Genomic DNA, 105,541 nt, shown 5'->3' on the forward strand with positions numbered 1-105,541 from the left:
GCCCAACGGCGCTTTGAACCAGCCGTAGAAGTGGCCTTTGCGGAGGTGCTCCACCGCCCGCCGTTTGGGGGCGTGCGGGGGGGCCGGGGGGGCCCGGGCCCCGGCGCGGGGACCCGGTGGGCCGGGCCCCCGCGCGGGAGTTGCCGGGTGCTCCCGGCGGCGTCACCCCGCCGTGGTCACTGCAGGACGGCGAACGCGCCGTCCCTGACCACCTGCACGACCGCCGGGTGGACGGCGTCGCGGTTCTCGTCGATGGAGAACTCCCCGAGCACGGTCGGGACGTTCTCGAGCTGCCCGAGCGCCTCCTTGAGGCTCTCCCGATCGGCCGCGCAGTCGGCGCGGACGGCGTGGTCGACGAGCATCAGGCCGGCGAAGGCCTGCGCGGCGAACTGGTCGGGCTGGGTGCCGTACTCCGCCTCGAAGGCCTCGAGGAAGGCGGTGTTCTCGGGGTTCTCCGACGCGGAGTTCCACGCCGCACCGACGACGACGCCCTCGGCCGCCTGGCCGGCGTCGGCCATCAGCCGCGGGTTGTTGAACCCGTTGCCGCCGATGATCGGCACGTCGATGCCCATCTCCCGGGCCTGGGTCACCAGCGGGACCGCGGCCTCGATCAGCGCGGAGACGACCAGGGCGTCGGGGTTGCTGCCCTGCGCCTGGGTCAGGAGGGCGCGGAAGTCGGTGTCGGACTTGGAGAAGGTGATCGTCTCGGCGACCTCGACGCCCTCGTCCTCCAGCGCGGCCGCGAACGCCTCGTAGCCGGACTCGGTGAACGCGTCGTCGTTGCTGTACATCACGACCACGTTCTGCAGCCCGAACTCCTCGGTGGCCGTGGCGATGGTCTGCGGTATGACGGCCTGCTCGGTGAGCGAGTTCCGGAAGATGTAGTCGCCGATCTCGGTGACGCCCGCCGCGGTGTTGGAAATGCCCAGCACCGGGACCCCGGCGTCCTGGGCGATCGGGTCGGCCTGCACCGCGGTGTTGGACAGCGTCGGCCCGATGATCAGGCTCACGTCGTCGGACACGAACTGGTCGAAGAGGGTGATGCCCTGGCGCGGGTCGGTCTGGTCGTCCTCGATCCGCAGGTCGTAGGTGACCCCGCCCTTCTCGGCCAGCTGGCCGGCGGCCAGTTCCAGGCCGCGCTGCTGCGACTCGCCGTAGCTGGCCGCGGCACCGGTCAGGCTGAGCACGGCCCCGATGGGCACCTCGCCCTCGATGGTGCAGGAGTCGCCGCTGCCCTCCCCGGCGAGCTCGCCGGAGGCGGCGGAGCCGCCGCCCTCCTCGCCGGAGCCGCAGGAGGCGAGGACGACGACCGCCGCGGTCGCGACGGCGGCGGTGCTGAGCTTGGCGCGCATGTCTCTCCCCTCGTCGTGCACGACGACCGCCCCGGGACGCGGGTCCCGGGTCGAGCACTGCCGGCGGCGGCTGTCCCGTCCGCCCGGCGGCACGGTCGTCGTGTGCCGACCGGTGCCGGTCGGCGCGTTGCCGGCATCACAGTAGGCACGCACCGGGACCGACTTCCCGCTGGACCCGGCCACCGTGCCCGGAACGTGACCCGACGGCGCGGTCCACGGTCGGGGGACCGCAGAGCCACGGGTGCCCCACCGCCGGCCGGTGCAGGATGAGGAGCCCGTCCCCCGTCCCCGGAGGTGCCCCGTGCCCGTCCCCTCCCCCTGCTCGAGGACGTAGTGAGCACCCGTCGCGCCGCCCGGTCGGGTGTCCTCGAGTCCCAGTCCCCCCTCCCTGCGCTCTCCCGCCGCGCCCTGCTGGCCGGCGTCGGCACCGCCCTCGCCGCCGCGGTTCCCGGCTGCGGCCGCTCCTCCCCCGTCGCGGCGTCCGCCACCGGCGCCGCGGGCCCCCTGCGCATCGGCGCCATCCCCGACCAGGACCCCGAGGTCCTCCAGCGCCTCCACGGCACCGTCGCCGACTCCGTGTCGGCCGCCCTCGACCTGGACGTCGAGTACCGCCCGGTCACCGACTACGGCGCCGCCGTCTCGCTGTTCCGCACCGGCGACCTCGACCTGGTCTGGTTCGGCGGGCTCACCGGGGTCCAGGCCCGCCTGCAGACCCCCGGCGCCGAGCCGGTCACCCAGCGCGACATCGACGAGCGTTTCACCTCGGTGTTCGTCGTGAACGCCGCGGCCGGGCCGGCGCCGTCCGACGACCTCGCCGCCCTCGCGCCGCTGCGCTTCACCTACGGCAGCCAGACCTCCACCTCCGGCCGGCTCATGCCCGCGCACTTCCTGCGCGAGGCCGGCGTCGACCCGCAGGGCTTCCCCGGTGGGCCGGGCTTCTCCGGCTCGCACGACGCCACCCTCGAGCTCGTCGCGTCGGGCAGCTACCAGGCCGGCGTGCTCAACGCGCAGGTCTGGAGGGCGCGGTCGGAGGAGGGCGCCGTCGACCCGGCGGTCCTGCTCTACACCGAGACACCGCCGTACCACGACTACCACTGGCTGCTCGGCCCGCGCGCCGCGCAACGGGTGGGCGTCGACGACCTGCGGGACCGGCTGGTCGACCACTTCACCGGGCTGTCGGCCGACGACCCCGCCGACGCCGCGGTGCTGGAGCTGTTCGGCGCGGGCTCGTTCGTGCCCACCGAGGCGGCCCACTACGACCGGATCGAGGAGATCGGCCGCGACCTGGGGCTGATCGCCTGACCGCGGTCCTGCGGCTCTCCGGCGTCGAGGTCCGGTACGGCGGGACGGCGGCGCTGGCCGGGGTCGACCTCACGGTCGGCCCCGGCGAGCGGGTCGCCCTCGTCGGCGCCTCGGGTGCGGGGAAGTCGACGCTGCTGGGGCTGGCCAACGGGTCGGTGGCGCCGACGGCCGGGACGGTGCGGGTGCTGGACGTCGACCCGTCCGCGCCCGCCGGCCGCGCGGGGCGACGGGTGCGCGCCCGGATCGGCACCGTGCACCAGCACCTGGAGCTGGTGGGCTCGCTGCGCGTGGTGCACAACGTGAACGCCGGGCGGCTGGGGGCCTGGCCGGCCGCCCGCGCGGCGTGGTCGCTGCTGCGGCCGCAGGGTGTCCCGGACGTGGTGGCCGCGCTGGACCGGGTGGGCCTCGCCGACCGCGTCTTCGAGCGCACCGACCGCCTGTCCGGCGGACAGCGGCAGCGGGTGGCGATCGCCCGCCTGCTCGTCCAGCGGCCCGACCTCGTGCTCGCCGACGAGCCGGCGTCCGCCCTCGACCCGGTGCTGGCCGACCACGCCCTGGCGCTGCTGGGCGAGCTGGCCCGGCAGCGCGGCGGCGCGCTGGTCGCCGCGCTGCACGACCCCGGGCTGGTGCTGCGGCACTGCGACCGCGTCGTCGGGCTGGCCGGGGGGCGGGTGGTGCTGGACCGGCCCGCGGCCGCGCTCTCGCCCGCCGACCTGGCCGACCTCTACGGGGCGCCGGCATGACCACCCTGGTCGACCGGCCGGTGCGGCCACCGGTCCCCCGGCTCCGGCGGGACCCTCGCCGCTGGGCCTGGGCGCTGGGCTCGGCGGCGGTCCTGCTGTGGTCGCTGGCCGGGGCCGGGCTGTTCAGCGGCGAGGTGCTCAACCCCGGTGGGACCGCACAGTTCGCCCGCTTCGCGGCGGCGGTGCTCTCCCCCGCGCTGGACGCGGAGTTCCTCGGCCTCCTGGCGTCGTCGGTGTGGGTCACCGTCGCCTACGCCGCGCTGGGCACCGCGCTGGCGCTGGTCCTCGGCGCGGTGGGCGCGGCGCTGGTCTCCCGCACCACCTGGGGACGGCGCCGGCTGGGCTGGGCGCTGTCCCGCGGCGCGCTCGCCGTCCCCCGCGGCCTGCACGAGGCGGTGTGGGGACTGCTGCTGGTCAACGTGCTCGGCCTGGACCCGTGGGTCGGCATCCTGGCGATCGGCGTGCCCTCCGGCGCGGTCACCGCCAAGGTCTTCGCCGACCTGGTGGACGAGGTGCCGCGCGGCGCCCACTCCGCCCTGCTGGCCGCCGGTGCCGGCCGGGCGTCGGCGGCGCTGTACGGGCTGCTGCCGCCGGCCGCGGGCGGGCTGCTCTCGTACTCCGCCTACCGGCTGGAGTGCGCGGTGCGCTCCGCCGTCGTCCTCGGCATGGTCGGCGCCGGCGGGCTCGGCTACCAGCTGTCGCTGTCGTTCGCCTCGCTGCGGTGGGAGCAGGTGTGGTCGTGCGTCTACGCGCTGGCGGTGCTGTGCCTGGCCGCCGACGTCGCCGGGCGGGCGGTGCGCCGCCGGCTCGCCGCGCCGCCGTCCGGCCCGCGGCGGGACCCCGTGCTCACCGGGGCGGTCGCCGGAACGCTGCTGCTGGTGGCGTGGTCGTGGTGGTACCTGGCGGTGTCCCCGGCGACGCTGGTGTCGGCGCGCACCGGGGAGCAGCTGGCCCACGTCCTGGGTGCGGCCTGGCCGGCGTCGACCGACGGCGAGCTGCTCGGCGCCGTCGCCGCGCTGGCCGTGGACACCGTGCAGATGTCCGTGGTCGCCATCGCCGTGGCCACGCTCGGCGCGGTGCTGCTGGCGGGGGTGGCGGCCCGCCCGGCGGGTCGGCCCTCCCCGGTGCGGCGGGGGTCGGGCGCGCTCGTGCGGGTGGCGCTGCTGCTCCTGCGGGCCGTGCCGCCGCCGGTGTGGGCGCTGGTGCTGCTGTTCGTGCTGCTCCCCGGGGTGCTGCCCGGCGCGCTGGCCCTGGGCGTCTACACCCTCGGCGTCCTGGGCCGGCTGGCCGCGGAGGCCACCGAGGAGCTGGACCCGAGGCCGCGGGCGGCACTGGCGGCGCTGGGAGCCCGGCCGGTCGGCGGCTGGCTGTACGGGGTGCTGCCGGGCGCCGCGGGCCCGGTGCTGGCCTACGCGCTGTACCGGTGGGAGGTCGTCATCCGTGACACCGTGCTGGTCGGCCTGCTGGGGGCCGGCGGGCTCGGTGCGCTGCTGGCCTCGGAGATCGCCACGTTCGACTGGGCCGCGGTCACCACGGTGCTCGCCGCGGTCGTCGTCCTGACCTTCGTGGTCGACCTGGTGGGCGACCGCGCACGCCGCGCCCTGCGCTGACGCGGCCGGCTCGGCGCCGGCGGGGGACGGCTCCTGTTGGCGGGGTCGTCCGACAGGACGACGGTGTCGCCCTCACGCCCAGCGGGTGCGGGCCGACAGGGCGGCCAGGGCGGCGGCGCCCGCGGTGGAGGTGCGCAGCACCTCGGGGCCGAGCCGCACCGGCCGGGCGCCGGCGGCGCTGAGCGCGACCACCTCGCCGTCGGTGAGCCCGCCCTCGGGGCCGACGACCACCGCGATCGTGCCCTCCGCGGGCAGGTCGACCCGCGACAGCGGGTGCCGGGCCTGCTCGTGCAGGACCAGCGCCACGTCGACGTCGGCCAGGGCGCCGCACACCTGCCGGGTGCTCATGAGGTCGGTGACCTCGGGCACGCGGGGACGGCGGGACTGCTTGCTCGCCGCCCGGGCCGCGGCCCGCCACTTCGCCACGCCCTTGGCGGCACGGTCCTCACGCCAGCGGGTGACGCAGCGCGACGCCGCCCAGGGAACGATCCGGTCGACGCCGAGCTCGGTGGCCAGCTCGACGGCCAGCGGCCCGCGCTCGCCCTTGGGCAGGGCCTGCACCAGGACCAGCTCGAGCGCCGGAGGCGGCACCTCGTGGCGTGCGGAGACCCGCACCCGCAGGCCCTGGGGCCCGGCGGCGGCGACCTGCCCGTCGACGACGGTGCCGCGGCCGTCGCCGACCCGCACCGACTCCCCCGGGGTCATCCGCAGGACGTCGACCGCGTGCCGGCCCTCGGCGCCGTCGACCAGGAGCTCCTCGGCGTCGGGGAGCTCGTCGAGCAGGAACAGGGGACTGCCGTCCAGCTCGGGTACCCGGTCGTCGGTCGCCACGGTCACCCGGTCTCCTCGCCGGCGCTCGGCGTCCTCGTGCCGGGAGGTGCTGTGCCGATCCGTGCGCTCGCGAGCACCCTCACTTGAGGGCGTCCCGCAGCTTGGAGAACAGCCCGCCCTGCCCCTCGGAGGACGACGCCGGCCGGTCCTCGCCGCGCAGGGCCGCGAGCTCGCGCAGCAGCTTCTCCTGCTCGGCGTCCAGGCGGGTCGGCGTCTCCACCTCGACGTGCACCAGGAGGTCGCCGCGCCCGGTGGCGCGCAGCCGCGGCGCGCCCTTGGCGCGCAGGGTGAGGACGCTGCCCGACTGCGTGCCGGGCCGGATGTCGACCTCCTCCGTGCCGTCGAGGGTCTCCAGCGTGAGGGTCGTGCCCAGCGCGGCGGCGGTCATGGGCAGGGTGACCCGGCAGTGCAGGTCCTCCCCGTCGCGGGTGAAGACCGGGTGCGGCCGCTCGACGATCTCGACGTACAGGTCGCCGGCCGGCCCGCCGCCGGGACCGACCTCGCCGTGGCCGGTGAGCCGGATCCGCATGCCGTCCTCGACGCCGGCCGGGACCTTGACCGGGATGGTGCGCCGCGCGCGGACCCGGCCGTCGCCGCCGCACTTCGGGCACGGCTCGGGGATGACCTGGCCGGTGCCGGCACAGGTGGGGCAGGTGCGGCTGGAGACGACCTGGCCGAGGAAGGAGCGCTGCACGCTCTGCACCTCGCCGCGACCCGAACAGGTGGTGCAGGTCCTCGGGTGCGTGCCGGGCGCGGTGCCCGCACCGGTGCAGGCGTCACACAGGACGGCGGTGTCGACGGTGATGTCCTCGGTGGTGCCGAACACCGTCTCGTCGAGGTCGAGCTCGACCCGGATCAGCGCGTCGCCGCCGGCGCGGACGCGGCTGCGCGGGCCGCGCGCGGCGCCCCCGCCGCCGAAGAAGGCGTCCATGATGTCGCCGAGCCCGCCGAAGCCGGCCCCGCCGAACGGGTTGCCGCCCGCGCCGGCGCCGTTGTCGAAGGGGTCGCCGCCGAGGTCGACGATCCGGCGCTTCTCCGGGTCGGTCAGCGCCTGGTAGGCCCTGCTGACCTCCTGGAAACGCTCCTTGGCCCCCGGGTCCGGGTTGACGTCGGGGTGGAGGTCCCGGGCCAGCCGCCGGTAGGCCTTCTTGATGTCGGAGTCGGTGGCCCCGCGGGACAGCCCCAGGACGCCGTAGTAGTCGGTTGCCATCGAGAAGTCTCAGCCTCAGCTCTCGGCCAGGATCTGGCCGACGTAGCGGGCCACGGCACGGACCGCGGCCATGTTCGTTGGGTAGTCCATCCGGGTGGGGCCGACGATGCCCAGGCCACCGAGCGCGCGGTCGGCCGAGCCGTAGCCGACCGACACCACCGACGCCCCGGTGAGCGCCTCGTGCGCGTTCTCCTCGCCGATGCGCACGAGCACCGCGCCGCCGGTGTCCACCTCACTGATCAACCGCAGGACGACGACCTGTTCTTCCAGCGCCTCCAGGAGCGGTCGCAGGCTGCCGGGGAAGTCGACCGCGGCACGGGCCAGGTTCGCCGTCCCGCCGATCACCAGGCGGTCCTCCCCCGGCTCCACCAGCGTCTCGACCAGCGCCGCGCTGACCGAGGCGACCAGTGGGCGCAGGTTCGGCGGCGCGGTGTCCAGGAGGTCGGGCACCTTGCTGCCGGCGTCGGCCAGCTTCGCCCCGCTGAAGGCGGAGTTCAGCAGCGCCCGCAGCCCGGCGACGTCCTCGTGCGCGACGTCCACCGGGCACTCGATCAGCCGCTGCTCGACCCGGCCGGTGTCGGTGATCAGCACCAGCAGCAGCCGTGACCCGGCCACCTGCACCACCTCGAGGTGGCGCACCGCGCTGCGCGACAGCGTCGGGTACTGGACGACGGCCACCTGGTGGGTCAGCTGCGCGAGCAGCCGCACCGTCCGGCTGAGGACGTCGTGCAGGTCGAGGGCCCCGTCGAGGAAGCGCTCGATCGCCCGCCGCTCGGCCACCGACAGCGGCTTGACCGCCGAGAGCCGGTCGACGAACAGCCGGTAGCCCTTGTCGGTGGGCACCCGGCCGGCACTCGTGTGCGGCTGGGTGATGTAGCCCTGCTCCTCGAGCACCGCCATGTCGTTGCGGATGGTGGCCGGCGAGACACCGAGGTCGTGCCGCTCGGCGAGGGCCTTGCTGCCCACCGGGTCGTTGGTGGAGACGTAGTCCTGGACGATGGCCCGCAGCACCTGCAGGCGGCGTTCGTCGTGCGCCACGGTGACACCTCCCCGTACCGGTCGACGCGTCGTGCGACACCCTCGCGGAGGCGCTCCGGGCGCCCCCGGCACCTGACACTCGGACGGCTGGCACTCGCACGCACGGAGTGCCAGACCAGCATACGTGAAGGACCCCGTCCTCCTCACCGCTCGCACGCTCGCGGCGAGCCTCTGGACGGGGCCACCCGGGACGGGCCGGCGTTCGGGGCCGATAGGCTGGGCGGCGGTCCGGCGTCCGCGCCGGCGCGCGCAGAGCGGAGGTCGGTGCACTGATCTTCAAAGCGGTCCGGAACGGACGGCCCTATCCCGACCACGGCCTGTCGACGCGGGACTGGGCGATGATCCCGCCCCGGCAGATCCGGCTCGACACCCTGGTGACGACCAAGAGCGAGCTGGCGCTGGACACCCTGCTCGCCGACGACTCCACGTTCTACGGCGACCTGTTCCCCCACGCCGTCCAGTGGCAGGGCGAGCTCTACCTCGAGGACGGGCTGCACCGGGCACTGCGGGCGGCCCTGCAGCAGCGCAACGTCATCCACGTGCGCGTGCTCGACCTCGACGCGCTGATCCCGACGCCGACCACCGGCCCCGACACCGCCGCGATGCAGATCCAGCCGCCGGTCCCCGACCGCCCGCGGGACTGAACCAGGACTCCTCTTCCCCTCGCGAGCCCGGCGCGGGCCCCTGGAGGGTGGCCGTGCCAGTCGCTGCCGAGCTCGCGGCGGGCAAGGGGGCCTCCCTCAGAGCCAGCCCTTGTCCTCCGCGACCCGGGCGGCCTCCACCCGGGTGCGGGCGCCGGTCTTGCCGATCGCCGAGGACAGGTAGTTGCGCACCGTCCCCTCGGAGAGGAACAGCCGGCGGGCGATGTCGGCGACGGTCGCGCCGTCGGCAGCCGCGCGGAGGACGTCGGCCTCGCGCGCCGACAGCGGCGTCGCGCCCAGTGCCAGCGCGGCGGCGGCCAGGTCCCGGTCGATGACCCGCTCCCCCGCCACCACCGCGCGGATGGCCCGGGCCAGCTCGGCGACGGGGGCGTCCTTGACGAGGAACCCCGCGGCGCCGACCTCCATGGCCCGCCGCAGGAACCCGGGCCGCCCGAAGGTGGTCAGGACGACCGCCCGGCAGCCCGGCACCGCGTCGGCCAGCGCCCGGGCCGCCTCGATGCCGTCACAGCCGGGCATCTCGATGTCCAGCAGCGCGACGTCCGGCCGGTGCTCGCGGGCGGCGTCCACCACCAGGTCGCCGCGGCCGACCTCGGCCACGACCTCGATGTCGTCCTCCAGCTCCAGCAGCGCCCGCAGCGCCCCGCGCACCATCGTCTGGTCCTCGGCGATGAGCACCCGGATCACGCCGCCCCCACCCGTGCCGCGGCCGACACGTGCGCGGCCAGCCGGAAGCCGCCCCCGGGCGCGGCACCGGTCGCCAGCCGCCCGCCGAGCCCGGCCAACCGCTCCTCCAGCCCGGCCAGGCCGGCGCCGCCCTCGGCGCCCCCCTCCCCGGGGCCGCGGCCGTCGTCGGTCACCGTCAGGGCGACGTCCCCGTCGGCGATCGCGAGCTCCACGGTCACCGCGCGCGCGCCGCTGTGCCGCAGCACGTTCGTGGTCGCCTCGCGGACCACCCAGCCGAGGACGGCGTCCACCGGCCCGGGCAGCGGCGGCGTCCCCGACGGTGCCCTGAGGGCGATGCCCGCGGCCGACAGCGCGGCGCGAGCCTCGGCGAGGGCGAGGGACAGGCCGACCTGGCGGTACCCGCTGACCGCCTCGCGCACCTCGGCCAGCGCCCGCCGGGCGGTGCTCTCGACGTCGGCCATCTCCGCGCGCGCCCGCGCGGGGTCGCGCTCGGCCAGCCGGCCGGCCAGCTCGCTCTTGAGCGCGATCAGCGACAGGCTGTGGCCGAGCAGGTCGTGCAGGTCCCGGGCGAAGCGCAGCCGCTCCTCGGCGACGGCGGACCGCGCCAGCTCGTCCCGGGCCTCCAGCAGCTCGGCGTTGACCGAGACCAGGTAACGGGTGCCCCGCAGCGCGAACGCGGTCAGCACGCAGATGACCGGCAGGATGAACAGCTCGCCGAGCATGTCGTGGGCGGCGTTCACCGACGCGCACACCGCCGCCGCCCCACCGATCGCCGGCCACACGAACCGCTCGGGCAGCGCGGCCGCCGAGGCAGCGGACACGTAGATCATCAGCCCCGACCAGGCCGGCCCCAGCCAGACCGCCAGGCCCATCCCGAGGACGGCGACGACGAGCAGTTCCCGCCACGGCCAGGAGGACTCCCGACGGCCGAACATCCGGCTGAACACGACGAGGTAGGCGACGGTGAAGGCGAGCAGCCCCGCGGCCGCCACCACCCGCACGGCGGCCGGGCGCGGGGTGGAGAACAGGTCGGCCAGCGGGAAGACCTGGAACAGCAGCCAGGGCACCGCCCAGCCGATCCGCTGCCAGCGGGTGCGCGGGTCCACGGAGGCGACGCTAACCCGCTCAGCCGGCCACGGCGTGCAGCGGACGACGTCGCGCGACCGCCGCCGCCAGGACCGCGGAGGCGGCGGTGAACCCGGCCACCGCCAGCACGGTCGTGGTCGACGGCACCCCCTCGGCCACGACGTCACGGCCCAGCTGGGCGTACCAGTACGAGGGCAGCGTGTGCGCCAGCGCGCTCAGCGACTCCGGGAAGGCCTGCACCGGCACCCACAGCCCGCCGAGCGCGGCCAGCACCACGCCGAGGATCCCGACCGCGCCGCCCGCGGCCTTCTCGTCCAGGCTGTAGCCGACGAGCAGGCCCAGCGCGACGAACGCCCCGGAGCCCAGCCAGAGGACGGCTACCAGCCCCACCCAGGTGGGCACCGCCAGCTCGACGCCGTTGACCAGCCCGCCGGCGAGCGCGACGACGAGCAGGCTCGGCAGGGTCAGCAGCATCCCGACGGCCACGTCCACGCCCACCACCGACGCCGTGGGGACCGGCGTGATCCGCAGCTGCCGCAGCCACCCCGACGCCCGGTCGAACGAGACCCGGATGGTCGCGGCGAGGGCCGCGCCCAGCGCCCCGTAGGCCATCATCGAGACCAGGTAGGTGGTCGCGTACGCCTGGTACTCGGCCGTGCTGCCGGCCCGGCCGCCGAGGACCTCGGTGAAGAAGACGGTGAACAGCGCGGGCAGCAGCACGGTGAAGAAGAGGAACTGCCGGTTGCGGCCGACGCGGCGCAGCTGGAAGGCCAACAGGGTGCTCATCGGTCGGCTCCGATCGGGGTCGTGGTGGGGCGGGCACCGGTGAGGGACAGGACGGCCTCCTCGAGGCTCGCGCCGCGGACCTCCAGGTCGGGCAGTCGCCGGCCGCCGGCCAGCAGGGCGAACAGCGTGGCCTCGACGTCGTCGGTGGTGAGGCAGACGCGGTCGCCCCGACGGGCCACCGCGGTGACCCCGGGCAGGCCGTCGAGGCGGGTGCCGGCCGGCGGTGTGAAGGCCACCGTGCGGCCGGTGGTGCCGGCCTTGACCTCGGCGGCGGTGCCGTCGGCGACGACCCGCCCGCCGGCGACCACGACCACGCGGTCGGCGACGGCGTCGGCCTCCTCGAGGTGGTGGGTGGCGAAGACGACGGTGGTGCCGCGCGCGGCCAGCCCGCGCATCGTCGTCCAGAAGGCGCGGCGGGCCTGGACGTCCATGGCGGAGGTGGGCTCGTCCAGCAGCAGCAGCGGCGGCTGCCCGGCCAGCGCCAGGGCGAGCAGCACCCGCTGGCGCTGCCCGCCGGAGAGCGCGTCGACCGACCGGTCGAGCAGCCCGTCGATGCCCGCGGTGACGGCGAGGTCGGGCAGCGGCCAGGAGCGGGGGTAGCTGCGCCGTACCAGGCCGAGCACCTCGCCGACGCGGGTCTCCCCGGGCAGCCCGCCGTGCTGCAGCATCGCGCCGACGCAGCCGGCCCGGACGGCCGCCGCGGGCGGGCGGCCGAGCACGCGGACGGTCCCGGTCGAGGGCACCAGCCCCAGGACGGCGTTGACGACCGTGGACTTCCCGGCGCCGTTGGGGCCGAGCAGCGCGACGGTCTCCCCCGCGCGCAGCTGCAGGTCCAGGCCCGAGACGGCGGTGGTCCCCCCGTAGCGGACGGTCAGGTCCCGGATGTCGAGGGCGGTCTCTCCTGGCACGCGGACCAGCCTCGCGGGACCCGCGCCCGGCCAGTAGTGCGGGACGTCGGGACCCCGGCCTGACATCTGTCAGGCCGGGGTCCCGCCGCTCAGCGCAGCGGGTCGAACGGTGCCAGCTCCACCGGCGCCTCGCCCTTGAGCACCGTCTGCGCGAGCAGCATCCCGGTGAGCGGGCCGAGCGCGATGCCCCACATGCCGTGCCCGCCGGCCACGAAGACCCGCGACGAGGCGGTGCGCCCGAGCAGCGGCAGACCGTCGGCCGTGCACGGCCGCGAGCCCACCCACTCGCTGCGGCGGTCGTCGAGGTGGACGCCGCGCAGGAAGGGCCGGACGGCGTCGGCGACGGCGGTGATGCGGCGGGGGTCCAGCGGGTCGCCCGGACGACGGAACTCCATCATCCCGGCCACCCGCAGCCGGCTGCCCAGCGGCGTGCAGGCCACCCGCTGCTGCGGGAAGTACAGCGGGCCGGCCGGCATGCGCTCGACGGGGACGCTGAAGCTGTACCCGCGCCCGGCCTGCACCGGGTGCCGGACGCCGAACCGGGCGGCCAGCTCGGGCAGCCAGGCGCCGGTCGCCACGACCACCGCGTCGTGCCGCCGGCCCCCGTCCGGGCTCGCCACGGTGACCCCGCCCGGCTCCTCGCGGAGGTCGGACACCGGCACGCCCTCGTGGACCACGCCGCCGCGCGCCCGCACCGACTGCGCCAGCGACCGGACGTACTCCGGCGGGTGCAGGTACCGCTGGCCGTAGACCTGGACCGCCGCGCCCACCGCGTCACTGAGCACCGGTTCGGCGGCGCGGGACCGCAACCCCGGCAGGGGGCCGAAGACCACGTCGGGCCGACCGGCGTCCCGGATGGCCTGCAGCTCGGCGACCAGCGCCGCGGCGTCGCGCTCCCGGCGGAAGCAGGCGAGGAAGGGGGCGGCGCGGTGGGTGGGTGCGGTGACCCCGCCGGCACCGAGGACGTCGAAGGCCTCCAGCGCCCGCTCGCTGAGCGGGACGTAGGCGCCCATCCCCCGTCGCCAGCTCCGGCCGGTGCTGTGCCGGACGAAGGCGGTGAGGAACCGCAGGAGCGACCGGTCCGCGCGCAGCGGCAGGTAGACCGGCGAGCGCGGGCTCAGCACCGCCCGCAGGCCGTACCGGAGGACCGCCGGCTCCGGCAGCGGGGCGATCAGGCTGGGCGTGAGCCAGCCGGCGTTGCCCCACGAGGCGCCGGCGGCGACCCGGTCGCGCTCGTAGACCGTGACCTCGGCACCGCTCTCCTGCAGGAACCACGCGGTGGCCAGGCCGACCATCCCGGCGCCGACGACGGCCACGGAGCGCGGGGCGCCACCGGACGGGTGGGACGACATGCGGATCTCCTCTCCCGTGGCCGCGCCACGAGATCGGTCCACCCGGGCAGCCCTCGGCACCGGCCGGCGCGGTGGCGCCCGGCCGGGAGGTGCCCGGACGGAGGGCTGTGCGGGAGGGGCGGCGTCAGCGGCGCTGGGAGCAGGCGACGCACCCGGTGGCGAAGGGCCGCAGCTCCAGTCGCTCCTCGGGGATGTCGGTGCCGCAGTGCACGCACCGGCCGTAGGTGCCGGCCGCGATGCGGGCCAGCGCGGCGTCGATGTCCTCGATGGTCCGCAGCAGGCTGGCGGCCCGGCTCACGGCGACGTCGTCGGGCAGGGACTGCACGGTGTCGGCGAGCGCGCGCTCCCGCTCCTGGACGCACTCGGCGCGCTGCGACTCCAGGCGCAGCCGGAAGTGCTCCCACGGCGAGCCGCCGGTGGCGGGGACGGGGGCGGGCATGGTGCTGGTCATGGCGGGGACTCCTCTGGCAACACGGGGGACGCGATCACCGGGAGGTGCGCGTCAGGACGGGCGGTTGCGACTCCGGGACGGAGTCAGGAGGAGTGCGGCGGGGCCCTGTCCTGGCTGCGGCGGAGGACGTCGAGGCCCCTGAGCCCGCGGGCCCGGCGGTTCATCGCAAGGGCCAGCAGCATGCCGCCGGAGAGCTGCACCGGCGGGACGGCGGGTCGGAGACGGACCCGGGGACCGAGAGCGTGCGGGGACGTGCGTGTGACCACTGCTGACCACCCCCCAGGACCGATCCGGCGCCGTTGCCGGAACGGGCACCATAGCCCGTGGGGAGGACGAGCGGAACTAGTCCGTCAGTTCCCGGACCACCGCGTCGGCGAGCAGCCGCCCGCGGTCGGTGAGCACGGCGCGGCCACCGGCGTGCGCGGCGGGGTCGAGCAGCCCCCGGGCGACGGCGTCGGCGGCCCGGGCCCGGCCGGTGTCCGACAGCGCGGTCAGCGCCAGCCCCTCGCGCAGGCGCAGGCCCAGCATGATCGTCTCCAGCGCGCGGTCGTCGTCGTCCAGGAGCTCGGAGTCCTGCGCCGGGCTCTCCCCGCGCAGCAGCCGGCCGGCGTGGGCCGCCGGGTGCTTGACGTTCCACCAGCGCAGTCCGCCGACGTGGCTGTGCGCGCCGGGGCCCACGCCCCACCAGTTGGCGTTGGCCCAGTACAGCTCGTTGTGCCGGCAGCGGGCGGCCTCGCCGGTCGCCCAGTTGGACACCTCGTACCAGTCGAACCCGGCTCCACGGAGGGTGGCGTCGGCCTGCTCGTAGCGGTCGGCCAGGACGTCGTCGTCGGGCATCGGCAGCTCGCCGCGGCCGATCCGCCGGGCCAGCCGGGTGCCCTCCTCGACGATCAGCGCGTAGGCGCTCACGTGGTCGACGGGGGCGGCGAGGACCGCGGCCAGCGACGCGGCCCAGTCGGCGTCGGTCTCCCCCGGCGTGCCGTAGATGAGGTCGAGGTTGACGTGCTCGAAGCCCGCCGCCCGCGCCTCCCGCGCCGCCTCGACGGCGCGGCCGGGCGTGTGCCGGCGGTCGAGGACGGCCAGCACGTGCTCCGCGGCGGACTGCATGCCCAGGCTGATCCGGGTGAAGCCGGCCTCCCGCAGGCGGGCCAGGCTGCCCGGCGTCACCGTCTCCGGGTTGGCCTCGGTGGTCACCTCGACGTCGTCGGCGACGGGGAACAGCTCCCGGACGGCGGCCAGGACGGCGGCGAGGTCGTCGGCCGCCAGCAGCGTGGGGGTGCCACCGCCGACGAAGACCGTGGAGACCGTCGGCAGGTCCGGGCCGAGGGTCCCGGCGGCCAGGCGCAGCTCGGCGATCGCGGTGCCGGCGTACTCGGCGCGGCTGGCGCCGGGGCCCAGCTCGTCGGCGGTGTAGGTGTTGAAGTCGCAGTAGCCGCAGCGGGTCGCGCAGAACGGCACGTGCACGTAGAGCCCGAACGGCGTGGTGGCCAGGCCCTCGCGGGCGCGGTCGGGGAGGTGCCACGGGCGCGGGGGCGTCTCCAGCAGCGGCAGGACGGTGTTCATCTGCACCCAGTGTGCCGCGCCCCCGCCACCTCCCGGCAGGCGCAGGACGGGACGTCGGACGGCGCCGTCCGGGCTCGCCCCGCCGCTGCCCCGCACGGACCCTGCGCGCACGACCGTGCCCGACGACCGTGAGCGCCACCGCCGGCTGCCCGACCCGGTCCGCCTCGAGGAGGCGGTCGAGCCCGCGCGTCAGTGGTGGTGGCCGCGCCGGCCGAGGGCCTGCACCGGGGTCGCGCCGGGGCGGGTCCACTGCGGCACGGGCCGGCTGGTCGGGCCCCAGGTGGCGTTCCCCTCCGCGTCCGAGCGCCAGTACCAGCAGGGGCTGCGGCCCTCGGGCCGCCCCTCGGGGTGGTCCTCCCACGCCTCGCCGCGGCCGTGGGGCGTCCGGTCGAGCAGGCCGAAGGAGCCGGCGACCGGCTCGTTGCCACGGCCGGTCGTGGAGTAGGTGAGGAACGCGCGGTCGCCGTCGCGCAGGAAGCTGGTGAGGTACCCCATCTCCCCGCCGACCGGCTCCGCCACGTCGCGCACGGAGTACCAGGGCTGGGTGTAGCCCATGAACTCGACGTAGGCGGCCACCTCGTCCCACCGGCCGGTGGTGAGGACGGCGAAGGAGACGCCTCGGGCGTCGAGGTACACGGTGTCCCGCAGCTGCCAGGTCGTCATGGTGCAGCCCTCGCACTGCCCCTGGTGCGGCGCGCCGTCGTACCACATGTGCTTGTAGACCACGAGCTCCTCACGACCCTGGAACAGGGCCAGGAACGGGACCGGGCCGTCGGGGCCGACGACCTCCACCGTCCCGTCGAACTCCACCATCGGCAGCCGGCGGCGGTCCGCGGCGAGGGCGTCGCCCGCGCGGGTGTGCGCCTTCTCGCGGACCAGGAGCTCGTTCCGGGCGGCCTGCCAGGTGGCCAGGTCGACCACGGGCGGGCGGCCGGGAAGTGCGGTGGAGTGGGGATCCGGCGGCGTCGTCATGGTGTCCTCCGTGGGCTCTCGCGCCGGGCAGCGTCGTCCGACGTCCCGCGACGGTCACCGGAGGAGACCCGCCACCCGGCCGGAACTCATCGGGGCAGGGGTGTCCCCGGCCGAGGGCTCACCCGGCCGCCGGACGCAGCCGGCGGGTGTTGTCCGGCAGCCGCTCGGTCACCCCGCGGGCGTCGAGCCACTCCATGAGCGGGACGGCGACCCGGCGGGTGGTGCCCCACGCCGAGCGTGCCCGGCTCAGGGTGAACGGCGCCGGCACGCCCTCCAGCCGGGCGCGCGCCACCTCCGCCACACCGGGGGCCAGGTAGACGCCGTCGGCGATCCGGACCAGCTGCCCGTCCCGGACCGCCGCGGCCAGCTCCCGCGGCCCCAGCCCGGCGGCGGCGAGGTCGGGGGCCTCCGGCGCGGCGAAGGGGTCGGCGGCCAGCCGGGCCCGGACGGCGTCGACCGCCTGCTGCACCCGTGGCGGCAGCGCGGCCGCGGCGACCGCCACCCGCCCGTCCCGCAGCGTCAGCGGCGGGCGCACCAGGGCCGGCACCAGGTCGTCGTCGGGCAGCTCCAGCGCCCGTCGGACGACGCCCACCGGCGGCCCCGGCTCCAGCGGCCGCAGCTGCCGGTACCGGCCCACCACGCCGGGCACGGCGGCGGCCAGCTCGTCGACCAGGCCGGGCGCGAGCAGCCACGGGCCGACCGTCGTGGCGCCCTCCGGCACCGGCCAGCCCATCGCGGTGAAGTCGGCCGTGCGCACCACGCGGCGGCGGGCCAGGTCGGCGGCGGCACCGGCCCCACCGGTCGGCTGGGCGGTCAGCTCCGCGGCCCGCCGGCGGGCCGCGCCCCGGCGGCGCAGCTCCGGCGGGTCGACGTCACGGACGTCGGCGCCCAGCACCCGGCGGGCACCGGGGTCACGCAGCAGCAGCCGGTCGCCGATCCGCAGCGGCAGCGGGCCGGCCAGCCGCAGCCGCAGCGCCGCGCCATCCAGCGGACGCACCCGCGCGCCGACCGCGGCGGAGCCGACGTGCACGACCACCTCGACCGGCAGCCGGTCGGGCCGCTCGGCGTCCAGCGTGACGTCGAGGTCGACGGTGGAGCGGAACGCGTCCGGCGTGAGCAGCGCGTCACCCCGCGCGACCTCCTCCACCGCGACGCCGCGCAGGTTGAGCGCGACCCGCGCGGTCGCCTCCGCCCGCTCCACCGGCTGCCCGAGGGACTGCACCCCCCGGATCCCGACCTCCCGGTCACCCAGCCGCAGGCGGTCGCCCGCCGCGACGGTGCCGGCGGCGAGGGTGCCGGTCACCACGGTGCCGGCGCCCCTGATCGGGAAGGCGCGGTCGATCCACAGCCGCACGGGAGCGCCGCGGTCCGGCGCGGGCAGGCCCGCCAGGAGGTCCTCCAGCGCCGTGGCGACCTCGGGCACCCCGGTGCCGGTGGCGGCGCTGACCGCCACCCCGGGCACCCCGCCGAGCGACGTCCCGGCCAGCCGCTCCCGGACGTCGGCCAGCACCGGCCCGGGGTCGGCGAGGTCGGCCTTGGTCACCGCGAGCAGCGCGTGCCGGACCCCGAGCGCGTCGAGGACGGCGACGTGCTCGGCGGTCTGCGCCGACCAGCCGTCGTCGGCCGCCACCACCACGAGGGCCGCGGGCACCGACCCGACGCCGGCCAGCATGTTGCCGATGAACCGCTCGTGGCCCGGCACGTCGACGACCGCGAGGCGGCGGCCGGAGGCCAGTGTCGTCCAGGCGAAGCCGAGGTCGATGGTCAGCCCGCGGCGGCGTTCCTCCTCCCACCGGTCGGGCTCCATGCCGGTGAGCGCGCGGACCAGCGTGGACTTGCCGTGGTCCACGTGCCCGGCGGTGGCGATGACGTCCATGCCGGTCACCCCCCGCACCCCGCGGCCGCCAGCACCGCGGCGGCCAGGGCGCCGTCGGCGGCGGGCGGCAGGCTGCGCAGGTCGAGCACCGTGCGGTCGCCGGCCACGTAGCCGACGACCGGCGGCGTCCCGGCGCGCAGCGGCTCGGCCAGGCCGTCGGGGAGGGAGACCGCGGCGCTGGGCAGCGGGTGCTCCGGGGCGCCGCCGCCGCCGACGCGGGCCTGGGAGTCGACGGCGCGCGCGTCGAGCCCGGCGGCGGCCAGCCGGGCGGCGAGCGCCTCGGCCCGGCGGCGCAGGGAGGCGACGTCGGCGGCGAGCATCTGCTGCACCGGCGGCAGCGGGCCGCGGAGGGTGGCCTCCAGCCCGGCGAGGGTCGTCTTGTCGACCCGCAGGGCGCGGTAGAGCGGGTGCCGGCGCAGCCGCTGCACCAGGACCGCCCGGCCGAGCACCAGCCCGGCCTGCGGGCCGCCGAGCAGCTTGTCGCCGCTGGCCAGCACGAGGTCGGCGCCGTCGGCGAGGGTGGTCTGCAGGTCCGGCTCGTCGGGCAGCGCGGGGTGTGGACGCAGCAGCCCCGAGCCGACGTCGGCGACCAGCGGGGTGCTGCTGCCCGACAGCGCGACCGCGAGCTCGGCGACCGGCACCGACCGGGTGAACCCGCGGACGACGAAGTTGGACGGGTGCACCTTGAGCACGGCGCCGGTCCCCTCGCCGACGGCGTCGCGGTAGTCGTCGAGGGTCACCCGGTTGGTGGTCCCGACCTCGCGCAGGCGGGCGCCGGTGGCGGTGAGCAGCTCGGGGATGCGGAAGCCGTCGCCGATCTCCACCAGCTCGCCGCGGGCGATGACCAGCTCCCCGCCGAGCGCGGTGGCCACCAGCGCAAGGGCCGCGGCACAGTTGTTGACCACGAGCGCCGCCTCCGCGGCCGGCACCGCCTCGAGCAGCGCGGCGAGGGTCGCCTCCCCCCGGGGACCGCGGCGGCCGGTGGTCAGGTCCAGCTCGACGTCGGTGGTGCCGCTCGCGGCGGCGATCGCCTCGACCGCGGCCGGTGACAACGGCGACCGGCCGAGGTTGGTGTGCACGAGCACCCCGGTCGCGTTGAGGACCGGGCGCAGGCTGCCCACCGTCGCCGGCAGGTCCTCCAGGACCGCCGCGACGGCCTCCGCGGGCGCCAGGGCCCCCGCACGGACGCGTTGCTGCACCTGCTGGACGGCGGCCTTGACCAGCCCGCGCCCCAGCCGCTCGGTGGCGGCCGCCAGGTGCGGGTCGGCGAGCAGGGTGTCGGTGCGCGGCACCTGCCGCCGCGGGTCGGCGCTCATCGACTGCGGAGCGTAGGCGCCGACCCGCGGGTCGGGGACGGTGGCGGAGGCGGACGGGAATCGAACCCGCCTGACCGAGCTGCTCGGCCACGTCGGCTTTAGAGGCCGCGGGGGCCACCAGGCGCCCTGACGCCTCCGCCGGGCAGCTTACGTGCCGGGTCGGTGCAAGGGCCCGGAACTGTCGGACCCCGCTGCCAGCATCCGGTCCGTGAAGCGCACCGAGACCCGCTCCACTCCGCTGCCACCGGTGGCCCTCACCCCGGAGGAGGCCGCGGCCGTCGCGGCCGCGCTCGCCGCCCGGCCCGACGGTCCCTACGCCGCCGCCGGCCGGACGGCGCTGGAGAAGGTCCTCGACGCCCTCGAGCCCGATCCGCGCCGGCGCGCCCGGCTGGCCGCGTCGACGCGGTGGGTGAGCGCCGACGCCCACCGCGCCGCCGGGGTCCGGTCGGCCGTCGAGCAGGCGCTGGCCCGGCGGCGGCTGCTGGTCCTCCGCTACCGCGACGGCGAGGGGGTGGTCGCGCGGCGAGCGGTGGAGCCGCAGCTGCTGGCCCGGAGCGGCCGGCACTGGTTCCTCGTCGCCTGGTGCCGGGAGCGGCAGGCGCTGCGCTGGTTCCGGGAGGACCGCATCGAGGGTGTCGAGCCCACGGCGGAGACCACGGTCCGCCGCGACCTGACCGGCCTGGGCGCCCCACCCGCCGACGCCCACCCGGCGGGCCGGAGGCTGCGCAGCACACCCGCGGCGACGGCGCCGCCCCGGCTGAGGGTGCTGCCCGGCGGGCGGGCCTAGATTCGGGGCGTGACCACCGCTGCGACCCGTGTCCGGCTCACCCAGTACGCCCACGGCGGCGGCTGCGCCTGCAAGATCCCGCCCGGCGAGCTCGAGGAGGTCGTCGCGGGCCTGACCGCCGCCGGGCCGGTCGACCCGGCCGCCGAGCTCGTCGTCGGGCTGGACGACGGGGACGACGCGGCGGTGGTGCGGATCGCGGGCGGCCAGGGCCTGGTCCTCACCACCGACTTCTTCACCCCGGTCGTCGACGACGCGTACACCTTCGGCCGGATCGCCGCGGCCAACGCGCTCTCCGACGTCTACGCGATGGGCGGCACCCCCGTCGTCGCGGTCAACCTGCTCGGCTGGCCGCGCGACGTGCTGCCCGCCGAGCTCGCCGCCGAGGTGCTCCGCGGCGGGCTGGAGGTCGCCCAGGAGGCCGGCTGCCACGTCGGTGGCGGCCACTCCATCGACGACCCCGAGCCCAAGTACGGGATGGCGGTGACCGGCGTGGTCGACGTCGACCGGCTGATCACCAACTCCGGCGCCGTCGCCGGGACGCCGCTGTCGCTGACCAAGCCGCTGGGCGTGGGCGTGCTCAACAGCCGGATGAAGGCGACCGGCGAGGTGTCGGAGGAGGCGGTGGCCTCGATGACCGCGCTCAACCGGGACGCCGGGCGGGCCGCGGTCGCCGCGGGCATCCGGGCCGGCACCGACGTCACCGGCTTCGGCCTGCTCGGACACCTGTACAAGATGGCGCGGGCCAGCGGGGTGACCGCGGTGGTCGACGCCGCCGCCGTCCCCTACCTGACCGGGGCCCGCGGGGCGCTGGCCGACGGCTTCGTCTCCGGCGGCACCCGCCGCAACCTCGACTGGGTGCGCCCGCACACCGATCTGTCCGCGGTGTCCGAGGACGAGGCGCTGCTGCTGGCCGACGCGCAGACCTCCGGTGGGCTGCTGCTGGGCGGGGAGGTCCCGGGCGCCCCGGTCATCGGCGAGTTCGTGCCCCGGGGCGAGTACGCCGTCGTCGTCCGTTAGCCGCGGGGCACCCGAGGTCCGCCGGCGTGTCCCGGGGGACACACCGCCGCGACGTGTCCCGCGCGGGCCCTCCGTACCGGGGGCCCTCCCCGGAGCGGCCGGCCGGTGGGACGCTCCGCGCCCGTGACGCGCCAGTGCGCCGCGGAGGACGGTGAGGGGGAACGGCGATGAGGAGCACGGGGACGGGTCGGGTGCTGACCGTCGGCGTCGTGGTGACGGCGCTGGCCTGGGTCGGCACGGGCACGGCCGCGGCCACCCCGCACGCGGGCCCCGGCGTCACCGTGACCAACGACGACTACGCGCTGGCCGCGTTGTCCTCGGCGGAGGTGCCCGACCTCGCGGTTTTCCTCGACGTCTTTGCCTCCGCGGACCGGGAGCCGTTCGCCGACCTCGAGGTCTTCGCGGCGGGGTACGAGTGCGTCACCGGTGCGGAGGACGCCGTCCCCGCGACCATGGAGACGCTCGAGTCCGCCTCCGCGACGGGCACCCTGCCGCTGGACTGCGCCTCGCCCACCGGCGACCCGGTCACCGGTGAGGCCGTCGTCCAGGACGTCGGCTGGGACGGCGAGGGGTCGCTGCTGCCCCCCGAGGTCATCCCCCCGGGACCCGGCGTGCGCTGCCTCCTGTTCGTCCTGACCCGCGAGGCCACCGTCACCGGGACCGTCCGGGTGACCATCCCGGGGCTGGGGATCGACGCGGACGCCACCGGCGACCGCGGGCAGCTGCGGCACGTGAGGGGGATCTGCCCACCCGAGCGGCCATGACGTGGACAGGGGCACGCCCCTGCCCAGCCCGGGACGGCACCTGGAGGGGATCGAGCCGGGCGGGGGCCCGACGGGCCCTCCGAGGCGGAGTCGTCCGGAGGACGACGATGCAATAGCGTCCGGCCATGCTTGCAGCCTTCGTCTCGACCCCCGCCCCGAAGGACCCGCTCTCCGTGCTGGAGATCGGTGAGCGCCCGGAGCCGGAGGCACCCGACGGCTGGACGACCGTGCAGGTCAAGGCCGCGTCGCTGAACCACCACGACCTGTTCAGCCTGCGGGGGGTCGGCCTGCCGGAGGAGCGGATGCCGATGATCCTCGGCACCGACGCCGCCGGGCTGGACGAGGACGGCAACGAGGTGATCGTGCACGGCGTGGTCGCCAGCCCGGGCTGGACCGGCGACGAGACGCTGGACCCCAAGCGCTCGCTGTTCTCCGAGCTGCACCAGGGCACCATGGCCGAGCGGGTCGCCGTCCCGCGGCGCAACCTCGTGCCCAAGCCGGCGGAGCTGTCCTTCGCCGAGGCCGCCTGCCTGCCCACCGCGTGGCTCACCGCCTACCGGATGCTGTTCGTGAAGTCGGGGCTGCGGCCCGGGGCCACGGTGCTCGTGCAGGGTGCCAGCGGCGGCGTCGCCACGGCGCTGGTCAGCCTGGGCCGGGCGGCCGGCTACCGGATGTGGGTCACCGGGCGCAGCGAGGAGAAGCGGAAGTCGGCGCTCGCCCTGGGCGCGGAGCAGGCCTTCGAGACCGGCGCACGGCTGCCCGAGCGGGTGGACGGCGTCATGGAGACCGTCGGCGAGGCGACCTGGAGCCACAGCGTCAAGTCGCTGCGGCCCGGGGGCGTGATCGTCACCTCCGGCGCCACGACCGGTTTCAACCCGGGTGCCGAGCTCAACCGGGTGTTCTTCACCCAGCTGTCGGTCATCGGGTCGACCATGGGCACCCGCGACGAGCTGGAGTCGCTGGTGCGGATGTGCGCGGTCACCGGCGTTCGCCCGGTCATCGACGTGGAGCTGCCGCTCTCCGAGGCGCGCGAGGGCTTCGCGCGGATGCAGGAGGGCCGGACCGCCGGCAAGATCGTCTTCACGCTGTGACGCCCGTCGACCGGGTCCTCGACGCCCTGCGCGCGGCGGGCGTCGAGGCGGACGTGCGGCGCTTCGACGCCCCGGTGCCGACGGCGGCGGCCGCGGCCGAGGCGCTCGGCTGCGACGTGGGAGCGATCGCCAACAGCCTGGTCTTCGACGCCGACGGCGCCCCGCTGCTGGTCCTGGCCAGCGGCGCGCACCGGGTGGACACCGGCAAGGTCGCGGCGCTGGTGGGTGCGGCCCGGGTGCGCCGGGCGAGCAGCACGTCCGTCACCGCGGCCACCGGCCAGGAGGTGGGCGGCGTGGCGCCGACCGGTCACCCCACGCGCCTGCGCACGGTCGTGGACGTCGCCCTCGCGGCGCACCCGCTGCTCTGGGCCGGCGGCGGCGACCACCACACCATGTTCTCCGTGACCTACGCCGACCTGGTGCGGCTGACCGGCGGCGAGGAGGCAGCCGTCGCCTGAGCAGCGGCGGAGGGAGGAGCCCACGGTGATCGCCCGCATGTGGCGCGGCTGGGTCCGCACCGAGGACCGCGCCGCCTACGCCGACTACATCGACGCGACCGGCATCGCCCACTACCGCCGGACGCCGGGCAACCAGGGCGCGCACATGCTGCTGCGGGACCTGGACGACGGCCGGACCGAGGTGGTCACGCTGAGCTTCTGGACCTCCTACGACGCCGTCCGCGCCTTCGCCGGCGACGACGTCTCCCGCGCCGTGTTCTACCCCGAGGACGACCGGTTCCTGGTCGACCGCGAGGTCACCGTGACCCACTTCGACGTGCACGACGGAGCCTGACGCCGCCCCCTGCGTCAAAGCAGGTTGACAACCGGGCGCTGTGTCAACCACAGTTGACGCCATGGCCGACACGACGCAGGTGGCCTCCGCCGCCAGCAGCCGGGACCCCGCCGTCGGGCTCAGGGCGGTCCGGGCGCTCCGGGTGCTGGTGGAGCGGCTGGAGGCACTCCAGGTGGACAACGCCCGCGACCAGGGCTGGACGTGGGAGCAGATCGCGGTGCTCCTCGGCGTCACCCGGCAGGCGGTGCACAAGAAGTACGCAGGCGGCCGCGGGCCGCTCCGGCGGCGGAAGGACTGACGGTGTTCGAACGCTTCACCCCCGACGCCCGGGACGTCGTCGTGCGCGCCCAGGCCGAGGCCCGGGAACTGCGGCACGCGTGGATCGGCACCGAGCACCTGCTGCTCGCGCTGCTCGCCCGGCCGGGGACGCCGACCGCGCAGGTGCTGGCCCGCCACGGGGTCACGCACGACGCCGTCGCCCGGGCGGTGGCCGCGCTCATCGGGGTCGACGACCTCGACGCCGAGGCGCTCACCTCGCTGGGCATCGACCTCGACGCCGTCCGCAGCACGGTCGAGGCCACCTTCGGGCCCGGGGCCCTGGACCGCGGGCGGCGCCCCGGGCGGTCACCGGCGCACATCCCCTTCACCCCGAGGGCCAAGAAGGTGCTCGAGCTGTCGCTGCGTGAGGCGATCGCGGCGCGGTCGCAGGTCATCGCCGAGGTGCACATCGCCCTGGGCCTGCTCCGCGAGGGCGAGGGCCTGGCGAGGAAGGTGCTGCACGACCGTGGGGTCGACCTCGACGGGCTGCGCCGCGACCTCACCGCCGCGCCGGCCGCCTGACCGCCCGCCGCCGCCGACCGATGCGTCCCCGCCCGCCGTCAGGCGCGGGCGGCCACCGTGTCCGTCACCCTCCCCGCGGGCTGCCCGTCGCAGCGGTGGCCGACGGCCGTGCCGCGTCGGCGGCGACGCGGTCGAGCAGCCGGCCCAGGTAGCGCCCGAGGACCTCCGCCGAGGCCGGCTGGGTGCGCAGCCCGACGTAGCCGTCCGGGCGGACCAGGTACAGGGCCTCGGCGGTCACGCCGTAGCGCCGGTGCGTGTCGCCGTCCGGGTCGAGGAGGACCCGCCGTCCGGTCAGCTGGGCGGGCAGCTCCGTTCCCCACACCACCACCTCCGGACGGACGTCGGCGCCGAACCGCTGCTCCACCCCGTCGGCGATCCGGGCGAGTGCGGCACAGCCGTCCGCGGTACGGGCCCGGCCGTCGAAGAGCAGCAGCGTGACGTGCGGGCCCCGGAAGGCGTCGAACAGCCGCCCGGGCTGTCCGGTGGCCGCGTCACGGACGACCCCGTCGGGTGCCCGGTCCCCCGCGCGCACGCCCCGGGCGTAGCGGACCCGGTCCACCGGGCCGGCACGCTCGTCGCTGCTGCCGGGGCTCCACCTCGTCCGGGACACGGGTGTGCGGGAGTCCTCGGCGAGTGAGCTGTCCCGGTAGTGGAGGTCCAGCTCGCTGACACCCCCGAGGACGGCCCGCTGCACCGCCGGGAGTCGCAGCGCGGGGGTCAGGACGCGTTCGCGCAGGAAGGTGGTGACCGGGTCGGCACCGAAGACCGCGCGGTAGCCGAGGTCACTGCCGCGCAGGACGGCCCGCGCGATCGGCCGGCGCTCCTCCTCGTAGGTGTCCAGGAGGCGCTCGGACGCGCGGCCCCGGACGACGAGCCCGAGCTTCCACCCGAGGTTGTACGCGTCCTGGATCCCGGTGTTCATCCCCTGACCCCCGACCGGGCTGTGCAGGTGGGCCGCGTCGCCGGCCACCAGCACCCGGCCCACCCGGTAGCGGTCGACCAGCCGCACGTTGCTGCGCCAGGTGGACAGCCAGGTCGGGTGGGACAGGCGGACCCCGGTCAGCCCGCTGCGCTCGGTGAACAGCCGCTGGAGCAGCTCCAGCGACGGCGACTCCACCGTCCCGTCGGCCGCGCCCGGCATGCTGGCCTGCACCTGCCACGACGGCAGGCCGCGGAACGGGCTGGCCGCGAGGTACTCGCCGCCGTCGAACCACACGTACCCGCTGTCGGCCGGCGCCAGCCCCTCGATCTCCACGTCGCCGAACAGGAAGCGCTCCTCGCGCGAGTCGCCCTCCAGGGCCAGGGCCAGCAGGTCGCGGACCCGGCTGTGGCCGCCGTCGCACCCCACGACCCAGGCGGCGCGGATCGTGTCCACGGCATCGCCGGAGTTCGTCGCCACGCGGGCGAGGACGCCGTCCGCCTCCTGCTCCAGGTCCACGAGCTCGCGGCCCCACTCGACCGTCCCGCCCAGTTCGGTCAGCCGCTCGCGGAGGACCTGCTCGGTGCGCCACTGCGGGATCAGCACGAGGTTCGGGTGCGGGACGTCGGGCAGCGGGTCCCGCCCGGGCAGGCGCAGGTCGACCAGCAGCTCGCGCTGGACGTACCAGCGCACGCGCAGGTCGCGGGACCACCCGGCGTCCAGGACCTGGCCGACGACGCCGAGGTCGTCGAAGACCTCGAGCGTGCGTGGCTGCACGCCCTTGCCCCGGGACCTGACCTCCGGCTGCGGGAGCCGCTCGACGACCCGGACGGCGACCCCCCGCCTGCGCAGGTCGCACGCGAGCGTGAGACCGGTCGGGCCCGCGCCCACGACCAGGACGTCGACGTCGGGCGACCTGCGCCGCGGCACCGGGACGCCGTGCGGGGACTGCGCTGCTGACATCGGTACCTCCCGGAGGCCGGCTGTCCGACGCCCCGCTGGTGGACCCGGGCACGGGGCGTCGGCGAGGGGCGGCCCGGGGGCCGGGTGACCGCCGGGCCGCCCCACCGCTCAGTCGCTCGCCCGCGTGTAGTGGCCTGCCTGCAGGACGCCCTGCGGATCGTAGGTGGCGACCACCTCGCGCAGCCGGGCCAGCGTCGCCGCGGAGTAGGAGCGCCGCGCCGAGGGGCCGTCGTGCGGGACGCCGAAGTTCGGCCACACCCCGCCGGTGTCCCAGTCGGCCAGCGCGGCGAACACCTCGGTCGCGTGCGGCAGAGAGCGCGGGTCCGCGGCCATCCCGACCGCCAGCACGCTGTACCGCGCGGCGCGGTGGTCGAACGCCGCCGGGTGCGTGCCCTCGCGGGCGTACGCCCCGCCCAGGTGCCGCACCTCGACCATCAGCTGCGGCGAGCCCGACCCGTACCCGGCGACGGCGAGCAGCCGCTGCGCCGCCTCGGCCGGGAAGCCGTCGAGCAGGATCGCCGGGTCGGTGACCGGCATCGGGTCGACCGGGTCGGCGTGCACGTGGTCGATCTCGGCGTAGGGCCGCAGCAGCGCGTCGTCCAGGACCACCGGCGCCACCGCACGGACCCGGTCGAGCAGCCGCTCCCCCTCGGCCGGGTCGCCCGTCCAGAGGAACCGCACGCCCAGGGTCAGCCGGCCGGCCAGCGGCGGCGGGACGTCGGGCAGCGGCGGCAACTGGAACAGCGCGAAGGACGTCGTCCCCTGCTCGGGCAGGGCGTCGGCCCAGTCCCGCCAGTGGTCGAGGACGGCCGGGGCGTCGGCTCCGTCGAAGTAGACCGCCCCGCCGTAGAAGGTCGGCAGGTGGACGAGGTCGAACTCGAGGGCGGTGACGATGCCGGCCGCACCCTTGCCGCCGCGCAGGGCGAAGAACAGCTCCGGGTGCTCGGTCGGGGTGACCCGTCGGAACTCGCCGTCGCCGGTGACCACCTCGAAGGCGCGCACCCGGTCGGCGTTGATGCCGAACGTGCGGGCCATCGGGCCGACGCCGCCACCGGTGGTGTAGCCGACGATGCTGACGTCGGTGGTCGAGCCGTTGACACCGGCCAGGCCGTGGGGCGCGGCCGCCCGGACCAGGCGCGCCCACTTCACGCCGGCACCGACCCGCGCCCAGCCCTCGGGGTGGACGGTGCACTCGTCGAGGCCCTGGGTGGCGATCAGCAGGTGGCCGGCCAGGGAGCTGTGCGCGCCGTGCCCGGTGGCCTGCACGCCGGCGGTGAGACCGTGCTCGCCGGCGAAGCGCACCGCGGCCACGACGTCCGCGGCGGAGCGGGCGTCGACGACGGCGGCCGGCCGCATGGCGACGGCGAGGTTCCACGGGGTCACCAGCGCGTCGTAGCCGGGCTCGCCGGGGGTGTACAGCGCGCCGGTCAGCCGGTTCCGGAGCGAGTCGTGGGTGACGTCCGGGTCGATGGCGACGGGGGCGTCGAGGGTGACGGTCACGGGATCCTCCAGGTCGGGTGTCGCTGACGGGAGGAACCGTGGCGCGAGGCGCTTGACGGGGAGCTGGCACGGCCTTGAGGACCGTCCTCAGCTCCGTCTCAGGCCGACGCCGGGGCCGGCGGGTGCGGGTCGACGAACAGGCCGTCCGGGTCGGCCGCGCGGCGGATGCCGGCCAGCCGGGCGTGCACGCCGGGCGGGAACGCCTTCCGGGTGTCCACCCGCTCGTCGAGCATCGGCAGGTAGTGCCCCCCGGTGGCCCACGGCTCGAGGGCGCTGAGGAAGCGGGCGGCGTCCGCGCGCTGCCGGGCCCAGTGCTCCTCGTCGCCGCCGGGGAGGCCCAGACCCAGCCCGAGCGCGAGGAACCGCCCCTCCAGCACCGACAGCGCGCCGGCCGCCGGGTCGGGGCGGGCCAGCGCCCCGCCGAGCTGGCGCAGCTCGGCGGCGGCCAGCCGGGTCCCCGACCGCGGTCCCGCGGCGTCGACGACCGCGGCGATCGCGGCGTCGGGCAGGTCCGACACCAGGGTGCTGCTCGCGTACGCGGGGGTGGGTCCCTCGGGGTCGAGGTGCAGCCGCACCAGGGTGGCCGCCGGCACGCGGCCGACGGTGTCGATCTCCGGGTGCAGGGCCCGCAGCGGCGCGAGCACCTCCGCGGCGGTCGCGTCGTCGCCGAGCACGGCCCCGTCCACCATGGCGAACCGGCGCCCGCGCAGCTGGGCCGGGACGTCCTCGGTCGTCGGCGCCTCGAGCAGCCGGAACGACGTCGTCGCCTCCTCCGGCGCGGTCGCGCACCAGGCGACCCAGCCGGGGAGGACCTCCTCGACCGCGGTCCAGTCCCACGCGAGGAAACCGGCGACGACCGTGTCCAGGGGGAAGAGGTCGAACTCCAGCGCGGTGACCACGCCGAGCGGGGCCGCGCCTCCGCGCAGGGCCCAGAACAGGTCCGGCTCGCGGTCGGCCGTCGCGCGGACGAACGTGCCGTCGGCGAGCACCAGCTCGACCGCGGTCACCGCGTTGCACTGCAGGCCCAGCCGGCGGGCGTACCAGCCGATCCCGCCGCCCAGCGAGTAGCCGACGACACCGACGTCCGGGGACGAGGGGTGCCGGGCGGCCAGCCCCGAGCGGCCGGCCGCGTCGGCCAGGTCCCCCCACAGCACCCCCGCGCCGACCCGGGCGCTGCGCCGGGCGGCGTCGACGTGCAGCTCGGTCATGGCCGCGGTGCGCAGCAGGACGGCGTCGCCGAGCCGGCCCTCCAACGGCGGGGCGCCGTGTCCGGTGCCCTGGGGGGCCACGGCCAGGCCGGCGGCCGCCGCCGCCCGGAGGACGTCGGCGACCTCGTCGGGGAACGCCGGGTAGACGACGGCGGCGGGATGGTCACCGGCCTGCAGGTTCCAGGGCGACCGGGCCATGTCGTACGCGAGGTCTCCGGGAAGGTGCACCGCGCCGCCGCACAGCCCGCGCAGACTCTCCGCCCGCGAGCGGGCGGCCACCGGGGACTGCTGCTGCGTCATGCCACACCCCTGCCGGTCATCCGTGCCGCAGAGCGTCGGTCGGCGTACTTGAGAGGAACTTGAGGCCGCTCCCCGGAGGGGCCGCCTCGAGCACCGCGTGCACCGTGCCCGGGGTCAGGAACAGCTGCTGGCCGATCTCGTGCACGCCGAGCCCGGCCGCGGCGAGCTCCCGGATCCGGCGCTCGGTGGTGGAGGGCCGGCGGACGAGGTCCCGGTGCCCGTGGTCAGGGCAGCCCCGGGCCTGCAGCGCCGTCCGGGCCTGTTCCCGGAGGACGACGGCGCCGTGCTCGTGGGCCACGACGACCGCGTCGGCGAGCAGCGGCACCGCCTCGGCGTCGGCCACGGACGGTGCGCTGCCCAGGGCGCAGCGGGCGCGGGCGCGCTCGACGGCCGCCGTCGTGCCGTCCAGCAGCGCGACCGCCTCCCGGAGCGCACCGACGCCGTCGTCCCCGCGGAGGACGCCGAGCCGGACCAGGGCGGCCCCGAGGCTGGTGGGCGCGCCCCACAGGCGGAGCAGCTCCACCTCGGTCTCGAGGAGCGCGACCGCCTCGCCGGTGCGCCCCAGCCCGTGCAGCGCGGTCGCGGCGATGGACCGCGACGGGTCCCAGGCCGGGTTGGCGATCGGCACCGGCGTCGGCACCGCGGCCAGCCGGGCCAGCCCGTCGGTGAACCGCCCCTCCGCGACCAGCAGCCGGGCATGCGCCAGCTGCAGCAGCCGGTCGCCGTCGCCGGAGGCGGGCACGCCGGCCGCGGCGTCGGCCGCCGCACGGGCGCCGGCGACGTCCCCGCGGTCGAGCCGGCAACCGATCCGGAACGCGTGGCTGTACGGCGCGCCCACCCCGGACCCGCCCCACATTCGGTCCTGCTCCAGAGCGTCGGCGAAGCAGGACTCCGCCTCGTCGAACTCCCCACGCCGGGTGTGCCAGAACCCCTGCCACACGTTGGTGGACATCGCCGCGAACAGCGACCCGCGCGCGTGCGCCGCGGCGCGGGCTCGGTCCCAGAAGTCCCCGAGGTCGTCGTCGGCCACCATCCGGATGACCGCCGCGACGATCCAGAACAGCCCGTTGTCCACGGTCCACAGGCGGTCCCCGTCGAGGGCGAACCGGGCCAGCCGCACGGCACGGGCGCGGTCGGTCCCCTCGATGGTGACGTCGAACGCCAGGGCCGCGGCCAGCATCTGGGCGCCGTACCCGGTGCCGCTCGGCTCCGGCACCGGTCGCCGCCAGGTCGCCGGGTCGAGGGCGTGCATGTACCCGCAGGTCAGCTCGATCGCCAGCAGGGCCTGCCGGTGGTCGGTGAGCTCCTCCGGCAGGCCGCTCGCCGCCTCCCGGGCGAACGCGGCGGCCGCCCCCCGCTCCCCGGCGAAGACGAGGATGCGGGCGATGGCCGTGGCCAGGTCGGCGCGGACCCCTGCGTCCTCGTGCGTCGCGTAGGCCTCCTGCAGGTGCCGGACGCCGGCGACCCCGTCCAGCAGCGCCTCGAGCAGGCCGAGGTCGGCCAGCACCTCGCACCGGCGGGTCCCGGACGGCGGTTCGGCCAGCGCCCGCCGGAGGTACGTGACGGCGCTGTCGGAGGCACCCCGCTGGGCGGCGGTCCGCGCGGCCCGCTGCAACAGCGTCACCGTCGTGTCGTCCCGACGCCCCGGGGCCAGCAGCAGATGCGCGGCGACCTGCTCGTCGCTGGCGCCCGCGGCCCGCAGGAGCCCAGCGGCCCGCTCGTGGCGCAGCGCGCGCTCGGCGGCCGGCAGGTCGCGGTAGACGGCCTCCCGGACCAGCGCGTGCACGAAGCTCACCGGCTGCTCGTCCCGCACCAGGTCGGCGCGGGACAGCGCCGCGAGCGCGGCGGCGGCGGTCGCCTCGTCACAGCCGGCCAGCCCCGCGACGGCCGGCAGCGAGGCGCCGTCGCCCAGGACCGCGGCGGCGCGGGCGACGTCGGCCACCTCCGGCGGCATCCGGCGCAGCCGCACCAGCACCGTGCTCGACACCGCCCGGGAGCCGACGGCGACCACCGTGTCGGCGTGCGCCGCGTCGGGCCGCACCCGGTCGGACTCCAGGGCGCGCAGCAGCTGGCGGAGGAGCAACGGCACGCCCGACGTCGTCCGCTGGCAGGCGAGGGCGAACAGCGGCGACACCGGCGCACCGAGGCGCTGCTCCACCATGCGCTCGGTGGCCTCCGGGGAGAGCGGCCCCGGGCGGAGCACCTCGGCGGCCGGCTCCAGCGCCAGCTCCGTCAGCAGCGCCTCGTCGTCGGCCTCCTCGCCGGTGCGGACGGTGCCCACGACGAGCACCGGAACGGCGTCGAGGCGCCGGGCGAGGTAGGCGAGGAACCGCAGCGAGGCCGCGTCGCACCACTGCAGGTCGTCCACCGCCAGCAGGAGCGGGCCGCCGACGGTCAGGTTGACCACCAGCCAGTAGAGCCCGTGCAGCACGGCGAAGGAGCCGTCGGCGGGCTCCGCGGGGCCCAGGTCGAACACGCCCCGCGCGCTGGCCGCCGCGCCGGTGAGCAGCTCGTCGGCACCTCCGCCGCCGAGGACCGGTTCGAACAGCTGCCGGGCGACGCCGAAGCCGAACGCCTGCTCCAACTGGCTGCCGCGGGCGCTGAGGACCCGCAGGCCCCGCTCGGCAGCCAGGCGCCGCGCCTCGGCGAGCAGCCGGGTCTTGCCGATGCCGGGCGGCCCCTCCACCAGCAGCAGGCGGGGCTCCCCCGCGGCCAGGTCCGCCAGTGCGGTCCGGACGGCGGCCAGCTCGCGGTCCCGGTCGAGGAGGTCCCCGGGGGGCGCGGGGACGGGTGCGGGAGCGGGGGTCACCCGGGCCGTTCGCACCGGGTGCAGCGCAGGCGCCTGGGCCAGCACCTGCTCCTCGAGCTCGCGCAGCGCCGGGCCGGGATCGACGCCCAGCTCGTCGGCGAGCGTCGTCCGCGCGCGGCGCAGCGCGGCCAGCGCGTCGGCCTGCCGGTGCGCCCGGTACAGGGCCAGGGCGAGCAGCCGCCAGCGCTCCTCGCGCAGCGGGTCCTCGGCGACCATCGCCTCGATGTCGGGGACGAGCAGGGCGGCCTCGCCCCGCCGCAGCCGGGCGTCCAGCCGCCGCTCACGGGCCACCGCGCGGAGCTCGATCAGCCGGGCGGTCTCCGCCTCCGCCCACGGCTGGTCGGCGTACTCGGCCAGCGGGGGACCCCGCCACAGCGCGAGCGCCCGCTCGAGGAGCGCATCGGTGACGGCCGGGTCGTCCGCGGTCCCGGACTGCCGCACCAGGGCCTCGAAGCGCCAGGCATCGACGGCGTCGGGCGGCAGCCGGACGGCGTAGCCGCGTCCCTCCCGCACGATGACCGCCGACCGCGTCCGTGCGGCGCTGCCGGGCTGCAGCCGCCGCCGCAGGTGGGAGACGTAGGCCTGCAGCGCGCCGACCGCGTCCTCGGGCGGGTCGTCGCCCCACACCGCCTCGACGAGGCTCTCCACCGGCACCGACTCGCCCCGGGCCAGCACGAGCACGGCGAGGACGGCGCGCTGGCGGGGCCCGCCGAGGTCGAGCGGCTGCCCGCCCACGGAGGCCGTGAAAGCACCCAGCAACCCGATCCGCAGCTGCGCGCTGTCCTCCACGGGCGTCTCCCTCCGCGGGCAAGGTAGACGACACGCCGCGGTGCCGGTATCCCCTCGGCCAGGCAGGCCCGCAGCAGCAGGCCGCAGCGGGGACACGGGGGACTCCCGGCGCGCCCGGCAGCGGGCCCCGCCGCGCCGGTCAGACGGTGGCGCCGGTCCGCGTGGCGATCTTCGTGGCCACCTTCGCCCGGGTGCGCAGCGGCAGGTGCTCCACGGCCGGGGCGATCTCGGGCAGCCGGTGCTTCTGGGTGGTGTAGGCCCGGAAGGCCAGCCCGACGGTGACGCCGTGGTCGGGACGGTGCACGACCTCGACGGGGTCGCCGGCGCCGATCGCCCCGGTCTCCACGACCCGCAGGTACGCCCCGCTGGCACCGTGCGCGGTGAACCGCTTGACCAGCTGCGGCACACCCCAGAAGCGCTCGAAGTTGGCGCAGGGGATGCGGCAGTCGGTCACCTCCAGCAGCGCCGTCCCGATCCGCCAGCGCTCGCCGAGCAGCGCGCCGGTGACGTCCACCCCGGTCGTCCGCAGGTTCTCGCCGAACCGGCCGGGCGGCAGGTCGCGGTCCAGCTCGGCGGACCACCAGTCGGCGTCCTCCTGGGCGTAGGCGTAGACCGCCTGCCCCTCGCCGCCGTGGTAGCGGCGGTTGACCTGCACGTCGCCGTCCAGGCCGAGCTCGTGGACGGCGACCCGGCCGGGCACCGGACGCTTGTCGATGCCGCTGCGGTTCGGCCGGCGGTCGGGCAGCGGGAGCAGGTCGGCGCCGGAGACGCAGACGGCGTCGAGCCGCCCGCTCACTTCTTGGAGGCGGTGGACTCGTTGGTGGACAGCGCGGCGACGAACGCCTCCTGGGGGACCTCGACGCGGCCCACCATCTTCATCCGCTTCTTGCCCTCCTTCTGCTTCTCCAGCAGCTTCCGCTTGCGGGTGATGTCACCGCCGTAGCACTTGGCGAGGACGTCCTTGCGGATGGCGCGCACCGTCTCGCGGGCGATGACCCGCGAACCGACGGCGGCCTGGATGGGCACCTCGAACTGCTGGCGCGGGATGAGCTCGCGCAGCTTGCCGGCCATCATCACGCCGTAGCTGTAGGCCTTGTCCTTGTGCACGATCGCGCTGAACGCGTCGACCGCCTCGCCCTGGAGCAGGATGTCCACCTTGACCAGCGAGGACTCCTGCTCACCGGCCTCGGCGTAGTCGAGGGAGGCGTAACCGCGGGTGCGCGACTTCAGTGCGTCGAAGAAGTCGAAGATGATCTCGCCCAGCGGCAGCGTGTACCGCAGCTCGACCCGGGACTCGCTCAGGTAGTCCATGCCGCCGAGCTGCCCGCGCCGGCTCTGACAGAGCTCCATGATCGCGCCGGTGTAGTCGCTGGGCGCGATGACCGTGGCGCTGACGACCGGCTCGAAGACCTTGTCGATCTTGCCCTCGGGCCAGTCGCTGGGGTTGGTGACGGTGATCTCCGAGCCGTCCTCCATCACGACCCGGTAGACGACGTTCGGCGCGGTGGAGATGAGGCTGATGCCGGCCTCGCGCTCGAGCCGCTCGCGGACGATCTCCAGGTGCAGCAGGCCGAGGAAGCCGACGCGGAACCCGAAGCCCAGGGCCGCGGAGGTCTCCGGCTCGTAGGTCAGCGCGGCGTCGTTGAGCAGCAGCTTGTCCAGGGCCTCGCGCAGCAGCGGGTACTCGCTGCCGTCGATCGGGTAGAGGCCGGAGTAGACCATCGGCTTGGGGTCGCGGTACCCGCCGATCGACTCGGTGGCCGGCCTGTGCTGCAGGGTCACGGTGTCGCCGACGCGGGACTGGCGGACGTCCTTCACCCCGGTGATGAAGTAGCCGACCTCGCCGACGCCGAGGCTGTCGACGGGCTTGGGCTCCGGGGAGATGACGCCGATCTCGAGCAGCTCGTGGGTCGCGCCGGTCGACATCATCTTGATGCGGTCGCGGGCGGCGATCCGGCCGTCGACGACCCGGACGTAGGTGATGACGCCGCGGTAGATGTCGTAGACGGAGTCGAAGATCATCGCGCGGGCGGGGGCGTCGGCCTCGCCGGTGGGCGCCGGGATCTGCGCGACGATCGCGTCCAGCAGCTCCGGCACGCCCTCGCCGGTCTTGCCGCTGACGCGCAGGACGTCGTCGGGGTCGCAGCCGATGATGTGCGCCAGTTCGGCGGCGTACTTCTCGGGCTGCGCGGCCGGCAGGTCGATCTTGTTGAGGACCGGGATGATCGTGAGGTCGTTCTCCATGGCCAGGTAGAGGTTGGCCAGGGTCTGGGCCTCGATGCCCTGCGCGGCGTCGACGAGGAGCACCGCCCCCTCGCAGGCGGCCAGCGACCGGGACACCTCGTAGGTGAAGTCGACGTGGCCCGGGGTGTCGATCATGTCGAGGACGAAGTCCGCACCGGCGTGCTCCCCGGTCCGGGGCGCCCACGGGAGGCGCACGTTCTGGGCCTTGATGGTGATGCCGCGCTCGCGCTCGATGTCCATGCGGTCGAGGTACTGCGCACGCATCTGCCGCGCCTCGATGATCCCGGTGACCTCGAGCATCCGGTCGGCCAGCGTCGACTTGCCGTGGTCGATGTGGGCGATGATGCAGAAGTTCCGGATGCGGGCCGGGTCGGTGTAGGCGGGAGTCGTCACAGTGCTCCCATCGTCCCACGGGTCGGCGTGACGTCCAGCCATTGCCCGGACCTGCGCGGGTGGACCCGCGGGTTGGGGTCACGCGGGCGACGCTGGTATCTTGGCAGACCGGTCCGCTGGCGCCTGCCGTCCGGACGCACTGTCAGAAGTACTCCCTCCCGAGAGACACCCGAGGCTCACGCGTGGCGAACATCAAGTCCCAGATGAAGCGGATCAAGACCAACGAGAAGGCGCGCCAGCGCAACGTTGCCGTCAAGTCCGCCCTGAAGACGGCCGTCCGGCGCGTCCGCACCGCCGCCGCGTCCGGGGACGCGGAGGCCGCCGCGACCGCTCTGAAGGCCGCCAGCAAGGCCCTCGACAAGGCCGCCAGCAAGGGCGTCATCCACAAGAACCAGGCCGCCAACCGCAAGTCGGGTCTGGCCAAGCAGGTCGCCGGCCTCTGAGCCGGCGCACCGCGCTGCCGCGCGGTCCGCGACGAGCCCCCTCCCGCACGGGACGGGGGCTCCTTGCGTTTCGGGGCGGGTTCCGGGCGTGCGCGTTCCGGGGCGGGTTCCGGGCGTGCGCGCCCGGGCGCCGTGTCCGGTCCCGGCGCGCCACGGCCTGCCGGGCGCTGCGTCCGCCGACTGCGGGACGGGTGCGGACGCCCTCAGCCGCGCACGCCGCGACCGGTTGCGGCACGGATGGCGACGATGCGGCGCACGGCGCGCTCGAGCGCGTAGTCGGCGCTGGCGGCGACGCCCTTGACGTCGGCGTTGAGCTCGGCGGCCACGCCGACCGCCTGCTGCAGCCCTTCGATGCTCCAGCCCCGCGCCTGGCTCTGCGCCTTCTTCACCTTCCACGGCGGCAGCTTCAGGGTGCGGGCCAGCTCGCCGGGGTTGGTGGTGCGCAGTGACGTGACCCGTGCGGCGGTGCGCACGCCGTCGGCGATGGCGTCGGCGATGAGCACGTGCGCGACCCCGCGCTGCAGGGCCCAGCGCAGCATCTCCAGCGACCCCTGCCGGTCCCCCACGAGCACGCGCTCGGCGACGGTGAAGCCGGTGACCTCGGCCTGGCCACGGTGGAACCGGGCCACCGCGTCGGCGTCGACGGCGCCGCCGAAGTCGGAGACCAGCTGGCCGGCCGCTGACGACAGCTGCCGCAGGTCCGCGCCGATCGCCTCGACCAGCGCACTCGCCGCGTCGGGCGTGATGCGCCCCCCGGCCGACCGGACCTCGTTGCGCACGAACGCGATGCGGTCGCCCACCGAGCTGACCTTCGGGCAGTCGTCGACCGCCGCACCGGCCGCGGTGAACGCCTTGACCAGCGCCTCGTTCCGTTTGCCCCCGTGGTGCACCACCACCAGCGTGAGGTCGGGGTCGGGGTCCTTGACGTAGCTGGTGAGGGCGTCGACGAGCGCACCCGCCGCCTCGTGCACGCCGGTGACCACGACCAGCCGGTGCCCGCCGAACAGCGACGGCGCGAGGACGTCGGCGAGCTCACCGACCGGCAGGCCCACAGCGGCCAGCTCGTGCAGCTCGGCGTCGGGGTGGCGCTCACGGACGGCGGTGCGGACGGCGGAGACGGCGCGGGCCCGCAGGAGCTCCTCCTCGCCGACCACGGCACGCAGGCGTGAGGTCGGGGCGGGGGGTGCTGCTGCCACACCGGCATGGTGCCACGCGGCGGTGACGGCCCGGCCGGCCCGCGCCGACAGGGGTCGTCCGGCGCAGCATCCCTGGAGGCAGGGCCTCCGCCACCGTCCGGACGGGGCCGTCGCCGTCCTCGGCAGTCCGCCCGCCGCCGTCCTCGGCAGTCCGCCCGCCGTCGCCGTCCGGGATGCCGCCGCCGGCCCGGCCGGCTGCCGATCCCGCGGGTCCGGCGCCGCGGCCGGCCACGCCCCACTGACCGGCGTCCCCGGCCACGGCCAGATCCCCCTCCCGGTCGGTGCGGTGCACCCGCATCCCCAGCTGGGCCAGCCACGAGAGCACGCGCGCCGCGGGGTGGCCGTAGGGGTTGTCCGCGCCCACCGAGACCAGCGCCACCCGTGCGCCGGTGGCGGCGAGGAAGCCCCGGTCGGCGTCGGCGCTGCCGTGGTGCGGCACCTTGGCCACGTCGGCGGTGAGGTCGACGCCGCGGGCGGCGATGCGTGCCTGCGCCTGGCCGCCGAGGTCCCCGGTCAGCAGGACGCGGACGCCGTTGCGGGTGACGCGCACGACGAGGGACAGGTCGTTGGCCTCGGCGGCCGGCGTCGCGAGCTCCGGGGGCGGGGCGAGGACCTCCACGGTGGCGCCCCCGACGGTGCGGCGGTCGCCCGGGGCGAGCTCCACCCGACCGGCGCCGGATCGCCGCACCAGCTCGTCGAGACGGCCGGCGCGGTCGTCCGCCGGTGACAGCGCACCCGTGGCGACCGTCCCGACGTCCCGCCCGGCCAGTGCGCCCGCGAGGCCGCCGGCGTGGTCGGCGTCCAGGTGGGTGACGAGCACCAGCGGCAGGGTGTCGACACCCAGGCGGTCCAGGCAGCGGTCGACGGCACCGACGTCCGGGCCGGCGTCGACCAGCACCCCCTCCCCCGGCCCGGTCGGCACCACCAGCGCGTCGCCCTGGCCCACGTCGCAGGCGACGAGCACGGTGTCCGCCGGTGGCCACCCCCGGGTCACCTGCCGAATCGGCCAGCCCAGGACGACCACGCCGACGAGCGCGGCCAGCGCCAACGCCCGCGACCGGGGGAACCGCCACAGCACCCAGCCGAGGACGAGCAGCAGGACGGTCAGCAGCACCGCACCCCGGGTCCCGGCCGGCCAGGCGGCCGCGCCGTCCGGGAGGTCCGCGGCGCGCTCGGCGACGACGACCAGCCAGCGGACCGGCCAGCCGGCCAGCCACACGAGGGCGTCGCCGGGCGCGGGCAGGACCGTCCCGACCAGTGCGGCCGCCAGCCCGAGCACGGTCGCTGCGGGCACGACGGGCGCGGCCAGCAGGTTGGCCGGCAGGGAGACCGGGCTGACCAGGCCGGACAGCCCGGCCACCAGGGGTGCGGTGGCGACGCCGGCCGCGGCCGCCACCGCGACCGCGTCGGCCAGCACCTGCGGCCAGCCACGGTTCCGCAGTCTCCGTGACCAGCCCGGCGCGAGCAGCACGATCGCGGCGGTGGCCACGACCGAGAGCGCGAAGCCGGCGTCCCGCGCCAGCCGCGGGTCGATCAGCAACAGCACGACGACGGCGGCTCCCAGCGCGGGTACCGCGACCCTCGGCCGACCGCTGGCCAGGGCCAGCAGGGTGACCGCCCCCATCGCGGCAGCCCGGACGACGCTGGCGCTCGGATGGGCCAGCAGCACGAAGCCCACCAGGGCCACAGCGCCCACGAGGGCCTGCACCCGCCGGTCGACCGCCCGCCGCCGCAGCGGGACCAGAATGCCGGTCAGCACGATGGCGACGTTGGCCCCGCTGACGGCGGTGAGATGCGCGAGCCCGGCCCGCCGGAACTCCTCCTCGAGCACGGGGTCCATCGCGCGGGTGTCCCCCACCACGAGACCGGGCAGCAGGCCGCCCGCGTGGGGGCCGAGCACGCGGACGGAGGCTGAGGCGAACCCGTCCCGGATCGCGCCGGCCACGCGCTGCCCCCAGGACGGGTCGCCGAGGAGGGCCGGCGGCGCACGCGCCGACACCCGGGCCACCAGGCCGTCGCCCGGATCGGCCGGCGTGACGGTCGCCCGCACCCGCACCGACTGCCCGGGCAGCAGCCCCGTCCACTCCTCGGCAGGCGCGAACACCACCACGTCGTCGGCCAGCCGGGCCCGTGTCCCGCCGTCGTGCAGGCCGGTGACCGTGGCATCGACGACGGTCCGCGGCGGGCCGGCGCCACCCACGACCCGTGGGTCGCCGTCGACCTCCAGGTCCAGCAGCACCGTCCGCCGCGCCTCGGCCAGCTCGACCAGCGGCGAGGACTCCCGCGCCGCGGCCCGGACCGCCGCGGTGCCCGCGGTGACCGCCACCGCGGCGAGCACCCCCAGCAGCACCACGGCCGCCGCGGACCGTCGCCGACGGGCGGCCGGCACCGCAGCGGTCGATGCGACCACCGCGACGGCGGCGAGGGCGGCCGGCGACAGCAGGGAGGACACGAGGGTGGTCGCCCAGACGGTCGCGGCGGCGGGCGCCAGGCGCAGGTCGACCCATGCCCAGCGCTCCGGCGGGGCGGTCACACGGTCACCAGCTCGGCGAGCTCCGCGTAGGTGGCCGGGCCGATGCCGGGGACGTCGTCGAGCTGCTCGACGCTGGTGAACCGCCCCTGCTGCGCCCGGTGGTCGACGATCCGCTGGGCCAGGACCGGGCCGATCCCGGGGAGGGCGTCGAGGTCGGCGGCGGTCGCCGTGTTCACGTCCACGAGACCGGGAGCCGCGGGCCCGGCCGGAGCGGCGGGCCCGGCGTGAGCGGTCCCGGTCGTGGCCGCGCCGGGCACGCCCACCGCGATCTGCTGGCCGTCGGCCACCACCGCCGCGAGGTTCACCGAGGCTGGGTCGGCGTCGGGCAGCAGACCGCCGGCACCGGCCACGGCATCGGCGACGCGGGCACCCTGCGGCAGCACGACCAGGCCCGGCCGCGCCACGAGCCCGACCACGGCGACGACGACGGTGGCGGCGCTGTCGGCCGCGACCCCGACCGACGGGGCAGCGGGCGCCGTCGGGGCCGGGCCGGAGGACGCGGCGCTGGGGACGGACGTGTCAGGGGAGGCCCCGGCCGGTGCCGACGTGCCGGCCGGGGCGTCCGGGGCCGGCTGCACCCGGGGCCGGTCGAACCAGGTGCCGGCGGCGACCAGCACCGCGGCGAGGAGGCCGGCCACCCACAGGGCCCACACCCCGCGCCGTCCCGGGTCGAGGCGCACCGCACTGCCCGGCGCGCGGTGCCGGCCGATGCCGCCGGGGAGTTCGGCGTCCCTCCCCCGCTCCCCCTCCGGCTCCTCCGGGTCGCCCAGCGCTGGCTCGTCGCCGCGGCCGGCCGGTTCCGGTTCGTCGCGGGGCACCCAGCCGCGTGGGTGCGCGCGCTCGTCGAGCAGTGCACGCAGCCGGGCGCGGATCAGGTCGGCGTCGTCGCTGCGACGGGGTGAGAGGCGCACCGGGCGGACGCTAGGCAGCACCGGCCGGCCGCACGGCGGGTGCGAGCGGGTTGTGGACGGGGGCTCCGGCTGTGGACGACGGCGGGCGGGTGTCGACGGCGGTGCGCGAGGCTGCGCCGGTGCCCGTGCCCCGCCGCTGCTCAGTCCGGCTGTCCGCCCGCCTCGCCGCCCTGCTCTGCCGTGTCCAGCCGCGGCAGCGACGACGCCGGCGCGACCACCAGGCCCACCGCGCCCGGTCCCACGTGCGCGCCGATCGCCGCGCCGAGCTCGCTCACGTGGAGCTCACGCAGCAGGGGCACCTGCTCGCGGAGCTCGGCCGCCAGACGCTCGGCCCGGTCCGGCGCGGCCAGGTGGTGGACGGCGACCGACACCGGCACCCCGTCGGCCGCCTCGGCCGCCCGCTGCACCAGGCGGGCCAGCGCACGCGCCGAGGTGCGCACCTTCTCGAGGGGGACGACCCGCCCCTCGCAGACGTGCAGGACCGGCTTGACGGCCAGTGCCGTGCCGATCAGCGAGGCCGCCGAGCCGATCCGGCCGCCCCGGCGCAGGTGCTCCAGGGTGTCGACGACGAACAGCGTCCGGGTCGCCGCGGCGGTCTCGCGCGCCGCCGCGGCGACGGCCTCGGCAGGGGCGCCGGCCGCGGCCGCGCGGGCGGCGGCCAGCACCGCGAAGCCGTTGCCCATCGCCGCGGAGCGGGAGTCGACGACCGTCACCACGTGCTCACCGACCTGCGCGGCGGCCAGGCGGGCCGCGTCCACGGTCCCCGACAGCTCGGCCGACAGGTGCACCGAGACGATCCGCTCCGCTCCGGCGGCCAACCTCCGCCGGTAGGCGCTGACGAAGTCCCCGGGCGTGGGCCGGGAGGTGGAGACCCGCTGGCCACGGGCGGCCAGCGCGCGGGCGACGTCGGCCGGGCCGATGTCCTCACCCTCGCGACCGGAGTGCCCGGCCATCACCACGTAGAGGGGGACCACCTCGACGGCGTACTGCTCGACGAGTTCAGGGGGCAGGTATGCCGTGGAGTCGGTGACCACGGCGACGGACACCCGGCGAGGCTAGCTCCCGGCGGCGGACCTCCGGACACGGTCCGTCGCGGTCCACACGGACGGGTGGCCTCACAGGAGGGCGTCGGCGTCCTGGGTGGGCGCCGGTGCCTCCTCGGTCGTGGCACCGGCCTCGAGCGGTGCGGCGGACCGGGCCGGACGCGAGGACTCGGCGGGTGGCTGCGGCGCGGAGCTGTTGTGCCGCAACAGCCGCCAGCGGTCGCCCTGCACCGCCAGCTCGCTCCAGGCGCAGTTCCCGAGGGGGCCGAACACCCGCCGGTGTTCCGGCCCGAGGCCCAGCAGCGCCTCGATCAACCGGCCGCCGGTGCCACCGTGGGTCACCACCACGGCCGCCGGCGCCTCGGGCAGGTCCTGGAGGGCGGCGAGGGCCCGCTGCGGGACGGTGGCGGGGTCCTCCCCGCCACGACCGCGGACGGGGCGACCGGCCAGCCAGTCGGCGTACTGGTCGGGGTGACGCTCGGCCACCTCGTCACGGGTGAGCCCCTCCCAGGAGCCCATGCCCACCTCGCGCAGCCGCGGGTCGAGCCGCAGGGGCACGCCGAGCACGCCGGTGAGGGCCTCGGCGGTCTCCGCTGCCCGGCTGAGGTCGCTGGACACCACGACGGTGCCCCGGGGCAGGGCACCGGACGCCGCCAGCTGGGGGGCGGTGCGGACGGCCTGGCGGCGACCCTCGTCGTCCAACGGGGGGTCGAGCTGGCCCTGGAAGCGCCCGGCGGCGTTCCACTCGGTCCGTCCGTGCCGCCAGATCAGCAGGCGGGACACCGGCAGCGGCGGGACGGCACCGGTCACCGGCCGGTCGCCTCCGGGGTGGGGGTGTCGTCCCCGGGGAGTCCGCCGGGGATCACGTCGTCGTCGGCAGCGGGCTCGGGGGCGAGGGGGGTCGGATCGGCGCTCATCGGGTCGATGTCGTCGGCCGACAGCGTCGCGCGGGTGGAGGGGACGGCGCCGCCGGACGTCGCCCCGTCGTCCGACGGGGCGTTCCCGGGCGGGGCCGCCGGGTCGACGAAGGGGATGGTCGGGCAGTCCTTCCACAGCCGCTCGAGGGCGTAGTAGGCGCGCTCCTCGGCGTGCTGCACGTGGACGACGACGTCGATGAAGTCCAGCAGCACCCAGCGGGCCTCCGCGACGCCCTCGCGGCGCACCGGCTTGACCCCGTGCTGCCGGAGCCGCTCCTCGACCTCGTCGACGATCGCCTGCACCTGCCGCTCGTTGGGCGCCGAGGCCAGCACGAAGGCGTCGGTGATGGCCAGCCGCTCGCTCACGTCCACGATCGAGACGTTGGTGGCCAGCTTGTCGGCAGCGGCCTGCGCGGCCAGCAGTGCGGTCTCCCGCGCCTCGGTCGAGGCGGTCATCGGGGTACCTCCTGGAGATGGGGGGACGGTGGCTCGGTCGAGGGTCCACCGGGATCTCCGGTGACCGGCGGCCGGTCGTAGGTGGGGCGGTCGCCGGTCGGCGGGTCGGCGCCACCGCCGCGCGCGATGCCCTCCCGGGCCGCGGGGCGGGCACCGCCGGGGACGCGGTAGAGGCCGCGCTTCTCGATGTACTGCACCACGCCGTCCGGCACGAGGTACCAGACCGGCATGCCCCGGCCCACGCGTTCCCGGCAGTCGCTGGAGCTGATGGCCAGCGCCGGCACCTCCACCAGGCTGACCGAGCCCTCGGGCAGGTGGGACGCCCCGAGGTCGAAGCCGGGGCGGGTCACGCCGATGAAGTGCGCCAGCTCGAAGCAGCGGTCGCTGTCGCGCCAGCTCAGGATCTGGGAGAGCGCGTCGGCGCCGGTGATGAAGAACAGCTCGTCGTCGGGGCGCTGGCGCTGCAGGTCGCTGAGGGTGTCGATCGTGTAGGTCTGCCCACCGCGGTCGACGTCCACGCGGCTCACCGAGAAGCGGGGGTTGGAGGCGGTGGCGATGACGGTCATGAGGTACCTGTCCTCGGCCGGGCTGACCTCGCGGTGGCTCTTCTGCCACGGCTGACCGGTCGGCACGAACACGACCTCGTCGAGCCCGAACAGGACCGCGACCTCGCTGGCTGCCACGAGGTGCCCGTGGTGGATCGGGTCGAACGTCCCACCCATCACCCCGACTCGCCGTCCTGCCACCGATCGAGCCTATCGGGGCGATCCGACCGCGGCCCGCGAGGACCGGTCGCCGCTCCTCCGCGCCCGGCCCGGCCGGCGGGCCCGGCGTGCCCCCGGCGCCTCAGAGGGTGGTCACGAAGTCGGCCAGCTGGGCGGCGGTGCGGCACTCGACCATGTCGATCACCTCGGCGTACCGGAGGGCCGCGGAGTCCCCGCTGCTCCACAGCCGCCGCGGCTCCGGGTTCAGCCAGTGCGCCGACCGCGACCGCCGGACCAGGTCGGCGAGCACCGGCAGGCCCGGCTGGCGGTGGTTGGTCCGGCCGTCCCCGAGCACGAGCAGCGATGTCTTCGGCCCGACCGCGGCCGGCCAGCGCTCGGCGAACACCTCGAAGGCGGTGCCGTAGTCGCTGTGCCCGTCGAAGCCCACGACGTCGGCCTCCCGGCCGATCCGCGCCACCGCGTCCGTGACGTCGGCGCCGGGGCGGAAGAACCGGGTCACCTCGTCGGTCGAGTCGACGAACGCGAAGGCCCGCACCCCGGAGAAGTGCTCACGCAGCGCCTGGGTCAGCATCAGGGTGAAGTGGCTGAACCCGGCCACCGAGCCGCTCACGTCGCACAGCACGACCAGTTCCGGCTTGTGCACCGTGCGCGGCCGGTGGTGGGTCACCACCGGCACCCCGCCGGTGCCCAGCGACGCGCGGACGGTCCTGCGGAAGTCCAGCCGACCCTCCCGGCCCAGCCGCCGGCGGGCCGACAGCCGCACGGCCAGTCGCCGGGCCAGCGGGGCCACCGTCCGGCGCAGCTCGGCGAGGTCGGCCTGGTTGGCCCGCAGGAAGTCGACCTGGTCGGCCAGTGGCCGCACCGCGCCCTTCGCCACCTTGTCCCGGCCCCGCTCGGCCGCCGCCCGGCGCCGGACCTCGGCCTCCACCGCCGCCTTGAACGCCGCCAGCCGCTCCCGCACCGTCTGCCGGGCCACCTGCTCGGCCAGCCCGCCCCGCTCGCCGTCGCCGAGGAGCCCGGCCAGCAGCTGCGCGACCAGGGTGTCCGGCGACAGCGCCCGCATCACCCGGTAGCTGAAGAACGACTGCCCGGACGGCGACGGCGTCGCGCGGCCCAGCCGGTCGACGGCCTCGCGCGCGAACCGGCGCAACGCCTCCGCGTCGCCGTCCAGCAGCAGCTGGGCCAGCCGGTCGCGCAGCAGTCCGGCCAGGTCGACGCCGTCCGGCACGTCGAGGGTCGACTCGCCCGGTTCCCCCGGCTGCCCGTCGAGGTCGCCGTCGGCGTCGGCGTCGTCCGGCGCTGCGACCGGCCGGTCCGACAGCGGCCACCACAGGTCGAACAGCACGTCGTAGGCCGGGCGCTGCGCCGCACGCTGCAGCAGCACCGCGGCCAGCCCGTGCCGCAGCTGCTCCCGGTCGAGCAGGTCGACGACGGTGAGGATCTCGGCGGCGTCCACGGCCTGGCTGATCCCGACCGGGATGCCGGCGTCCCGGACCGCGCGCACGAAGCCGTCGAGGTGCCCGGCCAGCCCTCCCGGCCGGGCGACGGACGCCGGCACGGACATCAGTTCAGCCGCAGCTCGGCCGCGGCCCGCTCCTGGTCACTGGCGTGCTTGAGCACCACGCCCAGCGTCGAGCGCACCGCGGTCTCGTCGAGGGTGTCCAGGCCCAGCTCCAGCAGGGTCTGCGCCCAGTCGAGGGTCTCGGAGATCGACGGCGACTTCTTCAGCTCCAGCGCCCGCAGCGCCCGGACGGTGCGCACCAGCTGCTCGGCGAGGCCCGCCGCGAGGTCGGGCACCCGGGAGAGCACGATCTCCCGCTCCCGCTCGGCCGACGGGTAGTCCAGCGCCAGGTACAGGCACCGTCGCTTGAGCGCCTCGGACAGCTCGCGGGTGGCGTTCGACGTCAGCACCACCATCGGCCGCCGGGTCGCGGTCACCGTGCCGAGCTCGGGGATCGTCACCTGGAAGTCGCTGAGCACCTCCAGCAGCAGGCCCTCCACCTCGACGTCGGCCTTGTCGGTCTCGTCGATCAGCAGCACGGTCGGCTCGGTGCGCCGGATGGCGGTGAGCAGCGGCCGGGAGAGCAGGAACTCCTCGCCGAAGATGTCGTCGTGGACGGTGTCCCAGTCCGCCCCGCCGGTGCCCTGCGCCGCCTGGATCCGCAGCAGCTGCTTCTTGTAGTTCCACTCGTAGAGCGCCCGCGCCTCGTCGAGGCCCTCGTAGCACTGCAGCCGGATCAGCTCCGAGCCGGTGGCGACGGCCAGCGCCTTGGCCAGCTCGGTCTTGCCGGTGCCGGCCGGCCCCTCGACCAGCAGCGGCTTGCCCAGCCGGTCGGCGAGGAAGACCGTCGTGGCGATCTGCGCGTCGGGCAGGTAGCCCGCGGTCGCCAGCCGCTTGCTGACGTCCGCGACCGAGGAGAACTGCGGGGACTGCGACGGCGGGCGGGGCATGCGACTCCTCGCTGGGCGTCGGGGTGGTGGGTGCGCAGCGCGCGGGCGGCGGACCGGGGACCTGGCGGCGCCGTCAGCGGCGGGTGTGGCCCTGCCCGGTCACCACGTAGGTGGTGGAGGTCAGCTCGGGCAGGCCCAGCGGGCCGCGGGCGTGCAGCTTCTGCGTGGAGATGCCGATCTCGGCGCCGAACCCGAACTCGCCGCCGTCGGTGAACCGGGTCGAGGCGTTGACCAGCACCGCGGCGGCGTCCACGCCGGCGGTGAACGCGGCGATCGCGGACGCGGAGTCGGCGACGATCGCCTCGCTGTGCCCGCTCCCCCACCGCTCGATGTGGTCCAGCGCCTGCTGCAGGTCGTCGACGACCCGCACCGCCATGTCCATCGACAGGTACTCGGTGGCCCAGTCCTCGTCGGTGGCGGGGACGACGGCGGACACACCGGACCGCGCCGCCACGTCCACGGTGACGGGGTCGCCGTGGAGGGTCACTCCGGCGTCGGCCAGCGCGGACAGCAGCCGCGGCAGGAACGGGACGTCACGGTGCACCAGCAGCGTCTCGGCGGAGTTGCAGACGCTGACCCGGTGCGTCTTGGCATTGAGCACGATCGCCTCGGCCATCGCCGGGTCGGCGGAGGCGTCGACGTAGACGTGGCAGTTGCCCTCGCCGGTCTCGATGACCGGCACGGTGGACTCGCGCACCACCCGCTGGATGAGCGAGGCGCCGCCGCGCGGGATGACCACGTCGACCACCCCGCGCGCGTTCAGCAGCTCGCCCACCGACGCGCGGTCGGCCGGCAGCAGCTCGATCGACCCGGCCGGCAGCCCGGCCTTCTCCGCGGCCTCGGTGAGGACGGCGACCAGCGCGGTGTTGGTACCGAACGCCGACGCCGATCCCCGCAGCAGGGCCGCGTTGCCGCTCTTGAGGCACAGGCCCGCGGCGTCCACGGTGACGTTCGGGCGGGCCTCGTAGACGATCCCGACCACACCGAGGGGCACCCGGACCTGGCGCAGCTGCAGCCCGTTGGGCAGCGTCGACCCGCGGACGACGTCACCGACCGGGTCCGGGAGCGCGACCAGCTGGCGCAGCGCGTCGGCGACCCCGGCCACCCGCCCGGCGTCCAGGCGCAGCCGGTCGAGGATCGCGGCGGGGGTGCCCGAGGCCGCGGCGGCCTCGACGTCGGCGGCGTTGGCGGCGAGCACCTCGTCGGTGCGCTCGACCAGCGCGTCGGCCATCGCCCGCAGCGCGGCGTCCTTGGTGTCGGTGGGCAAGGTGCGCAGCACCCGGGCGGCGGCGCGGGCCCGCTGGGCCGCGGCGCCGATCAGCGGCAGGCCGGAGACGTCGGACACGCCCGCGAGGGTACGCGGACCGGCGCCGGGCCTCGCCGTCCCGCATGCCCCCCGGCATGCGAGAATGATTCTCATGCACATCGAGAGGACGCGCACGGCCGCGACCGCGGCCTGCGCCGCCGCCCTGCTGCTCACCGGGTGCGGCGGCGACGACGCAGCCGCGGGCGGGGACGGGCTCAGCGTCGTCGCCGGCTTCTACCCGCTGGAGTGGGCCGCCGAGCGCGTCGGCGGGGACCGCGTCGACGTCTCCTCGCTCACCCCGCCCGGCGCCGAGGCGCACGACCTGGAGCTGACGCCGCAGGACGTGGCCGCGGTGGGCGAGGCCGACCTGCTCGTGTACCTCGACGGCTTCCAGCCGGCCCTCGACGAGGCCGCGCAGTCCGAGGCCGGCGACGCCGCGTGGGACGCCGGCCCGGCCGCCGACCTGACCGCCGGTGAGGAGCCGGTGGACGGCGAGCGCGCCGCCGAGGAGGAGCACGCGGACGGCGAGCACGCCGGCGAGGAGGAGCACGCGGACGGCGGGCACGCCGCCGAGGAGGAGCACGCGCACGGCGACGAGGCCACCGACCCGCACTTCTGGCTGGACCCCGTCCGGCTGGCCGCGGTCGGCGACGCGCTGGCCGAGCGGCTGGGCGAGCTCGACCCGGACGGCGCCGCGGCCTTCGAGGAGAACGCCGCCGCGCTGCGGACCGACCTGGAGGCCCTCGACGCCGAGATGCAGGCCGGCCTCGCCACCTGCGCCGTCGACACGCTGGTGACCAGCCACGACGCCTTCGGCTACCTCGCCGCCCGCTACGGCCTCGAGGTGGTCGGCATCAGCGGCCTGAGCCCGTCGCAGGAGCCGGAGCCGGCGCAGCTCGCCGAGATCTCCACGCTGGTGCGCGAGCGCGGCGTGACCACCGTCTACACCGAGACCCTCGTCGACCCGGCCGTCGCCGAGACCGTCGCCGAGGAGGCCGGGGTGCGCACCGCCGTCCTCGACCCGCTCGAGGGCCTGACCGACGACTCCGCCGGGGCGGACTACCTCTCGGTCATGCGGGACAACCTGGCGACCCTGCAGGAGGGGCAGGGCTGCTCGTGACCGCCGCCGTCCGCCTGCGGGACGCCAGCATCGGCTACGGCGACGTCCCCGTCGTCTGCGGCGTCGACCTGACCGTGCACGCGGGCGAGGCGGTCGCCGTCCTCGGCTCCAACGGGTCGGGGAAGACGACGCTGTCCCGCGGGCTGCTCGGCCTGGCCGCGGTGCTCGCCGGCGAGGTCGAGGTCCTCGGCGCGCCGGTCGGCCGGCTCCGCGAGCGCGGGCGCATCGGCTACGTGCCCCAGCGGCACACGGTGAGCGGCGCGGTGCCGGCCACGGTGCGCGAGGTGGTCGGCGTGGGCCGGCTGGCCCGGCTGGGGCTGTTCCGGCGGCTGCGCCCCGCCGACCGCGCGGCGGTCGCCGACGCGGTGGCGGCCGTCGGGCTCAGCGACCGGATGGGCGACCCGGTGGCCTCGCTGTCCGGTGGGCAGCAGCGCCGGGTGCTGGTGGCCCGCGCGCTCGCCGCCCAGCCGGAGCTGCTGGTCATGGACGAGCCGACCGCGGGTGTGGACGCCGCCAGCCAGGACGCGCTCGCCGCGGTCCTGGCCGACGTGTCGGCGACCGGGACCACCCTGCTGGTCGTCACCCACGAGACCGGGCCACTGGCCGGCGTCCTGACCCGCGCGGTCGTCGTCGACCACGGGCGGATCGGCTACGACGGCCCGCTGGCCGGCGCCGAGGGGCACACCGGCGGCGGCCACCACCACCCCGAGGACGCCGGACAGCCACCGGCGCGGGGCTACCGCCTCGACCAGCCCCGGGTGACCGGCGACGGAGGCCGCTGACGTGGAGATCCTCGAGTACGGCTTCATGCAGCGGGCCCTGCTCGCCTCGCTGATGGTCGGCCTGGTCGCCCCGGCGGTCGGCGTCTTCCTGGTGCAGCGCCGGCTGTCCCTGCTCGGCGACGGCCTCGGGCACGTCGCCCTCACCGGCGTGGCGATCGGCGTCCTGACCTCGACCGCCCCGGTCGGGACGGCGCTGGTGGCCGCGGTCCTCGGCGCAGTGGTCATCGAGCTGGTGCGGGCCCGCGGGCGCACCAGCGGTGACGTCGCCCTCGCCGTCCTGTTCTACGGCGGCATCGCGGGCGGTGTGGTGCTGCTGAGCCTCGCCCCGCGGGGTCAGGGGACCAACCTGGAGTCCTACCTGTTCGGGGCGATCACCACGACGAGCGCCTCGGACGTCGCCGTCTTCGCCGTGATCACGGTCGTCGTGCTGGGCGCCGTCTGGCTGCTGGGCCAGCGGCTGTACGCGGTCAGCGACGACGAGGAGTACGCGCGGGCGGTGGGGCTGCCGGTGCTGGCGCTCAACATCGTGCTCGCCGCGCTGGTCGCGTCGACCGTGGTCCTGTCCATGCGCGTGGTCGGGCTGCTGCTGATCAGCGCGCTGATGATCGTGCCGAGCGCGGTCGCCCAGCTGCTGGCCCGCAGCTTCCGCCAGGCGCTCTACCTGGCCTGCGCCATCGGCCTGGTGGTGAGCGTCTCGGGCACGACGGCCTCCTACTACGCCGGCACGCCGTCCGGCGGCACCATCGTGCTGCTCGCGATCGCCCTCTTCCTCGCCGTCACCACCGCGGTGTCCGTGCGCGACGCCACCGCCCGGCGCCGCCACCAGCGGCGGGCGGGGGTGCACGCCGCCCACCCGCACGAGCACGGCGACGGCTGCGGGCACCAGCCGGTGCCGCACGGCGACCACGTCGACTACGACCACGACGGCCACCTGCACGCGCCGCACCGCACCGGCGCGGGCACCCACTACGACGAACACGGCCAGCACGCCGCGCCGGCCCCCGGACTCGGAGGTCGTCCATGACCGCCCCGCAGCCGGCCGAGGTGCCCGGCCGCCGGCAGACCCGGCAGCGCAGCGCCGTCCTCGCCCTCCTGGACGAACTCGACGGCTTCCGGACCGCACAGGACCTGCACGCGCTGCTGCGCGAGCGCGGGGACGCCGTGGGGCTGGCCACGGTCTACCGGGCGCTGCAGGCCCTGGTGGACGACGGCCTGGTCGACGTGCTGCGCGGGAGCGACGGCGAGGCCGGCTACCGCCGGTGCTCGCCGGTGCACCACCACCACCTGGTGTGCCGGTCGTGCGGCCGCACCGTGGAGGTGGCCGACCCGCCGGTCGAGCGCTGGGCGGCCCGCGTCGCCGCCGAGCACGGGTTCGCCGACGTCCAGCACCAGCTGGAGGTCTTCGGCACCTGCGCGGCCTGCACCGCGACCCGCTGAGGGTCAGCGGAACGGGTCGGTGACCTCCCGCAACCGGGTGAGCGCCGCCCGCAGGGCCGCGGTGGTCTCCTCCCCGAGGTACGCCGTCCACTCCGCCTCGACCTCGGCCTCGACCTGCCGCGCCAGGGCGACGACCCGCTGCCCGCGGTCGGCCATCTGCACCAGCCGCGCCCGCCGGTCGGTCGGGTCGGGCACGCGGCGGACGTAGCCGGCGGCCTCCAGCTGGTCGACCAGGTGGCCGGCGGTCTGCTTGGTCACCAGCGCCTGCTCGGCGAGGTCGGTGAGGCGCGTGCCGGCCCGGCCGATCCGGGCGGCGATGCGGCCCTGCGCGGGGGTGATGTCGCCGAAGCCGGCGGCGGCCAGCGCCGCGAGGATCCGTGCCTCCATGGCGCGGTGCGGGTAGAAGCACAGCAGGCCCAGGTTCTGCCGCTCCTCCGGTGCCTCGCTCACGCCACCCCTTGACGACGGTCAGATCCTCTGACGAAACTGGTCAGATCATCGTACCAATCCAGTGGAGGCGTCATGGACCTCGACGACGTGTGGCGGACCATCGACGCCGAGCGGGCGGACCTCGCCGACCTGCTGGAGGAGCTCTCCCCCGCCGAGTGGGAGACGCCGTCGCTGTGCGCGGACTGGCGGGTGGGCGACGTCGCGGTGCACCTCACCCAGGCGCACATGGGGCCCCGGGAGGCCCTGGTCGCGGCGGTCCGGGCGCGGGGCAGCTTCGACCGGATGATCCGGGACTCCGCCCTGCGGGCGGCGCCGCTGCCCCCGGCGGAGTGTGCCCGGCGGTTGCGCGCGATGGTCGGCTCGCGACGGCGGGCACCGTTCATCAGTCCGCTGGAGCCGCTCATCGACGTCCTGGTCCACGGCCAGGACATCGTGCGCCCGCTGGGCCGCACCCGGCCGATGCCGCCGGCGGCCGCCGCCGTGGCCGCCGGTCGCGTCTGGGAGATGGGCTTCCCGTTCTCCGCGCGCAGGCGGCTGCGCGGCTTCCGACTCAGCGCCACCGACACCGACTGGACCGCCGGCGAGGGCGCACCCGTCGAGGGCCCGATCGCGGACCTCCTGCTGCTGGTCACCGGGCGCGACGCCGCCCTCGACCGGCTCGACGGGGCGGGCGCCCGCGGACTGGCCCGCCGCCGGGCGGGCGACGCCGCGGACCGGACGCACTGAGGAGGAGGGACCGCCATGTCCTGGGCTGTGGTCATCGACGTGCCGGCACCGGTCCAGGTGTACGACGCCGTCCACGCCGAGGTGCTGCGCAGGGCCGGCGGCGGGGCCGAGGGGCTCCTGCTGCACCTCGCCCGCGCCACGGAGACCGGTTTCCAGGTCATCGAGGTGTGGGAGTCCCAGGAGGCCTCGCAGCGCTTCGACCGCGAGGTCGTCCAGCCGGTCGTCGCCGAGCTCGCCACCGGCGGGCCCCCGCCCGCCGGCGACCCGGTGGTCACCGAGTTCGAGGTCCGCGGCCTGATCGTGCCGGGGGTCGCCGCCGTCTGACCGCCGCGGGGCCCGGCTGCGTCGCAGGTCGCGGGCCCCGACCGGGGTCCCGTCCCAGCGCTCCGGTCAGCCCCGCTCGCGCAACGTGCGCAGCGCGGTCCTGCGGGCCTCGCCGGTGAGCCGGTCGAGGAACACCTTGCCGTCGAGGTGGTCGACCTCGTGCTGCAGGGCGCGGGCCATGAGCCCGGTGCCCTCCAGCCGCAGCGGCTCGCCGTGGACGTCGAAGCCCTCGACGACGGCGTGCATCGCCCGCACCGTGGGCGCCCAGATGCCGGGGATGGACAGGCACCCCTCGTCGCCGTCCTGGGTCTCCTCGGACAGCTCGACGATCCGCGGGTTCACCACGTGCCCGATCACGCCGTCGACGTTGTAGGAGAACGCACGCAGGCCCACGCCGATCTGCGGTGCGGCGACGCCGGCCCGGCCCGGGTCGGCCACGGTGTCCTCCAGGTCCCGGACCAGCGCGGCGAGCTCCTTGTCGAAGGCGCGCACCTCGTCGGCAGGGGTACGGAGGACGGGGTCACCGAGTTCGCGGATCGGGCGGATCGTCACGCCAGGCAGTCTCTCAGCCCAGGGAGGGGCGCCGGACCAGCACCATCTCGTCACGGTGCACGAGCTCGCGCTGGTACTCCGGCTCCAGCTCGCTGGTCTTGCGACCCAGCAGCGGCGGCAGCTCCCGGGCGTCGAACGCGACCAGCCCCCGGGCGACGACGACGCCGTCCGGGCCGACGAGCTCGACCGGGTCGTCGGCCAGGAAGTCCCCGACGACGCCGGTGACGCCCGCGGCCAGCAGGGAGGCGTTGCGCTCCCGCACCGCCCGCACCGCCCCGTCGTCGAGCACCAGCCGACCCCGGGGACGGGTGGCGAACCGCAGCCAGAACTGCCGGGCCCGCGGACGGGGACCCATGACGGCGAAGCGCGTGCCCACCGGCTCCCCCGCCAGCGCCGCAGCGGCCTGCGCGGTGGAGGTGACGACGACGGGGACCCCGGCGTGCGCCGCGATCAGCGCGGCCTCCACCTTGGTCGCCATGCCGCCGGTCCCGACCCCGTTGCGGCGCGCCGTGCCGAGCGTGACGACGTCGAGGTCCGCGGGGTCGCGCACGGTGTCCAGCAGCTGCGCCGGCCCCTGGCGGGGGTCGCCGTCGTAGACGCCGTCGACGTCGGAGAGCAGCAGCAGGGCGTCGGCGTGCGCCACGTGGGCGACCAGCGCGGCGAGGCGGTCGTTGTCGCCGAAGCGGATCTCCTCGGTGGCCACGGTGTCGTTCTCGTTGACGATCGGCAGCACCCCGAGGGTGAGCAGCCGCTCCACCGTGCGCTGGGCGTTGCGGTAGTGGCTGCGCCGGGTCAGGTCGTCGGCGGTCAGCAGCACCTGGCCCACGGTGACCCCGTGGCGGGCGAAGGCGTCGGCGTAGGTCTGCACCAGCCGCAGCTGCCCGACGCTGGCCGCGGCCTGGGCGGTGGCGAGATCCCGCGGGCGGCCGTCGATGCCCAGCGGGGCCAGCCCGGCCGCGATCGCCCCGGAGGAGACCAGCACAACCTCGCGTCCGGCGGCACGGGCGGCCCCGAGGACGTCGACCAGTGCCGACAGCCGCACCTCGTCGAGCCCGCCGGGCAGCGTGGTCAGCGACGACGAGCCGACCTTGACCACGACCCGCCGCGCGCCGGCGATCTCCGGGCGGGCGGTCACGGGCCCACCTCGCCGGCGCCCGCCGGTCGCGTCGGCGGCGCCGCCGTGCCCATCGGTGGGTTCGCGAGCCCGCTCACGTGTCCTCCTCGACGGGGAGGTCCTCCTCGGTCCAGGTGTCGCTGAGCTCGAAGGGCACCCGGCGGGCCCGCTTGGCCGCCAGCCGCTCCTCGGCCCGCACGCGGTGGGGCGCGTCGATGCGCGCGTCGGTGCCGCGCCCGCCGAGCCCGGCGCTCTCCTCGACGGTGAGCGTGCCGGCCGGGAGGGTGGGCGCCCAGTCGAAGGTGACGCCGCCGATGGTGACCGCGTCGCCCTCCCGCGCCCCCGCCTTCGCCAGCTCCTCCTCGACACCGAGCCGGTTGAGGCGGTCGGCGAGGAAGCCCACGGCCTCGTCGTTGGTGAAGTCGGTCTGGCGCACCCAGCGCTCCGGCTTGACCCCGCGCACGACGAACGCCTCGTCGTCCTCCGGGTCGCGCTCGACGGTGAACCCGCCGTCGTCGACCGCACGCGGGGTCAGCGTGATGCGGACCGCCTCGGGCTCCGGCAGCGCGGCGCGGTGCTCGTCGACGGCCGCGGCCAGCGCGAAGCCGAGCTCGCGCAGCCCCTCCCCCGTCGCGGCGCTGACCGGGAAGACCTGCAGCCCGCGCTCCTGGAGGGTGCCGCGCACCAGGTCGACCAGCTCACGGGCGTCCGGGACGTCGATCTTGTTGAGGACGGCGATCCGCAGCCGGCCCACCAGGTCGATCTCCTCGCCGCTGTACTCGGCGAGCTCGTGCTCGAGGGCCTCGATGTCGCTCTCGGGGTCGCGGCCGGGCTCCATCGTCGCCATGTCGACCACGTGCACCAGGACGGCACAGCGCTCGATGTGGCGGAGGAACTCCAGGCCCAGGCCCTTGCCGGTCGAGGCGCCGGGGATCAGACCCGGGACGTCGGCCATGGTGAACGCGACGTCGCCGGCCCGGACCACGCCGAGGTTGGGCACCAGCGTGGTGAAGGGGTAGTCGGCGATCTTCGGCCGGGCCGCGGACATCGCGGCGATCAGCGACGACTTGCCGGCCGAGGGGAACCCGACCAGACCGACGTCGGCGATGCTCTTGAGCTCGATGACGGCGTCGAAGGCCTCGCCGGGCTCGCCGAGCAGCGCGAAGCCGGGCGCCTTGCGCCGGGCGTTGGCCAGCGCGGCGTTGCCGAGGCCGCCCTTGCCGCCGTGCGCGAGCACCACGCGGGTGCCGGCGCCCACGAGGTCGGCGATGACCCGGCCGTCGGGTGTGCTCACCACGGTGCCGGCGGGGACGCGCAGCACGCGGTCCTCACCGCGGGCGCCGTGGCGGTTGCTGCCCTCGCCCGGGCGGCCGTTGCCGGCCTTCTGGTGCGGGCGGTGGTGGAAGTCGAGCAGGGTGTGCACGCTGGGGTCGACCTCGAGGACGACGTTGCCGCCGTCCCCGCCGTTGCCCCCGTCGGGGCCGCCCAGCGGCTTGAACTTCTCGCGGTGGATCGACGCCACCCCGTGGCCGCCGTTGCCGGCCGCCACGTGGACGACCACGCGGTCGACGAAAGCGGCCATGTCCGCGCCGCCTCTCAGTTCTCGGGTGTCAAGCGCCACGAGCGCACGGGCCGGTGGCCCGTGCGCTCGTACGCGTGGTGAGTGTGCTGTGGGCCCTTCTGCAGGCCCCCCGCCAGCCTGCGCGGTGGGGCGCCAGAGGGCTCCTCCGTCAGGCCTCGACGGCGGAGATGGAGACCGTCCGGCGACCGCGTCGCGAGCCGAAGGTGACCGCGCCGGCCTCCAGGGCGAACAGCGTGTCGTCGCTGCCGCGGCCGACACCCAGGCCCGGGTGGAAGTGGGTACCACGCTGGCGCACGATGATCTCGCCGGCCTTCACGACCTGACCACCGAAGCGCTTGACGCCGAGGCGCTGCGCGTTCGAGTCGCGGCCGTTGCGGGAGGACGAGGCGCCCTTCTTGTGTGCCATGTCGTCGTCAGCCCTTCGTGATGTCGCGGACCACGACGTCGGTGAGGGGCTGACGGTGCCCCTGACGCTTGTGGTAGCCGGTCTTGTTCTTGAACTTGTGGATGCGGATCTTCGGGCCCTTTCCGTGGCCGACGATCTCGCCGGTCACGGTCACGCCGGCCAGCGCCTGCGCGTCGCTGGTGACGGTGTCACCGTCGACCAGGAGGAGGGCCGGGAGGGTGACGGTGTCGCCCGCCTCACCCACGAGACGGTTGACCGTGAACCGGTCGCCCACGGCCACCTTGTGCTGCCGGCCACCGGCCTTCACGACTGCGTACACCACTGACTCCTCGATCGCTTCAACGTGTCCTGCGTGCACCCCGACGACGGGCATCGGGTGCTGGACGGGCTGCGCGCCTGCCAGGCGACACCCTGCGGTGCCCGGCCCGTGGCGATGCAACCCGACCAGCGTACCCGAGGGATCGGGACCGGGTCGAACCCGGTGCCCGACCCCCGGAGTCGGCCCCTCCTGGCGCGCCCTGGGCTCGCGGAGGGGCCCTCACTCACGAGGCCGGCGGTCCGGCCGGCCGGCTGGCCGCGCGGCGCCGGCGCGGCCGGGTCGTCACGGCGGTCGCCGTCCCGTCGTCGGCCACGGGGACCCCGGACGCGAGGGGCTCGGCCGCCGGGGCGTCGGCCACCGGCTCGTCGACGGGGCCGGGGTCGTCGGGGCCGGCACCGGCGGGCACCGCCTCCTCGTCGGTACCGGCCGGCACCGCCGCCGCGAACGGCGTCCCCACGTCGGCCGGGTTCCCGGTCTCGTCGGCCGCCTCGGTCCGCGGGGCCGCGGCCGGGGCGGTGGGCTCGGGCGCAGCGGTGGGCTCGGCCGCGGCAGTGGGCTCGGGGGCAACGGTGCGCTCGGCCGCAGCGGTGGGCTCGGGGGACGCGGTCCGCTCGGGCGGAACGGGGACCACTGCCGGGGCCGGCGCGCCGTCCACCACCGTGACCTCCGCCGGGACCGGGGCGTCGTCGGCGACCCGGGCCGGGACGGGCCCCTCCTCCGGCGTCGCCTCGTCCAGGACGCCGGGCGCGGCGAGCACCGCGGCGTCCTCGGCTGCCCGCTCCTCACCGGCCTGGTTGCGGCCGCGCCGGCCGCGGCTGCGCCGTCCGCCGGAGCGCTGGCCCTCACCCTCGCCGTCCGGGGCGCCGGCCGCGGGCGCCGCCACCTCGACGGCGACGCTCTCGCGGACCGCGGGCTCGGGCGCCTCGGCCGGGCCGACCTCCTTGGCCTGCCCGTTGTCCCTGCCGCGGTCGGTCCGGCCCTGGTCACGGCGGCCGTTGCCGCCACCGGAACCGCCGGAGCCGTTGCCGCCGCTGCGGCGGCGCTCGTCCACCGGATCGGTGTTCACCAGGACTCCGCGGCCGCGGCAGTGCTCGCACGGCTCGGAGAAGACCTCCAGCAGGCCCTGGCCGACCCGCTTGCGCGTCATCTGCACCAGGCCCAGCGAGGTGACCTCGGCGACCTGGTGCTTGGTGCGGTCACGGCCCAGGCACTCGGTCAGCCGCCGCAGCACGAGGTCGCGGTTGCTCTCGAGCACCATGTCGATGAAGTCGATGACGATGATGCCGCCGATGTCCCGCAGCCGGAGCTGCCGGACGATCTCCTCGGCCGCCTCCATGTTGTTGCGGGTGACGGTCTGCTCGAGGTTGCCGCCGGAACCGGTGAACTTGCCGGTGTTGACGTCGACGACGGTCATCGCCTCGGTGCGGTCGATGACCAGAGAGCCGCCGGAGGGCAGCCACACCTTCCGGTCGAGGGCCTTGGCCAGCTGCTCGTCGACCCGCAGGTCCCGGAAGACGTCGCCCTCGCCGGTGTAGCGCGAGAGCCGGCCGGTCAGCTCCGGGGAGACGTGCGCGACGTAGGCCTCGACCGTGTCCCAGGCGTCGTCGCCCTGGACGACGAGCTCCTTGAAGTCCTCGTTGAAGACGTCGCGGATGACGCGGATGGCGAGGTCGGGCTCGCCGTAGAGCAGCGTCGGCGCGCTGGAGGTGGACTCCGCCTTCTTGGAGATGACCTCCCACTGCGCCTGCAGGCGGGCGACGTCGCGGGTCAACTCCTCCTCGGAGGCACCCTCGGCGGCGGTGCGGATGATGACGCCGGCGTCCTCGGGGACGATCTTCTTGAGGATGTCCTTGAGCCGCTGCCGCTCGGTGTCGGGCAGCTTGCGGCTGATGCCGGTCATCGAGCCGCCGGGCACGTAGACCAGGAACCGGCCGGGCAGGTTGATCTGCTGGGTGAGGCGGGCGCCCTTGTGGCCGATCGGGTCCTTGGTGACCTGCACGAGGACCTTGTCGCCGGACTTCATCGCCTGCTCGATCGAGCGCTGCTTGCCACTCAGCCCCGCCGCGTCCCAGTTGACCTCACCGGCGTACAGGACGGCGTTGCGCCCCTTGCCGATGTCGACGAACGCCGCCTCCATGCTGGGCAGCACGTTCTGCACGCGGCCGAGGTAGACGTTGCCGGCGAAGGACGTCGCCTGCGCCTGGGTCACGTAGTGCTCGACGAGCACGTCGTCCTCGAGGACGGCGATCTGGGTGCGCTCGCCCCGCTGGCGGATGACCATCTTGCGGTCCACCGCCTCGCGGCGGGCGAGGAACTCCGACTCGGTGAGGATCGGCGCGCGGCGCCGGCCGCTGTCCCGGCCGTCGCGGCGGCGCTGGCGCTTGGCCTCGAGCCGGGTCGAGCCGGTGACGCCCTTGACGTCGTCGTCGCTGGTGGTGCGGCCGTTGCGGCCGGCTCGCTCGGGGCGGTCGTCGTCGGCCTCGGCGGCGGCCTCACCCTCGCCGGTGCTCCCCCGCCGGCGACGACGGCGGCGGCGGCGGGTGCTGGAGCCGCCCTCGGCCTCGTCGCCCTCGGCGGTGTCCTCGCCGACGTCGGTGTCGCCCTCGGCGTCGTCCTCGTCGGGGTCCTCGGCACCCGGCTCGTCGCCGGCGTCCTCGTCCTGGGCCTCGTCGGAGTCCTCGGCGTCGCCGGAGTCGTCGCCGCTGCGGCCACGGCCGCGGCCCCGGCGGCCGCGACGCCGGCGACGGCTGCCGCCGGTGCCGCTGTCGTCGCGGTCCTCCGACTCGGCATCGACGTCGCTGTCGGTGTCGACGTCGCTGTCGGTGTCGACCTCGGTGTCGGTGTCGACCTCGGTGTCGGTGTCCTCGTCGGCGTCGACGACCTCGACGGGCGCGGCCGGCTCGTCACCGGTGCCGCGGCGGCGGGACCGCCCGCGGCGCGACCGGGGCGCGGGCGTCTCCTCCTCGTCGCGGTCCTCGAGCGGCGCGACGTCGGCCTCCTCGACCACGGGGGACTCGGCGGGGCGGCGGCTGCGCCGGCGCGGCGCGGGCGGGACCTCGGTCTCGGCCGGGGCGACGAAGCTGACGAACGCCGGCATCGTCGGCGCCGCAGGCGGTGCGGCGGTGTAGGCGTCGGGGTCGGCGGCGCCGGCCGGCCGGGTCGCCCGTCGGCGGGGCCGGGCGATGACCGCCGTGGGCTCCGGCGAGCTGAACTGGGCGCCGAACCGGGAGGCCGGGTGGTCGTCGTGCTCCGGGTCGTGCTCGACCGGCGGCGTGGCTGCCACGGGCTCGGGAGCCACCTCGGGCTCCGGCGCGGGAGCCGCCCCGGGAGCCGCCTCCGGCTCGGGAGCCGCCTCGGCCTCGGGAGCCGCCTGCGCCTCGGGTGCGGGTGCGGCGGCCGCCTCGGGCACGGTCAGCGCCTCCGGGACGGCCAGCGCCCCGGGTGCCGGCCCGGCGGGGTCCTCGGCGGCGTCGGCGCCGCTGACGTCGGCGTCCTCCGGCAGGGCCGCGGGGTCCAGGCCCTCGTCGGCCGGTGCGGTGTCGCCGGCCGGGGTGGGCTCCGCGGTGGGGGTGGTCTCGTCGTTCTGGTCGGCCACGAGGGCTCGCCTCCTGTGTGGTGCTCCCGGGCGCCGATCACGAGGACTGGCGGCCGCGCAGGAGCACGGGTTGGGCGGGTCGGGCCGCCGCGCGGGTGCGGCGGCGAGCTCGACTCGCGAAGTCTGTGGCCGGCGCCGCGCGGTGGTGACCGCGGCCGGTGCCGGGTGGAGCTGGTCTTCGGTCCTGCGAGATCTCGGGGTGCGTCACGTCTGGCAGTCGTGCCGCTCGACGTCGCGAGGCTCCGGCCCCACCGGTCAGACCGCCGCGTGCTCCCCCTGGCAGCGGGTGCGCGCCGCGCGGTCCGGACCGAGCGGGTCGGCCACGACCCCGCTGTCGTCGAGCCGGCCCTGCGCCTCACGCACGGCCCGGGGGGGCGACGGCGGGCGCAGGTCGGCGACGGCAGCGAGAGCGGCCAACACGTCGTCGGGTCGAACGGCGGGCGTCACCTGCCGGACGACCATGGTCAGTATGGCACAACCTGCTGTGCCCGCCGCCGCAGCCGAGACCACCGGCTCCCGCGCGTCGACGTCCCGCAGGCCGTTCTTGGTGCGCTTGGCGACGGTGACCACGTCGCTGGCCAGGAAGGTCGCGACGGCGGCGGCCAGCTCCTCCGGCTCCACCCCCGGCAGCTCGACCCGCCAGCGGGCGGCGTCGATCCGGTCGGCCAGCGAGCCGCCGCCCTCGGCGGCCTCGACGCACTCGAGGACGTCGACGCCCGGGGGCAGCGACGCGTCGAGCGCGGCGCGCACGGCCTCGGGGTCCCGGCGCTCGGCGAGGCCGATCTCGACGTACTCGGCCTCGCTCGCCGCCCCGGTCGGCGCCGCGCCCACGTAGGAGATCTTCGGGTGGGGGCTGAACCCGGCGGAGAACGCCATGGGCACCCGGGCCCGCCGCAGCGCGCGCTCCAGCGCCCGCGCGAGGTCCCGGTGGGAGGCGAAGCGCAGCGGGCCGCGCTTGGCGTAGCGCAGCCGCAGCCTCTGGACGGTCGGCGGCGGGGGCGGCCCCTCGGGTTGGCGGGCCACTACCGGCCGACGACCGTGAGCGGGAGCAGGCTGCGCCCGGTCGGCCCGATCTGGATCTCGGTGCCGTTGGTCGGGCAGACGCCGCAGTCGTAGCAGGGGGTCCACCGGCAGTCGGCGACCTCCTCCTCGGAGAGCGCCTCCTGCCAGTCGTCCCAGAGCCACTCCTTGTCCAGCCCGGAGTCCAGGTGGTCCCAGGGCAGGATCTCGTCCTGGGTGCGCTCCCGGGTGGTGAACCAGTCCAGGTCGACCCCGAAGGGGCTGAGCTCCTCGGCGGCGGCCGCCGTCCAGCGCTCGTAGGAGAAGTGCTCGCTCCAGCCGTCGAACCGGCCGCCCTCGCGCCACACCCGCTCGATGACCCGGCCGACGCGCCGGTCGCCGCGGGAGAGCAGGCCCTCGACCACGCCGGGCTTGCCGTCGTGGTAGCGCAGGCCGATGGAGCGGCCGATCCGGCGGTCGCTGTTGATCGCCTGCCGGAGGAGCCTGAGCCGGGCGTCGATGGTCTCGGCGCTGGCCTGCCCGGCCCACTGGAACGGCGTGTGCGGCTTGGGCACGAACCCGCCGATGGAGACGGTGCAGCGGACGTCCTTGGAGCCGCTGGCCTCCCGCCCGGCCCGGATGACCTCGACCGCGAGCTCGGCGATCTCCAGCACGTCCTCGTCGGTCTCGGTCGGCAGACCGCACATGAAGTAGAGCTTCACCTGCCGCCAGCCGTTGGCGTAGGCGGTGGTGACGGTGCGGACGAGATCCTCCTTGGACACCGTCTTGTTGATCACCCGGCGGATCCGCTCGCTGCCCCCCTCGGGGGCGAACGTCAGCCCGGAGCGCCGGCCGTTGCGGGACAGCTCGTTGGCCAGCGTGACGTTGAACGCGTCCACCCGGGTGGACGGCAGGGACAGGCCGGTGTTGGTGCCCTCGTAGCGGTCGGCGAGCTCCTTGGCCAGCTGGCCGATCTCGGAGTGGTCGGCGCTGGACAGCGACAGCAGCCCGACCTCCTCGTAGCCGGTGGCCCGCAGCCCCTGGTCGACCATCGAGCCGATGCCGGTGATGGTCCGCTCGCGCACCGGGCGGGTGATCATCCCGGCCTGGCAGAACCGGCAGCCGCGGGTGCAGCCGCGGAAGATCTCCACGCTCATCCGCTCGTGCACGCTCTCGGCGAGCGGGACCAGGGGCGTCTTGGGATAGGGCCACTCGTCGAGGTCCATGACCGTGCGCTTGCCCACCCGCGCGGGGACGTCGTCCCGCGTCCGGGTCACGGCGGCGATCGCGCCGTCCGGGCCGTAGGCGACGGCGTAGAACCGCGGCACGTAGACGCCGTCCACCCGCGCCAGGCGGGCGAGCAGCTCGACGCGGCCACCCGGCCGGCCCTGCTCCTTCCACGCCTTGACCACGTCGGTGATGTCGCCGACGGCCTGCTCGCCGTCACCGAGCACGGCGCAGTCGACGAAGTCCGCGATCGGCTCGGGGTTGAACGCCGCGTGCCCGCCGGCGACCACCACCGGGTGGGTCTCGTCGCGGTCGAGCGCGTGCAGCGGGACGCGGGCGAGGTCGAGGGCCTCGAGCAGGTTGGTGTAGCCCAGCTCGGTGGCGAAGCTGACGCCGAGCAGGTCGAAGTCGCCGACGGCGCGGTGGGCGTCGACGGTGAACTGGGGGACGCCGTGCTCGCGCATCAGGCCGGCGAGGTCCGGCCAGACGGCGTAGGTGCGCTCGGCGAGGGCGTCGGGGCGCTCGTTGAGCACCTCGTAGAGGATCATCAGGCCCTGGTTGGGGAGTCCGACCTCGTAGGCGTCGGGGTACATCAGCGCCCAGTGGACGGCGACGTCGTCCCAGGCCTTCACCTGCGCGTTGAGCTCACCGCCGACGTACTGGATCGGCTTCTGCACCTGCGCGAGGAGCGGTTCGAGGCGGGGGTAGAGGGTCTCCCCCGGGGCATGGCGCGTGGTCCCAGTCATGACCCGTCCAGGGTAGACGCGCCCTCCGGGCACGAGATCGGCGATCCGGTGGCCATCAGCTCCGGAGCGCCACGAGACCGCCGATCTCGCGGGTGTCAGGCCAGGTCAGGGAAGAACAGCGCGATCTCGCGGGCGGCGGACTCCGGCGAGTCCGAGCCGTGCACGATGTTGTTCTGCACCTCGAGGGCGAAGTCCCCGCGGATGGTGCCCGGGCCGGCCTGCACGGGGTCGGTGGCGCCGGCCAGCGCCCGGAAGGCCTCGATCGCCCGCGGGCCCTCGACGACCAGGGCCATGAGCGGGCCGCTGGTGATGAACTCGACCAGCGACGGGAAGAACGGCCGCTCCCGGTGCTCGGCGTAGTGGGTCTCGGCGACCTCGGCGGTCAGGGTGCGCAGCTCGGCGGCGACCAGGCGCAGGCCCTTGGCCTCCAGGCGCGAGATCACCTCGCCGACCAGGCCACGGGCGACGCCGTCGGGCTTGACGAGGACCAGGGTGCGGGGAGTGGCTTCAGACACGAGCGCGGAGCCTACGCGGACGGATCGCCGCCGTTCCCCGGCGCGGGTTCCCGGAACGGGGAGCCCAGCAGCTCCTTGCGGATCTGCAGCAGGTACAGCCAGATGAGCACGAACGCGCCGGCGACGAACCACATGACGCCGTTGAGGAAGCCGGTCGCCAGCAGCGGCACCTGCAGCGCGGTCGCGGCGACCAGCCCCCAGGAGCGGCGCTGCACGCCCGCCGCGAGGACCAGCAGCACCGCCAGCACGAGGAGCCCGGTCAGCCGGCCGCCGGTCAGGCCGGGCCCGCTCTGCGCGATCCCCCGGGGGACGAACAGCACCGCGATGCCCTCCAGCGCGAGGACGCCGGCAGCCGCACCGCGCAGCGCCCGGGCGGCCCGCGCCACGTCCGGCGCGGTCACGGCGTCGCCCCACCCATCAGGGTGCGGGCCTCCCCCGCCGTGATGACGCTGCCGGTGACCAGCACCCCGGAGCCGCCGAGGGCGTCGTCCGGCCCGGCCTCGGCCAGCTCGATGGCCTCGGTGAGGGCCTCGGGCAGCCGCGGCGAGACGCTGACGCGGTCGGCGCCGAAGACGTCGGCGGCCAGGGCGCCGAGCTCGTCGGCCGGTACCGCGCGCGGCGAGCTGTTCTGGGTGACCACCAGCTCGGCGCAGACCTCCTCGAGCGCGGCGAGCATGCCGGCGAGGTCCTTGCCGCGCACCGCGCCGACCACGCCCACGAGCCGGGTGAAGTCGAAGGACTCCCGGATGGCCTCCACCGTCGCGGCCATGCCCGCGGGGTTGTGCGCGGCGTCGACGAGCACGGTCGGGCTGGTGCGCACCCGCTCCAGCCGGCCGGGCGAGCGGACGGCGGCGAACGCGGCGCGGACGGTGTCGACGTCGATGGGGCCGGTGGTGGCGCCGGCGCCGAGGAACGCCTCGACGGCGGCCAGCGCGGTGGCCGCGTTCTGCGCCTGGTGGGCACCGAACAGCGGCAGGAAGACCTCGTCGTACTCGCCGCCGAGGCCCTGCAGCCGCAGCTGCTGCCCGCCGACGGCGACCTTCCGGTCGAGGACGCCGAACTCGGTGCCCTCGCGGGCGACGACCGCCTCCACCTCGACCGCACGGCGCACCAGCGCGTCCAGCGCCCCGGGCTGCTGGCGGGCGAGGACGGCGATGGCGTCGCGCTTGATGATCCCGGCCTTCTCACCGGCGATCGTGGGGACGTCGGGCCCGAGGTACTCGGCGTGGTCGAGGGCGACCGGGGTCACGACGGCGACGCGGGCGTCGACCACGTTGGTGGCGTCCCAGGTGCCGCCCATGCCGACCTCGATCACCGCGACGTCGACCGGGGCGTCGGCGAAGGTCGCGTACGCCATGCCCACCATGACCTCGAAGAAGCTCATCGGGTGCTCGCCGGCGGTGTCGACCATCTGCACGTAGGGCGCGATGTCGGCGTGGGTCTCCACGAACCGCTCGGGGCTCACCGGCTCGCCGTCGAGCACGATCCGCTCGCGCACCGACTGCAGGTGCGGGCTGGTGAAGCGGCCCACCCGCAGCCCGAAGCCGCGCAGCAACTGGTCGACCATGCGCGCGGTCGTCGTCTTGCCGTTGGTGCCGGCGACCTGGACCACGGGGTAGGCACGCTGGGGGCTGCCCAGCAGGTCGAGGAGGGCGGAGATGCGGCTGAGCGAGGGCTGGAGACGGCTCTCCGGCCAGCGGGCCAGCAGTTCCGCCTCGACGCGGGCCAGGTCGACGTCGTCGGGCCGGCGGCCCGCGGAACTGCTGGTGCTCATCCTCCCCAGGATGCCAGCCACCCACTTCTTAGGATGAGGTACATGGTCACCGACACCCGCACCCCGGACACCCCCGCCCCGGGAGGCTCCGTCGGCGTACCGGAGAAGCCGTCGCTGGACGGGCTGGAGGAGAAGTGGACCGGCCGCTGGGCGGCCGAGGACACCTACGCCTTCGACCGGGCGACCGCGCTGGCCGGCCCGCGCGAGCAGATCTGGTCGATCGACACCCCCCCGCCGACGGCCAGCGGCTCCCTGCACGTGGGGCACGTGTTCAGCTACACCCACACCGACATCGTCGCCCGCTACCAGCGGATGCGCGGCAAGCACGTGTTCTACCCGATGGGCTGGGACGACAACGGCCTGCCCACCGAGCGCCGGGTGCAGAACTACTACGGCGTCCGCTGCGACCCGTCGCTGCCGTACGACCCCGACTTCCAGCCCCCCGCCAAGCCGGGCAAGGACCAGCTGCCGATCTCCCGGCGCAACTTCGTCGAGCTGTGCGAGCAGCTGACCGCGGTCGACGAGGCCGCCTTCGAGGAGCTCTGGCGGCGGGTGGGCCTGTCGGTGGACTGGTCGAACGTCTACCGGACGATCTCGGAGTCCTCCCGCGCCACGGCGCAGCGCATGTTCCTGCACAACCTCGCCCGCGGCGAGGCCTACGCGCAGGAGGCGCCGACCCTGTGGGACGTCACCTTCCGGACGGCGGTCGCCCAGGCCGAGCTCGAGGACCGCGAGCGGCCCGGCGCCTACCACCGGATCTCCTTCTCCGGCCCGGAGGGCCCGGTCTTCATCGAGACCACCCGCCCCGAGCTGCTGCCCGCCTGCGTCGCGCTGGTCGCCCACCCCGACGACGAGCGGTACCAGCCGCTGTTCGGTCGGACGGTGCGCACGCCGGTGTTCGACGTCGAGGTGCCGGTGGTGGCCCACCGCCTCGCCGAGCCGGACAAGGGCTCGGGCATCGCGATGATCTGCACCTTCGGCGACCTCAACGACGTCACGTGGTGGCGGGAGCTGCAGCTGCCCACCCGCGCGGTGATCGGCTGGGACGGCCGGCTGGTCCCCGAGCCGCCGGCGGGCCTGTCCTCCGACGGCGCCGCCTCGGCCTACCGGGAGCTGGCCGGCCGGACCGCGCACGCCGCCCGCGAGCGCATGGTCGAGCTGCTGCGCGAGTCCGGCGACCTGCACGGCGACCCCACGCCGATCACCCACCCGGTGAAGTTCTACGAGAAGGGCGACCGGCCGCTGGAGATCGTCACCACCCGCCAGTGGTACATCCGCAACGGCGGCCGGGACGCCGACCTGCGCGATGCCCTCATCGCCCGCGGCCGGGAGATCACCTGGGTGCCGGAGCACATGCGGCACCGCTACGACAACTGGGTCGAGGGGCTCAACGGTGACTGGCTGATCAGCCGGCAGCGGTTCTTCGGCGTCCCGTTCCCGGTCTGGTACCGGCTGGACTCCGAGGGCGAGCCGGACTACAGCCAGCCCATCCTCGCGCCCGAGTCGGCGCTGCCGGTCGACCCGTCGTCCGACGTGCCCGAGGGCTTCACCGAGGAGCAGCGCGGCGAGCCGGGCGGGTTCATGGCCGACCCCGACGTCATGGACACCTGGGCGACGTCGTCGCTGTCGCCGCAGGTGGCCTCGGGCTGGGACACCGACCCGGAGCTGTTCGCCAAGGTCTTCCCGATGGACCAGCGGCCGCAGGCGCACGACATCATCCGCACCTGGCTGTTCTCCACCGTCGTCCGCTCGCACTTCGAGTTCGGCACGGTCCCGTGGACGCACGCCACGATCTCCGGCTTCGTCGTCGACCCCGACCGCAAGAAGATGTCGAAGTCGAAGGGCAACGTCGTCACCCCGATCGACGTCCTGGAGCGCTTCGGCACCGACGCCGTCCGGTGGCGGGCCGCCGGTGCGCGGCCGGGTGCGGACTCGCCGTTCGACGAGGCGCAGATGAAGGTCGGCCGCCGGCTGGCCATCAAGATCCTCAACGTCGGCAAGTTCGTGCTGGGGCTGGGGGCCTCGGCCGACCTGTCGGCCTCGGCCGTGACCGAGCCGATGGACCTCGGGCTGCTGGCCGGGCTGGCGGCCGTGGTCGAGGAGGCGACGGCGGCGATGGAGGCCTACAACTACACCCGCGCCCTCGAGGTGGCCGAGGCGTTCTTCTGGTCGTTCTGCGACGACTACGTGGAGCTGGTGAAGTCCCGCGCCTACGGCTCGGACGACGCGGCCCGCTCCGCCCAGGCCACCCTGGCGATCGCGCTGTCGGTGCAGCTGCGGCTGTTCGCGCCCGTGCTGCCGTTCGTCACCGAGGAGGTCTGGTCGTGGTGGCAGACCGGCTCGGTGCACCGCGCCGCGTGGCCGGCCGCCGCCGAGCTGCCCACCGGCGGGAACCCGTCGGTGGTGACCGTCGTGGCGGCGGCGCTGGCCGGGGTGCGCAAGGCGAAGTCCGACGCCAAGCAGTCGATGCGGGCCGACGTGGAGTCGGCGACGGTCACCGCGCCGGCCGAGCAGGTGCCGCTGGTGGAGGCCGGACGCCGGGACCTCGCCGAGGCGGGCCGGATCGCCGCGCTGGAGATCGTCGCCGGTGAGGGCCCGCTGTCGGTGGACGTCGTCCTCGCCCCCGCCGCGGAGGCCTGACCCGTACCGGTTGCGCCGGTGGTGCGGTCGTGGCGCGGTCCTGGGACGGGACCGCGCCACGACCGCGCACCACTCGTGCCTCCCCGGGCCGGCGCGGGAGGTCCTGCAGGCCGCCGGGCGCGGCAGGCGCAGTCCCCCCGTGGCAGACGACGGCGGCCCGCCTCCCTCGTGGGAGACGGGCCGCCGGGCCCCTTGCAAGGGTCCCGCTACGAGCGGGGGTGTCTCTCAGGCGCTCTTCTCGCGCGGGGCGCGGGTCGGCTTGCGGGGCACGATCGTCGGGTTCACGTGCTCCAGCACGACCTCCTTGGTGATCACCACGGAGGCGACGTCGTCCCGGCTGGGGACGTCGTACATGACCGACTGGAGGACCTCCTCCATGATCGCCCGCAGACCGCGGGCACCGGTCCCGCGCAGGATGGCCTGGTCGGCGATCGCCTCGAGGGCGTCCTCGGTGAACTCGAGCTCCACCCCGTCGAGCTCGAACAGCCGCCGGTACTGGCGCACCAGGGCGTTCTTCGGCTCGGTCAGGATGTTGATCAGCGCCTCACGGTCCAGCTTCTGCACGCTGGTGATCACGGGGAGCCGGCCGATGAACTCGGGGATCATCCCGAACTTCAGGAGGTCCTCCGGCATGACCTCGGCGAAGGCGTTGGCCTCCTCGATCTCCTTCTTGCCGCGGATCTCCGAGCCGAAGCCGATGCCCTGCTTGCCGGCCCGCTGCTCGATGATCTTCTCCAGCCCGGCGAACGCGCCGCCCACGATGAACAGCACGTTCGTCGTGTCGATCTGGATGAACTCCTGGTGCGGGTGCTTGCGGCCACCCTGCGGGGGCACCGACGCCGTCGTCCCCTCGAGGATCTTCAGCAGCGCCTGCTGCACGCCCTCGCCGGAGACGTCACGGGTGATCGAGGGGTTCTCGCTCTTGCGGGCGATCTTGTCGACCTCGTCGATGTAGATGATCCCCGTCTCGGCGCGCTTGACGTCGTAGTCGGCGGCCTGGATCAGCTTGAGCAGGATGTTCTCGACGTCCTCACCGACGTACCCGGCCTCGGTGAGGGCGGTCGCGTCGGCGATGGCGAACGGGACGTTGAGCATCCGCGCCAGCGTCTGGGCCAGGTGCGTCTTGCCGCAGCCGGTGGGGCCCATGAGCAGGATGTTGGACTTGGCGAGCTCGACCGAGTCGTCCCGCCCGCCGCCGCCGGCCTGCACCCGCTTGTAGTGGTTGTAGACCGCCACCGAGAGCGTCCGCTTGGCCTTGTCCTGGCCGATCACGTACTGCTCGAGGAAGTCGTGGATCTCCTTGGGCTTCGGCAGCTCGTCGAACTTCAGGTCCGACGACTCCGAGAGCTCTTCCTCGATGATCTCGTTGCAGAGGTCGATGCACTCGTCGCAGATGTAGACCCCGGGCCCAGCGATGAGCTTCTTGACCTGCTTCTGGCTCTTGCCGCAGAACGAGCACTTGAGCAGGTCACCGCTCTCACCGATTCGTGCCACCTGCTGACCTCCACCTCGGGGAATCAGGTCCTGGTCTCAGGTACCTGCGTGTGAATCTGCTGATGTCCCGTACACGGCCCCACACTCCGCGAGGCTCTCCTCCCGGCTCGCTCAGCCGGGGATCGGGCGCTCGCCGACCGTACCTGCCGGCACCGTTCCCGTCGGGCGATGACTCGCCCGGTCGAGGCGATGCTGACCTCATGCGTCCCGCGTCCCCCGACGGTACGGGGCCAAGGCGCGACACGCGCAACCCTCGACCCCGTACCGACCGGACTCAGCCGGGGAGTGCGTTCAGCTTCCGGCTCTGGATGACCTGGTCGACGATGCCGTAGGCCTTGGACTCCTCGGCGGTGAGGATCTTGTCGCGCTCGATGTCGGTGCGGACCTGGTCGACGGTCTGCCCGGTGTGGCGCGCCAGGATCTCCTCCATCTGGGACCGCACCCGCTGGATCTCCGCGGCGTGGATCTCGAGGTCGGACACCTGGCCGCCGGACTCGCCGGAGGGCTGGTGGATCAGCACCCGCGAGTACGGCAGGGCCAGCCGCTTGCCCGGCGTCCCGGCAGCCAGCAGGACGGCGGCGGCGGAGGCGGCCTGGCCCATGCAGACGGTCTGGATGTCGGGGCGGACGAACATCATCGTGTCGTAGATCGCCATCAGCGAGGTGAACGAGCCACCGGGTGAGTTGATGTAGATCGTGATGTCGCGGTCCGGGTCGGCCGACTCCAGCGTGATCAGCTGGGCCATCACGTCGTTGGCCGAGGCGTCGTCGATCTGCACCCCGAGGAAGATGATCCGTTCCTCGAAGAGCTTGTTGTAGGGGTTGGACTCCTTCATGCCGTAGCTCGTGCGCTCCACGAAGGAGGGCAGGATGTAGCGGCTGGAGGGCATCTGGAAGTTGCTCATCGTCAGTCCTCCGGACCTCAGTTGTCGGTGACCGGGTTGGCGCTGTCGGTCATGGTCGCCCGGCTCACCACGTGGTCGACGAAGCCGTACTCGAGGGCTTCCTGCGCGGTGAACCAGCGGTCGCGGTCGGAGTCCTTCTCGATCTGCTCGATGGGCTGCCCGGTGTGCAGCGACTGCAGCTCGTTGAGCTCCCGCTTGGTGCGGCGGAACAGGTCGGCCTGGATGGCGATGTCGGAGGCGGTGCCACCGACGCCGGCCGACGGCTGGTGCATCATGATCCGCGCGTGCGGGAGGGCGTAGCGCTTGCCCCTGGTGCCGGCGGTCAGCAGGAACTGGCCCATCGAGGCGGCCAGGCCCATGCCGTAGGTGGCGACGTCGCAGTCGATGAACTGCATCGTGTCGTAGATGGCCATGCCGGCCGTGACCGAGCCACCGGGCGAGTTGATGTACAGGTGGATGTCCTGCTTCGGGTCCTCGGCGGACAGCAGGAGCATCTGGGCGGCCAGCTGGTTGGCGATGACGTCGTCGACCTGGCTGCCCAGGAAGATGATGCGCTCGCGCAGCAGACGCTCGTAGACCGAGTCGTTGAGGTTCATCCCCCCGGCCGCGGCACGCAGCAACGGCGCGCTCGCCAGGTTCGGGTTGGTGCTCACGGGTGTGGTGACCTCCGTAGGACTGTCGTGGCAGTCGGTCTCGGTGGGTGGGCTGGTGGTGCGGGCCCGGGAGCCCGGTGCGCCAGGTCTGCCTCGACCCTAACGCGCAGGTCCCGGGGAGCAGTCCCGGCGCGGGCGGTGTTCGCCGTGGGCGCAGCGACCCGGCCGGGGCGGGCCCCGGACGCGCGACGCCGCCCCTCCCCGGGGTCGGGGTGGGACGGCGTCGCGTCATCGGTGAACCCGTCCAGGGGCTCGCCCCGAGCTCGTTCGGGGCGAGGAGGACGGGGTCCGTGCTCAGGCCTTGGCGGTGTCCCCGGTCTCCTCGGAGCCGGCCGCGGCGGGTGCCTCGGTGGCCTCGGTCGTCGCCTCGCCGGCGCCAGCGGCCTGGTCGGTGTCGGCGGACTCGGCGTCGGCGGCCGGGGCCTGCGTCGTCCGCGGGCGCAGCGCCTCGAGGTCGACGACCTTGCCCGAGGCGTCGGTGATCGTCGTCTGCTCGAGCAGCTGGGCCAGCGCCTTGGTGCGGCGGACGTCGGCGACGAACTCGGCGATGTTGCCGCCCTGCTGCAGCTGCTGGGCGTACTGCTCCGGGCTCATCCGGCTGCGCTGGGCCTGGGCCATGATCTGCGCCGACAGGTCCTCGTTGTCGACGGTGATCTCCCGCGCGTCGGCGATCGCGTCCAGGATGAACTGGGTCCGCACCGCCTCCTCGACGTTCTTGCGCTGGTCGGCGTCGTAGGCCTCACGGTCCTCGACGCCCGACATCTGCAGGAAGTTGTCCCAGTCCATGCCGGCCTGCTGGAGCTGGCCCTCCATGGTGCGGTTGCGCCACTCGATCTCGCGCTCCACCAGGTTCTCCGGCACGGGGACCTCGATGGTCTCGAGCAGGTGCTCGACCAGCTTGTCGCGGGCCTGCGCCCCCTGCTGCAGGACCTTGGTGCGGGCCAGGCGGGTGCGGACGTCCTCGCGGAGCTCCTCGAGGGTGTCGAACTCGCTGGCCGTGGAGGCGAACTCGTCGTCGAGCTCGGGGAGCTCCTTGGTCTTCACCGAGCGGACCGTGACGGTGACGTCGGCCAGCTCGCCGGCGTTCGGGCCGTTGAGCAGCGCGGTCTGGAAGGTCGCGGACTCGTCGGCCGAGAGCCCACGGACGGCGTCGTCCAGGCCCTCCATCAGCGAGCCGGTGCCGACCTCGTAGGACATGCCGGTGGTCGAGCCGTCCTCGAGCACCTCGCCGTTCAACTTCGCCTCGAGGTCGATGGAGACGAAGTCGCCGTCCTCGGCGGCGCGGTCGACACCGGTGAGCATGGCGAACCGCTCGCGCATGACGGAGATCTGCTGGTCGATCTCCTCGTCGGAGACCTCGACGTCGTCGACGGTGACGGCCAGCTCGTCGAGCGGGGGCAGCTCGATCTTGGGGGCGACGTCGACCTCGGCGGTGAAGGCGAGGGTGTCGTTGTCGTCGAGGCGGGTGACCTCGATGTCGGGCTGGCCCAGGACGCGGACCTGGTTCTCCCGCACGACCTCGGAGTAGACCTCCGGGATGGCGTGCTGCACGACCTGCTCCAGCACGACCGGCCGGCCGATGCGCTGGTCGAGCACCCGGTTGGGCACCTTGCCGGGGCGGAAGCCGGGCACGCGCACCTGGCGACCGAGCTCCTTGTAGACCTCACCGAAGGCGTGGTCCAGGTCCCCCCACGGCACCTCGATCGCCATCCGGACCCGCGTGGGGCCCAGTTCCTCGATGGTGCTCTTCACAGCGGCAGTGCTCCTCGATCGAAAGACAGGGACGGGGCCGGGCCGATCCGACGGCGCCGGGTGTCGACCCACGAGCATAGAGACGTCGCGGGAACGGCCGGGGCGGCGGGCGTGACCCCTCGGGCCGGGGTGGCGGAATGTGGACCCGACAGCACCCCCGGTCGGGGTGGCGGGATTTGAACCCACGGCCCCCCGCTCCCAAAGCGGGTGCGCTACCAAGCTGCGCCACACCCCGTGGCGGACCGAGTGTAGGTGGCGGCACGCAGGGCGCGGTGGGTGCCTGGCGGAGGCGACGACACCGAGGGCGGTTACGCTGTGCGGGCACCTCCGCGGGTGTAGCTCAATGGTAGAGCCCCAGCCTTCCAAGCTGGCCATGCCGGTTCGATCCCGGTCACCCGCTCCACGCGTTTCCGCGGGTCAACCGGCCTGTCGACCCTTCTGGAGAAGCTCTGGAGGAGCCTCCGGAAGGCCCGTTCGAACCGTTTCATGACCCCTGTTTGCCGCTGCGTGGGTCACGTGTGGGTCACGTCCTCGGTGTGGACTGCCTGCTGGGACAGCCTCTCAGGCGCCGTCTTCAGCCACGTGACCCACGTGGGTCACGAAGCTCATACGTCGCGTCCTCTCCGCAACAGAGCCCGACGGCCTGGGTGCCAGGAGCCGACCCGCCCCGGTGCCGGCGTCTCGGCGGAGCTGCCCTAGTCGCTACTGGCCGAGCACGTCGCCGAGGCCAACGGCGACAGCATTACCGTGTCTTGGTGCGCCGCGGGTGACCAGTCGGCCACCGGCGCCCACCACGGCCACAGGGCACGCGGACGCCTGGCGAGGCTGAACCTGAGCCACCCGAGACGAGGGCCGGGCACCGCATCGCCCGCAGCGCCCGGCCCTTCGCTCAGCGCCGACTGGTAAGAGTGGTCGGCGACCTTTCGCGCCGACACGCCTGACGACCACCAGTCGGGCGACGCTGCACCTAAGTCACCCTGCACCTTCGTACGGTGTGCCCGTGAGAACCCGGTGCGAGAAGACCGACCTGCTGGTTGCCCACTGTGACCACTGCAAACAGCACCGCCCTGTCCCAAGGCAGCACCGGGTCGAAATGCTGGAAGTTTCGCCCACTAACTACGCCCACATCCCCGGATGCTTCCACAAGGGGGACGACCCCGACCGCAGTCGGTGGGGGGAGATTCGAAAGAACCCATCCCAGGCATGGGATCGAATTCGGAGCAGAGACGTTGTCGCTGCCGATGCAGGAGCGCAAGTCGGACTAGAAGCGCGCAGGCCATGCCAGCACTGCGTCCGCCGCGGCCTTCTATAACTCCCAGCGTGCACACGGAGGTAAGCCGCTCTAGGCGGCGCCTGGCAAGACATTAACCCGTACCTGAGGGGGGGGCATTTGAGAGGCGAAGACGCGTGCCCCTGAGTGGGCCGCTTAGGGACACTCGTCGGCTCACCGTGAGGGCTGCCTCCTAGTGAAGTTGAGCTGACCTGGACACGCTCACCAGGGATCGCGGTCCGTCCGCGTAGCGCGGGTCGCGGTCAGACGAGAACCGACGCCCGAACGCCGGAGGTCCGGGCGTCAGCGAGGAGGTCGACGAGGTCGACCTCGGTGAGAACCTCGATGCGGTGGCCCCTCGCCCGCAACTGCACCGCCTTCGCCGCCTTGCCGGTGTTGAACTCGGCCGGATCGCTTCCGGCGAACCCGTCGCCGACGACCAGCATCGTTGTCCGCTTGGTGACGCTCTTCTCGATCACGGCGCCACAGCGGGCGGCGGCGTCCCAGGCCTCCTGCCGCCGGATGCTGAGGGCGCCCGTGAACACGAGGACCTGGCCGTACAGCGGATGCTCGGGGTCGGCGTCGACCGCAGCCTCCGGCCGCACGAGCCCGGTGCCGAGCGTGCCGTGGCAGCCGCGCCAGGCGGCGGCGTCCAGACGTCCGGCCAGCACCTTCAGATCGTTGAGTAGGTCGGTGAGGGTGCCGGCATTCCGGCGCCGTGCGAGCTTCAGGACAACCTGGGCGCAGGCCAGCGCGTCCGAGCTCGCCTCGTGATGACGGGCGAGGTTGATGCCGCACTCGGCGGCGACCATCGGCAGGCGGTAGGAGATCAGGTCCAGCGCGCGCCGCGACATGATCAGCGAGCAGGCGTAGTCGGTGGTCGGCCACTCCCGATCGGCGACGATGCAGGCCTCGCGCAGCGCGCCGATGTCGAAGGCGGCGTTATGCGCGACCAGCGGCAGTCCGTCGGCGAGCGCCACCAGCTGGTCCAGCCGCTCGGCGAAGGACGGCTGGTCGGCGACTTTGTCGGCGGTGATGCCGTGCAGGCGGACGTTGATCCGGTCGAATGTGTCCAGGCCCGCCGGGGGCCGCGCCAGCCACGAGTGGGTGGAGACCACGACGCCGCCGCGGACGACGGCCGCCCCGATGGCGCAGATCGAGCCGCGGTGGGCGTTGGCCGTCTCCACGTCGATCGCGACGAAGTCGAACCCGTCCAGATCCCCCGGCGCTGGCGCCGCGGCGACGGCGTCCTCGACCGGCTTGCGCGGCGTCGGGAGCAGGCCGGTGATCCTGAGGTCCTCGGTTCGCGGAGTCGGGTCCCGGCGGACCGCGGGCGGCCACGAGTCGCGGTAGACGACCGGCAGCCCGCGAGTGCGCCGACAGAGCGGATTCTGGCGGCCTCAACGAGGTGTCCGCAGGCGCCCTCGCTGCCAGGACAGTCCGGTCACCAGATGACATCGAAGGCGCTGGCCTCAGCGATTGCGGTGATGGCGCGATCCTTCGTGACCATCGGTGCGGCGAGCTCGATCGCCGTAGCGGTGATCAGCCGGTCCCAGGGGTCGCGGAGCGCAGCCAACTCCACGCGATCGAAGTGGGCCACCACCGAGGCCGTGATTGGGACCGCGCTGATGTTCGATGTCGGGTTCTCCGTAACGGCCCACGCGCGGCGGACGTCGTCCGCGCTGAACCGGCCGGCCCGCTGGAGGTAGTGCAGGTCGAGGCGGCTCGCCACCGAGACGACGACGCCGCCGTCGGGGTCCTGCTGGGCATGCTCGAGCACATCCCGGGCTCGCGCACTCAGGCGCTCGTCGGCCTGGAGGAACCAGATGAGTGCGTGCGCGTCAGCGACGACCCTCACCGGTCGGGAGACGTGGGACCAGCCTCGCTGTCGTCGACAGCCAGGCGGCTGGCCGCCTCGAAGTCCTCCCAGGACACCTCAGGGAGCTGTCCCCCGAGCGCGCCATAGGCCGGTCGGATCGAGGAGCGGTCGACCTCGGCCACGATGCGCAGGTGCGCGCCAGGCCGGACACCGTGGCGCGCCAGCTCCTCGGGTGCGATGCCGCCGTCGGCACCCACCACGACCTCGAAGCCCAGGTCCGCGCTCACGCATTCCATGATCACACGGCGAGACGGTGACCGGAAGCAACACTGGAGGCGCACTGGAGGACGCCGGCGACGCTCGCGCCCATGACGACGATGCCAGCAGCCCATGGGCGGAATGCCGACCGCGGTCCACTGCTGACCGTCGCGCAGGCCGGCGAGTACCTCGGCACCGGTGAGCGGTTCATCCGCCGGCTCATCACCGAGCGCCGGATCAGCTTCGTCAAAGTCGGCAAGTATGTGCGCCTCGAGCGCTCGGCGCTAGACGCCCTTGTGGACGCCGGCCTCGTCCACAGCCACCGCTGATCGGCGAACACGCCCGTCGGATTCGACCGCCAGGGTCGCGATGTGGCCAAGCGGTCGTTCGGCACCGTCGACGAGCTTCCGAGCGGTCGCTTCCGCGCTCGGTATCGCGCCCCCGACGGTCGGCGCCATGCCAAGGTCTTCGGCACCAAGGCTGACGCCTTGGCTTGGCTCGCCACCCAGCAGACGGACCTCCTCCGGAAGACGTGGCGGGCTCCGACCGCAGCCGCAGGACGGTGGGCGACTACGCCGAGGACTACCTCGCCCGCAACGACCTCCGCGAGAGCACCCGAGTTCTCTACGCGGGCCTGTGGCGTCACCATCTCGCCGAGCCCTGGGCCGACGTCCCCGTCGACGCGGTCACCCCCGCCGCCATCCGCTCCTGGCACGCCAAGGCCAGCCGGACAGCGGGCCCGACGGCGCTGGCCCAGTCGTACCGGCTCCCGCGCGCCATCCTCAACGTCGCGGTCGCCGATGAGGTGATCTCGTCCAACCCGTGCCGGGCTGCGTGCTGCCGGTACGCCCCAGGCCACCCGGCCGTCCCGCGCCCTCACGGCCGCCGAGGCACTACGGCTTGCCGAGCAACTGGGGAAGGACCGGAGAACCGAGCGCTACCGCGCACTGCTGCTCGTCCTCGCCTTCGGCGGGCTCCGGTTCGGGGAAGCGACCGCGCTGCGCCGGTCCGACGTCCTGCCCGGCGGGCGGCTGCGCGTCCAGCGCTCGGTCCGACGCGTCGGCGCCCGGTGGGTCGTCGGCGAACCCAAGACCGACGCCGGACACCGGGCCGTGACTCTCTCCGCCGCCATCGCTGCCGTACTGGAGGACCACCTGGAGAAGCACGTCGCCGCTGCTCCGGACGCCCTCCTGTTCTCCACCAGCCCCGGCGGCTACCTCGCTCGCAGCAACTGGAACTCGACCTTCCGCCGCACCGCCGACGCCATCGGCCTGCCGGGGGTCCGTCCGCACGAACTCCGCCACGCTCGCCGCGGCCACCGGTGCCACCGGTGCCACCACCAAGGAGATGATGCGCCGGCTCGGCCACTCCTCCCCCGCCGCCGCGCTGCTCTACCAGCACGCCGCCGACGACCGCGACGCCGCGATCGCCCGCGCCCTCGACGACATGCTGCGCGCAGCACATGAGCCATCGCGCGAGGACTCCAAGCAAGACGACTAGTCCCTGCGTCTCGGTCCTTGCGCCTGCCCGTGGCGCTGCATCCGGAGACGGACCCGGGACGGCGTTCTCGGCTCGTCGCGCCGACTAGTCCGCCGAAGAGGCCGGAACGAGCGCCGTCAGGTTCCGCAACTCAGCTCATCGCCGCGTCAAGACCACCCTCGGGCCGGATGAAGAAATAGTTCATACGGCGTAGCGCGTATCTCACGGCATTACCCTGCAGATTGGCCTCGTAGCAAACCCTTCCGCCGTCATGTCCACGTTCGGCGGCAGGGAGCTCGTCGGCTCTGCGCCAGACCAGTTGAGACAGACGCACCCCTGAGGGCGACTCGCCGGACGACGGATCGGGTGGCGTCCCGGCCACTGGGTCGACGAGCAGCAAGCCAACCTGGTGCACCGCTCGATTTCGGGCCCAGCGGAGTCCAGGGAGCTCGTACCCGTAAGCACTCGCATCACGAAACGTCACATATGTCGCGCGGTATTGCTTGCGGTAGAGCTCGTCCAGGGTGCAGGTCCACATCAGCGTCTCGGAGAGAGCGGCGTACCAGTCCTGCACTTGCCGCGACTGGTGCGCAAGGAGGAACCGTCCGTGCGCTCGCCTGAAGGCCTCCTTGGTGAGCGGCAGCTCGTCTGGCACGCCAACCCTTTCGGTAGCTCTCATGAAGACAACCTCGCAGCCGAGCGACCCACCCGTGCTCGACCGCTACGCCAGTGTGCCCGGGGCGGCCGCGAATCGATCAGAATGGTCGACGTTGAGCCGAAGACCGACGCCGACAGGACCGTGACGCTCCCCGCTGCCACTTCGGCGGTACTGGAGGAGCACCCGGCGGTCCAACCACACGAACTCCGCCACACCGGTGCCACCCTGGCCGCGGCCACCGGCGCGACCACCAAGGAGTGCATGCGCAGGCTCGGTCACTCCTCCCCGGCCGCGGCCCTGCTCTACCAGCACGCCGCCGACGACCGCGACGCCGAGATCGCCCGTGCCCTCGATGCCATGCTGGGTGCAGCCAGCGAGTCGTCGGACCACGATCGCGATCGGAACGACTAACAGGCCCGAGGCGCGGTGGGTCACGCGTGGGTCATGCCCGACCGCTGGGTCACATGTGGGTCACGAGCCCTCGTCCGGACGACATTACGAGTGGCTGACCAGCACGGACAGGGTCACGAGATCCCGCCTTCCAAGCTGGCCATGCGGGTTCGATTCCCGTCACCCGCTCCACGCATGACCGCAGGTCAACAGGATCGTCAGGCCTACTGGAGAAGCCCTCGAGGACCCCGGAAGGCCCGATCTGACCCACTTCGACCCTTGTCCCCTGCTGCGTAGGGTTCGAGGGCGCCGTTCTCCCACCGTTGCGCGGGGACGTCGAGCGCGTCGTGGACGTGGGTGCGCTACGAGCGATCCGCCGCCGAACTGGTCCCACCAACGGCCTCCGTATCCCCGTCCCGCAGACGGAACGGCAAACCGGCGTACCGGCGGACCAGCTGGCCTCCGTCCCCAAGGGATCCCCTGACGGCCAGGAGATCCTCTGGGGGAGCCCGCGCCGATCTGAGGTCGGGTGTTCACCGCCTGGTCTCGTACCTGGTCATGAGCACGCCGTCGGGAAAGGTCCGGGTCTCCACCAGGTTCAGGTTCACCCAGTTGTCCAGGGCCGTGAAGAACGGCGTGCCGCCGCCCACCAGGACCGGGTGGGTGACGATCGCGTACTCGTCGATCAGCCCAGCCCGCATGGCCGCCGCGGCGAGGGTGGCGCCGCCGACGTCCATGGGACCGTCATCCTCGGTCTTGAGCCGGGTGATCTCGGTGACGGCGTCGCCGGCGACCAAGCGGGCGTTCCAGTCGACCGCGCGGGTCGCCGACGAGAACACCACCTTGGGCATGTCCCGCCAGCGGCGGGCGAACTCGACCTGCGCCGGTGTGGCGCCAGGCTGCTGGTCGGCAGTCGGCCAGTGGGAGCTCATCGTCTCCCACAGTCTGCGTCCGTACAGCGCCAGGCCCGTCGCCCCCACCCGGTCGGACCACCACTGGAACAGCTCGTCGCTCGGCACGCTCCAGCCGAGGTCGTCGCCGGGCGCGGCGATGTAGCCGTCCAGGCTCGAGTTCATGCCGAAGGTCAGTTTCCGCATGGCGTGGCCTCCCGGGGTCTGTATCCAGCGCAGAGACCAACACGGCGCGGAGAACTGATCGGTCGGACCACACCGATGGTCGGTCGACCACCGCGCCAAGCGATGCTGCGTACGGAAGGGAATCCTCCTCGGCACTTGCGGTCAGGCCCCGCGATGGGTCGTCGGTCGTCCCGCAGCGGTCCAACCCGCGGGACAACCCGGCTCCGCCAGCGGCCCAGCTCCACCGCACAGGGTCGCGCTGAGCGCCGCAGACGGGTGACAGGTCATGCGACCGCGGGCACGGTCGCGTTGTACAGACGGCGGCGCCGCTGCGGACGGCCGCGCAACTCGCCGACCACTCTCCGTATGTGCGCCTTGAGCGCTCGGCGCTAGACGCCCTCGTGGACGCCGGCCGCGTCCACAGCCAGCGGTAACGCCGGCGGACAACCGCTGACTACCCCGCCAAGGTCGCGACGTGGCCAAGCGGACGTTCGGCACCGTCGACGAGATCACCCCCGCCGCTGCCCGTTCCCGGCAGGCCGAGGCCGGCCGGACGACCGGCCCGATGGCGCTGGCCCAGACGTACCGACTCCTGCGCTCTTCCCAACGTCGCAGTCGCTGAGGAAGCCATCACGTCACCCCCGTGCCGGTTGCGGGGAGCCGGCACGCCAAGGCCATCCGGGCCGTCCCGCGCGCTCACCCCCGCAGAAGCACTGCAGCTTGCCGAGCAGCTGGGGCGCTCGTGCGTACGAGGTGGACGAACGCCTCGCCGGCGGCGCCGAGGCTCACGGTGCCGTCGGTCTCGTCCAGCACGTCGAGGTCGAGGACGTCGCCGTGGCACGCCCGCTGGGCATCGAGGTCGGACACGTACAGCTCGACGCTGACATGTTGCCCCCGACACCCGGCTCGGGACCGGCCTCCGATGTGGTCAGGCCGTCTGGAAAGAGCGCCGGGAGAGGCCGACGCCGTAGCCGTCGAGCGTGGTGAGCACCGGCGCGGTGGGGTCGGTGGCCGCGCCCAGGGTGACGAACAGCGGGGTGAAGTGCTCCACGGTCGGGTGCGCGTAGGGCATCCCCGGGGCGGCGGTGCGGAAGCGGGCGAGCTCGGCGACGTCGCCGCGGGCCAGGGCGTCGGCGGCCCAGGCGTCGAAGTCCGCCGACCAGCCGGGCACCTTGTTCTCGGTGAACATCTCTCGGGTCAGGAACGGCAGGCCGTGGGTCATGTGGCCCGAGCCGACGACGAGGACGCCCTGCTCGCGCAGCGGGCGCAGCCGCTCCCCGAGGGCGAGCAGCCGGTCGGGGTCGTCGGTGGGCAGGGACAGCTGTAGCACCGGGACGTCGGCGGCCGGGTACATGATCTTCAGCGGCACCCAGGCGCCGTGGTCGAGGCCGCGGCGGGAGTGCTCGTGCACCTTCTCGGTGTCCGGCATCAGCCCGACGACCTGCCGGGCCAGCTCGCCGGCGTCGGGGGTGTCGTAGCGGAACGTGTAGTAGAGCGGGTCGAAACCCCCGAAGTCGTAGACCAGCTCGCTCGGCCGGACGGCGCTGACCGACAGCGGGGCGGACTCCCAGTGCGCGGACACCACCAGGATCGCCCTCGGCCTGGGCAGCGACCGGGCCCAGTCGTGCAGCGGGTCCAGCCACTCGGAGCTGCCGAAGGGCAGCGGGCCACCGCCGTGGCTGAGGTAGAGGCTGGGCAGCGGCCCGTCCTCCGGCGTCCAGACGCGGTGCGGCTGCTCGGCCTCGAGGGCGGCGGTGCGGCGCAGGTGTGCGGCGAAGGGGTGCGCAGCGGGGATGCGGGCGTCGGCGAGGGCGGTCGCGGTCGGGGCAGGGGTGGTCATGCGGACTCCTCGGTGGTCGTGGCGGGGAAGGTGGGGATCGGAGCACCGCTGCTCCGGACCCACCGCACGGTGAGGTCCTCGCGCTGGGCGAACCGCTTGAGGTGACTGCCGAGCACGTGCTCGACCCGGGCGACGGACTCCTCGTCGTCACCGGCGGCCAGCAGGGCCACGACGCCGTCGCCGACGACGATGCCGCCGGTGGCCGCGCCGATCACCGCGGTGGCCGGCCCGGTGGCTCCGTCGCCGGTGAAGGGCACCGTGCGGCCGAGGTGTGAGATCAGCTGCTTGGCGTAGCGGGCCGGGGTGCCGGTCGCCACGTCGGCCCGGGAGACGATCGCCCGGTCGGGCCCGGCGGTGTGGTGTACCGACGCGGCGTCGGGCGTCGGGATCGGCGGCGCGGTGCCGGACATCAGACCTCCGGTGGGGTGAGGCGTCGAGTGGGGCGGTGCTGGGCGGCTGCCCGGGGCGCGGGCCGCGCGCCCCCTCCGGAGGAGGAGCGCCCGGCCCGCGCAGCGGCGCTGGTCAGGCGTTCACGAGCTGGGCGGTGCGCCGGCGGCTGGTGAGCAGGTGGTCGAGGCTGTAGCGCCCGGCGCCGACGGCGGCCAGCAGCAGGGCGGCCGCGCCGAGGGTGAGGACGAGCTCGTAGCCGCCCTGCTCGACGAAGAGACCGGCGCCGGCGTGGACGAAGAACAGGGCGCCGACCATGTCGACCAGGAGCACCAGCCCGGCGGCGGGGACGGCGAGGCCGAGGGCGAGGGCGGCGCCGCCGGCGAGCTCCACGAGCGCGGCGAGCCACGCGGCCGCGGAGGCGGCGGGCACGCCGACCGAGTCGAAGAACGCGGCGGTGCCGTCGATGCCGTTGGTGAACAGCTTCTGCCAGCCGTGGGCGACGAACACGAGGCCGACGGCGACGCGGGCCAGGAGGACGGCGAGGTCACGGGCGGGAGCGGGGAAGGTCATGGCGGGTCCTGTCGATGGGGGTGCGGATGGTGGGTACCGGCCGGGCCGGTGGGTGTCAGGCTGGTGGGGAGGTGCGGCGGGCGTGGGGGCGGCGTGGGCACGCCGCCCCCGGGTCCCGCGGGGCCGGTCGTCAGGCGATGACGGCGAAGCCGGCGGTCCAGGCGACCTTCTCGCCGGCGGCCAGGCTGATCTGCGGGAAACCGAGCGCCTCCAGCTCGCGGGCGCGGCGCAGCGACCCGGCGTCGACGGCACGCAGGCCGCCGGCGGTGACGATGCCGGCCAGCAACGACTCGGCGTCGGCGTCGTCGCCAGCGAGCAGGACCGTCGTGGGCCGGTCGCCGACGGTGCCGGAGGCCACGGTGGCGGCGGAGTTCGTGTTGAACGCCTTGACGACGCGGGACCGGGGCAGCGCCGCGGCGATCTCCGCGGCGGCGGAGCCCTCGGCCGGGACCACCAGCGAGTCGAAGGTCTCGACGTCCACCGGGTTGGTGATGTCCACGACGACCTTGCCGGCCAGCTGCTCGCCGCGCCGGGCGATGATGTCGGCGACCGCGGCGTGGTAGACGGCGAGGACGACGACGTCGCCGGTGACCGGCTTGTCGGTGTCGCCGCGGCCGATCAGCTCGACAGTGTTGCCGCCCTTGCTGACGAGGCCGGCGATGGCCTGCCCCATGGTGCCGGTGCCGATGATGCTCACATGTGCCATGTCGCTGCTCCTGACGAGATTGGTTGTCGCGACAAGTTTCATTGTGCACCAGCGAGCTTGTCGCTACAACCATTCCGGGTGAGGATGTGACCGTGGACACCCCCTGGCTCGACCGCCGCCAGATGCGCGCCTGGATCCGGCTGCGCGGCGTCCTCGAGCTGCTGCCCGGCGTCCTGGACGCGCAGCTGCGCCGGGACGCCGACGTGACCGAGTTCGAGTACTACGTCCTGGCGACGCTCTCCGAGGTGCCCGGACGCACGCTGCGCATGACCGAGCTGGCCCGGCAGACCAACGCCACACTGCCCCGGCTCTCCCACGTGATCAGCCGCCTGGAGGCCCGCGCCCTGGTGGAGCGCTTTCCGTGCCCGGAGGACCGCCGGGCGACCAACGCCCGGCTCACCGAGGCGGGGTGGGCAAAGGTGCAGGACGCGGCCCCCGGCCATGTGACCAACGTCCGGCAGCACGTCATCGACGCGCTCACCGACGAACAGGTCGACCAACTCGCCGCGATCGGCGACGCGCTGCTCGCCCGACTCGACCCGACCGGGTCGATGGCCGCGACCTACACCCGCTACGACCAGCCCGAAGAGCAGGCCACCACCGGCTGACGGCAGGAGGGAACGCGCCGGCGCCCGCGCTCCCCGACCCCGGCATGCCGGAGGTGGATGGGTTGGCCGCCGTCCGTCAGGTGCGCGCCGCTCCACCCCGCGTCTGCGTCCGGGTGTCGCCGGCTCGGCCGAGCCGGCGGACCGGCGGCCGTCGTGCGAGGCGCGGTCGGGACGCAGGTCGGTGGCGCGCGCGGGCCACCGGTTGGCCTGGCCGGGCCACACTGGCCGGGCACCAGAGCAGAGCCCGGTCCGGCCCACTTCGGGGAGCACCACGTCATGCGCGCACCATCGACCGCTCAGCTCGCCCGCACCGCCTTCACCCTGACCTACCTGGTGGGCCTTGCGGTCTCCGGCGCACCGGTGCCGGCCGCCGTCGGGCTGGCAGTGGTGCTGGTGGCGGTGTGGGTCGCTCCGCTGCTGCTGTGGGAACGTGCCGGCGTCCAGCGCCCGCGGGGAGCCGTCGCGCCAGCGGCCGGGGATGGGACACGGCCGACCTGAGCCGTCAGGGCCGCACCCCATCCGGCGCCGTCAGGTGAGCTGGGTGACGGCGTCGATGCCCAGCCAGACGCCGAAGACGAAGAGCAGCACGGCGGCACCGATGCGGATGACGTTCTCCGGCAGCCGCTTGCCCAGCGCCATGCCGACGACGATGGCCAGCGCGTCGGCGGCGACCGGTGATCGTGGTCACCGGCCGGTACGTGTCGGTCGCCACCGTCCGGTACCGGAATGGTTGAACCCTCAACGGCCTTTGTGCGGGACGGTCCCTGCCTCGCCAGCGGTCCACCGCCCCCCTCCTCCGCCGCTCGCCGGCTGCTCCAGGAAACGGACGCCATGACCGCCACGACCGCCCCCGCGACGACCTCCCCCGTCTCGAAGGCCGCGACCACCGACGCGCCGCTGCACCCGCTGCTCGCCGAGCGGTGGAGCCCTCGCGCTCTCGACCCTCGCCACGACCTCACCGCCGGCCAGCTCACCGCGCTGCTCGAGGCCGCCCGCTGGGCGCCGAGCGCGTCGAACACCCAGCCGTGGCGGTTCGCCGTCGCACTGAGGGGCAGCACCGAGTTCGCCGCCGTGCTCGACGCGCTGGCCCCGGGCAACCGGGCGTGGGCGCACGCGGCCTCCGCGCTCGTCGTCGCCGCGGCCGAGACGACCGGCCCGGACGGCGCGGCCCGGCCGTGGGCGGCCTACGACACCGGGCAGGCGGTCGCGCACCTGTCGGTGCAGGCCCAGCACGAGGGTCTGGCCGTGCACCAGCTCGGCGGCTTCGACCGCGACCGGGTCGCCACACTCCTGGCAGCACCCGCAGGAGTCACGCCGCTGGTGGTCCTGGCCGTCGGCCGCCGCGACCACGCACTCCAGCTGCCCGAGCCGTTCGCCAGCCGGGAGGCCGCTGCCCGTGACCGGTTGCCGCTGGGCCAGCTGCTGCTGCCCTTGCGGCCCGCTTCGGGCGCCTCCGCCGTCTGACCCACGGCCATCCCACCCCGGTCGACGCCGCGACCGAGACCCCGAGCAGCTCAACGGGGAGCCGACGCCACCTGGGGCGGGCACCACCCAAGCCTCCGTGAGCCACCGGGCTCTCACCCGGAAAGCCGAGTCCGTCCGCCCCTCGTGTTCCGTCGACACCTGCCCGCGCAGACCTCAGGCCGCTCCGCTGACGGCCGACGACGGGCGCCACTCGGTGCCCCCGGTCGGGTCGGATGCCGTCGACCGCCGGAATGTGGCGCGGGCGCCGCTAGGACGAACCGCCGGGCCTGTCGCTCCGGGTACCGCTCCCGGCATCGTCCCCGGTCGGCTGCTCGCGGGCGTCCTTGAGCGCGTTGAGGGCGCCGACCATCGCTGCGGCCGCCATCGCGATGACGACCAGGAAGGCGCCGATGAGGACCCAGCGCTCCACGTCGAGCTGGAAGCCCGACGCCGACATGCTGACGGCCACGACGACCAGGACGAGTGCCACGAGAGCACCGGCGGCCAGGGACCAGAGGATGGTCGTTCTCATCATGTGCCTCTTCCAGGAGGAACGGGTGAGGGGTCCGGTCTCAGGCGTCCTGTCCGGGACCACGGCGGTGGTCGCCGCTCGTGGTCCCTGCCTCGACCAGCGTGCACGGTGTACGGCCGATCCGGAGGTGGAGTTCCCCGGCGTGCACCACGGGCCCCCTCCTCCCTCATCAGTCGGCCGCTCTCGACCGCTGCGGTCGACGGCGGCGGAAGCCGCTCGCGGCGGCGTCCCCTGCCGTCACGTCCGTGCGGACCCAGGGCCCCGGCCGGTCACCTTGTACGGGGCCCCGCCGGCGTCGTACGTCGTCCACCGGCCCACGGGCTCGCCCGCGGCGAAGGAGCCCGACCGCAGCATGGTGCCGTCGAGCCGGAACCACTCCCAGTAGCCGTGCGGCTTCCCGTCGACGACGGGGCCGCGGGCCCGCAGGGAGCCGTCCCGGTGCCGCTCCTCGTGCACACCCTCGGTGAACTGCGTCCCGGGCACGGCGCCTCCGTTCCTCGGGGTCGGGATCAGGCCGGCTGGACGGGCAGGCCCAGCCGGCGGAACAGGTCGTTGTCGAGGTCGAGGAAGCTCGAGATGTGCGCGATCCGGCCCCCGCGCACCTCGAGCACGTGCAGCGCCCACGGCTCGTGACCACCCCCTTCGCGCGGGCGGTACTGGGCGACGGCGGGCGTGCCGTTGGCATGGGTGACGAGGACGCGCGAACCGCGGCAGCCCGCCCCCGGCCCGAGCATCCAGGTGCCGATGTCGGCGCGGCCGCGCAGCCACATCTCGAACGGCGGCATGTGCTGGGTCGCGTCCTCGTGCAGCAGCGCGACGAACGCGTCGATGTCGTAGCGCTCGAAGGCGTCGACGTAGCGGTCGAGCAGGTCGCGCTCGTCGTCCTCCAGCGGCTGCGGGTCGATCTCGCCGCCCACGGTCGCGAGCGTGGCCCGCGCCCGCTGCAGGGCGCTGTTGACCGAGGCCACCGTCGTGTCCAGCAGCTGCGCCACCTCGTCGGCCTTCCAGCGGAGCACCTCGCGCAGCAGCAGCACCGCGCGCTGGCGCGGCGGCAGGTGCTGGAGGGCCGCGACGAAGGCCAGCCGGATCGACTCCCGCTGCACCGCCTGCTCGGCGGGGTCGGCGTCGTCGGAGACGACCTGCCGGTCGAGCACCGGCTCCACCCACGCCGTCGACGGCCGGCGGGCGGACAGCGACGCCTCCACCGGCTGCCACGGCGAGCCGGAGAGGTCCATCGGCAGCGCCCGCCGCTGGCGACCGGAGAGCTGGTCGAGGCAGACGTTGGTGGCGATCCGGTAGAGCCAGGAGCGCAGCGCGGAGCGGCCCTCGAAGTCGCCCAGGCCCCGCCAGGCACGGACCATCGTCTCCTGGACCGCGTCGTCGGCGTCGAACGCCGAGCCGAGCATGCGGTAGCAGTAGCCGGTCAGCTCCCGGCGGTGCTCGAGCAGCCGGGGGTCGATGTCGGTGTCGACGACGGTCACGTGGTCCTCCTCTGCGACGGCCGCGCCAGCAGACCACAGGGCACCGACGGATTGGGAGAGGTCGGCGCCTACTGGTAGCTGATCAGCTGAGGCCGGGGGCTGACCTGCGCGATCGTCTCCTCGGGGGTGAGCATCGGGGCGTCCTCGTCGTAGAAGTTCTTCCACCCCCACGACACCGCGTCGGGGTCCGTCTGCCGCAGCGTGCGCCAGGTCGCCTGCTTGTCGCCCTGCCCGCCCTGGCCGTCGGCGTGCACCATCACGGCCAGCTCGTCGCGTGAGGTGTCCAGCCGCTCCCGCTCCGGGATCATCCGCACCTGGAACTGGTGCAGCACCAGCAGCTTCTGCGGCAGGTCGCCGGCGCGGGTGAGGTCGGCCAGCCAGGTCACCACCCGGTTGACCTCGTCGATCGACACCGACCCGATCTGGGTCAGGTGCACCTGGCCCGGGGCCAGCCGCCACTCCGGGTCCAGCGCCAGCCCCACGTACGGCAGCTCCAGCAGCGAGCGGTACTGCTCGGCCTGGGCGACGAAGTCGGTGCGGCCGGGCTGGAGGTCCAGGACGACGTAGAGCCCGGCCTCCCCCGCCGCCTCCACCCACGGGCGCAGCTCCTCGGCCGGCACCTCGGTGGAGTAGTTGCCGTCGGGGCCGGCGAACTCCGACGCGACGGTCGCGATGATCTCGAACGCCGGGACGACGGCGGCCTCGGGCACCAGCGCCTCGTAGGGCGCCGCGTGGGCGCGAGCCCGCTCGACCGAGGCCGCGGCGTCCTGCTCCCCCAGCACGCCGAGCGCGCCGCTGCCCGGGTGCCCGTAGAGCGCGACGAGGAAGTGCCGCGGGAACAGCAGCTGGCCCCCTCCGGGCAGCTGCTCTCCGGTGGCCGCGGTCTCGAGCTTCCAGTCCAGGCCGTCCTCGGCGCCGTACTCCGGCCCCAGCGCCAGCACCGCCCCGGGCTGGTCCTCGGCGAGCAGCCCGACCAGGTCGGCGTCGCCCCGCGGGTCCGTCCCGCCGCCGACGTGCACCCGCGCCCCGGCGGCCCGGGCGGTGGCGATGCCGGCCAGCGTGGTCGGGCTGCCGGTGGCCAGCACCAGCGTGTCCTCCAGCGGCGCGGCCCGCTCCACCCCGGGCAGCCGGTCGACGTCCTCGGCCGGGGTCCCGTCGTCCCCGGTGACCAGCGCGACCGGCTGGTCGCCGTCGAGCCCGGCCACCGCGGCCGCGGCGTCGTCGGCCACCTCGCGGCTGTCGGCGAGGTCCAGCCCGGTGGCCGCGGCGACCGACTCCGCCGCGGCGGGGACGGCGACGACCTCGGCGTCGGCCCCGGTGCCCTCGGCCTCCCCGACCGCGAGGAGGGTGGTCGTCCCGAGCCGAGCCAGCTCGGCGGCGAGGGCGTCGGCGGACCCGCCGTCAGCGGGCTCCAGCAGCAGCGGGACGCCGAGGCCGACCGCCGCGGAGGCGGCCAGCAGCGTGCCGGCGTCGTCCCCGTCGCGCGCGACGACGGCGACCTCGGCGGTGTCGAACAGGGCCCGGCTGGCCGATGCGGCGGAGGCGACGGCGTCCTGGTCGGCGACGAGGGTGAGCCGGGCGTCGGGCGCCGAGGTGGCCGCCCGCACGGACGACTCGGCCTCGGCCTCCCCCGAGGCGGTGGAGTCGCAGCCGGCGGCGAGCAGGACGACGGTCAGGGCGATCGGCACCGCTGGAGCGCGCACGGCTCCCTCCCCCGCCGGGCAGCCGCACACGCGGTTGCGCGACGTCATCGGCGCGCCCGGCTGCCCGACCCTAACGAGCGGCGGCGCCGGACACCCGGACCGCCGCGTCCGGGCACCGCCCGCACGTCGCCGTGGTCGACGTCCGGACGCCCCCACGCACACCGACGAGGGGCGGCCGCGGTCGAGGAGCGCACCGGGCGGATCGCCGCCGAGCTCGGCCCCACCCGGGACGGGGACCGGCACCGCCGGGTCATGGCGACCCGGGCCTACCTGCGCTCCTGAGCGGCGTCGAAGGCGGCGCGCAGCCGCGCCGGGGCCCGCAGCCGCCAGGCCTCGGTGAGCAGCTCGGCGAGCTCCTGGCGGTCGACCGCGGCCAGGTCGACGACGACCATCGTCGAGTTCCGGTAGTGGTGCGGCACCGAGAAGACGGCGGGCCGCTCGCCGGCCAGCGCCCGGTTCTCGCCGTCGGCGAGGCGGACAGCCACCCAGCTCTCGTCGGGCGGCATCGAGGCGAAGACCCTGTCCCGCACCCGCAGGCAGGCCATGTCCCAGGCCGGGCGCTCGGTGGTCTCCGGGAGCGCCAGGGCGAGGGTGCGGACGTCGTCCGGGGTGGCGGGCACGGGCGGATGCTGGCACCGGTGTCCGACGGGACGGAACTCGTTCGCGCGCCGTCGGCGGACCCGGGTAGACAACCCCGGTGACCGATCTCGCCGATGGCCTGCGCCCCGCGACGCCCGAGGAGTGGCCGGCCTTCAGCCGCGCCATGCTGCACGTCTTCGGCGAGGACCCGAGCGGCTCCTTCGTCGAGTCGGTCCCCCCGCACGCCGAGCTCGACCGGTCGCTGGGGCTGTGGGACGGCGAGCGGGTCGTGGCGACGGCGGGCATCTACAGCCGGGAGCTGACGGTGCCCGGCGCCGTCGTCCCGTGTGCCGGGGTCACCTGGGTGACGGTCTCCCCCACGCACCGCCGGCGCGGCGTGCTGCGCGGGATCATGCGGCGCCAGCTGACCGAGCTGCACGAGGAGGGTCGGGAGGCGGTGGCCGCGCTGTGGGCGTCGGAGGCGACCATCTACGGCCGGTTCGGGTACGCGCCGGCCACCTGGCGGGGCAACCTGTCCGGTGCCGCGCAGCGGCTGCGGCTGCGCCCCGGCATCGACACCGGCGAGGGCCGCATCGACCTGGTGCCGGTCGAGGAGTACCGCCCCGCGGCCGCCGCCCTGTACGACCGCGTGCGTCGCCACGTCCCGGGCAACCTGGCCCGCGGCGACGTGTGGTGGGACCGCGCCCTGCGTGACGAGCCCGCCCATCGGCACGGCGCGACCGAGCGGCGGTACGTGTTGCACACCGACCCCGACGGCACGGTCACCGGCTACGCCGCCTACCGGGTGAAGGAGGGGTGGACCGACACCGGGGAGCCCGACGGCACGCTCACCGTCGAGGAGGTCCGCGCCACCGGCACCCCGGCGTACGCCTCGCTCTGGCGGTTCCTGTCGGAGATCGACCTGATCCGGACCGTCAAGGCCCCCACGGCCCCGGACGACGACCCGCTGCGGTACCTGGTGGACGACGCCCGCGCGCTGCACTCCCGGCCGGGGGACGCGCTGTGGGTGCGCCTGGTCGACGTCGACCGCGCGCTGGCCGCCCGCCGCTACCCCGCCCCGATCAACCTCGTCCTCGAGGTGCGGGACCGCTTCTGCCCGTGGAACGACGGGCGCTGGGCACTGACCGCCGGCCCGTCCGGGGGCTTCTGCGCGCGGACCGACGCCGACCCCGACCTCGTCGTGGACGTGGAGGCGCTGGCCGCCGCCTACCTGGGCGGCGTCTCGCTGGCCACGCTGCAGGCCGCGGGGCGGGTGACCGAGGTCAGCCCGGGGGCGGTGACGCTGGCGGCCACGGCGTTCCGGTGGCCGGTCAGCCCCTGGTGCCCCGACGACTTCTGAGCACCCGCCGGGCCTCCGCGGGCACGCCGACCGCTAGACCGGCTCCTCGCGCGTGGGCAGGCCGCCGGCCGGGCGGTGCCGGTTCTGCTCGTAGTCGGTGACCAGGCCGATGCGGCGGACGTGCCGCTCGTCGCCGCTGAAGGGCGTGGCCAGGAAGGTCAGCACCAGCTCGGTGGCCTCCTCGACGCTGTGCTGCCGGGCGCCGACGGAGACCACGTTGGCGTCGTTGTGCTGGCGGGCCAGCTCGGCGGTCGCCCGGTTCCACACCAGGGCGGCCCGCACGCCGGGCACCTTGTTCGCCGCGATCTGCTCGCCGTTGCCCGAGCCCCCGATCACCACCCCGAGGCTGCCGGGCTCGGTGACCGTGCGCTCGGCGACCTCGAAGCAGAACGGCGGGTAGTCGTCCTCGGCGTCGTACTCGTACGCCCCGCAGTCGACGGGCTCGTGCCCGGCCTCGGTGAGCGCCTGCTTGAGGTGCTCCTTGAACTCCAGCCCGGCGTGGTCGGTGCCGACGAAGACGCGCATGGCGGCGAGTCTGTCAGGCTGCCGGGGTGGCGGTGCTGGGGGTGGACGGCTGGCGCGGGCGCTGGGCCGGCGCCCTGCTCGACGGCCGCGCGGTCCGGCTGCTGGTGCTCGACGACGTCCCCGCCGTCCTCGCCGTCCCCGGGGTGGAGGTCGTGGGCATCGACATGCCGATCGGCCTGTCCGACGACGGCGTGCGGGCCTGTGACGTCGCGGCCAGGGCAGCGCTCGGCCGGGCCGGCAGCTCGGTGTTCCCCGCCCCGGTCCGGGCCGTCCTGCGCGCCCGCGACTACGCCGACGCGCGGCGGCTCTCCGTCGAGGCGACCGGCGGCCGCTCCCTCTCGGCCCAGTCCTTCCAGCTCGTCGGGCCGATCGCCGCCCTCGACGACGCGCTGGGCGAGCCCCCCGCCGACCACGTCGTCGAGGTGCACCCCGAGCTGGCGTTCCGTGCCCTGGACCCGCGGGTGCGCGACCCCAAGTCCGGCGTGCGCGGGCAGGCGCAGCGCACCCGCGCCCTGCAGCGGGTCATGGACGTGCTGGACGCGCTCGCCGACGCCCCGGCCGGCGTCCCCGCGGTCGACGCGCTGGACGCCTGCGCGGCCGCGTGGTCCGCTCGGCGCATCGCCGACGGCACCGCGCAGTGCGTCGGGGACGGCGCACCGGACGCCCGGGGCCGGCCGATGCGGATCTGCTGGTGACCTTCACGGAGGTGGCCGACGGCGTCTTCGTCCGGCGGCACGAGTCGCTGGACCTCACCTGCGGGTTGGTCGTCGGGGAGGGGGCCTGCCTCGTCGTCGACACCCGCTCCGACCTCGGCGAGGCAGCCGACCTGGTCGCCGCCGTCCGTCGGGTGACGCGTGACCCGTGGACGGTGGTGAACACCCACGCGCACTACGACCACTGCTTCGGCAACGCCGCCTTCCGGCCCGCGACGGTGTGGGGGTCGCGGGGCTGCGCCGCGGACCTGCGCGCCACCGGGGAGGCCCAGCGCGCCGCGCGGGTCGCCGAGCTGCGCGCCGCCGGGGACGACGCCGCCGCGGAGCGGGTGCGGCGCGCTCCGCTCGACCCGCCCGACGCCCTCGTCGACGACGTCGCGGTGCTGGACGTCGGCGGGCGGGAGGTGGTACTCCGCTTCCTCGGCCGCGGGCACACCGGCCACGACCTGGTGGTGGAGGTCGAGGACGGTGTCGTCTTCGCCGGGGACCTCGTGGAGCAGGGCGCGCCGCCGGCGTTCGAGGACGCCTTCCCGGCCGAGTGGCCGGCCACCCTGGGCCGGCTGCACGCGCTGGCCCGCGGTCCGGTGGTGCCCGGGCACGGCGCCGTCGTCGACGCGGCGTTCGTGGGCGCCCAGCGGGAGGAGCTGCTGGCGGTGCTCGCCGCCGTCCGCGCCGGCCGGCTGGACGACGGCCCCTACGACCCGGCGACGATGCGCGTGGCCGCCCACCGGATCGGTCCTGGGCCCGCGACGGGCGCCTGACGCGGGCCTCCTCGCAGGAGCCCGCCCGAGCACGCGAGCGGTGGGGGCGAGGTGGTCCGCCCGTCAGGTGACCCGGCGGACGACGGACAGCGGCAGCGCCCGCAGCAGCGCGGCGACCGGACGCCACGGCCACTCGGGGACGTAGGCGCGCACCGGCTCCCGCTCGATGGCCGCGGTGAGGGCGTCGACACCGGGATCGAGGGCCACGGTGAACGGCCCGCGGTGGCCGACGTCGATGTCGGTGGCGATGAACCCGGGCAGGACCGTCGTCACGCGGATGCCGGTGCCCAGCAGGTCGGAGCGGATGCCCTCGGCGAGGGCGTTGAGCGCGGCCTTGCTGGCGCCGTACGCCGTCCGGGTGCCCCGCATGCCGCGGATCGAGGCGACCGACGAGATGACGACGAGGTGGCCGCTGCCCTGGGCGCGGAACAGCTCCACCGCGGCCTCGCACTGGGCGTGGGTGCCGAGCACGTTGGTGAACAGCGTGGCCCGGTTGGCCCAGGAGGTGCCGGTGCCGACCGGGGCGCCCTTGCCGATGCCGGCGTTGGCGACGAACCGGTCGATGCCGCCGAGCTCCCCGGCGAGCTGCGGGACCACCTTCTCCACCGCGGCGGCGTCGTCGACGTCGAGGCCGGCGGTGACCACGCGGATGCCGGGGTGGGCGGTGAGCAGCTCCTCGCGGAGGGCGTCGAGCCGGTCGGTGCGACGGGCGGCGAGGGCGAGGTCGCGGCCCATCCGTGCGAACCGGCGGGCCAGACCCTCGCCGAGGCCGGAGCTCGCGCCGGTGATCAGGATGCGCTGGCGGACGGGGTGCGGCACCCGTCGAGCATGCCGCACGGCGGCCGAGGGGCAGGGACGGCCGTCCCCGCCCCTCGGCGGAGCTCAGCCGCGGCGGGTGACCCGCAGGGCGTCGGCCGGGACGGAGTCCATGTCGGGGCCGGACAGGCGGGTGCGCTTGAGCTCCCAGAAGTCGGGGAGGTTGGCCAGCAGCACCGCGCCGTCGAACGCCTTGCCGGCGTCCTCCCCGGTCGGCACCCTGCTGATCACCGGGCCGAAGAAGGCCACGCCGTCGATGTGCATGACCGGCGTCCCGACGTCGTCGCCGACCGGGTCCATGCCCTCGTGGTGGCTCTTCTCCAGGGCCTGGTCGTACTCGGTGGAGGTGGCGGCCTCGGCCAGCGACGCGGGCAGGCCGACCCGCTCGAGCGCCGGGGCGATCAGCTCGTCGAGCTCGACGCCCTCGTGGTGGCGCAGCGTGCCCATCGCCGTGTACAGGTCGCCGAGGACCTCGTCACCGTGCTGCTGGGCGGCCGCGATCGCGACCCGCACCGGGCCGATCGCCTTGGTCATCATCTCCTGGTACTCCGCCGGCAGGTCGCGCCCGCGGTTGAGCACGGCCAGGGACATGACGTGCCAGTGCAGGTCGATGTCGCGGACCTTGGCCGCCTCCAGGACCCAGCGGCTGGTGAGCCAGGCCCACGGGCACAGCGGGTCGAACCAAAAGTCCACGCGCGCCTTCACGGGGGCGCTCTGCACTGCCTCGGTCATGTGTCACTCCTCGCCGGCGCTCGTCGGACCCCTGCCCGACGGTGCTCTGTCGTCTCGCGACCTCGGTCGCGCGGTCACTGGTCCCGGCGCACGGTGCGCCGTGGGCCTGTCCTGTCCGTTCTCAAGTCGGACGGGGTGGCGGTTGTTCCCTCGACCGGGCGGCGGTGCACCGTCGGCCGGGGAGGGGCCTCGGCCCTCCGTGGGAAGCTGCCGTGCGTGGCCGTACCCAACCTGACCCGCGATGACGCCGCCCGCCGCGCCCAGCTGCTGGCGGTGGACAGCTACGACGTCCAGTTCGACCTGACCGACGGCGCCGGGCGCCCCGGCGAGCACACCTTCGGGTCGACGACGACGGTGCGGTTCACCTGCCGCGAGCCCGGTGCCGCCACGTTCGTCGACCTGGTCGCCGAGCGGGTGCGCTCGGCCACCCTCAACGGGGTCGAGCTCGACGTCGCCACCTACACCGAGGAGGGCGGACTGCCGCTGCCCGGGCTCGCCGCGCAGAACACCCTCGTCGTCGAGGCGGACTGCCGCTACTCCAACTCCGGGGAGGGGCTGCACCGCTTCGTCGACCCGGAGGACGGCCAGGTCTACCTCTACACGCACTTCGAGCCGGCCGAGGCCAAGCGCGTGTTCACCTGCTTCGACCAGCCCGACCTCAAGGCCACCTACACGGTGCACGTGACCGCACCGTTCGAGTGGCAGGTCGTGTCCAACACCGGCGGCCGCGAGATCGAGGCGGGGCCCGCCGGGTCGCAGCTGGTGCACTTCGCGCCGACCAAGCGGCTGTCGACCTACCTGCTCGCGCTGGTCGCCGGACCGTACGCGCGGGTCACCGACTCCCACGACGGCATCCCGCTGGGCCTGTACTGCCGCGCCTCGCTCGCGGAGCACCTCGACCCGGAGGAGCTGTTCCGGGTCACCAAGCAGGGTTTCGACTTCTACCACCGGGTCTTCGACTACCCGTACCCGTTCGACAAGTACGACCAGCTGTTCGTGCCGGAGTTCAACGCCGGGGCGATGGAGAACGCCGGCGCGGTCACCTTCCTCGAGGACTACGTCTTCCGGTCCAAGGCCACCCGGGCCCGCTACGAGCGGCGCGCGGAGACGGTGCTGCACGAGCTGGCCCACATGTGGTTCGGCGACCTGGTGACCATGCGCTGGTGGGACGACCTGTGGCTCAACGAGTCCTTCGCCACCTACATGTCCACGCTGTGCCAGGCAGAGGCCACCGAGTACACGACCGCGTGGACGACGTTCGCCAACACCGAGAAGGCCTGGGCCTACGCGCAGGACCAGCTGCCCTCGACCCACCCGATCGCCGCCGACATGGTCGACGTCGCCGCGGTCGAGGTGAACTTCGACGGCATCACCTACGCCAAGGGCGCCTCGGTGCTCAAGCAGCTGGTCGCCTACGTCGGCCGCGAGGAGTTCCTGCGCGGCGTGCAGCGCTACTTCCGCACGCACGAGTACGGCAACACCACCCTGGCCGACCTGCTCGACCCGCTGTCGGAGGCCACCGGCCGCGACCTCTCGGCGTGGGCCGAGCAGTGGCTGCAGACCAGCCAGGTCAACACCCTGCGGCCGGTGTTCGAGCTCACCGACGACGGCCGGTACGCCGGCTTCGCGATCGAGCAGACCGCAGTACCCCAGCACCCCGTGCTGCGGCGGCACCGCCTGGCCGTGGGCCTCTACGACACCGGCCCCGACGGACTCACCCGCACCACGCGGGTGGAGCTCGACGTCGAGGGCGAGCGCACCGAGGTGCCGGAGGTGGTCGGCCACCCGGCCGCGGAGCTCGTGCTCGTCAACGACGACGACCTGACCTACGCCAAGCTGCGGCTCGACGACCGGTCGCTGGCCACGCTCAAGGCCGGCATCGGCACGATCCCCGACCCGCTGGCGCGTGCGCTGTGCTGGTCGGCGGCCTGGGACATGACCCGGGACGCCGAGCTGCCGGCCCGCGACTGGGTGGCCCTGGTGCTGGCCGGGGTGGACGCCGAGACCGAGATCAGCGTCGTGCAGTCCCTGCTGGCCCGCGTGCAGAGTGCGCTGGCCAGCTACGCCGACCCGCGCTGGGCCGAGACCGGGTGGCGGGCCCTGGCCGACAAGGCGCTGGCGGCGCTGGAGGCGGCCCAGCCCGGTAGCGACACCCAGCTCCAGTGGTCGCGCACCTTCGCCGGCGCGGCCCGCACCGAGGCGCACGCCGCGTTCCTCCGCCGCCTGCTCGACGGCTCGCACGTCGTCGAGGGGCTGCCGGTGGACGCCGACGCCCGCTGGGCCTTCCTGCACGGGCTGGTCGCCATCGGCGCGGCCGGGGACGCCGAGATCGAGGCCGAGGAGGCCCGGGACGCCACCGCCACCGGTGCGCGGCGGGCCGCGACGGCACGGGCGCTGCGGCCGACCGCGGAGTCCAAGGAGGAGGCCTGGCGGCGGGCCTTCACCGACGACACCATCCCGAACGCGGTGCACGAGGCGATGCTGCAGGGCTTCTGGCACCCGGCCCAGCGGCAGCTGACCGCCGGCTACGTGGACCGCTACTTCGCCGACATCCGCCCGCTGTGGGACCGCCGTCCGGGCGAGATCGCGAAGAACGCGGTGCAGTACCTGTTCCCGCCGGTGGTCGAGCTGCACACGGTGCAGGCCGCGGACGCCTGGCTGGCCGGCGACGACCACCCCGCCCCGCTGCGGCGGCTGGTCGCCGAGGGCCGGGACGGCATCGCCCGGGCGCTGCGCGCCCGCGAGCGGGACGCCGCCGCGAACGACTGAGCAGGCACGGGAGAGGCCCGGGACCCGCCGGGTCCCGGGCCTCTCCCGGGTCGACGGTCGGACGCCGCGTCCGGTCGGCGGGCCCGTCCCGGCCCCACCGTGGCCCCTCTGCCCCCGCCACGAGCGGGCGCGTGGTGCGGGGCAGCGGAGCCCGCGTTCAGTGCGTGCGCAGGCTCCGGGGGTGGCCGGCCTGGTCCGACAGCTGGCGCAGCCCGTTGACGATGCCGCCGACGAGGTCACCGGAGGCGAAGGCGTTGGTCATCGACAGGACCGCGAGGGCGCAGGCGCGGTCGGGCAGCCGGCGGGACGCGGCCGCACCGACGACGACCTCCACGACCCGCTGCCCGGGCGAGATCGCCAGCAGCACGGACTCGGCCAGGTTGCCGCCGGACTGCTCGAACAGCTCCTCGGCGCGGCGCCGGGTCTGCGACCCGAGGTCGCCGAGGTAGAGGGTGAACCGGAGCCCGGTCTCCCGGGAGGACATGGTCAGCGCCTCGTCGAGACGCAGCAGCTCGCGGTAGCTGAAGACCGAGTCCGGCGCCTCCGCTTCGTCCGAGCGCGACGGCGCGGTCCCGGCGGACGTCGCCGTGTCGTGCGACGTGGCTTCCAGCGCGCGGGTCATCGGATGCCTCCGGGGGCGTTCTCGGTGTGGATGGGGCGGGTCACGGCCGTCACCACGTCCCGCGGGCGCCGCCGTAGGGACGGGCCGAGGCAGCGGACCCGGACGGGAGCGCGGAGGAGCCGCGGGCTCCGCCGCCGCGGCCGGCCGGCTCGTCGTACTGCTCGGGGTACATGGAGGAGCCCATCGCCGAGGTGCCGTCGCCGCCGACGGCGGCCGGGCCGTGCGCAGGGGCCGGACCGTGTCCGCCGCCGCCCTCGGGGTGGGGCTCGTACCAGACGGGCGCGTGCTCCCACGGCTGTCCCGGCTTGTAACGGACCTTCCGCTTGCGCGCTCCGGGCAGGAGGGTCAGCAGCGCCAGGAGGAGGACCACGGCCAGCGGGGCACCCACGTAGACGAGCAGGGTCTCGACGACGGTCACGGCCACAACCTACCGTCAGCGGCCCGGTGCCTCCTGGTCAGTCCCACCCTGCGGGGTGGCGCCGCGACCAGGGCCGCGCCTCCTCCAGTTGCGCCGAGAGCGCGATGAGCGTGGCCTCGTCGGCGGGCCGGCCGACGAGCATGGTGCCGACCGGCAACCCGTCGTCGGTCCAGTGCAGCGGGACGCTCACCGCCGGCTGCCCGGTCACGTTGAAGACGGCGGTGAACGCGGCATAGTGCTTCTGCCGCTCGAAGTCCGCGGCGCCGTCCCCGTCGGCGTCGAACCACCCCAGCGGTCGCGGCGTCATGGTGGTGACCGGCGCGAGCAGGACGTCGAAGTGCTGCGTCGCCTGGATGAACCGACGGGAGAACAGCCGCAGCGCGGTGAGCGCCTCCATCGCCGACTGCGCCGACTGCGCGAGGCCGCGGGCGCGCAGCTCCCGGGTGAGCGGCCGCAGCTCCCCCACCCGCTCCGGCGGCACGGGCAGCAGCGTCCCCGACAGCGTCCACGCCCGCTCGAAGGCGGGCAGCACGTCCGCCCCGAGCAGCCCGCCCGGGACGTCCTCGACGTCGTGCCCGAGGTCCGCCAGCAACCGCGAGGCGTCGTCGAAGGCCGCCCGCACCTCCGGCTCCAGCGACGCGTCGGGCATCGGCGACTCCAGGTGCCGGCCGATCCGCAGGCGCCCGACCGGGCGGTCGGCGTAGCCGAGGAAGGTCTCCCCCGGCGGGGGCGGCGGCGCCCACGTGGCGTCTCCGGGCCCCGGCCCGGCCATGGCGTCGAGCATGGCCGCGGCGTCACGCACGCTGCGCGCGAGCGGTCCGTTGGTGCCCAGCCCGGTGACGTCGCCGCCGAACGGGGCGTTGCTGACCCGTCCGCGGCTGGGCTTGATGCCGTACAGGCCGTTGATGCTGGCCGGGATGCGGATCGACCCACCGCCGTCACTGCCCTGCGCGAACGGCAGCATCCCGGCGGCCACCGCGACCGCCGCTCCCCCGCTGGAACCGCCGGCCAGCCGGGTGCGGTCCCACGGGCAGCGCGCCGGTCCGGCCAGGACGTTGTCGGTGTAGCAGGGGAACCCGAACTCCGGTGTGTTCGTCTTGCCGACGCTGATGGTGCCGGCCGCGGCCAGGGCGGTGACCACGTGGTCGTCGACCGTCGGGACGTTGTCGGCGAAGACCGCCGAGCCGAACGTCGTCCGGACGCCGGCGGTGTTGTTGAGGTCCTTGATGGCGGTCGGCACCCCGAGCAGCGGCGGCAGGTCGCCACCGCGGCGGAGCCGCTGCTCGGCCTGGCGAGCGGCGGCCAGCGCCCGCTCGGGGGTCACGGTGAGGAACGCCCCCAGCCCCGCGTCGAGCGCCTCGATCCGGCGCAGCGCGTGCTCCACCAGCTCGGTGGGGCTCACCTCGCCGGCGCGGACGGCCGCGGCCTGCTCGAGCGCGGTCAGGTCGTGCACCTGCGTTCCCGGGGTCACGGTGCCGACGCTAGCGACGATCGGACCGGACGCCAGCGACGACCGGACCGGTGGTGCCGCGGCCCGGTACACAGGACGGCGTGGACCTCTCCCGCGCCGCCGCCGAGCACCTGGACGCCACCGACCCGCTCGCGGGGTTCCGCACCCGGTTCGCCGGCACCGACGGCGACGACGTCCTCTACCTCGACGGGAACTCCCTCGGCCGCATGCCCCGGGAGACGCCGACCGCCCTGGCGCGGGTCGTGGAGGACGAGTGGGCGCGCGGGCTGGTCGGCTCGTGGTCGTCGTGGATCGGCACCGCCACCCGCATCGGTGACCTGCTCGCCGAGGGGGTGCTGGGGGCGCGGCCGGGTGAGGTGCTGGTCAGCGACTCGACGTCGGTGGACCTCTACAAGCTGCTGGTCGCCGCGGCCGACGCCCGCCCCGGTCGCGACGTGCTGGTCTGCTGCGCCGACGATTTCCCCACCGACCGCTACATCGTGGCCGGGGTCGCCGACGCGCGCGGGATGACGGTGCGCGAGGTGCCGGCCGACGTCGACGAGGGGCTGGACCCCGCCGCGCTGGCCGCGGCGCTCGACGAGCGGGTGGCCGTCGTCGTCCTCTCCGCGGTCGCCTACCGGTCCGGGGCGCGGGTCGACGTCGCGGCCGTCACCGCCGCCGCCCGGGAGGTCGGTGCGCTGGTCCTCTGGGACCTCTCGCACGCGGCCGGCGCGGTGCCGGTCGACCTCGCCGCGAACGGCGCCGACCTCGCCGTGGGCTGCACGTACAAGTACCTCAACGGCGGGCCCGGTGCCCCGGCGTTCCTGTACGTGCGCCGGGAACTGCAGGAGGAGCTGCGCCAGCCGATCTGGGGCTGGTTCGGCCAGCGCGACCAGTTCGAGATGGGCCCGGCCTACGACCCCGTGCCCGGCATCGAGCGGTTCGGCGTCGGGACGCCCCCGGTGGTGGCGATGGCCGCCGTCGAGGTGGGTGCGCGGCTGGTCGCCGAGGCCGGCGTGCCGGCGCTGGCCGCGAAGGGGCGGGCGATGGGACGACTGCTCGTGGCGCTGGCCGACGCCTGGCTGGCTCCGCACGGGGTGGCGCTGGCCTCGCCCCGCGACCCGGCCCGGCGGGGCTCGCACGTCACCCTCGCCCACCCGCAGGCGTGGCAGCTGACCCAGGCCCTCGTCGACCGGGGCGTGGTGCCGGACTTCCGGACGCCGGACCGCGTGCGGCTGGGCCCCGCGCCGCTCTACACCCGCTTCGTCGACGTGTGGGACGCGATGGCCCGGTTCCGCGAGGTGCTGGCGACCGGCGCGCACGAGGGCTACCCGGTGGAGCGCGCGCGCGTCACCTGACGGCCCTCGGGCGGGGCCCCGCCGGGCTCGCGGGTGGTGGGGGCACGGGGGCCCGTCCTCAGTCGGGGTCGGGGACGCCGATCGGGTTGCGGTCCGGCCACAGCCCCGCGGCCAGGACGGCGCGGCGCAGGGGTCCCAGCACCTCGGCCAGCCGGTCGCAGGCCGGGTCGCCCAGCTCCTGCCACGGACCCAGGGCCAGCCGGTCGGTGTCGGCCTCCACCACGGCGACGATCGCGGCGCCCTCGGCGGTGAGCTCCCCGCCGGCCAGCCAGCCGTGGCTCGCCAGCTCCTCGGCGGCGGCGTCCCACGCGGCGTCGTCCCACCCGCGGGCGCGCATGAGCCAGTCCTTCTCCGTCCGGCCCGCGGCCGCGGCCAGCACGTGGGCGGCCACGCCGGAGATCCCCCGCTGCAGGAGCGCGGCGTTGTGCCCGTCCCCGCGGTGCTCCCGCAGCGTGGTGAGGGCCTGCCACACCGCCAGGTGGGGTTCCTGCGGCACCGGCAGCCCGGCGTTGGCCGCGGCGAGCGGGCGCCCGGGCAGGTCGACGGCCCCCGCGGCGACGGTGAGCAGGGCGGCCGCCTCCGCCGCGTCCGCCGAGTCCGGCCAGTCCCCGCCGAGGACCCGCCGCACCGCGGCGTCCACCCCCGCCAGGCGGGCCTCCAGCGCCCGCGCCGGCGTCACCGCCCGCCAGACGGCCGGCACCCGGCGGGCGACGAACGGCGGCGCGAAGTTGTAGAAGGTCGCCGTGACCACCTCGGGCCCCGCCGGACCCAGCGGGGCGGCGCGCAGCGCGAAGTAGGTCGACCAGAAGCCGTGCAGGCCGGCCGCCTCGGCGGCCGACCGGCACTCGTCGGCGAAGTAGGTGAGCGCGTGGTACGGCTCACCCAGCGCCCACAGCCGTCGCGCGGTGGCGGGAGAGGCCACGCGCTCAGGCCACTTCCTCGCCGGAGCCCGCCGGCCGCCCACGCGGCGCTGCCGCCAGCACGGGCGAGCCCGCCTTCTCCGGCACCCCCAGCCACTCCCGCCAGCGGGGGTCGACGGTGCGGGCGCCGAGCAGCCGCCAGGCCGCCCCGCTGGGCGTGCGCGGGGGGTTCGGCAGCTTCCAGCCGAGCTCGGCCAGCGACCGGTCGGCCTTGGTGTGGTTGCAGCGGCGGCAGGCGGCGACCACGTTGTCCCAGGTGTGGGTGCCCCCGCGGCTCCGGGGGACGACGTGGTCGATGCTCGTCGCCGAGCCCCCGCAGTACACGCAGGTGGAGCCGTCGCGGGTGAACACCGCCCGCCGCGACAGCGGCACCTGCGCCGGGTACGGCACCCGCACGTAACGGGTCAGCCGCACCACGACGGGCACCGGGAGGGTGACGGTCTCCGAGTGCACCTCCTCCGGGGCGCAGTCCACCGAGACCGCCTTCTCGGCGAGCACCAGCACGATGGCGCGGCGGCTGGAGACGACGCACAGCGGCTCGTAGGTGGCGTTGAGCAGGAGGGTGGCGGCGCTGGTGACCCGGGCAGGGGTCGGCGGCGCAGGTGGGGAGTGGGGGTCGCGCCGCGGACCTGGATGGCCTGCGGACGACCCGTGGTGAGGACGCGGCACGGGGCACCTCCGAGCGCCCGGGGCCGCGCGCCGGGTGCAGTGCGACCCGTGGGCGCTCCCATTCTGTCCTGCACCGGGGCCCGCGCGCTCTCGGGGACGGTCAGGGCGTCGTTACCGTGGCGTGGGTGCGCTATCCCGATGCCCCCCGGCTCGACCTCGTCGAGCACCTGCACGGACACCCCGTGGCCGATCCGTACCGCTGGCTGGAGGACCCGGCCGACCCGCGGACGGTCGAGTGGACCCGCGCGCAGGACGCCCTGACCGCCGAGGTCCTGGCCGCGCTGCCGCTGCGCGACCGGTTCGCCGCCCGCCTGGAGCAGCTGGTGCACGCCGGTGCCGTCGGCGTCCCCGTGTGGCGGGCCGGCCGGGCGTTCTCCACCCGGCGCGACCCCGGGCAGGAGCACGCCGTCCTCCGCGTGCGCGAACCCGACGGCACCGAGCGGGTGCTCGTGGACCCCATGGCCGTCGACCCCTCCGGCACCACCACCCTCGACGCCTGGTCCCCGTCGTGGGAGGGCGAGCGGCTGGCCTACCAGCTGTCCACCGGCGGCGACGAGGAGTCGCGGCTGTACGTGCTCGACGTGGCCACCGGGGAGCAGCTCGACGGTCCGGTCGACCGCTGCCGCTACTCCCCCGTCGCCTGGCTGCCCGGCGGCGAGGAGCTGTTCTACGTCCGCCGCCTGGCCCCCGACCTCGTGCCGGCCGGCGAGGAGCAGTTCCACCGGCGGGTGTGGCGCCACCGTGTGGGCGCCGACCCCGACGGCGACGTCCTCGTGCACGGCGAGGGCAGCGACCCCTCGACCTACTTCGGGGCCCGCACCAGCCGGGACGGCCGCTGGCTGGTCGTCTCCGCCTCGGTGGGCACCGCCCCGCGGGACGACGTGTGGCTGGCCGACCTGACCGGGGACGGCGTCCTGCGCGGGCTCCAGGTCGGCGTCGACGCCCAGACCGCGGCCTGGGTGGCCCGCGACGGCCGGCTGTGGCTGATGAGCGACCGCGGCACCCCCCGCTGGCGGCTGGCGGTCGCCGACCCGGCCGACCCGTCGACGTGGGCGCCGGAGGCGTGGCGCGACGTCGTCCCGCAGCAGGAGGACGGCGTCCTCACCGACGTGGCGCTCGTCGACGGCCCGGACGGCGGGTCGCAGGTGCTCGCGGTGCACTCGGTCGACGCCACCGACCGGCTGTCGGTGTGGGCCGGGGACGGCTCCGGCCGGGTGGCGGAGGTGACCGACCTGCGCCCGGGCAGCGTCTCGGGGGTGAGCGCGCCCCCGGAGGGCGGCAGCACCGCGTGGGTGGGCTTCACCGACTACGCCGCCCCGCCGTCGGTGCTGCGCTGGGACGCCGCCGAGCCCGCGGCCCTGACCGCCTGGGAGCAGGCTCCGGTGGCCGGCGACGTGCCGGAGGTGCGCGTGGTCGAGACGCACGCGACCTCGGCCGACGGGACGCCGGTGCACCTGTTCGTGCTCTCCGGGGTCGGCGCCCCGGACACGCCGCGCCCGACGGTGCTGTACGGCTACGGCGGCTTCAACGTCGCGCTGACCCCCGCCTACACCGCCCAGGCCCTGGCCTGGGTGGCGGCCGGCGGCGTCTGGGCGGTGGCCAACCTGCGCGGTGGCTCCGAGCACGGCGAGGAGTGGCACCGGGCGGGGATGCGGGAGCGCAAGCAGAACGTCTTCGACGACTTCGCCGCGGCCGGGGAGCACCTGGTCGCCGAGGGCTGGACGACGCCCGGGCAGCTGGCGGTGATGGGCGGATCCAACGGCGGCCTGCTGGTCGGGGCCGCGCTCACCCAGCGACCCGACCTCGTCGCGGCCGTCGTGTGCAGCGCCCCGCTGCTGGACATGGTCCGCTACGAGCGCTTCGGCCTGGGCCGCACCTGGAACGACGAGTACGGCACCGCCGAGGACCCGACCGAGCTCGGCTGGCTGCTGGGCTACTCGCCCTACCACCGGGTGGTGGAGGGCACCGCCTACCCGGCGGTGCTGTTCACGACGTTCGAGTCCGACACGCGGGTCGACCCGCTCCACGCGCGCAAGCTCGCCGCGGCGCTGCAGCACGCGACGAGCGCGCGGGCACCGGTCCTGCTGCGCCGGGAGACCGAGGTGGGCCACGGCGCCCGCGCGGTGAGCCGCACCGTCGGCCTGGCCGCCGACCAGCTGGCGTTCCTCGCGGCGCACACCGGGCTGACCGCCTGAACGCGCCGGGCCCCGTGCCCCCTCCTCGGCGGAGGGGGGACGGGGCCCGGCGTCGGGCCCCCGGGGGGGGGGCGGCGCGGGGGGCGGGGGGGGGGGGCCCCGCCCGGGGGGCGTATTGCTTTGTTGCAAATTAACGTGTGCGCATGGCACTCGCCCTCTC

The 105,541-nt window shown here is 75.3% G+C and carries 102 protein-coding genes, 3 tRNA genes and 2 pseudogenes; 35 read left to right on the top strand and 72 right to left on the bottom strand.

Annotation, left to right across the window (positions count from 1 at the left end; all coding sequences use genetic code 11):
• Positions 1 to 176: 176 nt before the first annotated feature.
• Positions 177 to 1,352 carry an ABC transporter substrate-binding protein gene (locus ACI78V_RS12720; protein ID WP_456851270.1) on the bottom strand — a complete coding sequence of 392 codons (1,176 nt, stop codon included), beginning with the start codon at positions 1,350 to 1,352 and terminating at the stop codon, positions 177 to 179.
• Positions 1,353 to 1,685: 333 nt separating this feature from the next.
• Here ACI78V_RS12720 and ACI78V_RS12725 point away from each other — a divergent pair, with 333 nt between their 5' ends.
• The 3 genes from ACI78V_RS12725 to ACI78V_RS12735 are packed head-to-tail and all read left to right on the top strand — an operon-like array spanning position 1,686 to position 5,007.
• On the top strand, positions 1,686 to 2,654 hold the full coding sequence (locus tag ACI78V_RS12725; RefSeq protein ID WP_456851271.1) for a putative selenate ABC transporter substrate-binding protein: 969 nt from the start codon (positions 1,686 to 1,688) through the stop codon (positions 2,652 to 2,654).
• A 53-nt stretch (positions 2,655 to 2,707) separates the two neighbouring features.
• Positions 2,708 to 3,397, top strand: a complete 690-nt coding sequence (locus ACI78V_RS12730; protein WP_456851409.1) for a phosphonate ABC transporter ATP-binding protein — start codon at positions 2,708 to 2,710, stop codon at positions 3,395 to 3,397.
• The gene (locus tag ACI78V_RS12735) at positions 3,394 to 5,007 is read left to right on the top strand and encodes a PhnE/PtxC family ABC transporter permease (protein WP_456851272.1); all 1,614 of its coding nucleotides are present in this window, start codon (positions 3,394 to 3,396) and stop codon (positions 5,005 to 5,007) included. Before ACI78V_RS12730 ends, ACI78V_RS12735 begins: the two co-directional genes overlap by 4 nt.
• A gap of 72 nt (positions 5,008 to 5,079) precedes the next feature.
• On the opposite strand, the gene ACI78V_RS12740 is transcribed toward ACI78V_RS12735, so the two are convergent.
• The 3 genes from ACI78V_RS12740 to hrcA form a co-directional block, all read right to left on the bottom strand.
• A complete protein-coding gene (locus tag ACI78V_RS12740) occupies positions 5,080 to 5,844 on the bottom strand; it encodes a 16S rRNA (uracil(1498)-N(3))-methyltransferase (protein WP_456851273.1) in 765 nt (254 codons plus the stop codon).
• A 73-nt stretch (positions 5,845 to 5,917) separates the two neighbouring features.
• Complete coding sequence (gene dnaJ / locus ACI78V_RS12745) at positions 5,918 to 7,048, bottom strand: molecular chaperone DnaJ (protein ID WP_456851274.1); 1,131 nt, start codon at positions 7,046 to 7,048, stop codon at positions 5,918 to 5,920.
• 15 nt (positions 7,049 to 7,063) lie between these two features.
• Positions 7,064 to 8,086: a heat-inducible transcriptional repressor HrcA gene (gene hrcA / locus ACI78V_RS12750; RefSeq protein WP_456851275.1), complete on the bottom strand. Its 1,023-nt coding sequence runs from the start codon at positions 8,084 to 8,086 to the stop codon at positions 7,064 to 7,066.
• 272 nt (positions 8,087 to 8,358) lie between these two features.
• Here hrcA and ACI78V_RS12755 point away from each other — a divergent pair, with 272 nt between their 5' ends.
• On the top strand, positions 8,359 to 8,730 hold the full coding sequence (locus ACI78V_RS12755) for a type II toxin-antitoxin system VapB family antitoxin (protein WP_456851411.1): 372 nt from the start codon (positions 8,359 to 8,361) through the stop codon (positions 8,728 to 8,730).
• Between the two features lie 96 nt (positions 8,731 to 8,826).
• On the opposite strand, the gene ACI78V_RS12760 is transcribed toward ACI78V_RS12755, so the two are convergent.
• From ACI78V_RS12760 to ACI78V_RS12810, 11 genes are all read right to left on the bottom strand, one after another.
• Complete coding sequence (locus ACI78V_RS12760) at positions 8,827 to 9,432, bottom strand: response regulator (RefSeq protein WP_456851276.1); 606 nt, start codon at positions 9,430 to 9,432, stop codon at positions 8,827 to 8,829.
• Positions 9,429 to 10,538 carry a sensor histidine kinase gene (locus ACI78V_RS12765; protein ID WP_456851277.1) on the bottom strand — a complete coding sequence of 370 codons (1,110 nt, stop codon included), beginning with the start codon at positions 10,536 to 10,538 and terminating at the stop codon, positions 9,429 to 9,431. The genes ACI78V_RS12760 and ACI78V_RS12765 overlap by 4 nt, the downstream gene beginning before the upstream one ends.
• A gap of 19 nt (positions 10,539 to 10,557) precedes the next feature.
• Positions 10,558 to 11,304 (bottom strand): ABC transporter permease, encoded by a 747-nt coding sequence (locus tag ACI78V_RS12770; RefSeq protein WP_456851278.1) that lies wholly within the window; start codon positions 11,302 to 11,304, stop codon positions 10,558 to 10,560.
• Complete coding sequence (locus ACI78V_RS12775; RefSeq protein ID WP_456851279.1) at positions 11,301 to 12,212, bottom strand: ABC transporter ATP-binding protein; 912 nt, start codon at positions 12,210 to 12,212, stop codon at positions 11,301 to 11,303. Before ACI78V_RS12775 ends, ACI78V_RS12770 begins: the two co-directional genes overlap by 4 nt.
• Before the next feature lie 89 nt (positions 12,213 to 12,301).
• Positions 12,302 to 13,564 carry an NAD(P)/FAD-dependent oxidoreductase gene (locus ACI78V_RS12780; protein ID WP_456851280.1) on the bottom strand — a complete coding sequence of 421 codons (1,263 nt, stop codon included), beginning with the start codon at positions 13,562 to 13,564 and terminating at the stop codon, positions 12,302 to 12,304.
• Between the two features lie 124 nt (positions 13,565 to 13,688).
• On the bottom strand, positions 13,689 to 14,015 hold the full coding sequence (locus ACI78V_RS12785) for a TraR/DksA family transcriptional regulator (RefSeq protein ID WP_456851281.1): 327 nt from the start codon (positions 14,013 to 14,015) through the stop codon (positions 13,689 to 13,691).
• 342 nt (positions 14,016 to 14,357) lie between these two features.
• Positions 14,358 to 15,578: a radical SAM family heme chaperone HemW gene (gene hemW, locus ACI78V_RS12790; RefSeq protein ID WP_456851282.1), complete on the bottom strand. Its 1,221-nt coding sequence runs from the start codon at positions 15,576 to 15,578 to the stop codon at positions 14,358 to 14,360.
• A 189-nt stretch (positions 15,579 to 15,767) separates the two neighbouring features.
• Positions 15,768 to 16,550 (bottom strand): DUF899 family protein, encoded by a 783-nt coding sequence (locus ACI78V_RS12795; RefSeq protein WP_456851283.1) that lies wholly within the window; start codon positions 16,548 to 16,550, stop codon positions 15,768 to 15,770.
• Between the two features lie 118 nt (positions 16,551 to 16,668).
• Complete coding sequence (selB, locus tag ACI78V_RS12800) at positions 16,669 to 18,426, bottom strand: selenocysteine-specific translation elongation factor (protein ID WP_456851284.1); 1,758 nt, start codon at positions 18,424 to 18,426, stop codon at positions 16,669 to 16,671.
• Positions 18,427 to 18,431: 5 nt separating this feature from the next.
• Positions 18,432 to 19,742, bottom strand: a complete 1,311-nt coding sequence (selA, locus tag ACI78V_RS12805) for an L-seryl-tRNA(Sec) selenium transferase (protein ID WP_456851285.1) — start codon at positions 19,740 to 19,742, stop codon at positions 18,432 to 18,434.
• Between the two features lie 41 nt (positions 19,743 to 19,783).
• A tRNA-OTHER gene (locus tag ACI78V_RS12810) sits at positions 19,784 to 19,879 on the bottom strand.
• A 71-nt stretch (positions 19,880 to 19,950) separates the two neighbouring features.
• On the opposite strand from ACI78V_RS12810, the gene ACI78V_RS12815 reads away from it, so the two are divergent.
• The 8 genes from ACI78V_RS12815 to ACI78V_RS12850 all read left to right on the top strand — a co-directional run bounded on the left by ACI78V_RS12815 (position 19,951) and on the right by ACI78V_RS12850 (position 25,033).
• Positions 19,951 to 20,529 (top strand): helix-turn-helix transcriptional regulator, encoded by a 579-nt coding sequence (locus tag ACI78V_RS12815; protein WP_456851286.1) that lies wholly within the window; start codon positions 19,951 to 19,953, stop codon positions 20,527 to 20,529.
• A gap of 9 nt (positions 20,530 to 20,538) precedes the next feature.
• Complete coding sequence (gene selD, locus ACI78V_RS12820; RefSeq protein ID WP_456851287.1) at positions 20,539 to 21,546, top strand: selenide, water dikinase SelD; 1,008 nt, start codon at positions 20,539 to 20,541, stop codon at positions 21,544 to 21,546.
• 167 nt (positions 21,547 to 21,713) lie between these two features.
• A complete protein-coding gene (locus tag ACI78V_RS12825; RefSeq protein WP_456851288.1) occupies positions 21,714 to 22,310 on the top strand; it encodes a hypothetical protein in 597 nt (198 codons plus the stop codon).
• 125 nt (positions 22,311 to 22,435) lie between these two features.
• Positions 22,436 to 23,401: a zinc-binding dehydrogenase gene (locus ACI78V_RS12830; RefSeq protein WP_456851289.1), complete on the top strand. Its 966-nt coding sequence runs from the start codon at positions 22,436 to 22,438 to the stop codon at positions 23,399 to 23,401.
• Entirely contained in the window at positions 23,398 to 23,859 is a 462-nt protein-coding gene (locus ACI78V_RS12835) for a YbaK/EbsC family protein (protein ID WP_456851290.1), read from the top strand. The genes ACI78V_RS12830 and ACI78V_RS12835 overlap by 4 nt, the downstream gene beginning before the upstream one ends.
• 25 nt (positions 23,860 to 23,884) lie before the next feature.
• A complete protein-coding gene (locus tag ACI78V_RS12840; RefSeq protein WP_456851291.1) occupies positions 23,885 to 24,193 on the top strand; it encodes a hypothetical protein in 309 nt (102 codons plus the stop codon).
• 61 nt (positions 24,194 to 24,254) lie between these two features.
• On the top strand, positions 24,255 to 24,491 hold the full coding sequence (locus ACI78V_RS12845; RefSeq protein WP_456851292.1) for an RNA polymerase subunit sigma-70: 237 nt from the start codon (positions 24,255 to 24,257) through the stop codon (positions 24,489 to 24,491).
• 2 nt (positions 24,492 to 24,493) lie between these two features.
• Entirely contained in the window at positions 24,494 to 25,033 is a 540-nt protein-coding gene (locus tag ACI78V_RS12850) for a Clp protease N-terminal domain-containing protein (RefSeq protein ID WP_456851293.1), read from the top strand.
• Positions 25,034 to 25,097: 64 nt separating this feature from the next.
• Here the strand turns inward: ACI78V_RS12850 and ACI78V_RS12855 are convergent, their stop codons facing one another.
• The 6 genes from ACI78V_RS12855 to lepA form a co-directional block, all read right to left on the bottom strand.
• Positions 25,098 to 26,915, bottom strand: coding sequence for an FAD-dependent monooxygenase (locus ACI78V_RS12855; RefSeq protein WP_456851294.1), 1,818 nt, complete (start codon positions 26,913 to 26,915; stop codon positions 25,098 to 25,100).
• A 108-nt stretch (positions 26,916 to 27,023) separates the two neighbouring features.
• Positions 27,024 to 28,415 (bottom strand): FAD-binding oxidoreductase, encoded by a 1,392-nt coding sequence (locus ACI78V_RS12860; protein WP_456851295.1) that lies wholly within the window; start codon positions 28,413 to 28,415, stop codon positions 27,024 to 27,026.
• Positions 28,416 to 28,513: 98 nt separating this feature from the next.
• Positions 28,514 to 29,923, bottom strand: coding sequence for an FAD-binding oxidoreductase (locus tag ACI78V_RS12865; RefSeq protein ID WP_456851296.1), 1,410 nt, complete (start codon positions 29,921 to 29,923; stop codon positions 28,514 to 28,516).
• Positions 29,924 to 29,939: 16 nt separating this feature from the next.
• Entirely contained in the window at positions 29,940 to 33,521 is a 3,582-nt protein-coding gene (locus ACI78V_RS12870; protein WP_456851297.1) for a BTAD domain-containing putative transcriptional regulator, read from the bottom strand.
• A 139-nt stretch (positions 33,522 to 33,660) separates the two neighbouring features.
• Complete coding sequence (locus tag ACI78V_RS12875) at positions 33,661 to 34,317, bottom strand: MOSC domain-containing protein (RefSeq protein WP_456851298.1); 657 nt, start codon at positions 34,315 to 34,317, stop codon at positions 33,661 to 33,663.
• Entirely contained in the window at positions 34,314 to 36,158 is a 1,845-nt protein-coding gene (gene lepA, locus ACI78V_RS12880) for a translation elongation factor 4 (RefSeq protein WP_456851299.1), read from the bottom strand. The genes ACI78V_RS12875 and lepA overlap by 4 nt, the downstream gene beginning before the upstream one ends.
• Before the next feature lie 182 nt (positions 36,159 to 36,340).
• Here lepA and rpsT point away from each other — a divergent pair, with 182 nt between their 5' ends.
• Complete coding sequence (rpsT, locus tag ACI78V_RS12885; protein ID WP_456851300.1) at positions 36,341 to 36,601, top strand: 30S ribosomal protein S20; 261 nt, start codon at positions 36,341 to 36,343, stop codon at positions 36,599 to 36,601.
• A gap of 203 nt (positions 36,602 to 36,804) precedes the next feature.
• On the opposite strand, the gene holA is transcribed toward rpsT, so the two are convergent.
• The 10 genes from holA to ACI78V_RS12935 all read right to left on the bottom strand — a co-directional run bounded on the left by holA (position 36,805) and on the right by ACI78V_RS12935 (position 48,178).
• Positions 36,805 to 37,797: a DNA polymerase III subunit delta gene (gene holA, locus ACI78V_RS12890; RefSeq protein WP_456851301.1), complete on the bottom strand. Its 993-nt coding sequence runs from the start codon at positions 37,795 to 37,797 to the stop codon at positions 36,805 to 36,807.
• Entirely contained in the window at positions 37,691 to 40,330 is a 2,640-nt protein-coding gene (locus tag ACI78V_RS12895) for a ComEC/Rec2 family competence protein (RefSeq protein WP_456851302.1), read from the bottom strand. Before ACI78V_RS12895 ends, holA begins: the two co-directional genes overlap by 107 nt.
• Positions 40,327 to 41,241, bottom strand: a complete 915-nt coding sequence (locus ACI78V_RS12900; RefSeq protein ID WP_456851303.1) for a ComEA family DNA-binding protein — start codon at positions 41,239 to 41,241, stop codon at positions 40,327 to 40,329. Before ACI78V_RS12900 ends, ACI78V_RS12895 begins: the two co-directional genes overlap by 4 nt.
• Positions 41,242 to 41,381: 140 nt before the next feature.
• Positions 41,382 to 42,287 (bottom strand): DegV family protein, encoded by a 906-nt coding sequence (locus ACI78V_RS12905; protein WP_456851304.1) that lies wholly within the window; start codon positions 42,285 to 42,287, stop codon positions 41,382 to 41,384.
• A gap of 69 nt (positions 42,288 to 42,356) precedes the next feature.
• Entirely contained in the window at positions 42,357 to 43,094 is a 738-nt protein-coding gene (locus ACI78V_RS12910) for a histidine phosphatase family protein (RefSeq protein ID WP_456851305.1), read from the bottom strand.
• Positions 43,091 to 43,657 carry a ribosome silencing factor gene (gene rsfS / locus ACI78V_RS12915; RefSeq protein WP_456851306.1) on the bottom strand — a complete coding sequence of 189 codons (567 nt, stop codon included), beginning with the start codon at positions 43,655 to 43,657 and terminating at the stop codon, positions 43,091 to 43,093. The genes ACI78V_RS12910 and rsfS overlap by 4 nt, the downstream gene beginning before the upstream one ends.
• Positions 43,654 to 44,403 carry a nicotinate-nucleotide adenylyltransferase gene (nadD, locus tag ACI78V_RS12920; RefSeq protein ID WP_456851307.1) on the bottom strand — a complete coding sequence of 250 codons (750 nt, stop codon included), beginning with the start codon at positions 44,401 to 44,403 and terminating at the stop codon, positions 43,654 to 43,656. The genes rsfS and nadD overlap by 4 nt, the downstream gene beginning before the upstream one ends.
• 100 nt (positions 44,404 to 44,503) lie before the next feature.
• On the bottom strand, positions 44,504 to 45,946 hold the full coding sequence (locus tag ACI78V_RS12925; protein WP_456851308.1) for a vWA domain-containing protein: 1,443 nt from the start codon (positions 45,944 to 45,946) through the stop codon (positions 44,504 to 44,506).
• Positions 45,946 to 46,833, bottom strand: a complete 888-nt coding sequence (locus ACI78V_RS12930) for an AAA family ATPase (protein WP_456851309.1) — start codon at positions 46,831 to 46,833, stop codon at positions 45,946 to 45,948. The genes ACI78V_RS12925 and ACI78V_RS12930 overlap by 1 nt, the downstream gene beginning before the upstream one ends.
• A gap of 73 nt (positions 46,834 to 46,906) precedes the next feature.
• Complete coding sequence (locus ACI78V_RS12935) at positions 46,907 to 48,178, bottom strand: glutamate-5-semialdehyde dehydrogenase (protein ID WP_456851310.1); 1,272 nt, start codon at positions 48,176 to 48,178, stop codon at positions 46,907 to 46,909.
• 73 nt (positions 48,179 to 48,251) lie between these two features.
• On the opposite strand from ACI78V_RS12935, the gene ACI78V_RS12940 reads away from it, so the two are divergent.
• Genes ACI78V_RS12940 through ACI78V_RS12955 form a run of 4 tightly spaced genes read left to right on the top strand, consistent with a single transcriptional unit; the run spans position 48,252 to position 51,478 of the window.
• The gene (locus ACI78V_RS12940; RefSeq protein WP_456851311.1) at positions 48,252 to 49,259 is read left to right on the top strand and encodes a metal ABC transporter substrate-binding protein; all 1,008 of its coding nucleotides are present in this window, start codon (positions 48,252 to 48,254) and stop codon (positions 49,257 to 49,259) included.
• A complete protein-coding gene (locus ACI78V_RS12945; RefSeq protein WP_456851312.1) occupies positions 49,256 to 50,041 on the top strand; it encodes a metal ABC transporter ATP-binding protein in 786 nt (261 codons plus the stop codon). Before ACI78V_RS12940 ends, ACI78V_RS12945 begins: the two co-directional genes overlap by 4 nt.
• Position 50,042: 1 nt before the next feature.
• Positions 50,043 to 51,065, top strand: a complete 1,023-nt coding sequence (locus ACI78V_RS12950) for a metal ABC transporter permease (protein ID WP_456851313.1) — start codon at positions 50,043 to 50,045, stop codon at positions 51,063 to 51,065.
• On the top strand, positions 51,062 to 51,478 hold the full coding sequence (locus ACI78V_RS12955; protein ID WP_456851314.1) for a Fur family transcriptional regulator: 417 nt from the start codon (positions 51,062 to 51,064) through the stop codon (positions 51,476 to 51,478). The genes ACI78V_RS12950 and ACI78V_RS12955 overlap by 4 nt, the downstream gene beginning before the upstream one ends.
• 3 nt (positions 51,479 to 51,481) lie before the next feature.
• On the opposite strand, the gene ACI78V_RS12960 is transcribed toward ACI78V_RS12955, so the two are convergent.
• Entirely contained in the window at positions 51,482 to 51,928 is a 447-nt protein-coding gene (locus ACI78V_RS12960) for a MarR family winged helix-turn-helix transcriptional regulator (protein ID WP_456851315.1), read from the bottom strand.
• 72 nt (positions 51,929 to 52,000) lie between these two features.
• Between ACI78V_RS12960 and ACI78V_RS12965 the strand changes: the two genes are divergently transcribed.
• Positions 52,001 to 52,654, top strand: a complete 654-nt coding sequence (locus tag ACI78V_RS12965) for a maleylpyruvate isomerase family mycothiol-dependent enzyme (protein WP_456851316.1) — start codon at positions 52,001 to 52,003, stop codon at positions 52,652 to 52,654.
• 15 nt (positions 52,655 to 52,669) lie between these two features.
• Entirely contained in the window at positions 52,670 to 52,978 is a 309-nt protein-coding gene (locus tag ACI78V_RS12970) for a hypothetical protein (RefSeq protein WP_456851317.1), read from the top strand.
• A 66-nt stretch (positions 52,979 to 53,044) separates the two neighbouring features.
• Here the strand turns inward: ACI78V_RS12970 and def are convergent, their stop codons facing one another.
• The 11 genes from def to folC form a co-directional block, all read right to left on the bottom strand.
• Positions 53,045 to 53,530, bottom strand: coding sequence for a peptide deformylase (gene def, locus ACI78V_RS12975; RefSeq protein WP_456851318.1), 486 nt, complete (start codon positions 53,528 to 53,530; stop codon positions 53,045 to 53,047).
• Between the two features lie 13 nt (positions 53,531 to 53,543).
• A complete protein-coding gene (proB, locus tag ACI78V_RS12980; protein ID WP_456851319.1) occupies positions 53,544 to 54,665 on the bottom strand; it encodes a glutamate 5-kinase in 1,122 nt (373 codons plus the stop codon).
• 73 nt (positions 54,666 to 54,738) lie between these two features.
• Positions 54,739 to 56,226: a GTPase ObgE gene (obgE, locus tag ACI78V_RS12985; protein WP_456851320.1), complete on the bottom strand. Its 1,488-nt coding sequence runs from the start codon at positions 56,224 to 56,226 to the stop codon at positions 54,739 to 54,741.
• Positions 56,227 to 56,374: 148 nt separating this feature from the next.
• Complete coding sequence (gene rpmA, locus ACI78V_RS12990) at positions 56,375 to 56,632, bottom strand: 50S ribosomal protein L27 (protein ID WP_456851321.1); 258 nt, start codon at positions 56,630 to 56,632, stop codon at positions 56,375 to 56,377.
• Between the two features lie 7 nt (positions 56,633 to 56,639).
• The gene (gene rplU / locus ACI78V_RS12995) at positions 56,640 to 56,951 is read right to left on the bottom strand and encodes a 50S ribosomal protein L21 (RefSeq protein ID WP_091366845.1); all 312 of its coding nucleotides are present in this window, start codon (positions 56,949 to 56,951) and stop codon (positions 56,640 to 56,642) included.
• Positions 56,952 to 57,174: 223 nt separating this feature from the next.
• Positions 57,175 to 60,546 (bottom strand): Rne/Rng family ribonuclease, encoded by a 3,372-nt coding sequence (locus ACI78V_RS13000; protein WP_456851322.1) that lies wholly within the window; start codon positions 60,544 to 60,546, stop codon positions 57,175 to 57,177.
• Positions 60,547 to 60,801: 255 nt separating this feature from the next.
• A complete protein-coding gene (locus ACI78V_RS13005; protein WP_456851323.1) occupies positions 60,802 to 61,569 on the bottom strand; it encodes a TIGR03936 family radical SAM-associated protein in 768 nt (255 codons plus the stop codon).
• Positions 61,569 to 63,518: a TIGR03960 family B12-binding radical SAM protein gene (locus tag ACI78V_RS13010; RefSeq protein WP_456851324.1), complete on the bottom strand. Its 1,950-nt coding sequence runs from the start codon at positions 63,516 to 63,518 to the stop codon at positions 61,569 to 61,571. The genes ACI78V_RS13005 and ACI78V_RS13010 overlap by 1 nt, the downstream gene beginning before the upstream one ends.
• Before the next feature lie 95 nt (positions 63,519 to 63,613).
• Positions 63,614 to 64,033 (bottom strand): nucleoside-diphosphate kinase, encoded by a 420-nt coding sequence (gene ndk / locus ACI78V_RS13015; RefSeq protein WP_456851325.1) that lies wholly within the window; start codon positions 64,031 to 64,033, stop codon positions 63,614 to 63,616.
• A gap of 11 nt (positions 64,034 to 64,044) precedes the next feature.
• Entirely contained in the window at positions 64,045 to 64,434 is a 390-nt protein-coding gene (locus tag ACI78V_RS13020) for a DUF4233 domain-containing protein (RefSeq protein WP_456851327.1), read from the bottom strand.
• Positions 64,431 to 65,807: a bifunctional tetrahydrofolate synthase/dihydrofolate synthase gene (gene folC / locus ACI78V_RS13025; RefSeq protein WP_456851329.1), complete on the bottom strand. Its 1,377-nt coding sequence runs from the start codon at positions 65,805 to 65,807 to the stop codon at positions 64,431 to 64,433. The genes ACI78V_RS13020 and folC overlap by 4 nt, the downstream gene beginning before the upstream one ends.
• A gap of 42 nt (positions 65,808 to 65,849) precedes the next feature.
• Between folC and valS the strand changes: the two genes are divergently transcribed.
• On the top strand, positions 65,850 to 68,447 hold the full coding sequence (gene valS / locus ACI78V_RS13030; RefSeq protein WP_456851331.1) for a valine--tRNA ligase: 2,598 nt from the start codon (positions 65,850 to 65,852) through the stop codon (positions 68,445 to 68,447).
• A gap of 225 nt (positions 68,448 to 68,672) precedes the next feature.
• Here valS and clpX read toward each other — a convergent pair whose 3' ends face one another.
• The 5 genes from clpX to ACI78V_RS13055 all read right to left on the bottom strand — a co-directional run bounded on the left by clpX (position 68,673) and on the right by ACI78V_RS13055 (position 73,485).
• Entirely contained in the window at positions 68,673 to 69,941 is a 1,269-nt protein-coding gene (clpX, locus tag ACI78V_RS13035) for an ATP-dependent Clp protease ATP-binding subunit ClpX (RefSeq protein WP_456851333.1), read from the bottom strand.
• Positions 69,942 to 70,215: 274 nt separating this feature from the next.
• A complete protein-coding gene (locus ACI78V_RS13040) occupies positions 70,216 to 70,845 on the bottom strand; it encodes an ATP-dependent Clp protease proteolytic subunit (protein ID WP_456851335.1) in 630 nt (209 codons plus the stop codon).
• 17 nt (positions 70,846 to 70,862) lie between these two features.
• The gene (locus ACI78V_RS13045) at positions 70,863 to 71,498 is read right to left on the bottom strand and encodes an ATP-dependent Clp protease proteolytic subunit (protein ID WP_456851337.1); all 636 of its coding nucleotides are present in this window, start codon (positions 71,496 to 71,498) and stop codon (positions 70,863 to 70,865) included.
• A gap of 294 nt (positions 71,499 to 71,792) precedes the next feature.
• Positions 71,793 to 73,250, bottom strand: coding sequence for a trigger factor (tig, locus tag ACI78V_RS13050; protein ID WP_456851339.1), 1,458 nt, complete (start codon positions 73,248 to 73,250; stop codon positions 71,793 to 71,795).
• A gap of 161 nt (positions 73,251 to 73,411) precedes the next feature.
• A tRNA-Pro gene (locus ACI78V_RS13055) sits at positions 73,412 to 73,485 on the bottom strand.
• A 94-nt stretch (positions 73,486 to 73,579) separates the two neighbouring features.
• On the opposite strand from ACI78V_RS13055, the gene ACI78V_RS13060 reads away from it, so the two are divergent.
• A tRNA-Gly gene (locus ACI78V_RS13060) sits at positions 73,580 to 73,653 on the top strand.
• A 1,130-nt stretch (positions 73,654 to 74,783) separates the two neighbouring features.
• On the opposite strand, the gene ACI78V_RS13065 is transcribed toward ACI78V_RS13060, so the two are convergent.
• From ACI78V_RS13065 to ACI78V_RS13075, 3 genes are all read right to left on the bottom strand, one after another.
• Positions 74,784 to 75,707 (bottom strand): exonuclease domain-containing protein, encoded by a 924-nt coding sequence (locus ACI78V_RS13065; RefSeq protein WP_456851341.1) that lies wholly within the window; start codon positions 75,705 to 75,707, stop codon positions 74,784 to 74,786.
• 257 nt (positions 75,708 to 75,964) lie between these two features.
• Positions 75,965 to 76,378 carry a type II toxin-antitoxin system VapC family toxin gene (locus tag ACI78V_RS13070; protein WP_456851343.1) on the bottom strand — a complete coding sequence of 138 codons (414 nt, stop codon included), beginning with the start codon at positions 76,376 to 76,378 and terminating at the stop codon, positions 75,965 to 75,967.
• Positions 76,375 to 76,626, bottom strand: a complete 252-nt coding sequence (locus ACI78V_RS13075) for a hypothetical protein (RefSeq protein ID WP_456851345.1) — start codon at positions 76,624 to 76,626, stop codon at positions 76,375 to 76,377. Before ACI78V_RS13075 ends, ACI78V_RS13070 begins: the two co-directional genes overlap by 4 nt.
• An 81-nt stretch (positions 76,627 to 76,707) precedes the next feature.
• On the opposite strand from ACI78V_RS13075, the gene ACI78V_RS13080 reads away from it, so the two are divergent.
• The 3 genes and pseudogenes from ACI78V_RS13080 (at position 76,708) to ACI78V_RS13090 (ending at position 78,097) form a co-directional block, all read left to right on the top strand.
• On the top strand, positions 76,708 to 76,926 hold the full coding sequence (locus ACI78V_RS13080; RefSeq protein WP_456851347.1) for an excisionase family DNA-binding protein: 219 nt from the start codon (positions 76,708 to 76,710) through the stop codon (positions 76,924 to 76,926).
• A 582-nt stretch (positions 76,927 to 77,508) separates the two neighbouring features.
• Positions 77,509 to 77,844: pseudogene (locus ACI78V_RS13085) on the top strand (hypothetical protein); the annotation flags it as partial.
• 100 nt (positions 77,845 to 77,944) lie between these two features.
• On the top strand, positions 77,945 to 78,097 hold the full coding sequence (locus ACI78V_RS13090) for a hypothetical protein (protein WP_456851349.1): 153 nt from the start codon (positions 77,945 to 77,947) through the stop codon (positions 78,095 to 78,097).
• A gap of 130 nt (positions 78,098 to 78,227) precedes the next feature.
• Here the strand turns inward: ACI78V_RS13090 and ACI78V_RS13095 are convergent, their stop codons facing one another.
• Positions 78,228 to 78,731: a hypothetical protein gene (locus ACI78V_RS13095; protein WP_456851351.1), complete on the bottom strand. Its 504-nt coding sequence runs from the start codon at positions 78,729 to 78,731 to the stop codon at positions 78,228 to 78,230.
• Positions 78,732 to 78,875: 144 nt separating this feature from the next.
• Here ACI78V_RS13095 and ACI78V_RS13100 point away from each other — a divergent pair, with 144 nt between their 5' ends.
• The gene (locus ACI78V_RS13100; RefSeq protein ID WP_456851353.1) at positions 78,876 to 79,145 is read left to right on the top strand and encodes a hypothetical protein; all 270 of its coding nucleotides are present in this window, start codon (positions 78,876 to 78,878) and stop codon (positions 79,143 to 79,145) included.
• 512 nt (positions 79,146 to 79,657) lie between these two features.
• Here the strand turns inward: ACI78V_RS13100 and ACI78V_RS13105 are convergent.
• The gene (locus ACI78V_RS13105) at positions 79,658 to 80,221 is read right to left on the bottom strand and encodes a dihydrofolate reductase family protein (protein WP_456851355.1); all 564 of its coding nucleotides are present in this window, start codon (positions 80,219 to 80,221) and stop codon (positions 79,658 to 79,660) included.
• Between the two features lie 454 nt (positions 80,222 to 80,675).
• On the opposite strand from ACI78V_RS13105, the gene ACI78V_RS13110 reads away from it, so the two are divergent.
• On the top strand, positions 80,676 to 80,822 hold the full coding sequence (locus tag ACI78V_RS13110) for a hypothetical protein (protein WP_456851357.1): 147 nt from the start codon (positions 80,676 to 80,678) through the stop codon (positions 80,820 to 80,822).
• A gap of 74 nt (positions 80,823 to 80,896) precedes the next feature.
• Here the strand turns inward: ACI78V_RS13110 and ACI78V_RS13115 are convergent, their stop codons facing one another.
• The 5 genes from ACI78V_RS13115 to ACI78V_RS13135 form a co-directional block, all read right to left on the bottom strand.
• Positions 80,897 to 81,067, bottom strand: a complete 171-nt coding sequence (locus ACI78V_RS13115) for a hypothetical protein (protein ID WP_456851359.1) — start codon at positions 81,065 to 81,067, stop codon at positions 80,897 to 80,899.
• A gap of 61 nt (positions 81,068 to 81,128) precedes the next feature.
• On the bottom strand, positions 81,129 to 82,040 hold the full coding sequence (locus ACI78V_RS13120; protein ID WP_456851361.1) for a dioxygenase family protein: 912 nt from the start codon (positions 82,038 to 82,040) through the stop codon (positions 81,129 to 81,131).
• Positions 82,037 to 82,450 (bottom strand): DUF2218 domain-containing protein, encoded by a 414-nt coding sequence (locus ACI78V_RS13125; protein WP_456851363.1) that lies wholly within the window; start codon positions 82,448 to 82,450, stop codon positions 82,037 to 82,039. The genes ACI78V_RS13120 and ACI78V_RS13125 overlap by 4 nt, the downstream gene beginning before the upstream one ends.
• A gap of 112 nt (positions 82,451 to 82,562) precedes the next feature.
• Complete coding sequence (locus tag ACI78V_RS13130; protein ID WP_456851365.1) at positions 82,563 to 83,000, bottom strand: DoxX family protein; 438 nt, start codon at positions 82,998 to 83,000, stop codon at positions 82,563 to 82,565.
• 130 nt (positions 83,001 to 83,130) lie between these two features.
• The gene (locus ACI78V_RS13135; RefSeq protein ID WP_456851366.1) at positions 83,131 to 83,706 is read right to left on the bottom strand and encodes an NADPH-dependent F420 reductase; all 576 of its coding nucleotides are present in this window, start codon (positions 83,704 to 83,706) and stop codon (positions 83,131 to 83,133) included.
• Between the two features lie 92 nt (positions 83,707 to 83,798).
• On the opposite strand from ACI78V_RS13135, the gene ACI78V_RS13140 reads away from it, so the two are divergent.
• Both ACI78V_RS13140 and ACI78V_RS13145 read left to right on the top strand, forming a co-directional pair.
• Entirely contained in the window at positions 83,799 to 84,314 is a 516-nt protein-coding gene (locus tag ACI78V_RS13140) for a MarR family winged helix-turn-helix transcriptional regulator (RefSeq protein ID WP_456851367.1), read from the top strand.
• A 276-nt stretch (positions 84,315 to 84,590) separates the two neighbouring features.
• A complete protein-coding gene (locus tag ACI78V_RS13145) occupies positions 84,591 to 84,812 on the top strand; it encodes a hypothetical protein (protein ID WP_456851369.1) in 222 nt (73 codons plus the stop codon).
• A 30-nt stretch (positions 84,813 to 84,842) separates the two neighbouring features.
• On the opposite strand, the pseudogene ACI78V_RS13150 reads toward ACI78V_RS13145, so the two are convergent.
• Positions 84,843 to 84,974: pseudogene (locus tag ACI78V_RS13150) on the bottom strand (hypothetical protein); the annotation flags it as partial.
• A 171-nt stretch (positions 84,975 to 85,145) separates the two neighbouring features.
• Between ACI78V_RS13150 and ACI78V_RS13155 the strand changes: the two are divergent.
• Positions 85,146 to 85,778, top strand: a complete 633-nt coding sequence (locus ACI78V_RS13155; protein WP_456851371.1) for a nitroreductase family protein — start codon at positions 85,146 to 85,148, stop codon at positions 85,776 to 85,778.
• Between the two features lie 268 nt (positions 85,779 to 86,046).
• On the opposite strand, the gene ACI78V_RS13160 is transcribed toward ACI78V_RS13155, so the two are convergent.
• From ACI78V_RS13160 to ACI78V_RS13180, 5 genes are all read right to left on the bottom strand, one after another.
• Complete coding sequence (locus ACI78V_RS13160) at positions 86,047 to 86,310, bottom strand: hypothetical protein (protein ID WP_456851372.1); 264 nt, start codon at positions 86,308 to 86,310, stop codon at positions 86,047 to 86,049.
• A 237-nt stretch (positions 86,311 to 86,547) separates the two neighbouring features.
• Positions 86,548 to 86,793 carry a toxin-antitoxin system YwqK family antitoxin gene (locus tag ACI78V_RS13165; protein ID WP_456851374.1) on the bottom strand — a complete coding sequence of 82 codons (246 nt, stop codon included), beginning with the start codon at positions 86,791 to 86,793 and terminating at the stop codon, positions 86,548 to 86,550.
• A 26-nt stretch (positions 86,794 to 86,819) separates the two neighbouring features.
• On the bottom strand, positions 86,820 to 87,791 hold the full coding sequence (locus ACI78V_RS13170; RefSeq protein WP_456851376.1) for a sigma-70 family RNA polymerase sigma factor: 972 nt from the start codon (positions 87,789 to 87,791) through the stop codon (positions 86,820 to 86,822).
• A 68-nt stretch (positions 87,792 to 87,859) separates the two neighbouring features.
• A complete protein-coding gene (locus ACI78V_RS13175; protein ID WP_456851378.1) occupies positions 87,860 to 89,494 on the bottom strand; it encodes a hypothetical protein in 1,635 nt (544 codons plus the stop codon).
• Positions 89,495 to 89,760: 266 nt separating this feature from the next.
• Positions 89,761 to 90,114, bottom strand: coding sequence for an MmcQ/YjbR family DNA-binding protein (locus tag ACI78V_RS13180; protein ID WP_456851380.1), 354 nt, complete (start codon positions 90,112 to 90,114; stop codon positions 89,761 to 89,763).
• A gap of 77 nt (positions 90,115 to 90,191) precedes the next feature.
• Between ACI78V_RS13180 and ACI78V_RS13185 the strand changes: the two genes are divergently transcribed.
• A complete protein-coding gene (locus ACI78V_RS13185) occupies positions 90,192 to 91,433 on the top strand; it encodes a GNAT family N-acetyltransferase (protein WP_456851382.1) in 1,242 nt (413 codons plus the stop codon).
• Positions 91,434 to 91,466: 33 nt separating this feature from the next.
• Here ACI78V_RS13185 and ACI78V_RS13190 read toward each other — a convergent pair whose 3' ends face one another.
• A complete protein-coding gene (locus ACI78V_RS13190; RefSeq protein ID WP_456851384.1) occupies positions 91,467 to 91,958 on the bottom strand; it encodes a ribose-5-phosphate isomerase in 492 nt (163 codons plus the stop codon).
• 26 nt (positions 91,959 to 91,984) lie between these two features.
• Between ACI78V_RS13190 and ACI78V_RS13195 the strand changes: the two genes are divergently transcribed.
• Complete coding sequence (locus ACI78V_RS13195; RefSeq protein ID WP_456851386.1) at positions 91,985 to 92,653, top strand: DUF429 domain-containing protein; 669 nt, start codon at positions 91,985 to 91,987, stop codon at positions 92,651 to 92,653.
• Positions 92,650 to 93,432: an MBL fold metallo-hydrolase gene (locus ACI78V_RS13200; RefSeq protein ID WP_456851388.1), complete on the top strand. Its 783-nt coding sequence runs from the start codon at positions 92,650 to 92,652 to the stop codon at positions 93,430 to 93,432. Before ACI78V_RS13195 ends, ACI78V_RS13200 begins: the two co-directional genes overlap by 4 nt.
• Positions 93,433 to 93,495: 63 nt before the next feature.
• Here ACI78V_RS13200 and ACI78V_RS13205 read toward each other — a convergent pair whose 3' ends face one another.
• Positions 93,496 to 94,251 carry an SDR family oxidoreductase gene (locus ACI78V_RS13205; protein WP_456851390.1) on the bottom strand — a complete coding sequence of 252 codons (756 nt, stop codon included), beginning with the start codon at positions 94,249 to 94,251 and terminating at the stop codon, positions 93,496 to 93,498.
• Positions 94,252 to 94,314: 63 nt separating this feature from the next.
• Positions 94,315 to 94,980 carry a mycothiol-dependent nitroreductase Rv2466c family protein gene (locus tag ACI78V_RS13210; protein ID WP_456851392.1) on the bottom strand — a complete coding sequence of 222 codons (666 nt, stop codon included), beginning with the start codon at positions 94,978 to 94,980 and terminating at the stop codon, positions 94,315 to 94,317.
• 216 nt (positions 94,981 to 95,196) lie between these two features.
• Between ACI78V_RS13210 and pepN the strand changes: the two genes are divergently transcribed.
• Entirely contained in the window at positions 95,197 to 97,749 is a 2,553-nt protein-coding gene (gene pepN, locus ACI78V_RS13215; RefSeq protein ID WP_456851393.1) for an aminopeptidase N, read from the top strand.
• A 157-nt stretch (positions 97,750 to 97,906) separates the two neighbouring features.
• Here pepN and ACI78V_RS13220 read toward each other — a convergent pair whose 3' ends face one another.
• Genes ACI78V_RS13220 through ACI78V_RS13230 form a run of 3 tightly spaced genes read right to left on the bottom strand, consistent with a single transcriptional unit; the run spans position 97,907 to position 100,260 of the window.
• Complete coding sequence (locus tag ACI78V_RS13220) at positions 97,907 to 98,371, bottom strand: DUF5130 family protein (protein WP_456851395.1); 465 nt, start codon at positions 98,369 to 98,371, stop codon at positions 97,907 to 97,909.
• Positions 98,372 to 98,420: 49 nt separating this feature from the next.
• Positions 98,421 to 98,789: an aa3-type cytochrome oxidase subunit CtaJ gene (ctaJ, locus tag ACI78V_RS13225; RefSeq protein ID WP_456851397.1), complete on the bottom strand. Its 369-nt coding sequence runs from the start codon at positions 98,787 to 98,789 to the stop codon at positions 98,421 to 98,423.
• 37 nt (positions 98,790 to 98,826) lie between these two features.
• Positions 98,827 to 100,260, bottom strand: coding sequence for an amidase (locus tag ACI78V_RS13230; RefSeq protein WP_456851399.1), 1,434 nt, complete (start codon positions 100,258 to 100,260; stop codon positions 98,827 to 98,829).
• Between the two features lie 80 nt (positions 100,261 to 100,340).
• On the opposite strand from ACI78V_RS13230, the gene kynU reads away from it, so the two are divergent.
• Positions 100,341 to 101,597 (top strand): kynureninase, encoded by a 1,257-nt coding sequence (gene kynU, locus ACI78V_RS13235; protein ID WP_456851401.1) that lies wholly within the window; start codon positions 100,341 to 100,343, stop codon positions 101,595 to 101,597.
• Positions 101,598 to 101,655: 58 nt separating this feature from the next.
• On the opposite strand, the gene ACI78V_RS13240 is transcribed toward kynU, so the two are convergent.
• Complete coding sequence (locus tag ACI78V_RS13240) at positions 101,656 to 102,519, bottom strand: SCO6745 family protein (RefSeq protein WP_456851403.1); 864 nt, start codon at positions 102,517 to 102,519, stop codon at positions 101,656 to 101,658.
• A gap of 4 nt (positions 102,520 to 102,523) precedes the next feature.
• Positions 102,524 to 103,186, bottom strand: a complete 663-nt coding sequence (locus ACI78V_RS13245; RefSeq protein ID WP_456851405.1) for an HNH endonuclease — start codon at positions 103,184 to 103,186, stop codon at positions 102,524 to 102,526.
• Positions 103,187 to 103,311: 125 nt separating this feature from the next.
• On the opposite strand from ACI78V_RS13245, the gene ACI78V_RS13250 reads away from it, so the two are divergent.
• The gene (locus tag ACI78V_RS13250) at positions 103,312 to 105,381 is read left to right on the top strand and encodes a prolyl oligopeptidase family serine peptidase (protein ID WP_456851407.1); all 2,070 of its coding nucleotides are present in this window, start codon (positions 103,312 to 103,314) and stop codon (positions 105,379 to 105,381) included.
• The last annotated feature ends 160 nt before the right edge of the window (positions 105,382 to 105,541 follow it).

It is taken from the genome of Geodermatophilus sp. SYSU D00742, from assembly GCF_054049935.1.

Bases quoted from the DNA above. Each gene is read 5' to 3' on its own strand.
- ACI78V_RS12720 (WP_456851270.1), bottom strand. From the start codon at position 1,352: ATGCGCGCCAAGCTCAGCACCGCCGCCGTCGCGACCGCGGCGGTCGTC.
- ACI78V_RS12735 (WP_456851272.1), top strand. From the start codon at position 3,394: ATGACCACCCTGGTCGACCGGCCGGTGCGGCCACCGGTCCCCCGGCTC.
- dnaJ (WP_456851274.1), bottom strand. From the start codon at position 7,048: ATGGCAACCGACTACTACGGCGTCCTGGGGCTGTCCCGCGGGGCCACC.
- ACI78V_RS12770 (WP_456851278.1), bottom strand. From the start codon at position 11,304: ATGAGCACCCTGTTGGCCTTCCAGCTGCGCCGCGTCGGCCGCAACCGG.
- ACI78V_RS12780 (WP_456851280.1), bottom strand. From the start codon at position 13,564: ATGTCGTCCCACCCGTCCGGTGGCGCCCCGCGCTCCGTGGCCGTCGTC.
- ACI78V_RS12785 (WP_456851281.1), bottom strand. From the start codon at position 14,015: ATGACCAGCACCATGCCCGCCCCCGTCCCCGCCACCGGCGGCTCGCCG.
- hemW (WP_456851282.1), bottom strand. From the start codon at position 15,578: ATGAACACCGTCCTGCCGCTGCTGGAGACGCCCCCGCGCCCGTGGCAC.
- ACI78V_RS12795 (WP_456851283.1), bottom strand. From the start codon at position 16,550: ATGACGACGCCGCCGGATCCCCACTCCACCGCACTTCCCGGCCGCCCG.
- selB (WP_456851284.1), bottom strand. From the start codon at position 18,426: ATGGACGTCATCGCCACCGCCGGGCACGTGGACCACGGCAAGTCCACG.
- selA (WP_456851285.1), bottom strand. From the start codon at position 19,742: ATGAGCGCCGACCCGCGGCGGCAGGTGCCGCGCACCGACACCCTGCTC.
- ACI78V_RS12825 (WP_456851288.1), top strand. From the start codon at position 21,714: ATGAGGAGCACGGGGACGGGTCGGGTGCTGACCGTCGGCGTCGTGGTG.
- ACI78V_RS12830 (WP_456851289.1), top strand. From the start codon at position 22,436: ATGCTTGCAGCCTTCGTCTCGACCCCCGCCCCGAAGGACCCGCTCTCC.
- ACI78V_RS12845 (WP_456851292.1), top strand. From the start codon at position 24,255: ATGGCCGACACGACGCAGGTGGCCTCCGCCGCCAGCAGCCGGGACCCC.
- ACI78V_RS12855 (WP_456851294.1), bottom strand. From the start codon at position 26,915: ATGTCAGCAGCGCAGTCCCCGCACGGCGTCCCGGTGCCGCGGCGCAGG.
- ACI78V_RS12865 (WP_456851296.1), bottom strand. From the start codon at position 29,923: ATGACGCAGCAGCAGTCCCCGGTGGCCGCCCGCTCGCGGGCGGAGAGT.
- rsfS (WP_456851306.1), bottom strand. From the start codon at position 43,657: ATGACCGCCTCGACCGAGGCGCGGGAGACCGCACTGCTGGCCGCGCAG.
- ACI78V_RS12925 (WP_456851308.1), bottom strand. From the start codon at position 45,946: ATGTCCGTGCCGGCGTCCGTCGCCCGGCCGGGAGGGCTGGCCGGGCAC.
- ACI78V_RS12930 (WP_456851309.1), bottom strand. From the start codon at position 46,833: ATGCCCCGCCCGCCGTCGCAGTCCCCGCAGTTCTCCTCGGTCGCGGAC.
- ACI78V_RS12940 (WP_456851311.1), top strand. From the start codon at position 48,252: ATGCACATCGAGAGGACGCGCACGGCCGCGACCGCGGCCTGCGCCGCC.
- ACI78V_RS12955 (WP_456851314.1), top strand. From the start codon at position 51,062: ATGACCGCCCCGCAGCCGGCCGAGGTGCCCGGCCGCCGGCAGACCCGG.
- ACI78V_RS12965 (WP_456851316.1), top strand. From the start codon at position 52,001: ATGGACCTCGACGACGTGTGGCGGACCATCGACGCCGAGCGGGCGGAC.
- ACI78V_RS12970 (WP_456851317.1), top strand. From the start codon at position 52,670: ATGTCCTGGGCTGTGGTCATCGACGTGCCGGCACCGGTCCAGGTGTAC.
- obgE (WP_456851320.1), bottom strand. From the start codon at position 56,226: ATGGCCGCTTTCGTCGACCGCGTGGTCGTCCACGTGGCGGCCGGCAAC.
- rpmA (WP_456851321.1), bottom strand. From the start codon at position 56,632: ATGGCACACAAGAAGGGCGCCTCGTCCTCCCGCAACGGCCGCGACTCG.
- ACI78V_RS13010 (WP_456851324.1), bottom strand. From the start codon at position 63,518: ATGACTGGGACCACGCGCCATGCCCCGGGGGAGACCCTCTACCCCCGC.
- folC (WP_456851329.1), bottom strand. From the start codon at position 65,807: ATGAGCACCAGCAGTTCCGCGGGCCGCCGGCCCGACGACGTCGACCTG.
- valS (WP_456851331.1), top strand. From the start codon at position 65,850: ATGGTCACCGACACCCGCACCCCGGACACCCCCGCCCCGGGAGGCTCC.
- ACI78V_RS13040 (WP_456851335.1), bottom strand. From the start codon at position 70,845: ATGAGCAACTTCCAGATGCCCTCCAGCCGCTACATCCTGCCCTCCTTC.
- ACI78V_RS13080 (WP_456851347.1), top strand. From the start codon at position 76,708: ATGACGACGATGCCAGCAGCCCATGGGCGGAATGCCGACCGCGGTCCA.
- ACI78V_RS13090 (WP_456851349.1), top strand. From the start codon at position 77,945: ATGATGCGCCGGCTCGGCCACTCCTCCCCCGCCGCCGCGCTGCTCTAC.
- ACI78V_RS13105 (WP_456851355.1), bottom strand. From the start codon at position 80,221: ATGCGGAAACTGACCTTCGGCATGAACTCGAGCCTGGACGGCTACATC.
- ACI78V_RS13120 (WP_456851361.1), bottom strand. From the start codon at position 82,040: ATGACCACCCCTGCCCCGACCGCGACCGCCCTCGCCGACGCCCGCATC.
- ACI78V_RS13125 (WP_456851363.1), bottom strand. From the start codon at position 82,450: ATGTCCGGCACCGCGCCGCCGATCCCGACGCCCGACGCCGCGTCGGTA.
- ACI78V_RS13130 (WP_456851365.1), bottom strand. From the start codon at position 83,000: ATGACCTTCCCCGCTCCCGCCCGTGACCTCGCCGTCCTCCTGGCCCGC.
- ACI78V_RS13135 (WP_456851366.1), bottom strand. From the start codon at position 83,706: ATGGCACATGTGAGCATCATCGGCACCGGCACCATGGGGCAGGCCATC.
- ACI78V_RS13145 (WP_456851369.1), top strand. From the start codon at position 84,591: ATGCGCGCACCATCGACCGCTCAGCTCGCCCGCACCGCCTTCACCCTG.
- ACI78V_RS13155 (WP_456851371.1), top strand. From the start codon at position 85,146: ATGACCGCCACGACCGCCCCCGCGACGACCTCCCCCGTCTCGAAGGCC.
- ACI78V_RS13160 (WP_456851372.1), bottom strand. From the start codon at position 86,310: ATGAGAACGACCATCCTCTGGTCCCTGGCCGCCGGTGCTCTCGTGGCA.
- ACI78V_RS13190 (WP_456851384.1), bottom strand. From the start codon at position 91,958: ATGCGCGTCTTCGTCGGCACCGACCACGCCGGGCTGGAGTTCAAGGAG.
- ACI78V_RS13210 (WP_456851392.1), bottom strand. From the start codon at position 94,980: ATGACCGAGGCAGTGCAGAGCGCCCCCGTGAAGGCGCGCGTGGACTTT.
- ACI78V_RS13220 (WP_456851395.1), bottom strand. From the start codon at position 98,371: ATGACCCGCGCGCTGGAAGCCACGTCGCACGACACGGCGACGTCCGCC.